97 protein-coding genes (2 of these 97 only partly in view) are annotated in these 115,343 nt (G+C 61.5%); 59 read left to right on the top strand and 38 right to left on the bottom strand.

Annotated features, from left to right (window positions below):
• On the bottom strand, positions 1-2,460 hold the beginning of the coding sequence (locus ACIPQ1_RS06880) for an amino acid adenylation domain-containing protein (protein ID WP_446533817.1). 3,015 nt of this gene lie to the left of the window's left edge; the window shows 2,460 of its 5,475 coding nt (coding positions 1-2,460); it begins with the start codon at positions 2,458-2,460; its stop codon lies beyond the left edge, outside the window.
• Positions 2,461-2,498: 38 nt separating this feature from the next.
• On the bottom strand, positions 2,499-8,936 hold the full coding sequence (locus ACIPQ1_RS06875; protein ID WP_446533816.1) for an amino acid adenylation domain-containing protein: 6,438 nt from the start codon (positions 8,934-8,936) through the stop codon (positions 2,499-2,501).
• Between the two features lie 302 nt (positions 8,937-9,238).
• Between ACIPQ1_RS06875 and ACIPQ1_RS06870 the strand changes: the two genes are divergently transcribed.
• From ACIPQ1_RS06870 to ACIPQ1_RS06860, 3 genes are read left to right on the top strand one after another with little or no spacing between them, the layout of a single operon-like run.
• Positions 9,239-10,123, top strand: coding sequence for an ABC transporter ATP-binding protein (locus ACIPQ1_RS06870; RefSeq protein WP_446533815.1), 885 nt, complete (start codon positions 9,239-9,241; stop codon positions 10,121-10,123).
• The gene (locus ACIPQ1_RS06865; RefSeq protein WP_446533814.1) at positions 10,120-13,215 is read left to right on the top strand and encodes a hypothetical protein; all 3,096 of its coding nucleotides are present in this window, start codon (positions 10,120-10,122) and stop codon (positions 13,213-13,215) included. Before ACIPQ1_RS06870 ends, ACIPQ1_RS06865 begins: the two co-directional genes overlap by 4 nt.
• A 33-nt stretch (positions 13,216-13,248) precedes the next feature.
• A complete protein-coding gene (locus ACIPQ1_RS06860) occupies positions 13,249-15,396 on the top strand; it encodes a TonB-dependent receptor (protein ID WP_446533813.1) in 2,148 nt (715 codons plus the stop codon).
• Positions 15,397-15,420: 24 nt separating this feature from the next.
• On the opposite strand, the gene ACIPQ1_RS06855 is transcribed toward ACIPQ1_RS06860, so the two are convergent.
• Complete coding sequence (locus ACIPQ1_RS06855) at positions 15,421-17,418, bottom strand: TonB-dependent receptor (protein WP_446533812.1); 1,998 nt, start codon at positions 17,416-17,418, stop codon at positions 15,421-15,423.
• Between the two features lie 285 nt (positions 17,419-17,703).
• Here ACIPQ1_RS06855 and ACIPQ1_RS06850 point away from each other — a divergent pair, with 285 nt between their 5' ends.
• Positions 17,704-18,681, top strand: coding sequence for a helix-turn-helix transcriptional regulator (locus ACIPQ1_RS06850; RefSeq protein ID WP_250963814.1), 978 nt, complete (start codon positions 17,704-17,706; stop codon positions 18,679-18,681).
• On the opposite strand, the gene ACIPQ1_RS06845 is transcribed toward ACIPQ1_RS06850, so the two are convergent.
• On the bottom strand, positions 18,670-20,148 hold the full coding sequence (locus tag ACIPQ1_RS06845) for an aldehyde dehydrogenase family protein (RefSeq protein ID WP_411384671.1): 1,479 nt from the start codon (positions 20,146-20,148) through the stop codon (positions 18,670-18,672). The genes ACIPQ1_RS06850 and ACIPQ1_RS06845 overlap by 12 nt on opposite strands.
• A gap of 798 nt (positions 20,149-20,946) precedes the next feature.
• On the opposite strand from ACIPQ1_RS06845, the gene ACIPQ1_RS06840 reads away from it, so the two are divergent.
• From ACIPQ1_RS06840 to ACIPQ1_RS06795, 10 genes are all read left to right on the top strand, one after another.
• Entirely contained in the window at positions 20,947-22,272 is a 1,326-nt protein-coding gene (locus ACIPQ1_RS06840; protein ID WP_446533811.1) for an NAD(P)/FAD-dependent oxidoreductase, read from the top strand.
• A 370-nt stretch (positions 22,273-22,642) separates the two neighbouring features.
• Positions 22,643-23,311, top strand: a complete 669-nt coding sequence (locus ACIPQ1_RS06835) for a haloacid dehalogenase type II (protein WP_250963811.1) — start codon at positions 22,643-22,645, stop codon at positions 23,309-23,311.
• Between the two features lie 36 nt (positions 23,312-23,347).
• Positions 23,348-24,622, top strand: a complete 1,275-nt coding sequence (locus ACIPQ1_RS06830) for an NAD(P)/FAD-dependent oxidoreductase (protein ID WP_411384670.1) — start codon at positions 23,348-23,350, stop codon at positions 24,620-24,622.
• Positions 24,623-24,705: 83 nt separating this feature from the next.
• Positions 24,706-26,352 carry an ABC transporter substrate-binding protein gene (locus ACIPQ1_RS06825; RefSeq protein WP_434570408.1) on the top strand — a complete coding sequence of 549 codons (1,647 nt, stop codon included), beginning with the start codon at positions 24,706-24,708 and terminating at the stop codon, positions 26,350-26,352.
• A gap of 40 nt (positions 26,353-26,392) precedes the next feature.
• Positions 26,393-27,349, top strand: a complete 957-nt coding sequence (locus ACIPQ1_RS06820) for an ABC transporter permease (RefSeq protein ID WP_186728398.1) — start codon at positions 26,393-26,395, stop codon at positions 27,347-27,349.
• Positions 27,346-28,221 carry an ABC transporter permease gene (locus tag ACIPQ1_RS06815; protein WP_053121195.1) on the top strand — a complete coding sequence of 292 codons (876 nt, stop codon included), beginning with the start codon at positions 27,346-27,348 and terminating at the stop codon, positions 28,219-28,221. Before ACIPQ1_RS06820 ends, ACIPQ1_RS06815 begins: the two co-directional genes overlap by 4 nt.
• A gap of 1 nt (position 28,222) precedes the next feature.
• Positions 28,223-30,064 (top strand): ABC transporter ATP-binding protein, encoded by a 1,842-nt coding sequence (locus ACIPQ1_RS06810; RefSeq protein ID WP_446533810.1) that lies wholly within the window; start codon positions 28,223-28,225, stop codon positions 30,062-30,064.
• On the top strand, positions 30,061-31,218 hold the full coding sequence (argE, locus tag ACIPQ1_RS06805; protein ID WP_446533809.1) for an acetylornithine deacetylase: 1,158 nt from the start codon (positions 30,061-30,063) through the stop codon (positions 31,216-31,218). The genes ACIPQ1_RS06810 and argE overlap by 4 nt, the downstream gene beginning before the upstream one ends.
• 131 nt (positions 31,219-31,349) lie before the next feature.
• On the top strand, positions 31,350-32,807 hold the full coding sequence (locus ACIPQ1_RS06800) for an NAD-dependent succinate-semialdehyde dehydrogenase (protein ID WP_446533808.1): 1,458 nt from the start codon (positions 31,350-31,352) through the stop codon (positions 32,805-32,807).
• Between the two features lie 34 nt (positions 32,808-32,841).
• The gene (locus ACIPQ1_RS06795; RefSeq protein ID WP_250963805.1) at positions 32,842-33,921 is read left to right on the top strand and encodes a tartrate dehydrogenase; all 1,080 of its coding nucleotides are present in this window, start codon (positions 32,842-32,844) and stop codon (positions 33,919-33,921) included.
• A gap of 578 nt (positions 33,922-34,499) precedes the next feature.
• Here ACIPQ1_RS06795 and ACIPQ1_RS06790 read toward each other — a convergent pair.
• From ACIPQ1_RS06790 to ACIPQ1_RS06780, 3 genes are all read right to left on the bottom strand, one after another.
• Positions 34,500-35,204: a cupin domain-containing protein gene (locus ACIPQ1_RS06790; protein ID WP_250963697.1), complete on the bottom strand. Its 705-nt coding sequence runs from the start codon at positions 35,202-35,204 to the stop codon at positions 34,500-34,502.
• Positions 35,205-35,253: 49 nt separating this feature from the next.
• Entirely contained in the window at positions 35,254-36,111 is an 858-nt protein-coding gene (locus ACIPQ1_RS06785) for a GNAT family N-acetyltransferase (RefSeq protein WP_250963698.1), read from the bottom strand.
• Between the two features lie 224 nt (positions 36,112-36,335).
• Positions 36,336-37,262: a 2-hydroxyacid dehydrogenase gene (locus ACIPQ1_RS06780; RefSeq protein WP_250963699.1), complete on the bottom strand. Its 927-nt coding sequence runs from the start codon at positions 37,260-37,262 to the stop codon at positions 36,336-36,338.
• Positions 37,263-37,548: 286 nt separating this feature from the next.
• On the opposite strand from ACIPQ1_RS06780, the gene gabT reads away from it, so the two are divergent.
• From gabT to ACIPQ1_RS06755, 5 genes are all read left to right on the top strand, one after another.
• Complete coding sequence (gabT, locus tag ACIPQ1_RS06775; protein ID WP_446533807.1) at positions 37,549-38,841, top strand: 4-aminobutyrate--2-oxoglutarate transaminase; 1,293 nt, start codon at positions 37,549-37,551, stop codon at positions 38,839-38,841.
• Between the two features lie 89 nt (positions 38,842-38,930).
• Positions 38,931-39,587, top strand: a complete 657-nt coding sequence (locus ACIPQ1_RS06770) for an HAD family hydrolase (RefSeq protein WP_446533806.1) — start codon at positions 38,931-38,933, stop codon at positions 39,585-39,587.
• A gap of 46 nt (positions 39,588-39,633) precedes the next feature.
• Positions 39,634-40,122 carry an Lrp/AsnC family transcriptional regulator gene (locus ACIPQ1_RS06765; RefSeq protein WP_008146530.1) on the top strand — a complete coding sequence of 163 codons (489 nt, stop codon included), beginning with the start codon at positions 39,634-39,636 and terminating at the stop codon, positions 40,120-40,122.
• A gap of 188 nt (positions 40,123-40,310) precedes the next feature.
• Positions 40,311-40,736: a VOC family protein gene (locus ACIPQ1_RS06760; RefSeq protein WP_250963702.1), complete on the top strand. Its 426-nt coding sequence runs from the start codon at positions 40,311-40,313 to the stop codon at positions 40,734-40,736.
• A 111-nt stretch (positions 40,737-40,847) separates the two neighbouring features.
• On the top strand, positions 40,848-42,098 hold the full coding sequence (locus ACIPQ1_RS06755; RefSeq protein WP_446533805.1) for a cation:dicarboxylate symporter family transporter: 1,251 nt from the start codon (positions 40,848-40,850) through the stop codon (positions 42,096-42,098).
• Positions 42,099-42,209: 111 nt separating this feature from the next.
• Here the strand turns inward: ACIPQ1_RS06755 and ACIPQ1_RS06750 are convergent, their stop codons facing one another.
• The gene (locus tag ACIPQ1_RS06750) at positions 42,210-43,085 is read right to left on the bottom strand and encodes a LysR family transcriptional regulator (protein ID WP_446533804.1); all 876 of its coding nucleotides are present in this window, start codon (positions 43,083-43,085) and stop codon (positions 42,210-42,212) included.
• A 133-nt stretch (positions 43,086-43,218) separates the two neighbouring features.
• On the opposite strand from ACIPQ1_RS06750, the gene ACIPQ1_RS06745 reads away from it, so the two are divergent.
• The 11 genes from ACIPQ1_RS06745 (at position 43,219) to ACIPQ1_RS06695 (ending at position 52,116) form a co-directional block, all read left to right on the top strand.
• Positions 43,219-43,797, top strand: a complete 579-nt coding sequence (locus tag ACIPQ1_RS06745) for a TetR/AcrR family transcriptional regulator (protein ID WP_250963705.1) — start codon at positions 43,219-43,221, stop codon at positions 43,795-43,797.
• A gap of 55 nt (positions 43,798-43,852) precedes the next feature.
• Positions 43,853-44,956 (top strand): alkene reductase, encoded by a 1,104-nt coding sequence (locus tag ACIPQ1_RS06740; RefSeq protein ID WP_446533803.1) that lies wholly within the window; start codon positions 43,853-43,855, stop codon positions 44,954-44,956.
• A gap of 161 nt (positions 44,957-45,117) precedes the next feature.
• A complete protein-coding gene (locus ACIPQ1_RS06735; protein WP_250963708.1) occupies positions 45,118-45,504 on the top strand; it encodes a nuclear transport factor 2 family protein in 387 nt (128 codons plus the stop codon).
• 88 nt (positions 45,505-45,592) lie between these two features.
• A complete protein-coding gene (locus ACIPQ1_RS06730) occupies positions 45,593-45,979 on the top strand; it encodes a nuclear transport factor 2 family protein (RefSeq protein WP_446533802.1) in 387 nt (128 codons plus the stop codon).
• A 150-nt stretch (positions 45,980-46,129) separates the two neighbouring features.
• The gene (locus ACIPQ1_RS06725) at positions 46,130-46,714 is read left to right on the top strand and encodes a flavin reductase family protein (RefSeq protein ID WP_446533801.1); all 585 of its coding nucleotides are present in this window, start codon (positions 46,130-46,132) and stop codon (positions 46,712-46,714) included.
• Positions 46,715-46,879: 165 nt separating this feature from the next.
• Positions 46,880-47,911: a phosphate ABC transporter substrate-binding protein PstS gene (pstS, locus tag ACIPQ1_RS06720; RefSeq protein ID WP_186705615.1), complete on the top strand. Its 1,032-nt coding sequence runs from the start codon at positions 46,880-46,882 to the stop codon at positions 47,909-47,911.
• Between the two features lie 72 nt (positions 47,912-47,983).
• Positions 47,984-48,949, top strand: coding sequence for a phosphate ABC transporter permease subunit PstC (pstC, locus tag ACIPQ1_RS06715; RefSeq protein ID WP_186705614.1), 966 nt, complete (start codon positions 47,984-47,986; stop codon positions 48,947-48,949).
• Entirely contained in the window at positions 48,949-49,860 is a 912-nt protein-coding gene (gene pstA, locus ACIPQ1_RS06710) for a phosphate ABC transporter permease PstA (protein ID WP_186705613.1), read from the top strand. Before pstC ends, pstA begins: the two co-directional genes overlap by 1 nt.
• Positions 49,861-49,935: 75 nt before the next feature.
• A complete protein-coding gene (pstB, locus tag ACIPQ1_RS06705; RefSeq protein ID WP_025214260.1) occupies positions 49,936-50,697 on the top strand; it encodes a phosphate ABC transporter ATP-binding protein PstB in 762 nt (253 codons plus the stop codon).
• A gap of 94 nt (positions 50,698-50,791) precedes the next feature.
• Positions 50,792-51,490 carry a hypothetical protein gene (locus tag ACIPQ1_RS06700; protein WP_186705612.1) on the top strand — a complete coding sequence of 233 codons (699 nt, stop codon included), beginning with the start codon at positions 50,792-50,794 and terminating at the stop codon, positions 51,488-51,490.
• Entirely contained in the window at positions 51,490-52,116 is a 627-nt protein-coding gene (locus ACIPQ1_RS06695) for a hypothetical protein (RefSeq protein ID WP_446533800.1), read from the top strand. The genes ACIPQ1_RS06700 and ACIPQ1_RS06695 overlap by 1 nt, the downstream gene beginning before the upstream one ends.
• A 29-nt stretch (positions 52,117-52,145) precedes the next feature.
• Here ACIPQ1_RS06695 and rtcR read toward each other — a convergent pair whose 3' ends face one another.
• Positions 52,146-53,753: an RNA repair transcriptional activator RtcR gene (gene rtcR, locus ACIPQ1_RS06690; protein ID WP_446533799.1), complete on the bottom strand. Its 1,608-nt coding sequence runs from the start codon at positions 53,751-53,753 to the stop codon at positions 52,146-52,148.
• Between the two features lie 205 nt (positions 53,754-53,958).
• Here rtcR and ACIPQ1_RS06685 point away from each other — a divergent pair, with 205 nt between their 5' ends.
• From ACIPQ1_RS06685 to ACIPQ1_RS06675, 3 genes are all read left to right on the top strand, one after another.
• Positions 53,959-55,185, top strand: coding sequence for an RtcB family protein (locus tag ACIPQ1_RS06685; RefSeq protein ID WP_411384654.1), 1,227 nt, complete (start codon positions 53,959-53,961; stop codon positions 55,183-55,185).
• Positions 55,186-55,189: 4 nt separating this feature from the next.
• On the top strand, positions 55,190-56,221 hold the full coding sequence (gene rtcA / locus ACIPQ1_RS06680) for an RNA 3'-terminal phosphate cyclase (RefSeq protein ID WP_446533798.1): 1,032 nt from the start codon (positions 55,190-55,192) through the stop codon (positions 56,219-56,221).
• A 127-nt stretch (positions 56,222-56,348) separates the two neighbouring features.
• Positions 56,349-56,984, top strand: coding sequence for a hypothetical protein (locus ACIPQ1_RS06675; protein ID WP_411384652.1), 636 nt, complete (start codon positions 56,349-56,351; stop codon positions 56,982-56,984).
• A 42-nt stretch (positions 56,985-57,026) separates the two neighbouring features.
• Here ACIPQ1_RS06675 and ACIPQ1_RS06670 read toward each other — a convergent pair whose 3' ends face one another.
• Entirely contained in the window at positions 57,027-57,572 is a 546-nt protein-coding gene (locus ACIPQ1_RS06670) for a hypothetical protein (protein WP_250963717.1), read from the bottom strand.
• A 307-nt stretch (positions 57,573-57,879) separates the two neighbouring features.
• On the opposite strand from ACIPQ1_RS06670, the gene ACIPQ1_RS06665 reads away from it, so the two are divergent.
• The 4 genes from ACIPQ1_RS06665 (at position 57,880) to ACIPQ1_RS06650 (ending at position 64,381) form a co-directional block, all read left to right on the top strand.
• Entirely contained in the window at positions 57,880-58,320 is a 441-nt protein-coding gene (locus ACIPQ1_RS06665; RefSeq protein WP_446533797.1) for a hypothetical protein, read from the top strand.
• A gap of 29 nt (positions 58,321-58,349) precedes the next feature.
• A complete protein-coding gene (locus ACIPQ1_RS06660; RefSeq protein WP_446533796.1) occupies positions 58,350-61,271 on the top strand; it encodes a DUF4132 domain-containing protein in 2,922 nt (973 codons plus the stop codon).
• Positions 61,272-61,644: 373 nt separating this feature from the next.
• Positions 61,645-63,192, top strand: a complete 1,548-nt coding sequence (locus ACIPQ1_RS06655; RefSeq protein WP_446533795.1) for a TerC family protein — start codon at positions 61,645-61,647, stop codon at positions 63,190-63,192.
• A gap of 73 nt (positions 63,193-63,265) precedes the next feature.
• A complete protein-coding gene (locus ACIPQ1_RS06650) occupies positions 63,266-64,381 on the top strand; it encodes an NAD(P)/FAD-dependent oxidoreductase (RefSeq protein WP_446533794.1) in 1,116 nt (371 codons plus the stop codon).
• Here ACIPQ1_RS06650 and ACIPQ1_RS06645 read toward each other — a convergent pair.
• The 6 genes from ACIPQ1_RS06645 to ACIPQ1_RS06620 form a co-directional block, all read right to left on the bottom strand.
• Positions 64,378-64,803: a MarR family winged helix-turn-helix transcriptional regulator gene (locus tag ACIPQ1_RS06645; protein ID WP_446533793.1), complete on the bottom strand. Its 426-nt coding sequence runs from the start codon at positions 64,801-64,803 to the stop codon at positions 64,378-64,380. The two genes, ACIPQ1_RS06650 and ACIPQ1_RS06645, sit on opposite strands and share 4 nt — an antisense overlap.
• Positions 64,796-65,284, bottom strand: coding sequence for an AAA family ATPase (locus tag ACIPQ1_RS06640; RefSeq protein ID WP_250963722.1), 489 nt, complete (start codon positions 65,282-65,284; stop codon positions 64,796-64,798). Before ACIPQ1_RS06640 ends, ACIPQ1_RS06645 begins: the two co-directional genes overlap by 8 nt.
• 122 nt (positions 65,285-65,406) lie before the next feature.
• A complete protein-coding gene (locus ACIPQ1_RS06635) occupies positions 65,407-66,168 on the bottom strand; it encodes an SDR family oxidoreductase (RefSeq protein ID WP_446533792.1) in 762 nt (253 codons plus the stop codon).
• Positions 66,169-66,201: 33 nt separating this feature from the next.
• Entirely contained in the window at positions 66,202-67,029 is an 828-nt protein-coding gene (locus tag ACIPQ1_RS06630; RefSeq protein WP_446533791.1) for an EamA family transporter, read from the bottom strand.
• Between the two features lie 68 nt (positions 67,030-67,097).
• A complete protein-coding gene (gcvA, locus tag ACIPQ1_RS06625; protein WP_250963725.1) occupies positions 67,098-68,003 on the bottom strand; it encodes a transcriptional regulator GcvA in 906 nt (301 codons plus the stop codon).
• A gap of 80 nt (positions 68,004-68,083) precedes the next feature.
• Positions 68,084-68,662 (bottom strand): TetR/AcrR family transcriptional regulator, encoded by a 579-nt coding sequence (locus tag ACIPQ1_RS06620; protein ID WP_250963754.1) that lies wholly within the window; start codon positions 68,660-68,662, stop codon positions 68,084-68,086.
• Between the two features lie 121 nt (positions 68,663-68,783).
• Here ACIPQ1_RS06620 and ACIPQ1_RS06615 point away from each other — a divergent pair, with 121 nt between their 5' ends.
• The gene (locus ACIPQ1_RS06615; protein ID WP_411384645.1) at positions 68,784-69,542 is read left to right on the top strand and encodes an SDR family oxidoreductase; all 759 of its coding nucleotides are present in this window, start codon (positions 68,784-68,786) and stop codon (positions 69,540-69,542) included.
• Positions 69,543-69,581: 39 nt separating this feature from the next.
• On the opposite strand, the gene ACIPQ1_RS06610 is transcribed toward ACIPQ1_RS06615, so the two are convergent.
• Entirely contained in the window at positions 69,582-70,580 is a 999-nt protein-coding gene (locus tag ACIPQ1_RS06610) for an NAD(P)-dependent oxidoreductase (RefSeq protein ID WP_446533790.1), read from the bottom strand.
• Between the two features lie 110 nt (positions 70,581-70,690).
• On the opposite strand from ACIPQ1_RS06610, the gene ACIPQ1_RS06605 reads away from it, so the two are divergent.
• The 3 genes from ACIPQ1_RS06605 to ACIPQ1_RS06595 all read left to right on the top strand — a co-directional run bounded on the left by ACIPQ1_RS06605 (position 70,691) and on the right by ACIPQ1_RS06595 (position 72,811).
• A complete protein-coding gene (locus tag ACIPQ1_RS06605; RefSeq protein WP_446533789.1) occupies positions 70,691-71,308 on the top strand; it encodes a TetR/AcrR family transcriptional regulator in 618 nt (205 codons plus the stop codon).
• A 135-nt stretch (positions 71,309-71,443) separates the two neighbouring features.
• The gene (locus tag ACIPQ1_RS06600) at positions 71,444-72,073 is read left to right on the top strand and encodes a LysE family translocator (protein WP_446533788.1); all 630 of its coding nucleotides are present in this window, start codon (positions 71,444-71,446) and stop codon (positions 72,071-72,073) included.
• A gap of 57 nt (positions 72,074-72,130) precedes the next feature.
• A complete protein-coding gene (locus ACIPQ1_RS06595) occupies positions 72,131-72,811 on the top strand; it encodes a class I SAM-dependent methyltransferase (protein ID WP_446533787.1) in 681 nt (226 codons plus the stop codon).
• On the opposite strand, the gene ACIPQ1_RS06590 is transcribed toward ACIPQ1_RS06595, so the two are convergent.
• Both ACIPQ1_RS06590 and ACIPQ1_RS06585 read right to left on the bottom strand, forming a co-directional pair.
• Positions 72,800-73,453, bottom strand: coding sequence for a phosphoglycerate mutase family protein (locus ACIPQ1_RS06590; protein WP_411384640.1), 654 nt, complete (start codon positions 73,451-73,453; stop codon positions 72,800-72,802). The genes ACIPQ1_RS06595 and ACIPQ1_RS06590 overlap by 12 nt on opposite strands.
• Positions 73,454-73,623: 170 nt before the next feature.
• Positions 73,624-74,865 carry an OprD family porin gene (locus tag ACIPQ1_RS06585; RefSeq protein WP_446533786.1) on the bottom strand — a complete coding sequence of 414 codons (1,242 nt, stop codon included), beginning with the start codon at positions 74,863-74,865 and terminating at the stop codon, positions 73,624-73,626.
• 241 nt (positions 74,866-75,106) lie between these two features.
• Here ACIPQ1_RS06585 and ACIPQ1_RS06580 point away from each other — a divergent pair, with 241 nt between their 5' ends.
• The 8 genes from ACIPQ1_RS06580 (at position 75,107) to ACIPQ1_RS06545 (ending at position 83,307) form a co-directional block, all read left to right on the top strand.
• Positions 75,107-76,054, top strand: coding sequence for a LysR family transcriptional regulator (locus ACIPQ1_RS06580; RefSeq protein ID WP_186705595.1), 948 nt, complete (start codon positions 75,107-75,109; stop codon positions 76,052-76,054).
• A gap of 91 nt (positions 76,055-76,145) precedes the next feature.
• Positions 76,146-76,937, top strand: coding sequence for a putative hydro-lyase (locus tag ACIPQ1_RS06575; protein ID WP_446533785.1), 792 nt, complete (start codon positions 76,146-76,148; stop codon positions 76,935-76,937).
• Positions 76,938-76,967: 30 nt separating this feature from the next.
• The gene (locus tag ACIPQ1_RS06570; protein WP_446533784.1) at positions 76,968-77,507 is read left to right on the top strand and encodes a hypothetical protein; all 540 of its coding nucleotides are present in this window, start codon (positions 76,968-76,970) and stop codon (positions 77,505-77,507) included.
• Between the two features lie 107 nt (positions 77,508-77,614).
• Complete coding sequence (locus tag ACIPQ1_RS06565; RefSeq protein WP_250963733.1) at positions 77,615-78,550, top strand: LysR family transcriptional regulator; 936 nt, start codon at positions 77,615-77,617, stop codon at positions 78,548-78,550.
• A 97-nt stretch (positions 78,551-78,647) separates the two neighbouring features.
• Entirely contained in the window at positions 78,648-80,027 is a 1,380-nt protein-coding gene (locus ACIPQ1_RS06560; RefSeq protein WP_446533783.1) for a UDP-glucose dehydrogenase family protein, read from the top strand.
• A gap of 176 nt (positions 80,028-80,203) precedes the next feature.
• Entirely contained in the window at positions 80,204-80,911 is a 708-nt protein-coding gene (locus ACIPQ1_RS06555) for an HPP family protein (protein WP_250963735.1), read from the top strand.
• A 134-nt stretch (positions 80,912-81,045) separates the two neighbouring features.
• Positions 81,046-82,152: an enoyl-CoA hydratase/isomerase family protein gene (locus ACIPQ1_RS06550; RefSeq protein ID WP_446533782.1), complete on the top strand. Its 1,107-nt coding sequence runs from the start codon at positions 81,046-81,048 to the stop codon at positions 82,150-82,152.
• 3 nt (positions 82,153-82,155) lie between these two features.
• Positions 82,156-83,307, top strand: coding sequence for an acyl-CoA dehydrogenase family protein (locus ACIPQ1_RS06545; RefSeq protein ID WP_411384632.1), 1,152 nt, complete (start codon positions 82,156-82,158; stop codon positions 83,305-83,307).
• Between the two features lie 258 nt (positions 83,308-83,565).
• Here ACIPQ1_RS06545 and ACIPQ1_RS06540 read toward each other — a convergent pair whose 3' ends face one another.
• The 7 genes from ACIPQ1_RS06540 to pssA all read right to left on the bottom strand — a co-directional run bounded on the left by ACIPQ1_RS06540 (position 83,566) and on the right by pssA (position 91,828).
• Positions 83,566-84,339, bottom strand: coding sequence for an enoyl-CoA hydratase (locus tag ACIPQ1_RS06540; RefSeq protein ID WP_446533781.1), 774 nt, complete (start codon positions 84,337-84,339; stop codon positions 83,566-83,568).
• Positions 84,340-84,469: 130 nt separating this feature from the next.
• Positions 84,470-85,597 (bottom strand): acyl-CoA dehydrogenase, encoded by a 1,128-nt coding sequence (locus ACIPQ1_RS06535; protein WP_446533780.1) that lies wholly within the window; start codon positions 85,595-85,597, stop codon positions 84,470-84,472.
• 9 nt (positions 85,598-85,606) lie between these two features.
• The gene (locus tag ACIPQ1_RS06530; RefSeq protein WP_411384630.1) at positions 85,607-86,794 is read right to left on the bottom strand and encodes an acetyl-CoA C-acyltransferase; all 1,188 of its coding nucleotides are present in this window, start codon (positions 86,792-86,794) and stop codon (positions 85,607-85,609) included.
• A gap of 16 nt (positions 86,795-86,810) precedes the next feature.
• Positions 86,811-87,572 carry an SDR family NAD(P)-dependent oxidoreductase gene (locus tag ACIPQ1_RS06525; RefSeq protein WP_186705581.1) on the bottom strand — a complete coding sequence of 254 codons (762 nt, stop codon included), beginning with the start codon at positions 87,570-87,572 and terminating at the stop codon, positions 86,811-86,813.
• Positions 87,573-87,588: 16 nt separating this feature from the next.
• The gene (locus ACIPQ1_RS06520) at positions 87,589-89,253 is read right to left on the bottom strand and encodes an AMP-binding protein (protein ID WP_411384629.1); all 1,665 of its coding nucleotides are present in this window, start codon (positions 89,251-89,253) and stop codon (positions 87,589-87,591) included.
• A 203-nt stretch (positions 89,254-89,456) separates the two neighbouring features.
• Entirely contained in the window at positions 89,457-90,473 is a 1,017-nt protein-coding gene (locus ACIPQ1_RS06515) for an AraC family transcriptional regulator (protein ID WP_411384628.1), read from the bottom strand.
• An 11-nt stretch (positions 90,474-90,484) separates the two neighbouring features.
• Positions 90,485-91,828: a CDP-diacylglycerol--serine O-phosphatidyltransferase gene (gene pssA, locus ACIPQ1_RS06510; protein ID WP_446533779.1), complete on the bottom strand. Its 1,344-nt coding sequence runs from the start codon at positions 91,826-91,828 to the stop codon at positions 90,485-90,487.
• Positions 91,829-91,949: 121 nt separating this feature from the next.
• On the opposite strand from pssA, the gene ACIPQ1_RS06505 reads away from it, so the two are divergent.
• The 3 genes from ACIPQ1_RS06505 to ACIPQ1_RS06495 all read left to right on the top strand — a co-directional run bounded on the left by ACIPQ1_RS06505 (position 91,950) and on the right by ACIPQ1_RS06495 (position 93,769).
• Entirely contained in the window at positions 91,950-92,513 is a 564-nt protein-coding gene (locus ACIPQ1_RS06505) for a TetR/AcrR family transcriptional regulator (RefSeq protein WP_446533778.1), read from the top strand.
• A gap of 44 nt (positions 92,514-92,557) precedes the next feature.
• Positions 92,558-93,037: a nuclear transport factor 2 family protein gene (locus tag ACIPQ1_RS06500; RefSeq protein ID WP_411384626.1), complete on the top strand. Its 480-nt coding sequence runs from the start codon at positions 92,558-92,560 to the stop codon at positions 93,035-93,037.
• Positions 93,038-93,367: 330 nt separating this feature from the next.
• Positions 93,368-93,769 carry a hypothetical protein gene (locus tag ACIPQ1_RS06495; protein ID WP_411384625.1) on the top strand — a complete coding sequence of 134 codons (402 nt, stop codon included), beginning with the start codon at positions 93,368-93,370 and terminating at the stop codon, positions 93,767-93,769.
• Positions 93,770-93,805: 36 nt separating this feature from the next.
• On the opposite strand, the gene ACIPQ1_RS06490 is transcribed toward ACIPQ1_RS06495, so the two are convergent.
• From ACIPQ1_RS06490 to ACIPQ1_RS06475, 4 genes are all read right to left on the bottom strand, one after another.
• Positions 93,806-96,229 carry a TonB-dependent siderophore receptor gene (locus tag ACIPQ1_RS06490; protein WP_446533777.1) on the bottom strand — a complete coding sequence of 808 codons (2,424 nt, stop codon included), beginning with the start codon at positions 96,227-96,229 and terminating at the stop codon, positions 93,806-93,808.
• A 277-nt stretch (positions 96,230-96,506) separates the two neighbouring features.
• A complete protein-coding gene (locus tag ACIPQ1_RS06485; RefSeq protein ID WP_250963749.1) occupies positions 96,507-97,451 on the bottom strand; it encodes a FecR domain-containing protein in 945 nt (314 codons plus the stop codon).
• Complete coding sequence (locus ACIPQ1_RS06480) at positions 97,451-97,960, bottom strand: sigma-70 family RNA polymerase sigma factor (protein ID WP_446533776.1); 510 nt, start codon at positions 97,958-97,960, stop codon at positions 97,451-97,453. Before ACIPQ1_RS06480 ends, ACIPQ1_RS06485 begins: the two co-directional genes overlap by 1 nt.
• Before the next feature lie 278 nt (positions 97,961-98,238).
• Positions 98,239-98,760, bottom strand: a complete 522-nt coding sequence (locus ACIPQ1_RS06475; protein ID WP_186706812.1) for an SgcJ/EcaC family oxidoreductase — start codon at positions 98,758-98,760, stop codon at positions 98,239-98,241.
• A 171-nt stretch (positions 98,761-98,931) separates the two neighbouring features.
• Between ACIPQ1_RS06475 and ACIPQ1_RS06470 the strand changes: the two genes are divergently transcribed.
• The 5 genes from ACIPQ1_RS06470 to ACIPQ1_RS06450 are packed head-to-tail and all read left to right on the top strand — an operon-like array spanning position 98,932 to position 104,483.
• Entirely contained in the window at positions 98,932-100,116 is a 1,185-nt protein-coding gene (locus ACIPQ1_RS06470; protein ID WP_446533915.1) for a sensor histidine kinase, read from the top strand.
• The gene (locus ACIPQ1_RS06465) at positions 100,113-100,781 is read left to right on the top strand and encodes a response regulator (RefSeq protein ID WP_411384622.1); all 669 of its coding nucleotides are present in this window, start codon (positions 100,113-100,115) and stop codon (positions 100,779-100,781) included. Before ACIPQ1_RS06470 ends, ACIPQ1_RS06465 begins: the two co-directional genes overlap by 4 nt.
• Entirely contained in the window at positions 100,778-103,090 is a 2,313-nt protein-coding gene (locus tag ACIPQ1_RS06460; RefSeq protein ID WP_411384621.1) for an ATP-binding protein, read from the top strand. The genes ACIPQ1_RS06465 and ACIPQ1_RS06460 overlap by 4 nt, the downstream gene beginning before the upstream one ends.
• Positions 103,087-103,554: a response regulator gene (locus tag ACIPQ1_RS06455; protein ID WP_053187808.1), complete on the top strand. Its 468-nt coding sequence runs from the start codon at positions 103,087-103,089 to the stop codon at positions 103,552-103,554. The genes ACIPQ1_RS06460 and ACIPQ1_RS06455 overlap by 4 nt, the downstream gene beginning before the upstream one ends.
• 32 nt (positions 103,555-103,586) lie before the next feature.
• The gene (locus ACIPQ1_RS06450; protein ID WP_446533775.1) at positions 103,587-104,483 is read left to right on the top strand and encodes a helix-turn-helix domain-containing protein; all 897 of its coding nucleotides are present in this window, start codon (positions 103,587-103,589) and stop codon (positions 104,481-104,483) included.
• A gap of 228 nt (positions 104,484-104,711) precedes the next feature.
• Here ACIPQ1_RS06450 and ACIPQ1_RS06445 read toward each other — a convergent pair whose 3' ends face one another.
• The 5 genes from ACIPQ1_RS06445 to ACIPQ1_RS06425 all read right to left on the bottom strand — a co-directional run bounded on the left by ACIPQ1_RS06445 (position 104,712) and on the right by ACIPQ1_RS06425 (position 111,374).
• A complete protein-coding gene (locus ACIPQ1_RS06445) occupies positions 104,712-105,530 on the bottom strand; it encodes an energy transducer TonB (RefSeq protein WP_446533774.1) in 819 nt (272 codons plus the stop codon).
• Positions 105,527-105,973, bottom strand: coding sequence for a protein TolR (tolR, locus tag ACIPQ1_RS06440; protein WP_446533773.1), 447 nt, complete (start codon positions 105,971-105,973; stop codon positions 105,527-105,529). Before tolR ends, ACIPQ1_RS06445 begins: the two co-directional genes overlap by 4 nt.
• 13 nt (positions 105,974-105,986) lie before the next feature.
• Positions 105,987-106,694: a protein TolQ gene (gene tolQ, locus ACIPQ1_RS06435; protein ID WP_446533772.1), complete on the bottom strand. Its 708-nt coding sequence runs from the start codon at positions 106,692-106,694 to the stop codon at positions 105,987-105,989.
• 64 nt (positions 106,695-106,758) lie between these two features.
• Positions 106,759-108,642 carry a phytase gene (locus ACIPQ1_RS06430; RefSeq protein WP_411387510.1) on the bottom strand — a complete coding sequence of 628 codons (1,884 nt, stop codon included), beginning with the start codon at positions 108,640-108,642 and terminating at the stop codon, positions 106,759-106,761.
• Positions 108,643-108,845: 203 nt separating this feature from the next.
• Positions 108,846-111,374 carry a TonB-dependent receptor gene (locus tag ACIPQ1_RS06425; protein ID WP_411384618.1) on the bottom strand — a complete coding sequence of 843 codons (2,529 nt, stop codon included), beginning with the start codon at positions 111,372-111,374 and terminating at the stop codon, positions 108,846-108,848.
• Positions 111,375-111,833: 459 nt separating this feature from the next.
• Between ACIPQ1_RS06425 and ACIPQ1_RS06420 the strand changes: the two genes are divergently transcribed.
• Complete coding sequence (locus ACIPQ1_RS06420) at positions 111,834-112,748, top strand: GGDEF domain-containing protein (protein WP_411384617.1); 915 nt, start codon at positions 111,834-111,836, stop codon at positions 112,746-112,748.
• Positions 112,745-113,782 (top strand): AraC family transcriptional regulator, encoded by a 1,038-nt coding sequence (locus ACIPQ1_RS06415; RefSeq protein ID WP_186706796.1) that lies wholly within the window; start codon positions 112,745-112,747, stop codon positions 113,780-113,782. The genes ACIPQ1_RS06420 and ACIPQ1_RS06415 overlap by 4 nt, the downstream gene beginning before the upstream one ends.
• A gap of 213 nt (positions 113,783-113,995) precedes the next feature.
• Here the strand turns inward: ACIPQ1_RS06415 and ACIPQ1_RS06410 are convergent, their stop codons facing one another.
• From ACIPQ1_RS06410 to nirB, 3 genes are all read right to left on the bottom strand, one after another.
• Complete coding sequence (locus tag ACIPQ1_RS06410; protein WP_018610425.1) at positions 113,996-114,436, bottom strand: CBS domain-containing protein; 441 nt, start codon at positions 114,434-114,436, stop codon at positions 113,996-113,998.
• 222 nt (positions 114,437-114,658) lie between these two features.
• Complete coding sequence (nirD, locus tag ACIPQ1_RS06405; protein ID WP_411384616.1) at positions 114,659-115,030, bottom strand: nitrite reductase small subunit NirD; 372 nt, start codon at positions 115,028-115,030, stop codon at positions 114,659-114,661.
• Positions 115,030-115,343, bottom strand: partial view of a nitrite reductase large subunit NirB gene (gene nirB / locus ACIPQ1_RS06400; protein WP_411384615.1) — the final stretch only. It continues 2,248 nt past the right edge of the window; the window shows 314 of its 2,562 coding nt (coding positions 2,249-2,562); its start codon lies off the right edge, out of view; its stop codon occupies positions 115,030-115,032. The genes nirD and nirB overlap by 1 nt, the downstream gene beginning before the upstream one ends.

Below are 115,343 nucleotides of genomic sequence, written 5' to 3'. Positions count from 1 at the left end.
CCAGATCGAGGCTTCGGTCGCGCCACCGAGACCCACCAGGGCCAGGCCGGGCAAGAGTTGTTGGAGTTGCGGCGGCAGGTTCAGCGGGATCCAGTCACCGGACAACAACGCCAGGCGCAGGTTGTCCAGTGGCCGGGGCTCGGCATGCAGGTAGTGGGCGAGCATGTGCAGTTGCGCAGGCACCGAGTTCCACAGCGTCACCTGATGCCGCTGCACCAGTTCGGCCCAGTGCGACGGGTCGGCGCCGCGTGCCGGGTCGGGCAGCACCAGCGCGCCGCCCACGGCGAGGGGGCCGAAGAGGTCGTACACCGACAGGTCGAAACTCAACTGTGCCAACCCCAGCACGCGATCCTTGGCGTTGACGTGAAAACGCCGGTTGATGTCTTGCACGGTATTGAGGGCTGCGCGATGGCTGATCATCACGCCTTTGGGGTCGCCCGTGGAACCAGAGGTGAAAATTACGTAGGCGAGGTCATCGGGGTTACTGTCAACCGCTTGGAAGTCGGCCGCTGCTGGCGCCAGACAATCCACCGCATGCCAGTGCAACCCATCGGGCAGCGGCGTATCGGGCAGGCTCTGGGACTGGCCAAGTACATGACGCACCTGGGCGCTGCGCAGCACGCGGTCGCGGCGGGCGGCCGGGGCATTGCTATCGAGTGGCAGGTAGGCGGCCCCGGCGAGTAATACACCGTAGGCCGCCACGACCTGGTCGAGGCCTTTGGGCATGAGGATCGCCACCGGTTCCCGGGCGGCGCAACCGGCCTGGCACAGGGTGGCAGCGACGGCCAACGCGCGCTCGACGAGCGCGGCATAGGTCAGGCTGCCGTTGGCATCGATCACCGCCAACGCTTGCGGATGTGCCTTGGCCATGGCCAGCAGACCGTCGTGCAAGCGACCGGTGGGCAGCGGCGCGGCGGTGGCATTCGCCGCCAGGCGCTCTCGCTGTTGCCAGGCCGGCAGCGGCACCTGCATGGGTTGTTCCCAGGCGGCCGGGTCCAGGGCCAATCGCTGCAACTGCGCCAGGAACGCCTGCTGCATGTCGTTGACCAAGCCGTCGGGGAACACGCCTTGGCGCACGTCCCAATGGATGTGCAAACCATGACGGTCATCCATCACCTGGCAGTCGAGGGTGACTTGCGGGGTCTGGGTAATGCCGTGGCCCACCCGGCGCTGGCTGGCCGCCAGGGGTTCGATCGCCAGGCCGATGGCGCTGGTGAACACCACCGGCATGGCCGCGGCTTCACGGCCACGCCGACGGCCGATTTCACGCATCACTTCAATGCCGGAAAACAGCCGGTGCTCCAGGTCGGCGAACAGTTGGCTGCCCAGTTGCCGGGCCTGCCGGGTGAAGTCCTGGCCTTGAGGATCGTTGACCTGGAGCAGGCTCACGGAGGTGAAGTCCCCCACCAGCCGATCCACTTGCGGGTGCAGTGGCAAGCGGTTGAGCAGCGTCAGGTTGAGGCTGAAGGCAGGGCGCTGGCTCCAGCGTTGCAAGGTTCCGACGTAGGCGGCGAGGACCGCAATGGAAGGGGTCAGGCCGCGTTCGTTGGCGGCTTTTTTCAGGGCGTTCCATGGCTGCTGATCGAGCTGGGCCGAATGCCGCTGGAAGCGCGGCGGGGCCGTGTCTTCACCGCTCAGGGGCGCCGGCAGTTGCGGCGCGGCGGGCAAGTCATCGACGCGCCCCAGCCAATACTCACGGTCGCGTTGGTGGCGGCTGCCTTCGAGCAAGCCACGCTCCGCCAGCAGGTAGTCGCGGAAGGTGATGTCCAGGGGCGGCAGGGTGGCCTGGGGATCGTCCAGCAACTGTTCCAACTCGTTGAACAGCAACTGTGCGCTGGCCCAGTCGGCAATCAGCGAATCCATGGAGAAATGCAGGGTGTCGCCGCTGTCGCTGCGGCTCATGCGCAATTCGAACAGCGGCCATTGATCGGTGGGGTAGAGCTTCTGCTCCATGGCCTGGCGGATCTGTTGCACGCCGTGCCGGTGCTGTTCAGCCGTGACGCCGCGCAAGTCCGCGACGGCCAGCGAGTAGTGGGCAACATTGACCAGGACGCATTGGGAACCCTCGCTGGCGATCACCGCGCGCAGCATGTCGTGACGCTCGATCAGACGGTTCCACGCCTGTTCCACCCCCTGCGGATCGAGCCGCGGCCAACTCAGTTCCAGATAACCGTGGCAGGCGACGTTGCCGTAGCCAAAGGAAGATTGGCGGCCCAGGAGGTAAGCGTTCTGCACGTCGGTGAGCGGGAAGGGCGCGTGGTGGTTCGCCGGGTCAGCCTGTACCAGTGGCCGTTCCTGTGTTTCGAGCAGGTGCAGGATCTGTTCTTTGTGCTCACGCAGTTGTGCCAGGCGCTCGGTATTGAGCAGGCCTTGGGGGGCGCGGAATTTCAGTTGTCCGTCCTGGGGCCAGAGTTCGACGCCCAGGGACTTGAGTTCACTTAGCAGTTTGGCGGCGGGCATGGGTACAGCTCCTGGAGAAAAGAGGGGTTGTGCGGGCATCAGATGACGCCCTCTTCAACGGTGTCCGAGGCAGGCTGGCGCTCAAGGATCTGCGCCACCTCCGTCAAGGTGGCGGCGCCGAACAACTGGCCCATGGGCAGTTCAAGGCCCACACGGTTACGCAGCATTTCGAGAAAACGCGTGGCCAGGAGGCTGTCGCCCCCGAGGCGGAAAAAGTTGTCGTGACGCGACACGCTCGGCACGTTGAGCAATTGCTGCCAGAGCTCGGCGATCAGTTGTTCTTCCGGGCGCAGCGGTTGCTCGTCCGCCACCGGTCGCGACTGGGCGGCGTCGGCCAATCGCGCCTGCAGTGCCCGGCGATCGATCTTGCCGTTGCTGCTCAGGGGCAAGTGTTCCAGCACCAGGACGTGTTCCGGGCGCATGTACCCCGGCAAGCACTGCTCCAGGTGTCGTGCCAAGACCTGTGCGTCGGTGCTGGCCGTCACGGCGGCCATCAGCCGGTTGTCGGTGACCAGCGCCACGGCCCTGGTGACGCAGGGGTGGCGAGCGAGGGCTGCCTCGATTTCGCCCAGTTCGATGCGATGGCCACCAATCTTCACCTGGCTGTCGGCGCGCCCGTGAAACTCCAGCAGGCCATCGGGGTGGTAGCGACCCAGGTCGCCGGTGCGGTACCAGCCGTCGACAAAGCGCTCGGCATTCAACTGTGGCGCGTGGCGATAGCCGCGGGCGACGCCGGCGCCACCAATCCACAGCTCACCGGTGACCCAATCCGGACAGTCGCGGCCCAGGGCGTCGACCACTCGGTAAGCCTGGTTGGCCAGTGGCACACCGTAGGGGATCGAGCGCCAACCCGGCAGCGCTTGCTCCACCGGGTAATGGTTCGACCAGATCGCCGCTTCGGTGGCGCCGCCCAGGGCGATAAAACGACAGTCAGGGGCCTGTTGCCGCAGGCGCTGGGGCAGGTCGAGGCCAATCCAGTCGCCCGACAGCAACGCCACGTTCAGGCCCAGTGGCTGGCGGTCATGGGCATTGGCTTCCAGCAGCATGTCCAGCAAGGCCGGCACGCTGTTCCACAGAGTCACGCGATGGTGTTGCAACGCGTTGAGCCAGGCCCGGGCATCGCGGCGCTGGTCCTCCTCGATCAAGACCAGCGCACCGCCCACCGACAGCAGGCCGAACAGGTCGTACACCGACAGGTCGAAATCCAGCGCTGACAAGGCCAGCGTGCGGTCGCTGGCGTCGATGCCATAGCAGCGATTGATCTCGGCCACGGTGTTCATCGCGGCGCGGTGGGTGATTTCCACACCCTTGGGCTGGCCCGTGGAGCCGGACGTGTAGATCACGTAGGCCAGCTCCGCGGCCGAGACGGCGAGCGGCGCCGAGAGCGGTTCAGCGTCCAGCGCGTGGAGCGGGTCGAGGTGTTTGACGCTGGGCAATTGCGGGTCATGCCCGGCCAGGATCAGGGTGACGCCGGCTTGTTGCAGGATGCGCTGGCAACGCTGCAGCGGTTGGTCGACTCCGACCGGCAGGTACGCGGCACCCGCGGCCAGGATGCCCAGCACGCTGGCGATCTGTCGTGGCCCCTTGGCCAGGGACACCGCCACCAGGTCGCCCGGCACCACGCCGGCGTCCACCAGGCTGCGGGCAATGCGCAGTGCCTGTTCGGCCAGCTCGCCATAGCTGAGCATGCCGTGCTCACCCCACAACAACGCCGGGCGTTGGGGCGCTTGGCGTGCCTGTTCGAAGAAGCCTTGGTGCAAGGTCGGGTCACCCGGCACGCTCGGCCCCGGGGCATTGAGCTGGGCACGCAACTGCGCCTGGGCTTGGGGCAGCAGGTCGGGCGGTGGGTTGTCCCAGGTGTGCTCGGCCAGCCAGTTCAAGCTGTACAAGTAGGCATTGAACATCCCTTCGACCAGGCCTTCGGGAAACAGGCCGACCACGTAGTCCCAGTTCAAGGCGATGCCGCCGTCGGCCTCCACCACTTGATGGTCGAGCCAGACCTGCGGGGTCTGGGTCAGGCCAAAGACTTGCCGGGCAAACGGCCCGTCCGCCGGCGCAGCCGTGCCATCCGGGACCCCGAGCGCACTGGTGAACACCACGGGCATGCTCACCTGTTGCTCGCCATTGCCCCGGGCCAGCTGGCGCAACAGGCTGACCGAGCCGAGGCAACGATGCTCCAGTGCCTCGCCCAGGGTGCGCTGGGTACGCCTTGCGCGGTCGACCCAGCGTTCGCCGGGCAGCGGAACATAACCGAGCAGCGTGAGGGAGGTGAAATCGCCCATGACCTGATCGATCTGGGGATGCAGCGCCCGACGATCGAACAGCGTGAGGTTGAGGCTGAGGTCGGGACGTGCACTCCAGCGACCGAGGGTTTCGGCAAACGCGCAGAGCAGCACGGCCGAGGCGGTGAGGCCCTGTTGTTGGGCCTTGGCCAGGATCGCCCGCCAGGCTTGGGCGTCGATTTGCCCTTGCAGGCGTTCGAAGCGCGGTTGACCCAGGCTGGCGGGGTCGACCGCCAGCGGCAGTTGTGGGTGCGGCGGCAACTCGGGCAGGCGTTCTTGCCAGAAGTGTTGCGCGGCTTGCAGCTCGTCCGCGTCCACGGCGGATTGCAGTTGATAGTCGCGGAACGACAGTTCCAGCGGCACCAGCGTCAACCCAGGGTCACGGTAAATGGCATCGAGTTCTGCGTAGAAGCGCAGGATGCTCAGGGCGTCGAGGATCAGGTTGTCCAGGCTGATGGCCAGCCGCGTGCAGCGGCCATGAGTCACGGCCTGCACATCGAACAGCGGCCACTGGCCCGGATTGAACACGCGATGGGCACAGTGTTCGCGCAAGTCGTCGAGGTTGGCGTAGCCCTGGCCGATTTCAAAGGACGGCAGCTGTTGCAGGGGCAGGATGCGCGCCTGGCCGCATTGATCGAACACGGCGCGCAGCATTTCGTGGCGCTCGATCAAGCGATCCAGCGCGGTCTGCAGGCGCGGCAGGTCGAGGTCCTCGACGTCGTATTCACGATAGAAATGACAACTCACGCCGCCCAGTACCAGGCTCGGGTCGCGGCCCAGCCAATAGGCCTGTTGCACCTCCGTCATGGGGAAGGGCGCATGGCGTTGCGGCAGGTCGGGCTCAATCGTGCGCCGCGGTTCGGCCTGGGCCTGTCGATGCAAATCGGCACAAAAATGCGCCAGCACCGGTTTGGCGAATACCTGGGCGATCCGTGCGCCTCCCAGCCCTTGCTCTACAAGCAAACGCACCAGGCGGGTGGCGCTCAGGGAGTCGCCGCCCAGGGCGAAGAAGTTGTGTTCACGGCAGACCTCAGCACAGCCCAGCAATTGCTGCCAGGCATGGGCCACCAGGGTTTCGATGTCGCCGCAGGGAGCGGACAGGTTGGCCTGCACCGGGGTGCTGTTGGCCGCCAGCCAGTCGTTCAGTACTTTGCGATCCACCTTGCCATTGCCGGTCAAGGGCAACTGCGCGCAGCCCAGGACAGTGCTGGGGATCATGTAGCCCGGCAGGCGCTCGGCCAGATGTTCGGCCAGTCCCTGTGGGGCCAGGCGTGTGGGCATCACGGGGCCGTCTGTCAGGCGCACCACTGCTGCCAACTGCTGGCCGGCCAGCAGCGCCACCGCCTGCTCGACGCCGGGCCAGGCCAGCAAGGCGGTTTCGACTTCCCCGGCTTCGATGCGGTAGCCGTGCAGTTTGAGTTGGAAATCGGTGCGCCCGAGGAATTCGACGTTACCATCGGGGTGATAACGCGCACTGTCGCCGGTGCGGTACCAACGCAAGCCTTGATAGTCGACGAAACGTTCAGCTGTGCGCACCGGGTCGCCGCGATAACCCTCGGCAACACCAGCGCCACCGATCCACAGTTCGCCGGCCACCCAGTCGGGGCAGTCGTGGCCGTGTGGGTCGACAATGCGCAAGCGGACATTGTCCAGCGGGGTGCCATAGGGCAGGCAGTGCCAGAGTAAGGGTTGGCCGGGCAGCACTTCGAACAGGGTCGAGTGAATGGCGGTTTCGGTGGCGCCGCCCAAGGCCATGAAACGGCAGCCGGGGGCTTGGGTCCACAACCGTGGCGCCAGGTCCGGAGCGACTTTGTCGCCGCCAAGCAATACCGCGCGCAGGGGGAGGCTGGCACCGGCGGGGGCGCAACCGAGCAGCATGTCGAGCAACGCTGGCACGCAGTTGAGCACGCTGGCGCGATGCCGCAGGGCCAGTTCACGCCAGCGTCTGGCATCACGCTGGGCCTCGGGCTCGATACCGATCACCGCCGCCCCAGTCGACAGCGCGGCAAACAGGTCGAATACCGATAAGTCGAACTCCAGGGCCGACAGCGCGAGGATTCGATCGTCGCTGTTCAGTTGCAAGCGCCGTTGCAGGTCTTCCAGCGTGTTGGCAGCGGCCTGATGGCTGATTTCCACGCCTTTGGGTTCACCTGTGGAACCGGAGGTATAGAGGATGTACGCCAGGTCGCTGATCGCTCCGGGCCGGGGGGCGTCCAGCGCCGTGCTGGCGGCGGGCAGTTGCGTGAGCAATAAGCGCGCGCCCGACGAATCACAGATTTTCCGGCACCGCGCCGCCGGTTGATCGACGCTGATGGGCAGGTACGTGGCGCTGCACGCCAGGATGCCCAGCACCGCGATCACCTGCTCGGATCCCTTGGGCAGTTGCAACGCCACCACGTCACCGCGTCGCACGCCTTGGCCTTCCAGGTAGGCCGCCACGTGTAGAGCACGTTCGGCGAGTTCGCCATAGGTGATGACGGGATGATCGCCGTGCAGCAACGCGGGCAGGGTGGGTGTCAAGCGCGCCTGGGCAAAAAAGGCTTCGTGCAAGCGTTGTACCGGCAGCGGCGCGGCCTGGCCCTGGACGCCATTGCGGACGTCAAGCTGGCTGGCAGGGATCAGCGCCGGAGGCGACAGGTCCCAGGCCGAAGCTTCAAAACACAGGCGCTGCAACAGCCCGGTATACGCCTCGAACAACCCATCCAGTACACCGTCGGCGAACAACCCTTCACGGGCGTCGAGATTGACCAGGACACCGCCATCCAGCTCGGTGACCTGGGCGTCGAGCCACACTTGCGGGCCTTGGGAAATGATCCAGGCCGGTTGGCCGAAACACGCTTGCACGCCCTCGGCGAACAGTTCCCCCAACCCCAGGGCGCTGGTGTACACCACCGGCGCCAACACTTGCTCACCCCGTTGCCGGGACAGTTCGCGCAACACCTCCAGGCCGGAAAACGCGCTGTGTGCGGCATCGCTGTGGAAGCGCCGTTGCAGGGCCGTGGCACGGGCGGCGAACGTGCCGCTGACGTGACCGTCCCATGCCAGCAGGATCGATGAGGTGAAATCGCCAACCAGGCGCTCCACATCGGCATGCAGTGGCGTGCGGTTGAACAGCGGCAAATTGAGCAGCAGCTCGGGCGTCTCGCACCAGGCGCCAAGGGCTTCGCAGAACACCGCCGCCAAGGCCATCGCCGGCGTCAGGCCGTGCTCCCGGGCGTGGCGCTCGAAGCCCTGGCGCTGGGACGGCGGTAGCCAGTGGTGACGGCGTCGCACCTGGCGATCGTCGCCCTGGGGCTTGATGGGCAAGCGCGGGGCGCCGGGCAACCGGTCCAGGCGCTGCAACCAATAGTCACGGGCCTGTTGATGAAGCGCACGTTGCTCGGGGCTGGCGTGTTCACGGCGCAGGTCGGCCAGGTAACGGGCAAAGCTGTAGTCCAGCGCGGCCAGGGGCTGTTGGCGATACAACTGCACCAGGTCGCCGAGCAGGGTGCGCAGGCTCAGGGCATCGGCGGCGAGCATGTCGAGGTTCAAGTGCAGGCGCGTCCCGTCGGGCAGCAACGACAACTGGATGTCCAGCACCTGCCCTTGTTCAACGGCCAGTTGGCGGTGGGATAACTCAGTGCGCAACGCCGACAGCCGTTGTTGCTGTTGCTCGGCGCTGGCCTGGCGCAGGTCATGCACCTTCAATCCCGGCCAGGGGCTGCGGGCGAGGATCCGCTGGCGACCGTCGTCGAGAAACTGCGCGCGCAACATCGGGTGGCGCGCCAGCAACGCCCGTACGGCGGCTTCCAAGCGGATCGGGTCGACGTCGCGGCCATCGAATTCGTTATAGAAGTGCGCGGCGACACCGCCCAGCTGCTGGCCGGGGGCGCGTCCGATCCAATAGGCGTGTTGCATCGGCGCCAGTTCGAAAGGCTGGCCGTCGTCCGCCGGCGCAGTGACCGCCGCCGGGGCTTGGGGGGCCATCTCAAGCATGGCCAGCCAGGCTGACAGGCGCGGGTCGGCGATCAGGTCGGCAAAACGCGCGGCCAGGCCATGGCGGCGCCACTGGCCGGCGAGGCGAATCAGGGTGACGGAATCCAGCCCCCATTCGATCAGGTTCGCCTCCAGGGGAATCTGGTCGGCGGGCAGGTCGAGGGCCTGGGACAGGGATTGGCGCAGCAGTGTTGCGGTTGAGGTGCTGGGAGTGGCCATGGCTCAACGTCTTCTCATTGCTAGGGCCCGGACCGGGGTTGGCCCAGGCGCTGGGGGCAGGCAGTTGCTTGGGGGAAGATGCTAGTCATTCTCATTTTGCCAACTACCCGGATCGAATCGTTTTTGCCCCGCATCCGCGTCTCGCTCACCGGTTGCAGTGCCGTGGTGGCTACGCACAGCGCCAATCGCCCGCAGGATGCGGTTGGAAAATGACTTGAATCGGGTAGAGCCCGCCCCATGGCCTTGACTACCGTCGCTCGCCGCCCCTTGCCGGGCCTGTGTTCCTCTGATTGGAGTTACGGATGTCTGTCGATTCGGGTTTACAAGTGCGCGGCCTGCGCAAGCGCTACCCCAACGGCGTCGAGGCGCTGCGCGGCGTGGACCTGAGTGTCGGCCCCGGGATGTATGGCTTGCTGGGGCCCAATGGAGCGGGCAAAAGCAGCTTGATGCGGACCCTGGCGACACTGCAGCAACCCGACGCCGGCAGCATTCACCTGGACGGGACGGATGTGTTGGCCGATTCCGATCATTTGCGCCGCCGCCTGGGTTATCTGCCGCAGCAATTGGGTGCGTATCCGGGCGTGAGCGCACGGGACTTGCTCGATCGTTTTGCCTGGCTCAAAGGGCGTACCGACAATCGCCAGCGCCGCGAGGAAATCGAGGGCCTGCTGGACAAGGTCAACCTCCAGCAGGCCGCCCATCGAGCGCTCGCCACCTATTCGGGCGGCATGCTGCGCCGGTTCGGCATCGCCATGGCGTTGGTGGGTTCGCCACGCTTGCTGATCGTCGATGAGCCCACGGCGGGCCTCGACCCGGCGGAGCGCAACCGTTTCCATCGGGTGTTGGCCGATGTCGCCGCCGAGTCCATCGTGTTGCTTTCGACCCACATCGTCGAAGATGTCGAAAACCTCTGCAGTCGGCTGGCCGTGCTGGCCGCTGGGCAGATCATTGTCGAAGGGCGCCCGGCGCAGTTGCTGGCGGCCGAGCAGGGCCGGTTGTGGGAAGCGTCCTTCGACCGTGGCGAGTCGCTGCCCGCGGCCTTGCATGTGGCCGCCAGCCCCCAGGGCAGCCGCGTCATCGTCCATGGCGAGCGTCCTGCCGATCCACGTTTCGTGCCCCATGCACCACGCTTGGAAGACATCTATTACCTGGCCCTGGCCCAGGCGGGTGAGGCGCTCGACGCATGAATACCTTTGCTCTGCTGATGCGCGAGGCCTGGGTGGAAGTGCGCGCCGGGTTGCGCAGCGGCATTCCGTTGCTGGTGTTCCTTGGCCTGACCGGCTACCTGCTGATGGCCCTGACCAATGCCGACTATGTGCAGAAGATGGGCGCTAGCGATATCGCCCGCAATGCGCCGAGCCTGATTTACCTGATGTCGTGCGGCTGTATGTTCTTCCTGTTTTTTGCCTGGGCCTGGGTGTTCGCCCAGCCGGCCCTGAGGGACCGCAAGGCGCAATTGGAAGAAGTGCTGTTGGCCTTGCCGTTGTCGCTGCCAGCGTTGTTGTGGGGACGTTTTATCGGCGCGGCGTTGGTGGGTGGCTTGCTCGCCAGTTCATTGATCGTCGGCTTTCTCGTCAGCCCGGTGCTGGGCTGGCTCGGCTGGGTGCCGGCGGCGAGCATCGGCGCACCCATGTGGTCGGCGCTGGGGTTTGCCTGGGTCGCCTTGCTGTTGCCGGTGAGCACCGGGATTGGCGCGTTGTATTACTTGCTGGCCTTGCGCAGCCGAGGCCTGGCCGCACCGTTTGCCTTGGCGACGGTGTTGATGCTGTTGTGGATGTTCGCCGTGGTGGTGCTCAAGGGCGGGCACATCAACCCGCTGTTGGCGGCCAGCCTCGATCCGTCACTGTTCACCTTTGCCCAGGCCCAAGTGGAAACCTGGAACGCCGCGCAGAAATCCCAATCGCTGTTGGCGTTGACCCCGGGGTTCTGGCTTAACCGCGCGCTGTGGTGTGGGTTGCCGTTGCTGCTGCTGGCCGTCGTCCTGGCCCGCACCAGCCGCCAGAGCTTGATGGGCCGCCGTAGTGGCGCCGTGTTGGCCGAGCCGCCAATGCTGTTGGCGAGCCACGTGCGCTTGCCTGGCCCGTTACCCGCCAGCCGCTGGCCGCGGGCGTTGTGGTGCGAGGTTCGCTGGCAGGTGCGGCAGTTGTTTGCCCGGCGCATCGGCTGGGTTGCCCTCGGCTTGTTGCTGGCCATGGGCATACTCAGCGGGTTTGTTCATATCGTGTGGCATGCGCGCGGGCCGATGGTGCCGCGACCGGACCTGATCTTGCCGTTGTTATCGAGCGCGTCGTTCCTGGTGATCGCCTTCATTGTCGCGGCGCTGGTGGGGCTGGTCTGCCGGCGCGATGACGTGGAAGGCCTGGGCGCAATGCTACAGGCCACCCCGGCGCCGGCGTGGCTGCGTTTGTTGGGACGGGTGGCCTGCGTGCTGGTGGCGACGCTGGCCTTGGCGCTAGTGCCGGGGGTTGCCAGCCTGGTGATCAGCGCGCTGGTCGCCCCCGACAACTGGGCACCGGGCTTTGTGCTGATCTATCAGACACTGGTGTTCGCGCCGCCGTTGTTGGAACTGGCGATGCTCACGGTGCTGGTGCATGCCTTGATCCGTCGATCCGGCTTGGCGTATGCGACGTCCATGCTGTTGACGTTTTTCCTGGTGCTCAACCATGAACTGGGGCTGGTCAGCTATCCCGCCTATGCCATGGCGATACCAGCCCACGTGGCCTTGTCGCAACTGACGGGCTGGGCGCCCTGGCTGCCTTATCTCGCCACGTTGACCAGCTGGAAACTGGCCAACTGCCTGGTGATGGTCGCGGTGGCGGCGTTGGCCTTGCCCCGTGGGCCGGAGCGACGCCGTCTGAGGGATGTGCGCCGCAGCCTGCTGGGCTTGCCCGGTGTGTTGCTGGTGTTGGGGGCCGTGGGTTTGCTGGGCAGCGGCGCGCTGTTGCATCGGCATCTGGTGGAGCAGGGCGACTACCGGTCGGTGGCCGAGGAACGGGCCGAGCACGCCGAATGGGAACAGCGATGGCTGGCCGGGGCGGGCGCCTGGCAGGTGGCGGACGGGCGCTTGCACTTGCGCATCGACAGTGTTGCGCGACGTGTTGACGGCGAGTGGACGCTGGGAACCGTCATCGCCGCCAAGGAGCACCTGGACGCAGAATTGCCGTCGGGGTTGCACGTCACGGCGGTAAGCGTCATGGGCCGACCGGTCCTTTTCGAACAGGCTGCCGGGCATTTGCGTGTGCCTTTGGCGGAGTGCGCGGCGAGCGGCTGCAGCGTGCAACTGAACTGGACGTTGGACGCTGCCGGCTGGCCGTCCGAAGGTGACGCATTCTGGCTGGGGCCGCGAGGGGTGTGGCTGCAAGCGCGCCGCTTGATGCCACGCCTGGGCCTCGACAGCGAACGCTTGCTGCGCGCGCCGGTCCACCGTGCCGAAGCCGGCTTGCCGCCGCAGGTGCCGAGTTTGCCGGCGGGGGCGGCCGTCGCCGTGGACGCGGTGGCACCGGCGGGCGCGTGGCAATGGCTGATCGAGGTGGATGGCCAGGCGTTCAATGGCCAAAGCGCAGGACCGCTGGATTTCGCCTATCACACGGCCGCGACACAAGATCTCGACGGTGTGCAAATGCTCGCCGATGCCGGCCGGCAGCAAGCCGCCCGTGAGGTGCGCGAAGACTTGGAGGTCATGTCCGCCTGTGTGGGTCGGCGCCTGGGCAGTCGCCCAACCGTCGAGGCCCTGAGCCAGTGGCCGACCGGCATGGGGGCCAGTCATCTGAGCCAGGCCCATCTGGTGCTCAGCCAGACGCCGGATTGGGATGTGGCGCAGGCAGGTGTCGGGCGCTGGACGCGCCGTGCCCATATCGCCGAACTGCTCGCGCGGCGAATGCTGAGCGATGCCAGCGACCTGCGCCAGGCCCCGGGTTACCTCTGGCTGAGCCAGGGTGTGGCGGGCGCGATCGGCTTGCTGTGTGTTGGTGACGTCGACGGCGTTGAGGCCCGCTCGGCCTTGGTGAAGTTGATGGCCGATGATCTGACCCGCGCCTTGAGCAATGACGGCGAGCCCGTCGGCACCTTGGCCACTGCCCGGGAACAGGGCTGGGTCGCGACGTATGCACCGCTGGCCAGCCTGGACTGGGTGGCCGGACAAAGCGCCGAACAACTGGCGGCAATGACCGCAAGCATCCGAAATGGCCAGGGATGGCCCGCCGCGATCCAGCACCTGTTGGGCGCGCCCTCTGACCAGGCGATCACCGCAGCGCTCAAGCGCTGGGGGCCTGCGCAATGAATTCGAACCATCCCTTTTGCCTGGAGTTGTTCCATGTCAGCACCGCTGTCGATCAAACCGCTGCGCCGTCCCCTCGGCTGGCGGGAGAATGTCTTGACCCAAACCCTGGCACTGGCCTTGTCCAGCCAGATGTGCGCGGCCTATGCCGCTGATTATCAACCTGTCGCCAGCACGGAGGTGATCGAGCTGGCTCCGTTGATGGTCAGCGCTCGGTTGAACGAAGAAAGTGCCAAGGACATTCCCTTCGGGCTCACCGTGATCGACGGGCAAACCCTCGAAACCCGGCGCTTGCGCACCCTGGAAGACGCCTTGCGGACCACACCGGGGGTGGATGTGAATTCCTGGGGCGGCGCCAACGACGCCAATGTGCGCATCCGCGGTGTCGGTTCGTTGAACCAGATGAGCATGGACGACGGCTCGGTGGTGCTGAATGTGGACGGGGTGCCGATGTCGGTGCGCAACGCGGCGATGGCCACCCTCGACGTGGAGCAGGTGGAAGTGCTCAAGGGCCCTCAGGGCACGTTGTTGGGACGTAACAGCGAGGCGGGCGCGATCAACGTCACCACGCGCAAGCCGACCCGCGAACGGGAAGGTTATGTGCGCGGCGAAGTCGGCAGCCAGGGCCAGTTCATGACCGAAGGCGCCGTGGGCGGACCATTGACCGAATCCCTGGCGGGGCGCATTGCCGTGCGCCGCAGTGGCTTCGACAACTGGGTCGACGACCAGCGGGATGGCGACCCGTTGACCCAGCCACGGGACCTGGCCCTGCGCGGCAGCCTGCTGTGGGACAACGACCAAGGCACGACCGGCCTGCTCACCGCCGAGCGCCAGCGCGCCGATCATTACGCCGGCCTGGAGATGCTGCGCCCCTTTGGCAACCGCCCCAGCCTGGACTACACGCCCGGTACGTTCGATGGCAACCAGAAGACCAACGAGCGTTATTCCTTCGAACTCAATCATGACCTGGCGCAGTCGCGGATCACCTCGATCAGCGCCTACACCAGCACCGATCTCAATGCGGTCAAAGGTTACGACCGCAACATCACCGAGGCGCTGTACGGTTCACCGTTCGAATACCTGATCGAGGATTCTGCCAAAGAACGCGTGTGGAGCCAGGACCTGCGCTTGGGGTCGCTGGCCGATGCCGATGTGTTCTGGGTGACCGGGGTGAACCTGTCACGCTCCGAGCGCAGTTTCGATTCCGACAACTTCACCAACGGCGCACAACAGAGGCGCGATTTCAGCACCAACAGTTATGCCGCCTACGGCGAGGTGACCTACCCGATTGCCGAAGACTGGAAACTCACCACCGGCCTGCGCCACACCTGGGACCGCAAGACCTATGGGGCCGACTATTCCAGCGGCGGCAATACCGTTGGCGACAACCGTCGGTTGCAGGACAACTACAGCACCGGGCGCGTGGCGCTGAGCTACACACTGACGCCGCAGACGAACCTGTACGCGGTACTGTCGCGAGGCTATAAATCCGCCGGTTTCAACGATTACGCCACCTCGGTCAAGGACAGCGAACCCTACAAGGCCGCCAAGGTGAACGCTGTCGAAGTCGGCTTCAAGCACGAAAGCGCCGAGGGAGCCTTGAGTCTCGAGGGGGCGTTGTTCCTGACCCGCGTGCAGGACGATCACCTGTTGGGGTATGACTTCAACACCCTGGCGGTCAGCGCCGTGAATGCCGACACCCGCAGCAAGGGCGCCGAGCTGTCGAGCACCTGGCATGTCACGGATGAGCTGACAGTGGGCAGCGCCATCAGCTACACCAACGCGGTGGTGACCTCCGATGCGCCGGGGGTGTCTGGCGGCGATGTCGCGGCGGGAAGTCGCGTGCCGGATGTGCCGCTGTGGAGCGGAAACTTCAGCGTCGCCTGGCAGAAAGAGCTGGGCGCGTTCCTGGGCTTGCCGGCGCCGCGCCTGAATACGTTGCTCAACTATCGCGTGCAGAAAAATCGCCCGGCCGACCCGCAGAATCACTACGACCTCAAGGGCTACGCCAAGCTGGACCTGCACCTGGGCCTGGAAAGTGGTGGTTCGGAAGTCTACCTGTGGGGCGATAACCTGCTCGATGCGCGCTATGACTTGTATGGTTCGTATTCCACCGATCAGGTGCTGACCGGCATGCCGGGCCGAGGACGCTCGGCCGGCGTGGGGTACAGCTATTCGTTCTGAGTGCCCCTTGAGTCAAAGGGCAGGTTAGAACTGATAGGTATAGCCGACCCCCAAGGTGCGCCGCCGTGCCGGCGCACCGTAGGCCACCGGTTCGCTGTAGAAACCGTAGGTGTCATAGGTTTGGTTCAGCAGGTTGTCGGCGAAGGCATAAACCTCGCCGAAGCGGCTTTCCAGGCCTGCGCGCAGGTCAAGTTTCTCGTAGTTGTCCAGGTTGAAATGGTTCTGCGGATCGGCGGCGCGTTCGCCCACCAGGCGGTAATTGAGGCTGGTGTTCAGGGTGGTTTCGCCCAGGCTGGCGACGGTGCCCAACGGGTGCTGCCAACTGATGTTGAAGTTGCCGCTCCAGCGCGGCACATCCGGGGTACGGTTGCCGGCGGCGATGTCGCCGGCCTGGATGCCGTGGACGGCGCTGGTGATCTTGGCGTCGAGGTAAGTGGCGCTGGCGGCCAGGGTCAGGCCGTGGTCGAAATGCCAGGTGCCTTCCAGTTCGGCGCCGCGGGTGCGGGTATCGGCATTGAACGCATTGGTCGCGAAGGTGGCCGCGTTGTAGCCCAGCAGGTGGTCATCGTGTACGCGGGTGTAGAACAGCGCACCGTTCAAGCTGCCACGGTGGTCTTCTGTTTCACTTTTGAAGCCGAGTTCGGCGGCTCTGCTGACGGCGGCCTTGTAGGGCTCGCTGTCGCTGACCTGCGACGCATAGTCATTGAATCCCCCGGATTTATAACCTCGCGCCAGTTGCACGTAGACGTTGGTTTGCGGGGTGAGCGCGTAGCTCAGGGCCACGCGGCCGGTGCCGTAATGGTCGGTCAGCTTGCGTGAATCATCCACGGCGCTGGCACCATTGATGTATTGGCCATCGTAGGTCTTGCGATCCCAGGAATGGCGATAGCCCGTGGTGAGTTTGAGGCGCTCGCTGAGCGGGAAGGTGACTTCGCCGTAGCCGGCACAGGTGGTGGTGGTGAAATCGCGGAACCTGGCGCTGTCAGTGCCATAGGTGTTGCGCGGGGTGTCGTAGCTGCGTTCGTTGCGGCTGGCGGCAAGGCCGGCGATCCAGAATGTCTCGGAATCGGGCAGCGAGCTCAAATGCAGGTCTTGGCTCCAACTGCGCTCGAAGGATGTGTCCACCACCCAGTACTCGCTGGGCGTGCCATATAGGGCGCCCATCAGTTTACTGTCATAGGCGATCAAACCCTCGAAGTCGGCGGTGGAGGTGGCGGTCGTAGAGGTCAGGCGACTGTTGGCGAAGTCATGATCGACCTTGACCGTATAGCGTTCGGTGGTCTTGTAGTTGTCGTCGAACAGGCCGGGCGTCAGGTCCAGGCTGGGGTCGCTGCCGTAGGGGCGCAGCACCAGCGAGTTGGTGGCGCGCTCGGTTTTCTGGCGTTCGGCACTGAACAGCACCTGGGTCTCATCGTTGAGGTCCCAGAGCAGGCTGGCGCGATAAGCCTCGTTGCGCGGCTGGGTGATGGGATCGTTGTTCCGGTCATTGTCGATCCAGCTGTCATAGCCGGCACGGCGCACCGCCAGGCGGCCGCTGAGGCTGTCGCTGATCGGCCCGCCGATGGCCCCTTCGCTGAGGAACTGGCCCTCCTGGCCGACTTCGCCACGCACATAGCCCTCCAGTTCCCGGGTCGGCTGGCGGGTGGTGATGTTCACCGCACCCGCCTGGCCAATTGCACCGGACATCGTGCCCTGGGGCCCCTTGAGCACTTCGATGCGGTCGATATCCAGGGTGCCGAAGCCGAGGCTGCGGGAGGCGACTGGCACACCGTCGATGTTGAAGGCCACCGAGCTGTCATCCATCGACATCTGGTACAGCGAGCCGACGCCACGGATCAGCACGTTGAAGTCATTGGGGCCGCCGGATGAATTGACATTGACCCCGGAGGTGTTGCGCAGGGCGCTTTCCAGCGTGTCGAGGCGCTGGGTACGCAGTTGCTCGCCACTGATCACGCTAAGGCTGATGGGCAGGCTCTTGGGGTCTTCCTGCTCCATGCGCGCAGTCACGGTCGAAACGGGCAATTCAAGGATTTCGCCGGTGGCGGCAAGGACTGGACTGGCCAGTGTGCAAGTTAAAACTATTGTTATAGTATTACACTTATAGCAAGATCGAGGGGTCGTCGTCGTGTTGCGTCGTGCAGACATAATGGGACCTTGACTGAGGGTTTTGAGCGGTGCGCGTTAGCGTCGGCAGTCACGAATAAGCGCAGCGTGTGCGACGCGCCAGATGCTAATAATTATCAATTGCACAGCTCTACCCCGATGTGATCTGATTCGAGCCGTATCCGGTCAACCAGGAGATTCACGATGTCAGTCGTTCAAGGAGGCGCAGGAGAGCCGATGCCGGTCTCGCGAATCATTACGGGGGAATATGGAAGCGACCTCGGACCCGGGGCGCATTGTCGGGTGACGCGCATGGCCCTGCAGGACGGACTCGACATCGTGCGCTGGCAAAGCAAGTTCGAGCAGCCAATCGAATTGCCCCTGCAGGATGACAGCGACTGCATTCATTTCAGCTTCACCAACTTGCTCAAGGGCAAGGCCGCCTGCAGCTTCCGTGACGGTCGTCGGCAGCGCCGCTATGTGATTGACGAAGGCGCGGGTTGCATCAGCTATGGCCGTCGTCGCGATGGCCTCTACCATCAGCATGGCGAGATCGACAACATCACGGTCATGATCCGTCCCGAGGTGCTGTCACAATGGGAGTTGAAACTCGACCCGCTGCTGAACAAGGCACTGGCCTGCGATCATTGTTTCCTGGACGGCCACCGCAGTGGCGAAATGAGCGCGACCGCGCATCTGTTGTGCAAGGCCATGGACCCGAGCCCAGACTTGCCGATGGGCCAGCCCCGAAGCGGCCTCTGGCTGTATGGCCAGAGCGTGACCCTGGTCAGCCTGTTCCTGGAAGCACGCCGTAACGTGGAGTGCACCTGCCGTGTCAGCCACATCGACCGCCAACGCCTGTTGCGTGCGCGCGAACGCCTGCTGGCTGACCTGGGCAAGGCCCCCAGCTTATCGGAGCTGGCGCGCGAGTCGGGCATGAGCCAGCCCAAGCTCACCCGCGGGTTCCGCCAGCTGTTCTTCAACAGTGTCTACGGCGTCTTCCAGCAAGCGCGGATGATCCAGGCCCGTAGCCGCTTGTTGAACGGCGATGAGTCGGTGATGCGAATCGCCTCGGACCTCGGCTATGCCAATGCCAGCCATTTCGCCACCGCTTTTCGCAAGCAGTTCGGAATCAATCCTTCGCTCCTCAAGCATGGCGGAAGAAACAAGCTATCGATCTAGGTCTGGGCCACCAAAGCCGATGATCGCCTTGGTTTCCAGATACTCCTCAAGGCCGAAGACGCCGTACTCACGACCATTGCCCGAACGCTTGTAGCCACCGAATGGCGCCATGGGATCCCAGGCCGGGTAGTTCAGGAGCACTTGCCCCGCGCGGATACGAGAAGCCACCGCGCGCGCCAGATCAAGGTCCTGTGACTGTACATGAGCACCCAGGCCATAGATCGTATCGTTGGCGATAGCGACTGCCTCATCGATGGTTTCGTAGGCAATGATGCACAGCACCGGCCCGAAGATTTCTTCCTGGGCGATCCGCATGGCGTTATCCACCTCGGAGAAAACCGTCGGGCGGGTGTAGAAACCCTTTTCCAGACCCGGCACGCGCCCCAAGCCGCCGCACAACAGTTTGGCGCCCTCATGCAGGCCGGCCTCGATCATGGCTTGCACGCGATTGAACTGGGCTTCATTGGCGATGGGGCCGAGTACCGTTTCCGGTGATTGCGGATCGCCGACGATGATCGCGTTGGCGGTGGCGGCCGCCAGCGCTTCGACCTCCGCCAGCCGGGCCTTGGGTACGATCATCCGGGTGGGGGCGCTGCACGATTGCCCGACGTTGCGAAACGCCGCCATGACGCCCAGTGGGACGGCTTTGGCAAAGTCGGCATCGGGCAGCAGGATATTCGGGGATTTGCCGCCCAATTCCTGCCCGACCCGCTTCGCCGTCGGCGCGGCCGCCTGGGCCACCAGCGCACCTGCGCGGTTCGAGCCGGTAATGGAAATCATGTCGACACTCGGGTGTGCGGCCATCGCCGCGCCGACCACATGGCCGCTGCCGTTCACCAGGTTGAAGACGCCCGGTGGAAGGCCCGCGTCATGGACCACCTGCGCGAACAATAGAGCGCTGAGCGGCGACAGTTCACTGGGCTTGAGCACCACCGTACAACCGGCCGCCAGCGCCGCGGCGACTTTTGCGGTGATCTGATAAAGCGGCCAGTTCCACGGCGTGATGAGGCCGCAGACGCCGATAGGTTCGCGTTGGATCGCGGTGCCGTTCTCGACGGCCTGGAAACGATACGTGGCCAGCAAGTCGCGGGCGACCCGAACGTGTTCGGCCGCCAGGGGCACTTGCATCGCCCGTGCAGAACCGATGGCGGCGCCCATCTCCAGGGAGATCGCCTGGGCAAACGCCTCTTTGCGCTCGAGGATAAGCTCATGGATCTTGTCCAGCACCCGCGCACGCACCGCTGTGGAAGTGACAGACCAATCGGCAAACGCGGCACGCGCCGCCGCGACCGCCCGATCGACATCCTCGGCAGACCCGCTGGCGACCTGTGCAACGATTTCCTCGGTTGCCGGATTGACCACCGGCAGACTGGCCGGGCTGACCGGCGCCGACCAACCGCCATTGATGTAGAACAGATGGGCGGTTTGCGGATCAACGCTGTAGCGATTTGAAGATTGGGTAGTCATCCAGGCGGTCCTTTAAAGCAGCATGTCGAGTCTGCTTAATAAGCTAACAAAGCAGCCCGGAGAAAATATGCCGTTCTTCAAGGGCGCAAAGGAGAATCTGCCGTATCTGCCTGTTTAACTGGTCATTAGCGTGTGGCGAGGGAGCTTGCCCCCGCCTGATCGTCACTTTGGAAGAGGCATGAAAGGGTGAGCAGCGAAGTCCACCGCGAGGCGGGCTGATAGCCAACCTGGTTCTTGGTGGGACCGCGTTCCTCCTGTGGGAGCGAGCCTGCTCGCGAAGGCGGTGTGTCAGTTTGCGGTGATGTTGGAGGTGCCGGCCTCTTCGCGAGCAAGCTCGCTCCCACAGGGGTTCTGTGTTGGATATAAATTCTGGGGCCACTGAAGACCGAATGTGGGAGCGAGCTTGCTCGCGATAGCGGTGGTTCAGTCAATGAAGATGTTGGATATTCTTCCAAAAGTGACCCGCCGTCAGGGCGGAACCCTAAGTGGCCGTTACCGCAGCAACGGATATACACACGCAACCACGTCTCCAAAGGAACAAATCCAAAAGCCTCCCCGCAAAGTCTGCTGAACACATCCCGCAAAACGGTGCTTTGTACCAGCCGACCTATACTTTTAACCGTTTATGCACGGTTTCTTGGTGTTGTAATAAACACCAGATTCAGCATGGCACTGATGCTTCCAGAACGGAGTAGCGGCTTGCCCTGGTCATACATCCTCAGTACAAGCCCGATGCACCCGACCGGCTGAAGAAGATGCTTTTTTAAACGCCCCCGGCCCTCAATGGACATCCTGAAAATGCCAGCACCGTTAATCCCCGTAGAGACGCATTCTGAACTTCCGACACACGCTGACGTTGTCGTGATCGGCGGCGGCATTATCGGGACCTTCACGGCCTATTACCTGGCCAAGCGCGGCATGAAGGTCGCACTGGTGGAAAAAGGCCGCGTAGGGGCAGAGCAATCGAGTCGCAACTGGGGCTGGTGCCGCCAGCAGAACCGAGACGCCCGCGAGTTGCCGCTGTCGACCAAGAGCCTGGATCTGTGGGAGCAGTTCGCCGCAGAGACTGGGGAAGACACCGGATTCAGGAGATGTGGCCTGCTCTATCTGAGCAACAACGAGAAAGAGCTGGCCGGTTGGGCAAAATGGGGTGAGTTCGCCCGTACCGTCAATGTGGAAACCCATATGCTGACGGCGGAGCAGGCCGCCGAACAGGGTCGGGTGACCGGCAAGCCATGGAAAGGCGGGGTCTTTTCACCAACCGACGGTACAGCAGACCCATCCCGTGCCGCGCCGGCGGTGGCGCGGGCCATCATCAAGCTGGGCGGCACCGTGCACCAGGGCTGCGCCGCACGTGGCCTCGAGACAGAAGGCGGTCGGTTGTCGGCCGTCGTCACCGAGAAGGGCACCATTCGCACCCAGCTCGCGGTGCTCGCCGGTGGCGCCTGGGCCTCCTCTTTCTGCCGGCAGTACGGCATTCGCTTTCCCCAGGCGTCCATTCGTCAAACGATCCTGTCGGTGTCCAAGGGCGCCAAAGAAATACCGGATGCGCTCCATACGGATGAAATCTCCATGACCCGTCGCGCCGATGGCGGGATGACGTTGGCCATCAGCGGCAGAGGGCGCGTCGACCCGACCTTGCAACTGCTGCGTTTCGCCCCGCAGTTCCTGCCAATGTTTCAGCGCAGGTGGCGCAAGCTGGCTCCCGGTGGCCTGGAGGGTTTCCAGTCGGGACACGAAGGCTTGGGCCGCTGGCGGCTGGACCAGCCAACGCCGATGGAGCGCATGCGAATCCTGGATCCGAAAGCAGACGCCTCGACGGTTGAGTTGACTTACAAGCGCGCGGTAGACCTGATCCCGGCGCTGAAGGCGTCGTCGGTCACCGCAGCCTGGGCAGGTTATGTGGACAGCACGCCGGACGGCGTCCCCGGCATCGGCGAGATGGCCAGCCTACCTGGCCTGGTGCTGGCGGCGGGGTTCAGTGGTCATGGCTTCGGCATCGGCCCGGGGGCGGGCCACTTGATCGCCGACATCATCTGTGACATGACCCCACTGGTCGATCCGCGGCCTTATCACCCGGACCGTTTCCAATCTTCGTCCTGGGGCAAGGTGGCGGAGTTCTGAGCAAAGGATCTCCAAGCCACGACACCATGAACGGGCGCCTCCTGAAAGGGATGCGCCCGTTCTCGTTCTTGCAGGGGCAGTGCGGGCGTAGATTCTGCCGCACACAGCGGTTCACGTGTTTTTTTGCGCACCATTTGCGCCCGTAAATTCCTTGAAAACGGCGCAAATGCCCGCGCTTGGCGCATCCCGCACAGTCTGCTGAGCAGGCCCCGAAAAACGGTGGTTTGTGCCAAGCGACCTATACTTTTAACGGTTTATGCACGGTCTCATGATGCTGTAATAAATCCGTGATGCAGCGTTGCACCCAGGCTTCCAGAACGGCGCAACTGCTTGCCCCTCATGACCTCAACCATCACTCAGGACTGCACTCATGAGCTTCCTTCGCCCCAAGTTCATTACCTTTGACTGCTACGGCACGTTGACCAACTTCCAGATGGGCACCATGACGCGCGAGCTGTTCGCCGATCGGGTCCCTGCCGAGCAGATGGACCAGTTCGTCAAGGATTTCTCGGCCTATCGCCTGGACCAGGTGATGGGTGACTGGCGGCCATATGATGAAATCCTCAAGACTGCCTTGTCCCGTGTCTGCAAACGCTGGGGCGTCGAATACAAAGGCGAAGGCCAGCTCTACTACGATGCCGTACCGACCTGGGGCCCCCATGCTGATGTACCGGCAGGCCTGTCGAAAATCGCCGACAAGATCCCCCTGGTGATTTTCTCCAACGCGATGGACGAGCAGATCATGTCCAACGTCGACAAGCTCGGCGCGCCTTTCCATAAAGTCTTCACGGCTCAACAAGCCCAAGCCTACAAGCCGCGCCTGGCCGCCTTCGAGTTCATGCTCGATAACCTCGGCTGCGGGCCGGAAGATGTGCTGCACGTGTCCTCGAGCTTCCGTTATGACCTGATGCCAGCCGACGACATGAAGATCAAAAACAAAGCGTTCGTGGCTCGCGGTCATGAACTGCCTGGGAACGTGGGCTACAGCTACCACCAGATCCCGGACATCGGCGGATTGGCCGGTCTGGTCGGTCTCTGAGTCTCTTGGCACTCTTCAAGGCATAAGGGGTTAGACATGGGCAGTGAGTCTTACTGGCTCGATACCGCACCGGCATTCACCGGTGCCCAGCTCGGTGCGTTGCCCGGGCAGGTCGATGTGGCCATCGTCGGGGGTGGTTTCACTGGCCTGGCCGCGGCCCGGGCCCTGGCCTTGAAGGGCGCCAATGTGGTGGTGCTGGAAGGCGGGCGGGTCATTGGCGAAGCGTCGGGACGCAATGGCGGCCAATGCAATACCGGCGTTGCCCAGGACTACGCGGCACTGAGCGCCAGCCTCGGCGCCGATAAAGCGCGCGCCTATTACCTGGCCTATGAAAGCGCCGTGCAAAGCGTTGTCTCGCTGGTGGAGCAGGAGCAGATTGCCTGCGACCTCAAGCGCAATGGCAAGCTCAAGCTGGCGGCCAAGCCCCTGCATTACGAAGGCTTGGCGCGCACCTGCGAATTGATCCGGCGGGAGGTCGATGCCGAGGTCGAGTTGCTGTCTGCCCAGGAAACCCGCGCTGAAGTCAATTCGGCCCAGTTCCATGGTGGCTTGCTGCAGCGCAACGGCGTGCAGATGCATGTCGGGCGCTTCGGGGTCGGGTTGGCCGAAGCCGCAGCCCGTCATGGCGCGTTGATCTTCCAGGGTGTATCCGTCACGGACTGGAAAGCCAGTGCCGGCGGCTATCGGGTCAATACCACCAAGGGTTCGCTCCAGGCCACGCAGGTCCTGCTGGCCACCGGCACCTCTCAGCAGGGTGGGTTGGGCTGGTATCGGCGGCGGATCGTACCCGTGGGCAGTTTCGTGATCGCCACCGAGGTGTTGCCCCAGGCGCTGATCGACAGCTTGCTGCCGGCCCATCGCTCCTATGTCACCAGCCGCATGATCGGCAACTACTTTCGCCTGACGCCGGACAACCGCCTGCTGTTTGGTGGGCGTGCGCGGTTCGCCATGTCTGACAGCGTGTCGGATGCCAAGAGCGGCAAAGTCCTGCATGCGGCGATGGTGCAGATGTTCCCGCAGTTGGCTCACGTGAAGGTCGATTATTGCTGGGGTGGACTGGTGGACATGACCTCCGATCGGCTGCCCCGGGCCGGCCAGCACGGCGGCATTTATCACTCCATGGGCTACAGCGGCCATGGCGTGCAGATGTCGGTGCACATGGGCCAAGTCATGGCCGACGTCATGGCAGGCAAGGTCGAGGCCAACCCTTGGCGCGAGCTCGATTGGCCAGCCATCCCCGGACATTTCGGCAAGCCCTGGTTCCTGCCCCTGGTCGGTGCGTATTACCGCCTTCAAGACTATTTGCATTGAGTTGCGGGGGACGCTTCACGTTTCAACACATTGCGTTAATCGCGAGCCATCGAGCCTTATCACTTCCGAAAGGTAGAACTGACATGACTGACAAGAAAAACAGTATCGACACCCAGCTGATAACAGGTACGGAAAGTCTGCGCATCTTCGAAGGGCTCAATCGCGGCATGTCGCGCCGCAATGCTTTGCAAATGCTCGGATTGGCCGGGGTGACGGTGGCGGGCGCGGGTAGCCTGTTCGGCGCCGCCGGCAAGTTGTTCGCCGATGAGCAGGCCGCAACCCCTGGCAAAGGCAAGCCTGGCGGTCGCATCCGTGTCGCAGGCTCGACCAGTTCCACCGCCGACACCTTGGACCCGGCCAAAGGTTCGTCGTCCACCGACTATGTGCGCCATTACATGTTCTATAACGGGCTGACGCGTTTCGACAGCCACATGGTGCCGCAACTGGAACTGGCCGAGCGTATCGAAACCACCGACGCCACGCTCTGGGTGATCAGCCTGCGCAAGGAAGTGACCTTCCACAATGGCAAGGCACTGACCGCCGCCGACGTGGTGTTTTCGTTGTTGCGGCACAAGGACCCGATCACCGGCTCCAAGGTCTTGCCGCTGGCGTCGCAGTTCGCCGACGTCAAAGCCGTCGGCACCCATGAAGTGCAGATACAGTTGACCGGCCCCAACGCTGAATTGCCGTCGGTGCTTGCCGTTTCTCACATGCTGATCGTTCCCGAAGGCACCAGCGATTTCAGCCAGGGCGTCGGTACCGGTCCGTTCAAGGTCAAGGAGTTCAAGCCTGGGGTGCGTTCCATTGGTGTGCGCAATACCAATTACTGGAAACCCGGCTTGCCGTACCTGGACGAAATCGAATTCATCGGCATCGCCGACGAATCGTCGCGGATCAACGCCCTGTTGTCGGGGGACGTGCACATCGTCAACGAGGTCAACCCGCGCTCGACCACTCGCATCAAGGCCAGCGCCAAGCACCAGGTCATTGACTCACCGTCGGGCAACTACACTGACTTGATCATTCGTCAGGACCAGATGCCTGGCAAAAGCCCGGAATTCACCCAGGCCATGAAGCTGCTGCTGGATCGGGAACAGATCAAGTCGGCAATCTTCCGGGGTTACGCCAGGGTCGGCAACGACCATCCGATCGCCCCCGGCGCACGCTTCTACAACGCCGAACTGCCACAACGGGCCTACGATCCGGAACAGGCCAAGTTCCTGCTCAAGAAAGCCGGCATGGCAGACATCAGCATGCCGCTGATGTGCTCGCCAGCGGCGACCGGCTCGGTGGACGTCGCGGTGTTGCTGCAGCAGTCCGCCAAAGAGGCCGGGCTCAAGCTCAACGTCAACCGCCTGCCGAGCGATGGCTATTGGTCCAACCACTGGGCCAAGCACCCGCTGAGCTTTGGCAACATCAACCCACGGCCGAATGCCGACATGCTGTTCTCGCAGTTCTTCCAGTCGAGTGCGCCGTGGAATGAGTCCGGCTGGAAAAACGAACAGTTCGACCAGCTGTTGATCCAGGCCCGCGGTGAAACCGACGAGGCCAAGCGCGGCAAGATGTACGGCGACATGCAAGTGCTGGTGCATGAGCACTGTGGTATTGGCGTCCCGGTGTTCATCAGCAACATCGACGGTGCCGATCAGCGAGTCAAGGGCTACGGCGCCAACCCCCTGGGCGGTTTCATGGGCTACATGTTTGCCGAGCAAGTCTGGCTGGACGCTTGATGAACGTCGGGTTTTGGCCATATTGCATGAGGGTCGGATGATGAACAGCAACACACTCTGGTTGATTGGCCGCCGCCTGGGGGCGGCGGTCGTGACCTTGTTGATTGTCTCCATGGTGGTATTCGCCATCACGGCGGTACTGCCGGGAGACGCGGCGCAACAGGCGCTGGGGCAGTTCGCCACGCCAGAACAAGTGGCGGCCCTGCGGACGAAAATGGGTTTGGACCAGCCCGGTGTGTTGCGATACCTGCACTGGCTGACGAGCCTGCTCAGCGGTGACCTGGGCATGTCGATGTCCAACGCCATGCCGGTCATCGATCTGATGGCCGGCCGGGTCCCCAATACGTTGATGCTGGCGGCTGCCACCGCGTTGGTGTCGGTGCCTGTGGCCTTGGCCCTGGGCATCGGTTCGGCCATGGGCCGGGGCGGGCGCATCGACAGCTTCCTGAGTTTCTTCACCTTGACCATGGTGGCGGTGCCGGAATTCCTGGTCGCCACCTTGGCGGTGCTGATCTTCGCGGTGAACCTGGGCTGGTTGTCGGCGCTGTCCTACGCCAGTGACATCACCTCACCCTGGCAATTCATGCGCACCTACGCATTGCCGGTCATGACGCTGTGTTGCGTGATTGTCGCGCAAATGTCGCGCATGACCCGGGCGGCGGTGATCGATCAGCTCGACAGCCCTTACGTGGAAATGGCCCGGCTCAAAGGCGTGAGCAATATCCGCATCGTACTTCGGCATGCCTTGCCCAATGCCATCGGCCCCATCGCCAATGCCATCGCCCTGAGCCTGTCCTACTTGTTGGGCGGGGTGGTGATCGTCGAAACGATCTTCAACTATCCCGGCATCGCCAGCCTGATGGTCGATGCCGTGACCAACCGCGACATGGCCCTGGTCCAGGCCTGCACCATGTTGTTTTGTACGGCGTACCTGGCATTGGTCTTGATTGCCGACCTGTGCGCGATACTGTCCAATCCGAGGCTGAGAAACCAATGAACAATCTCATTGTGAAGTCCCCGACGGCGGCCGTTGCGCTGGGGTTGGGCAAAGATGCCCACGCCAAGTCCTGGCTGGGGCTGGTCGGTGCTGCGATGTGTGTGATCTGGTTGCTGGTGGCCATCTTCGGCCCGTGGCTGGCGCCACATCCGGTGGGGGAGGTGGTCTCCGACAACGTATTCGACAGCCTCAGCGCAACGTACCCGTTCGGCACCGATTACCTGGGCCGCGACATGCTCAGCCGGATCCTCGTCGGCGCGCGCTTCACCGTCGGCCTGGCGTTGGTGGCCGCGGTGTTGTCCAGCACCCTGGGGACCAGCCTGGCACTGCTGTCGGTGGTGTCGCCGAAATGGCTGGACGAGTTGATCAGTCGCCTGATGGATGCGTTCATTTCGATCCCCAGCAAGATGCTCGCGCTGATCATGGTTTCGGCCTTCGGCTCTTCGGTCACCTTGCTGATCTGCACGGCGGTGTTGAGCTACACCCCCGGCGCGTTCCGCATCGCCCGCAGCATGGCGGTGAATATCGAGGCCCTGGAATACGTGCAAGTGGCCCGTACCCGGGGCGAGCGTCGGCTGTACATCGCCTGCGTGGAAATCCTGCCGAACATCCTCAACCCGGTGTTGGCGGACCTGGGCCTGCGCTTTGGTTTCATCGTGCTGCTGCTCAGTGGCATGAGTTTCCTGGGGCTGGGCGTGCAACCGCCAGATGCCGACCTGGGCTCGCTGGTGCGCGAGAACATCGGTGGGCTCAATCAAGGGGCACCGGCCATCGTGATTCCAGCACTGGCCATCGGCACCCTGACCATCGGCGTGAATCTGTTCATCGACCGGTTGTCGTCGCGACGTAGCCGACGTTCGGGAGGTCATTGAAATGAGCGAGTTGATTCGAGTACAGGACCTGCGCGTGGTCGCCTGTGGCGAGCGTGGTGAGGTGGACATCGTCAAGGGCGTCAGCTTCTCCCTGCAAAAGGGTGAAGTGTTGGCGTTGATCGGCGAGTCCGGTTCCGGCAAGACCACCATCGCCCTGGCGCTGCTCGGTTATGCCCGGCGCGGGTGTCGGCTGGCGGGCGGCGTCGTGCAAATCGGCGAGCATGACATGCTGGCGTTGGGCGAAAGCCAGTTGCAGAAGTTGCGCGGCAATCGGGTGTCCTATATCGCCCAAAGCGCCGCCGCGGCGTTCAACCCGGCGAAAAAACTGATCGATCAAGTGGTGGAGGGCGCGCTGATCCATGACTTGGGTAGCCGGGCCGTGCTTGAGGCCAAGGCCATCGAGTTGTTCCGCGACCTGGCCTTGCCAGACCCTGAGCGCATCGGCCAGCGCTATCCCCACCAGGTGTCCGGCGGACAACTGCAACGGGTGATGGCGGCCATGGCGCTGATCAGCGATCCGTTGCTGGTGGTGCTCGACGAGCCGACCACGGCCCTGGATGTGACGACCCAGATCGATGTGCTGCGAGCCTTCAAACGGGTGGTGCGTGAACGGGGGGCCACGGCCGTCTATGTGTCCCACGACCTCGCGGTGGTGGCGCAGATGGCTGACCAGATCGTCGTGCTCAATGGCGGCGAAATCTTCGAGCACAGCGCCACGGCGCCTTTGCTCAAGGGGCCGGCCCACGAATACACCCGCAGCTTGTTGGCGGCGGCGCGGCCGGACACGACGATCCGCCCACCGAGCGACATCGCCCAGGACACGCCACTGCTGACCATCCAAGGGCTGACCGCCGGCTACGGCAACAAGAATGCCCAGGGCATGCCAGCGATTCGGGTGCTGGAAGACATCGACCTGACGGTTCGCCGAGGCCAGGCCATTGGCGTCATTGGCGAGTCGGGCTCTGGCAAATCGACCCTGGCACGGGTCGTGGCCGGATTGCTGGTGCCGGCCCTTGGCGGGCTGACCTTTGATGGCCAGCCCCTGGGGGGCAGCCTGTCGTCGCGCACCCACGAACAGTTCCGACGCATTCAAATGGTCTTCCAGAATGCCGACACTGCCCTCAACCCGATGCACAGCGTCAGCACGATCCTGAGCCGTCCGCTGAAGATGTACTTCGGCCTCAAGGGCGCGGCGTTGCGCGAGCGTATCGGCGAATTACTGGACCTGGTGCGTTTGCCGCGCACGATGGCGGACCGACGCCCGAACGAACTGTCCGGCGGCCAGAAGCAACGGGTCAACCTGGCCCGGGCCTTGGCGGCCAAGCCGGACCTGATCCTCTGCGACGAAGTGACCTCGGCGCTGGATACCGTGGTCGGCGCGGCGATTCTCGAACTGCTGCGCGACCTGCGCCAGCAACTGGGAGTGTCCTATCTGTTCATCAGCCACGACATCTCCACCGTGCGCGCCTTGTGCGACGACATCGTGGTCATGTACAGCGGACACAAGGTCCAGGCCGGTAGCCGCCAATCCTATGCCGAGGCGCCGTTCCATCCGTATACCGACCTGTTGATTCATTCCGTACCGGAGCTGCGCCAGGGCTGGCTGGAAACCTGCGGGGCAACGACCTGCCAGACGCTGCCGCCCGTTGGCCCGAAAGCCAACGTGCCCGGGCTGTGTACCTTCCTCAGTCGCTGCCCGGTACGGGTAGACGGGCTGTGCAATTGCGTCGCGCCGCAGCGGCGGATGATTGTCGGCGGCAGCGAAATCCTCTGCCATCACGACAGCGCCGAACTGATGAAAACCCAGCAATCGAACAACCTGACCGTGGCGGCGTACGCATGAAACCCCGTGTATTGGAGATTCTCAAGCGGCTGATGGCCTTCGATACCGTCTCTTCGGAATCGAACATGGCCTTGATCGAGTATGTACGCGATCTGCTGCTGACCAAGGGCATCGAGTCGCTGATCGTCCAGGATGAAAGCGGCCAGAAAGCCAATCTGTTTGCCAGCACCGGACCCCGGGACGTGCCGGGGGTCCTCCTGTCCGGTCATACCGACGTGGTGCCGGCGGCGGGGCAGGCCTGGACTGTCCCGGCGTTTGAGGCGACGGTGCGGGACGGGCGGATCTATGGTCGGGGCAGTTGCGACATGAAGGGTTTTATCGCACTGGCCACCGACGCCATGCTCGATGCCAGCGAACAGCCATTGAGCCGGCCATTGCAACTGGCGTTGTCCCATGACGAAGAGATCGGGTGCGTGGGGGTGCGTCGTTTGCTCGATGTGCTGCACCTGGCACCGGTTCGGCCGTTCCTGTGCGTGATCGGTGAGCCGACCAATATGCAGTTCGTGCTCGGGCACAAGGGCAAGGGTTCCTACCGCACCTACTGTCGCGGCCTGGAAGCGCATTCCTCACTCGCACCGCGTTCGGTCAATGCGATTCACGTGGCCTGCGATTTCATCGCCGCGCTGCGCCAGAGCCAGCAGCAGTTGCAAGAGCAGGGGGCACGGGATACCGATTACGACGTGCCCTACAGCACCGTGCATGTCGGCCAGATTGTCGGCGGCAAGGCGCTGAACATCGTGCCCAACCTGTGCACCCTGGATTTCGAAGTGCGCAACTTGCCAGCGGACGACCTGGACGGGTTCCTCGAACAGATGCGCGAGCGGGCCGAACTGATCGTGCGCGAAGCCAAGAAGCTCTCCAGCGTGGCCGCGATCGAAATCGAGACCTTGAATGTCTACCCGGGCCTCGATACCCATCCGAGCGTCGACGCGGTGCGTTTCCTGAAAAATTTTGCCGCCCCGGACACCGGCACCGCCAAAGTCTCCTTCGGCACCGAGGGCGGGTTGTTCAAGCAACGCCTGGACGTGCCGGTGGTGGTCTGTGGCCCAGGCTCGATAGAACAGGCGCACAAGCCTGACGAGTTCATCGAGATCAGCCAACTGGTCGCAGGCGAGCGTTTTCTGCAGGGGCTGTTGGGCTCGATGCGCATCTAATCGTGCCACGGTAAAGCCTGCCGTCGAATGCTGATTTTCAGCATTCGACGGCTGTAGGACCGGCGTTTTCAGCATCCTCATCCATGGCGACTCAATAGACTGGAGACTGTCTCAGAACAGGACTCCACGCCATGCTCAAGAATCGCCTGAAAGACCCCAGCCTGCTGGTTGAACTCGCTTACATCGACGGTCAATGGGTCGGCGCCGACAACGCCGAGACCTTGGACATCATCAATCCGGCCACCGGCGAAGTGCTCGCCAAGGTGCCGGCGATACAAGGCAGCGAAACCCGGCGCGCCGTCGAAGCCGCCGACCGTGCCTGGCCGGCCTGGCGTGCACGTCCGGCGGCAGAACGGGCGGCGCTGCTGGATCGTTGGTATCAGGCCATGATCGACAACCTCGACGACCTGGCGTTGATCCTGACCTGCGAACAGGGCAAGCCGCTGACGGAAGCCCAGGGCGAGATTCGCTACGGTGCCAGCTTCGTCAAATGGTTTGCCGAAGAAGCCCGACGGGTCTACGGCGAAACCATCCAGGCCCCCAGCGGTGACCGCCGCTTGCTGACCCTCAAGCAACCGGTCGGCGTTTGCGCCGCGATCACCCCGTGGAACTTCCCCAACGCGATGATCACCCGCAAGTGCGCGCCGGCCTTGGCCGCCGGTTGCACGATCGTGGTCAAACCGTCAGACCTGACCCCACTGTCGGCCTTGGCCCTGGCCGTGCTGGCCGAGCGGGTCGGCATTCCCGCCGGGGTGTTCAATGTCGTCACTGGCATGCCTGTCGGCATCGGTGAAGAGCTGACCGGTAACCCAACGGTGCGCAAGCTGTCCTTCACCGGTTCCACCGCGGTTGGTCGACTGCTGATGCGCCAGAGCTCGGAACACATCAAGCGCTTGAGCCTGGAACTGGGCGGTAACGCGCCATTCATCGTGTTCGACGACGCCGACCTGGAACAGGCGGTGACCGGCATCATGCTCAGCAAATTCCGCAACGCGGGACAGACCTGCGTCTGCGCCAACCGAATCCTGGTGCAGGATGGGATCTACGAGCGCTTCGCCCAGCGCCTGGTGGAGGAGGTGGGCAAGCTCAAGGTCGGCGATGGCCTGCAGGACGGCGTAAACATAGGTCCCCTGATCAATGCGGCGGCGGTCAGTAAGGTCGCTCGACACATCGACGAGGCGTTGAGCCAGGGCGCGCGTCTACTCTGTGGTGAGATCCCCCAGGGCGGCAGCCAGTTCGTCCAGCCGACGGTGCTCGGCGAAACCCATGCCGGGATGCTGCTGGCCAACGAAGAAACCTTCGGCCCAGTGGCACCGCTGATGCGCTTTCGCACGGAAGAAGAGGCGCTGGCCTCGGCCAACGCAACGCCTTATGGCCTGGCCGCGTATTTCTTCACCCAGGACCTGCGCCGCTCATGGCGGTTCGGCGAGGCGTTGGAGTTTGGCATGATCGGTCTCAATACCGGGCTCATTTCCATGGACGTCGCGCCCTTTGGCGGGATCAAGCAATCCGGCCTGGGGCGTGAAGGCAGCAAGTACGGCCTGGACGAATTCCTTGAAGTCAAAGCCTTCCACATGGGTGGGTTGTGACCCGGTCAGCGTTTGAAGAGAGGAGGCACGGTTGATGAGCAAACCATTCAGAATCGCCGCGATTGCCGGCGACGGCATTGGCAAGGAAGTCTTGCCACAAGGGCTGCGGGTATTGGAGCAGGCCGCGAAGAAATGGCAATTGGATTTGAGCATTGAAGTGCTCGACTGGGCCAACTGCGATTATTACCTGGAACACGGGCAGATGATGCCCGACGACTGGTTCGAGCAGCTCAAGGACTTCGACGCGATTTATTTTGGCGCCGTGGGCTGGCCGGACAAGGTGCCGGATCATATTTCCCTGTGGGGTTCGCTGTTGAAGTTTCGTCGGGACTTCGACCAGTACGTGAATATCCGTCCGGTGCGATTGTTTCCCGGTGTGCCGTGCCCGTTGGCAGGGCGCGAAGCCGGGGACATCGATTTCGTGGTGATTCGCGAAAACACCGAGGGCGAATATTCCTCGATTGGCGGCAAGATGTTCGAAGGCACCGAGCACGAGTTCGTGCTGCAGGAGTCGGTGTTCACCCGCCGTGGCGTGGACCGGATTCTCAAGTTCGCCTTCGACCTGGCTCAGACCCGGCCGCGCAAGCGCCTGACCGCGGCGACCAAGTCCAACGGCATTTCCATCAGCATGCCGTACTGGGACGAACGCACAGCCCTCATGGCGCAGCAGTACCCGGACGTCACCTGGGACAAGCAACACATCGACATCCTGTGTGCGCGCTTCGTGCTTCAGCCTGATCGTTTCGATGTGGTCGTGGCGTCGAACCTGTTCGGCGACATCCTGTCCGACCTCGGGCCGGCCTGCGCTGGCACCATCGGCATCGCCCCCTCGGCCAATCTCGACCCGGAGCGACGTTTTCCTTCGCTGTTTGAACCGGTTCATGGTTCGGCGCCGGATATCTATGGACGGAACATCGCTAATCCGATTGCGATGATTTGGTCTGGGGCCTTGATGCTGGATTTCCTTGGCAACGGCGATGAGCGTTATCGTGCGGCTCATGACGGTATTCTCAGGGCCATCGAGCAGGTCATCGCAGAGGGGCCGATTACGCCTGACCTGGGCGGGCAGGGTTCTACTCAGGAGGTTGGTCAGGCTGTGGCGATGGCGCTTTGATTGGCTTGCCCGCGATGAGGCCGGCAAGTCCAACATCCATGTGACTGAACCACCGCCATCGCGAGCAAGCTCGCTCCCACAAGGGGGCTGCGGTGTACCCGAAATTGGTGTACGCCACCGATCCCTGTGGGAGCCGGGCTTGCCCGCGATGAGGCCGGCAAGTCCGACATCCATGTGACTGAACTACCGCCATCGCGAGCAAGCTCGCTCCCACACCGGATTTTCGGCAGACACTTAACACACATGCGCCCAGTTTCCCTGTGGGAGCGAGCCTGCTCGCGAACGGGCCGGCACCTTCAATATTTTCATTGAATGAGCCATCGCCATCGCGAGCAGGCTCGCTCCCACATGCAATCTTCAGTGGACACAACATTCATGTCCAACACAGACCCCCTGTGGGAGCGAGCTTGCTCGCGATGAGGCCAGTCAGCCCAGCACCCATGCGACTGAACCACCGTTATCGCGAGCAAGCTTTGCTCCCATGGATCTGATGGGTATACGACTGGGAGAGGCAGGTCGGCTTTAAGGCCGCCTCGTGGTTAACGGATATTTACACCAAGAAAAGCTACACCAGGCGATCACTTGCAAACATAGAACTTGCGCACATAGACACTGCTCTTCCACGCGCAGGGAGTGCCTCGCGGTACGAACACTGTATCTCCCGTGTTGACCGCCAGTTGGGTCCCATCGACTTGGAGAATGATGCTGCCTTCGACCAGGTACATCAACTCATGCATCGTATGTGGCCGCGCCCTACGGACATAAGGTGTCGAATCCCAAATGCCGATGCGCAGGTTGGTCGCGTCCTCGACGAACAAGTTGTTCGAGCGACATTGTGGCGTCGGGCTCAGCAGGAACTCTTCACTCGGAGGCGTCGAAGGGGAGAGCAGGGTGTGCGGGGGGAGAGCGGTCAGCCCTATGTTGCCGGCTTCAACCGGTTGGATATCGGCACAGAATGCCCAGAGCGAACCCGGTTGCGCCTCGATCCGAACCGATGTGCCGCGGGCAATCACGGCGCTGTCACCCGGATTGAGTTCGAGCGAGTGCTCCTGGCTCTGCAGGGTGACGTGTCCCGCGTGGACAACAATCGTTTCGCTGTAGGGGTAGTCATCGGTGCTGAATTGCCCGCTCGCTTGGACGATGCCGGCAGCAATGTCATCGGTCCCGACATAAGCGATCTGCCGGTCGAAAGGATCGTTGGCGCCCAATGAGCCGCGGGTGAATGCCGTGGACGCGGGAGTGCCGTTGGCATGGGCCAGCAGCACGGCAGTGGGTTCTAGCATGAGGGTGTTTCTCCAGGAGAGTGGATGGTATAGCGGTGATGGAGGGGCGTCAGCCGATGGCCTGGGTCACCAGCGCAAATTGATGTACGCCGCCGCTGGCCTGGGGCGGGGTCCCGCGGACCATTTGGGCGACGGTGTCGACCTGTTTCAACCCGGCTTCTTCCAGCCAGGCACCCAAGCCGCTGTCGGGCAGTACATCCATGCGCACGAAAGCGTCCGGTACTTGCGCCAATAACACGGCGATCAAGTACCTGGCCTGCCCTGGATTTTCTGCCACGACCGGGCCGATATAACGACCGCGGCCGAAGGGACGCAAAATGGCGAATCCGCGCAGTTGTCCATCGCGCTCGATGCCCACGACGTCGTCGACACTGTCGAACAGATCGTTGAGCACGGTATGCCTGTCCAGGCCGCTGCCGGCATTGGCGAGTTCGATCACCTCGTTTCGATCGGTGTCGGTCAGGCGGCGCAGACGCTCACCGGATGGCAGGTCCGTGGAGGCAGGGGGCAATACGTTGCCCTGATGCTGCTGGATATGCCCAAAGTCAACGAATCCCTGGCTGGCGTAAAGGGGCGCGCCGGCCAACGTCGCATTGAGCACCGCGGTCCGCGAACCGCACGCTTCGAGCGCCAGTTCCATCAATCTGCGCCCGATGCCCTGGCCCTGGTACTCATCGCTGACGATCACCAGGCCAATCGTGGCGTAATCACCCTGCGGGCAAGTGAACGCGGTACCGATCAGACGCCCTTCGTCCTCTACGACAAAGCCTTGGGAGACACGCTGCAGCATGGCCCAGTCTTCCAGACGGTGGGGCCATTTCAACTGCACGGACAAGGCATGGGCCGCCGCCACATCGGCAGCGGTCATGGGGCGGTAGGCATAGACAGGGCGTTGCGAGTTGGACATGACAGATCTCCATGGACAAGGGAGCGTGACCGGTCGGATTTCTCCGCTGAAAGTATGGGTATCTCACCTGCCGCCAGGCCTGACAAGAGGCCGGCATTGATTCGGTAGATTGCATAAGTTGCGGCTTCACGCGCCGCAGTTATTGCTCAAATCCGCGGCCGGCCCAGCAGCAAATATCAGCGTCTTTTTTGTCGGTGCTTATGCAGACGCATGGGCTGCGCGGGTCAATAACGTCGCTGGCGATCAATCTGGCCGAGCATCGATTCGCCGCGTTGATGCCGACGGATATTTTCCAGCAGCACGCCAAAGGCGCTTTCGGGTTGGGTCATCGCCGCGATATGCGGCGTCAGCACTATCTGAGGATGTTGCCAGAACGGGTGATCCGGTGCGGCCGGCTCCTGTTGCAGGACGTCGAGCACCGCGGCACTGAGTTGACCGCTGGCCAAAGCCTCGAGCAGGTCCGCTTCTATCAGGTGCCCACCGCGGCCCATGTTGACCAGGGCCGCGCCCTGGGGCAGGTGTCTGAACAATTGACGGTTGAGAATCCCTTGGGTCTGCTCGGTCAATGGCAAGACACAGATCACGATGTCGCATTGGCCGAGGAACGCCGGGAGTTGTTCGTTACCGGCAAAGCAATCCACGCCAACGATAGTGTGTTCGCTGCGTGCCCAGCCGGATAAGGCGAAACCAAAGGTCTGCAAGGTGGCCAGGATCTGCTGGGCCTGCATGCCAAGCCCCATGACACCGACCCGACGCTGGGCCGCCGGTTGCAGCAAGTGCGCCTGCCAGCATCGGGCGAGCTGTTGCTGGCGATAACGGAGCATATCCCGGTGCAGGCTGAGCACGGCGAAACTGGCGTACTCGCACATGCCCCGGGTGATACCAGGATCGAGTAGACGCACCACCGGCAGGGACATCGGCAGGCGATCAAGGTCGAGTTGGTCGACCCCGGCCGACAACGCGAACAGCACTTCAAGGTTCGGCAACAGTGCTTCGAGGTCATCCGGCGTCTGCCAAGCGGCGAGGTAGCGAATGTCCTTCGGATCGCCGATGTCCGGCCAGGCACGCCATTCGATATCCGGCGCGTGCTCGGCGAACAGACGCTTCCATTGTTCGCCGCGTACCGGGTCGGCTTTATAAAGCAGGGCCATGGGTCACTTCTCATACTGGATAGGGAACATCCAGCATGCCCGAGTGGTAAAGCAGGATGTATCAAAAGGGCCTGCGTAATCCGTCGACACTGCGTTGTATGGGGCGTTTGCCGGCAGATTCCATGGGGCTGGAGGCGGCTGAAGGAATCTGCTGTTTGCCGGGGTGAAAACAGTCGATCCGAATTTCCCAGAGGCCAAGTTCGGCTTAGACAATTGCGTCGAACGCTTAACCTGTGGAACACATCGCAACCGTTTCCCGGTTGCCTGGTTCACTGTGGGAGATGCCATGAACAGTAAAGTCGAAGAAACCCCAAGCTTGCTCCGTCAACGCGATCAATTCGTGCCACGGGGTCTGGTCACCGCACATCCACTGGTCATCGACCGGGCCCAGGGTGCCGAGGTGTGGGACGTGGACGGGGCGCGCTATCTGGACTTCGTCGGCGGCATTGGCGTCTTGAACATCGGCCATAATCACCCGAAGGTGGTCGCGGCGGTGCAGGCCCAACTGCAGAAGGTCAGCCATGCTTGCTTCCAAGTCGTGGCCTACAAACCCTACCTCGACCTGGTCAAGCGCCTGTGCGAGCTGGTGGGTGGCGAGCAAGCCTACAAGGCGGCGCTGTTCACGTCCGGCGCGGAGGCGGTGGAGAACGCGGTGAAGATCGCCCGTGCCCATACCAATCGTCCCGCCGTCATTTCCTTCCGTGGCGGTTTCCATGGTCGTACCTTGCTGGGTACGACGCTGACGGGCATGAGCCAGCCCTACAAACAGAACTTCGGGCCCTTCGCGCCTGAAGTCTTCCATACCCCATACCCGAATGCCTATCGCGGTTTCAGCAGCGAGATGGCGTTGCAGGCCCTCAACGAATTGCTGGCGACCCAAGTCGCTCCGGATCGGGTTGCAGCGATCATCATCGAGCCGGTGCAGGGCGACGGCGGCTTCCTGTCCGCGCCGCCAGAGTTTCTCCAGGCGCTGCGGGCCCTGACCGAGCAACACGGCATCGTGCTCATTCTTGATGAAATCCAGACCGGCTTCGGCCGTACCGGCAAGTGGTTCGGTTTCCAGCACGCCGGGATTCAGCCGGACCTGGTCACCGTTGCCAAGAGTCTGGCCGGTGGCTTGCCCATTTCAGGTGTGGTGGGACGTGCGCACATCATGGACGCGCCGTTGCCCGGCGGTCTCGGCGGCACCTACGGCGGTAACGCCTTGTCGTGTGCGGCGGCGCTGGCGGTGATCGACGCTTACGAACAGGAGCAGTTGCTTGAGCGTGGCCAGGTCCTGGGCGCGCGGCTGCGTCAGGGCCTGCTGCGCTTGCAGGCACGTCACCCGCGCATCGGTGACGTGCGCGGCACTGGCTTCATGTTGGCCATCGAATTGATTAAAGACGATGAGGCCCGCAGCCCCGACGCCGAACTCACCCAGCAACTGATCGACCAGGCCAGGGTAGGCGGGCTGTTGGTGATCAAATGCGGGGTGTACCGCAATGTCCTGCGCTTCTTGGCGCCCTTGGTCACCGAAGAAAGCCAGATCGACGAAGCACTGGCCATTCTTGAAGAAGCTTTGCTACGCGTGTTGGATTAATCTCAGGTCTCGGTCGGCGCCTGTAACGAGGTGCCGACCGAGGGCATTTAGCGCAGATGGATTGATGAATGCACCATGGGAGGCGACACATGCACCTGACTGATTATCGTGCGCTGCTGATCGATTGCGACGAAGTCTTGGTCGATAGGGACTCCGGTGTCTGGACGGCCCTGCAACCCTTGCTCGACAACCACCCGGGCACGCCGGACAGGGACGCCGTGTTGGCGGAATTCGACGCGGCGGTGCGCGGGCTTTATCCGCGTTTCTCCGAACTCGGCTTCAGTGGTTTGTTGTGCTTCGCCCATCGGCAACTGGCAGAGCGCCTGGGGCTCAAGGTCAGTTGGGAGGAGGGCATGAGCTTTGCCCGTTCGGCAGGCAATTGGTCGCTGTTCGAGGACGCACCCGGCGCGATGTTGTACTTGCGTAAATTCTACCGGTTGCTGGTGTACTGCGACCGCGATGCCGAGGATCGCGAGCCCCTCTGCGAGCGTTTGGGGATCCCTCCCGAGGACTTGCATTCCCGAGCGAACAATCCATTGGAAGATGAGGCATGGCTGCAAGCGAACACGCTCAAGCCTGAAAACATCATGCAAGTGTCCAGGCCACCTGCACAAGCGCCAAAGTCAGCGGGCCTGTGCCTGATCCGCCGTGGCCATGAGGCTGATAATCAAGAATATTCTGCCGATTTCTACATCACCAGCATGGCCGACCTGGTCGCTCAGCATCAGCTATCTTTGCGCCGTTGAATTTGCTAAAACCACTGTCAACCTGAAGACAACCGAGGGGTACACGATGGAAGGTTTAATAAAACTAGACCGAATTGATATCAGTATCCTTGTTGAACTTCAAAAGGACGGTCGAATGACCAACGTCAGTCTGGCCGATGCCGTGGGGCTTTCATCCAGCCCATGCCTGCAGCGAGTCAAGCGACTTGAGTCGGCGGGTTATATTTCCGGCTACAGGGCTCATCTCAACCTGGCCAAGATCACTGACTCGGTCACGGTCTTCACTGAAATCACGCTGAGCGACCACAAGCGCGAGGACTTCGCCAAGTTCGAATCCAATATCCGCTTGGTCGATGAGGTACTGGAGTGTCATTTGATCAGCGGCGGCTACGACTACCTCGTGCGTTTCATGACCTGCAGCATCCAGCATTATCAGGAAGTCATCGAAGGGTTGCTGGACAAGAACATCGGCATTTCCAAGTACTTCAGCTATATCGTCATCAAGTCCCCGGTGCTAAAGGATGGGGTGCCGTTGCGTAGGTTGTTGCGTCACTGATACATCCTGGCGGCAAACCGAGCTTTTGGACTGCTCACAAGCAACAAAAAAATTTGTGCTTGTAGAAAATTTATATTGATTTTTTTTAGGCGTATGCGGCTTTAGCATGAATATGGCCTAAGAAGCCCGGCAGACAGCGAGCCCGTTGTCCGTTTGGAAATCAATAAAAATTGCAGCCCGGAGTCCCGATGAGTCTTTCTCCTTTCCACCTCGCAATCCCCGTGTATGACCTGGCCGCCGCACGCACATTCTACGGTGAAGTGTTCGGTCTTTCCGAAGGGCGCTCCAGCAACCAGTGGGTAGACTTCGATTTCTACGGCCATCAATTGGTCATCCATGAGCACCCTAAAACCGCTTCTCAAGAAAGCGTCCATAGCAACCCCGTAGACGGTCACGACGTACCGGTGCCTCATTTCGGGATCATTCTGGAATGGGCACAATGGGAAGCGTTGGCCGAGCGCTTGAGAGCCTTCGATACCAAGTTCGTCATTGAACCCTACATCCGATTCAAAGGGCAGGTGGGGGAACAGGCCACCATGTTCTTGTTCGACCCCTGTGGTAATGCACTTGAGTTCAAAGCCTTCAAAGATATGAGTCAGCTCTTCGCAAAATAATAAAAAACCTGGCGCGAATACATCGCGCCAGGAAATTTCAAATGAGCTGGAAGCTCATGAATCTAGCTACTGCCCTTAAGCAGTCCTTTCATTCCAAAAAAAAGGCTAGACATGAAACGTATCCCATTGGTTTGGCAGATCGTTGCTGGTCTGTTGCTCGGCGTGCTCGTTGGTTGGTACTTCAATACCCACCCGCAACATCAGGTTTGGGTCAGTACCGAAGTGCTTAAACCCCTCGGCGACATTTTCATCAAGATGATGAAAATGGTCGTTGTTCCCATTGTTTTTTGCTGCATGATCCTCGGCATTGCCGGGGGCGGCGATAACAAGTCCTTCGGTCTTATGGGGGCAAAGTCCCTGATTTACTTTTTTGCGATTACCACCCTGGCCATCGTGCTGGGGCTGTGCTTTGCCAATCTGTTCGAGCCTGGTCAGGGCACCCAGATTGCTGGCATCGCCCACAGCGGTAGCTCGGTGGTCACCATTGAACCGTCTAAAGGTGCACTGGTCATCCTGCAAAACATCGTGCCGGATAACGTGATCGTGGCGATGTCGGAAGCGAAGTTGTTGTCGGTGCTGTTTTTTGCCGTCCTGCTCGGAATGGCGCTGAATACATTGCCCAAAGCGAAGAGCGCACCCGTCATTGCAATCATCCAAGGCTTTTCTGATGCCATGTTCAAGGTCGTGTCGTTTGTCATGGCGTATGCACCGATTGGTGTGTTTGGCATGATCGGAGCAACCGTTGCGACTTTTGGATTCGCCTCGTTGTTACCCTTGCTCAAGTTGATTGGCGTGGTCTATCTCGCGCTGATTACTTTTGCATTGGTTTTACTGGGGGGCGTTTGCTACTTGATCGGTGAGAATGTATTCAAGTTGATCAAGTATTTCCGGGATGAGTTGATTCTGGCGTTTTCGAGCGCTGCCTCAGCAGCGGTCATGCCACAATTGATGACCAAGCTTGAAGCGTACGGCGTCCCTGCGCGTATCGTCAGTTTCGTCGTGCCAGTGGGCTATGCCTTCAACTTGGACGGGGCTTCGATTTTCCTCGGTGTGGCGACGATCTTCATTGCCCAGCTGTACGGCATCGATCTTTCATTGACTCAGCAGATCTTGCTCGTAGTCACGATGGTATTGACGTCGAAGGGCGCGGCAGGTGTGCCTGGTTTCGCCATCATTATTCTGTCTGCGACCCTGGCGTCAGCCGGGCTGCCATTGGAGGGGGTCGCGTTGATCGCCGGGATTTTCAGGATTATCGACAGTGGAACCACCACCTTGAACGTCTTGGGTAATGCGATTGCGCCCTTGGTAATCGCCAAGTGGGAAAAGGCACCGCTTGTACGGAAAAAAGCCGTGGGCGCTTAGAACGCCGGGGCAGCGACACAAAAGGGCTCTCCACGTAACAGCGTCGAGAGCCCTTTTTTATTGCCGATAAGGTTTTATCTATTCATCGTCGGGCAGACATCGTTCCTTGCCTTACGGGCTTTTCAGAACTTGGTCGGTAATCAATTGAACTAATAACTTTACCGGCTCGCTGAGGCTACGGCGCGCACGATGGACCAGGCCAATGTCGCGATGAAATGTGCGTTGTTTCAGGTCGATGGGGCGCACCCCGGCAGACCATTGCTGGTGGGTTGCCGTTTCCGGCACCAGCGCCACGCCCACTCCGTTTGCCACCAGCTTGATAATTGCATCCAGCTCATCGAGCTCGCAGACTTCATGCAGCGGTATATGAGCTTCTCGCAAGAACCGATCAACCTGACGCCCGCCAAAAGATGAGCGGTCATACCGAATGAAGGGCTGGCTTGATAACAGCTCCGCCCAGTCGTCTCCTGGCATATCGGCAGGAACGATCAGGCGGTACGGTTCACGGGCCAAGGTAGTCCAGCGCAGGTCGCTCTGCAGAGAGAAGGGTGGACGGATGATTGCGGCCATATCGATCTCACCTGAATCGACCTGGTTCACTAGTTCCATCGAAAGGCCGGGAACGACGCGGGTCCTGCATTGTGGGGAGCGTTGGTGAAACTCGGCGAGTGCTTCCGGCAAAAAGGAGCGTTGAACGGAGGCAATCGCGCCAATGGTGACCAGGATACTGGCCGATAGGCCCACCGATGTCGTGCCCAGGTTTTGGAACTGGCGCACCAGCTCCTGGCCCTGCAATAGCACTTGATGTCCCATGCGGTTGAGCTGGGCGGAGCGTCCCTTGCGGTCGAATAACGCCACGCCAAGCTCCGCCTCGAGACGTTGCATCTGTGCACTGACGGCGGCTTGGGTAAGCCCGATCTTGCTGCCCGCCGCAGCAAACGTGCCTTCTCTGGCCACCGCGATAAGTGTTTTCAGTTCTTTGATCATTCGAAAATAATAATGTTGTTTTGACGGGAAACATATTCATATTTTTTGTGATTGCAGGGCAGACTTCGTCATCGCGTGTCCCTCGCAGACTCCTGTAGACGACTGGTCTAATTTCCGGTAGGCTGCGCCCACTATGAAGAAACCCGCTAATGAAATGCGCGAGCACATCCTTGATGTCGCCAGGGCGCTCATGACCCACAAAGGCTATACCGCCGTAGGTCTCAATGAAGTGTTGAGCACAGCGGGCGTGCCCAAGGGGTCGTTCTATTACTATTTCAAATCCAAGGAAGAATTCGGCCAGGCACTCCTTGATGAGTACTTTGACGAATATCTGTCGCGTATCGGCCCGATTCTCAAGCAACAGGCCAGCGGGGCAGAGAGTCTTTTGACGTACTTCCAGTATTGGAGCGAAACCCAGCATGACGACTCGGTCGATAACAAATGCCTGGTCGTGAAGCTTGGCGCTGAAGTCTGCGACCTCTCCGAGGTTATGCGGCAGGTGTTGGAGAAAGGCACGACTCGGATCGTGAAGCTGATCACGGACAGCATCGAGCGCGGAATCAAGGACGGCAGTATCGCTACCCGTGACAGTGTTGCGCTGGCTGAGTCGCTTTACCAATTGTGGCTGGGCGCCTCGTTGATGGCGAAAGTGAACCGTTCCACTCAACCCTTTGAATCGGCAATGACCCTGACAAAAAGCTTGCTCGGTTGAGCTCGCTTTTTTTTGCCTGGGAACTAGACGACTGGTCTACTAAACTGAGACGCATATGATTGATAACAATCCCCGCACTGATCTGTTCGAGCCCACGCGCATGGGGGCCATCGAACTCGCCAACCGTTTCGTAATGGCGCCGGTTACTCGTAGCCGTTACGCCGAAGACGGTGTCCCTGACGATCTGCACGCTACCTACTATGCCCAGCGTGCATCAGCCGGCCTGATCATTGCCGAGGCGACCAATATTTCCGCCCAGGGCCGGGGTTATGCCGCCACCCCGGGAATCTGGAGCGATGAGCAGACCGCAGGCTGGAGGAAAGTCACCGAGGCCGTGCACGCTGAAGGGGGCAAGATTGTGCTGCAGTTGTGGCACGTCGGCCGCTTCTCCAGCGTCGAACTACAGCCTGACGGCCAGGCACCGGTAGCACCGTCTGCAATCAAGGCCGAGGGCAGTACCTACACGACCGGAGGTTTCGTTCCGGTGTCCATGCCGCGAGCCCTGGAAACCGATGAAATTCCCGGAATCATTGAGCAATACCGCGTGGCCGCACGGAATGCCAAGCGCGCCGGTTTCGACGGGGTAGAAGTACATTCGGCCAATAGCTATCTGCTCGACCAGTTCTTGCGTGACTCCACCAACCAGCGTACCGACCGTTACGGTGGCTCGATCGAAAACCGGGCGCGCCTGACCCTTGAAGTCACTCGCGCGGTGATCGATATCTGGGGCAGCGACCGAGTCGGTATCCGTCTTTCGCCAGTGACGCCCGACGCAGGTAATACGCCGCCGGACAGCAACGTCATGGGCCTGTTCGGTTACCTGGTGCCCGAGCTGAACAAGCTCGACCTTGCCTACCTGCATTTTGTCGAGGGCGCCACGGCGACCAGCCGCGACGTCCCCGAAGGCGTCGATATGGATGCCTTGAGCGGCCTGTTTACCGGGCCTTATATCGGTAACAACAACTACAACCTGGGAATGGCCATCGAGCGCCGCGCTCAGGGCAAGATCGACGCCGTGGCCTTCGGCCGCCTGTTCATCTCCAACCCTGATCTTGTCCAGCGCCTGCGCCTGGGAGCCGAGCTGACGATTGCTCCGCGTGAGAGTTACTACGGTGGCGGCGCCAAGGGCTACATCGACTGGCCCAATGGCAACTACTGAGGTTGCTGGCGGAGTAACCCCAGTGCTGTCCATGGGGATCGCCACGGCTCTCGTTATCCCCATGTGCCCAATTGGTAAGGGCGCATCGTGCTGGAAACCCGACGGGATTCCCCCGTGGACGCCCAAGCACTTCTCACACATTTAGAACCAGGAAAAACACCATGAGCAACCCCACTTACGTGCAGGAATACCAAGCCATCGTCGACGTGCTGAACCAGTACAACGAAGGCGGCAAGCAGGCCAAGAGCAGCGTCATGAAACCGGCCTTCAGCGAGCAGGCAACCATTTTCGGTGTCGATGGCGACGCCAAGTTGGTCGGCGGTGCGATCCAAGGTCTGTTCGATACTATCGACAACCCACCTTTCCGTCCTTCCCCGGAAGCCCAAGGTGTCATCGTCAACGTTGACATCGTTGGTACCGCCGCCAGTGCCCGCATCGATACCAACGATATCTCGGGGTTCTGTTTCACCGATTTCTTCAACTTGCTGAAGGTTGAAGGCAAGTGGACGGTGGTCAGCAAGATTTACCACACCCATATCGCTCCGTAATTGGCGTTTTTTTTCAATTGAACCCGGCATCAAGCGATGCCGGCGTCCCACTGGCGCGTCCTGCGTCGCATTTGACTGGAGAGAAATCATGAGCAAGAACATCAAGGCCGTTCCTACGGCCGAATACGATGCCGTGATCGCGGTAGCGCAGAAATATGTCGATGGCCTGCGCATCGGTAGCGTTGAAGATGTGGCGCAAGCATTCCACAAGGATGCGGTCATGTACGGCTTCACCAACGGGGCGCTACTGGGTGGCCCGATTGCCAATCTGTTTGGCTTCATCGAGAAGAACGGTAAAGCCCCGGAGATCAAGACCCGCCTGGATATATTGGCGATTACGCCGACCACTGCGGTCGTGCGTGTGGACATGGAAAAAGACGCCATCGGCGCCGACTACAACGACTATCTGACGTTGATCCGTATTGATGGCAGGTGGAAGGTCATCGCCAAGGTTTATCACCAGTTCGAAGGCTGAGCGCTGTCACTAACGACCGGTCTTGGGCCATGCCCGCCGAGCGCCTGACCCCAGACGTTCCCCTGCAGCTGGACATTATCCGTGGTCTGATTGTCAGTGGGCATGACAGTCTGCAAGCGTATCTGAAACGTTGAACGTTAGAGGTTGCCGATGAACAAACACATCGCCCCGGTACCGCTGGAGAAGGCCTTTCGCCTGATCAATCACGGCCCCACCGTCCTCGTCTCCGCCCGTTACGACGGCGTGGACAATGTCATGGCCGCGTCCTGGGCCTGCGCTCTGGACTACTCACCGCCAAAGTTGACCGTGGTGCTGGACAAGGTCGCCAAGACGCGAGAGCTGGTAGAGCACAGCGGCCACTTCGTTATCCAGGTGCCCACGCTCGCCCAGCTCGACCTCACGTACCAAGTGGGCCACCGCAGCCTGTCTGACGAGGCGGACAAGCTGACGCGTAGCGGCGTTGAGTTGTTCGCCATCGATGGCCAAGACGTGCCGTTCGTGAGCGGCTGCTCGGCCTGGCTGGCCTGTCGCTTGATCGCCGAACAGCACAACCAGGAGCGATACGACCTGTTCATTGGCGAGGTTATCGGCGCCTGGGCCGACACTCGGGTATTTCGCGACGGTCATTGGCACTTCGAGAGCGCCGAACCGGTCTGGCGTAGCCTGCACTACATTGCGGGTGGGCGTTTCTACGCGATTGGTGAAGCCTTGGACTCGCGAGACAAACTCGACTGATCAGCAGCACACCGTTTCAGTGTTTTGCCAAACAGTTCCAGCTGCGCCCATCGGTGCGGCTGCACAAAAGGGAGCATTTGCTCCCTTTTGCCATTCGATTTTCATAAAAACGTAACACAACTGTTGCAGAGTTCTCCGGCCCGTCATCACAAGGAATTTCTTTCAATGAAAAGTTTGATGAAGTCTGCTGCGCTCGCCGTTACGCTTTCTCTTTGTGCCACTTCGGCGACCTTCGCTGCAGAAAGTGTCCGTCTGACGGGTTCTGGCGCGAGTTTCCCAGCGCCGATCTACCTCACCTGGTTCAAGGATTTCAGCAAGAAATCCGAAGGCGTCACGGTGGACTACCAATCCAAGGGCAGCGGCGCGGGTGTACAGGACTTTCTGAATAAAACCGTTGATTTCGCCGCCAGCGATTCGGCGATGAAAGACGAAGACATCGCCAAGGTCGCCGAAGGCGTGCAGTTGCTGCCGATGACCGCTGGGGAAATCGTCCTGGCCTATAACCTGCCGGGCAATCCCAAGGGCCTGAAGTTGCCACGGGATGTGTACTCCAACATCTTCCTCGGCAAGATCACTCGCTGGAACGATCCGCAAATCGTGGCGGCCAACCCGGACCTGAAACTGTCCGATACGCCGATCACGGTTGTCGTGCGTGCCGATTCCAGCGGCACCACCGCGGTATTTACCAAACACCTGGCGACCATCAACCCAGACTTCAAACAGGCGCTGGGGGAGGGCAACACCGTCAACTGGCCGGCAAGTGACAAGTTCATCAAGTCGCCGAAGAACGATGGTGTGACCGCTACCGTGCGCCAGACCCCGGGCGCGATTGGCTACATCGAATACGGCTTCGCCAAGCTCGCCAAGGTTGACTTCGCCCAGTTGCAGAACAAGGCCGGCCAATACGTCGTGCCAAACGCGGAGAGTGGTGCCGAGGCCCTGGCGGCGGTGAAGATGCCAGAAAGCCTGGTGTCCTGGTTGCCTGATCCAGACGGCGCCAAGTCGTACCCGATCACGTCCTACACCTGGATGATTTTTCGCAAGGACAACGGCAATCCGGCCAAGGCCAAGGCCATGCGTGAAATGGTCGAATACAGCCTGACCGAAGGCCAGAAAATTGCCGACTCGATGGGGTACATCCCGTTGCCGGCGTCGGTTGTCGATCAGGTTCGCAAAGCTTCCGCCAACATTCAGTAACGCCTGAGGCCTCTCCCGGTGTGGCATGTCAGCCATGCTGGGAGAGCTTTCCCCCTGTTCCGGAATTAGCCAATGAACACTCCCTTTGTCGTACCGGTTAATCCAGATTCTGCCTGCCAGCCACCGTCCGCGAAGGACTTCCTGGTGGATCGCACCTTTCGTGCGATCGCTCGCATAGGGGTGGTCCTGGTTCTGGCGCTGGTGTTTGCCCTCGTGTTCGAGGTCGGACGCAAGGCGCTTCCCGGCATGGAAAAGCACGGGTTTGATGTGTTGCTCGGCACTGTCTGGGACGTTAACCAGGGTAAATACGGCATCCTGCCGGCTATCTGGGGCACGCTCTACAGCGCCTTTATCGCGTTGCTGATCGCCGGGTTCTTCGGCGTCAGCATGGCGATTTTCCTGACCCAGGATTTCCTCCCCCCCAAGCTCGCCGCCATTTTTCGCACCATCGTCGAATTGCTCGCGGCCATCCCCAGCGTCGTCTACGGCCTGTGGGGGATCTACGTGGTGATCCCGGCGATTCGGCCGCTGACCACTTGGTTGAACAGTGAGCTGGGCTGGATACCGTTCTTCGGCACGTCCTTGAGCGGGCCGGGGCTGCTTCCCGCGGCGTTGGTGCTTGCCATCATGATCCTGCCGACCATTGCCGCTGTTTCGCAGGATGCGCTCACGGCCGTACCAATGAAAACCAAGCAGGCTGCCTACGGCATGGGGACCACCCATTGGGAAGCGATTCTCAAGGTCATGGTGCCGTCCGCCGCCACCGGCATTTTCGGTTCCCTGGTGCTGGGCCTGGGGCGCGCACTGGGTGAAACCATGGCACTGGCCATGCTGGTCGGCAACGCGAACAACATTTCCCTTTCGCTGTTCGCCCCGGCCAACACCTTGGCGGCCTTGCTGGCGTTGAACTTCCCCGAAGCCGGACCGAACGAGATTGAAGTCCTGATGTATGCCGCACTGGTGCTGATGTTCATCACGTTGATCGTGAACGTCTTCGGCTCCTTGATCATGATGTATGCCCAACGGGGTAATAAGTGATGACCGATCTCACTGCCGCAACAGACTTGACGGCTCCAGCAGGGGCGATGCCCAGCCTGCAGCGCAAGTTCGAGGGCCGTGCCCTGCGCAGCCTGATCTTGACCACACTGGTCTGGAGCGGGGCGCTGCTGGCCAGCGTGCCGTTGATTTCCGTGCTCTACATGCTGATCACCCGCGGCGGCGCGCGCCTGAACCTGGAAGTGTTTACCGAACTGCCGCCGACCGGTTTCGAGATGGGTGGGGGCTTCGGCAACGCGCTGGCCGGTACGTTTGTGATGGTGGGCATCGCGGCGGCAATCGCGGTGCCGGTCGGCATCATGGCGGCGATTTTCCTGGCTGAATTGGGGCCGGACAGCAAGCTGGCGAATGCCGCGCGCTTTGCGGCCAAGATGCTCACGGGGCTGCCGTCGATCCTGGCCGGGGTGTTTGCCTACGCCTTAGTGGTGATGACCACCGGTACTTATTCGGCACCGGCGGGCGGCGTCGCGCTGGCGGTACTGATGCTGCCTATCGTCGTGCTGACGGCGGAAGAGTCGATGCGAATGGTGCCCAAGATCATGAAGGATGCCGCCTACGGCATGGGCTGCACCCGCTCGCAGGTGATCTGGAAAATCATCTTGCCCACCGGCATGCCAGCAATCCTGACCGGCGTCATGCTGGCCGTGGCCCGGGCCGCGGGCGAGACAGCACCGTTGTTGTTTACCGCGCTGTTCAGCAACTACTGGATCTACCACCAAGGCAGCCTCGAGGTCATGAACCCGACGGCATCGCTGGCAGTACTGATCTACAACTTCTCCGGCATGCCGTTCGACAACCAGCTTGAGCTCGCATGGGCGGCCTCCCTGGTGCTGGTGATGATCGTGTTGGTCGTGAACATCATCAGCCGTATTTTCGGCAAGCCCAAGTATTAAGAACGGGAGCATCTGATCGTGAACGTATCCACTGCGCAAATAGCCGCTCCGTTTGTCACCCAGGCCCCTGTCGTCATGGACTGCAAACTGGACAAGATTTTCTACGGCAACTTCATGGCGGTACGTGACAGCCATGTACCGATCGAAAAAAACAAGATCACCGGCTTCATTGGGCCCTCCGGCTGTGGCAAGAGCACCGTGCTGCGCAGCCTCAACCGAATGAACGATCTGGTGAAAGGTTTCCGTTTCGAGGGCCACGTGCACTTCCTTGGCCAAGACGTCTATGGCAAGGGCGTCGATCCGGTGGTCGTGCGCCGCTACATCGGCATGGTGTTTCAACAGCCCAATCCGTTTTCGATGAGCATCTTCGACAACGTCGCGTTTGGCCTGCGCCTCAATCGCTACAAGGGCGATATCGGCGATCGGGTCAAACATGCGCTGCAAGGCGCCGCGCTGTGGGATGAGGTCAAGGACAAGCTCAAGGTCAGCGGCCTGTCGCTGTCCGGCGGCCAGCAACAACGACTGTGCATTGCCCGCGCCATTGCCACCGAGCCGGAAGTCCTGCTGCTAGATGAGCCGTGCTCGGCACTCGACCCGATCGCTACCCGGCGGGTCGAAGAGCTGATGGTCGAGTTGAAGAAGGACTACACCATCGCGCTGGTCACCCACAACATGCAGCAAGCCATCCGCGTCGCTGATACCACGGCGTTCTTCTCGGTGGATATTTCCCAGGGCACGCGCACCGGCTACTTGGTCGAAATGGGCCCGACGACGCAAATTTTCGACAACCCTCGTGAACAGATGACCGGCGACTACATCAGCGGCAAGTTCAGCTGAGTCCACTTCCGGTCAAGGCCGCATACCTGCAGAAGCCAAATGGATTTGGCGGGCATCCGGTAGACATTTACCAAGCGTTTCCCAAGGAGCACCAATGCCTGCTACGCACCGCCTTGATTTGCCTGCGATTGAACGTGCACTGCGGGAAGTGCAAGAGCGCTTCGCCGCGCTGAGCAGGCACTTCACCGAGCCGCGCGATCCCTTGACCGACGAGGTGCTGCACAATGTGCTTGAAGGTTATGCGCTGGTTGACGACTATGTTGCCCGCGGTGTTGATCTGTTCGACCTCCAGCAACTGAACCTGATGCTTGAGATCAACGCCACGGTGCTGTGCGGCCGAGACCCGGCGCGCCGCTTGGAGTACGCCCAGCACCTGGCCGCGACCGAGGCGCATTTCTTCAACAACGTTGAGGGAGGCATCAAGGACTTGTACAACTGGTATTGTGCGTATCGCAGCGAATCCGTCTGGAAGCGTGCGGCTGGCGTCTATGTGCGCATTCTCAGCAAGCCGCAGTTGTTCATTGAAGGGAACAACCGCAGTGGGTCGCTCATCGTCAGCTACCTGCTCATGCGCGCGGGCTTGCCGCCTTTCGTGTTGACGCTGGAAAACGCCGAGGGCTACTTCAACCCCTCATCCGTCATACGCAACTCTGCCAAACATGGCGTCAAGGCGTTGTACGAATTGCCCAAGATCAAGAAAAAATACGCCGCTTTCCTGGAAGAACAGGCACCCGATCCAATGAAGTTCTTTCTCAAGGGCAAGCCGTCGTCCTTCTCTCTAGGTGGCCATTGATGGGTAGGTATACGGCGCTCGCCAAATGCAAAACCGTCGGTAGCCGGGTAGGGCAGGCCATCCGCAGCGCTGTCCCGCTGCAAATGTCCAGGCGCCAACGCATCCGTATTTCGTTTGATATCGATGACACGCTCGCCTGCCAACTCCACCACTGCGAAGTCGAGCACAGCAAACTGCCGGCCAGCGTCCATCGTTGGTTGGGTGAACCGTTGCGCAGGGGCACACGTTCCTTGATCCGAGAGCTGCGCCGCCAGGATTGCAGCATCTGGGTCTATACCTCGTCCGGTCGCACGCCGTCCTATATCCGTCGTTGGCTGCTGCTGTATGGCATTCGCGTCGATGGCGTCGTCAACAGCGTGCTGCACAACCGCGCGCTGGCGGTCCATGGGCTGTTGAATACGCCCTCGAAATATCCGCCAGCGTTCGATATCGACTTGCACGTCGATGATTCCGAAGGGGTGCAGATTGAAGGGGATGACCATGGCTTTCGCGTGGTCGTGGTGCATCCGGAGGATGAGGGTTGGGCGCACAAAGTGCTGGAGGCGGTCGCCGTTGTCCAGGCGCAATTGGCTTGGCAGCAGAGGCCTGTACAGCGAGCTTCGTTGCGCCGAGTGCCGACTATTTAGCCAGTGACAGATTCCGTACCGCGTGCCTTCTATACAAGCTCGCTGACTTGGCTCCATGGGATGTTGAATCGACCCAGAAACTTACGGATACGATCGGAATCATTAGGCGATGCCTTGGCTGATCGGCTCTGTGAAAAGAGCTTGCGACCGGCCTCCGCCTGACTTGCCGCTGTGCTGCACACCTTCAAGACCGACTCCAGCTGAAGGCGATCGAACAGATCAATTTCAAGACCTGCTTTCGCCAGGTGCTCCGACAGCGGGTCGGAGGTGGTCGGCATCCGCCAGTCCAGGCGCAGTCGTTCCAATTCATCCTCCACCAGCGCCATGTCGATCCGGCCGCTGTCGGCCAAGGTGGCCATCCGGGTGATCGACGCGGAGAGTTGTCGGAAGTTTCCCGGCCAACGGGCGTCCCCGCTGGTAGCAAAGGACACATATCGGCGCCGAGCTTCGACATTGAAACGAACCGTGTAGCCGTGATCCCGGGCATAGCGCTGCAGTTCAAAATCGATGTTCGGCTCGATGTCTTCCCTTCGGTTGGCCAGCCCGGGCAGTACAAATGTCCAAATGTTGATCCTGGCTAACAAGTCCTCGCGAAACTGGCCATCGGTCACTCGTGTTTGCAGGTCTCGATTGGTACCTGCTATCAGGGTGAAATCGGACTCGACCTCCCTGTCAGAACCCATCGGCAGGAACCGCTTTTCCTCAATCGCCTTCAGGAGCATCGCTTGCTCATCGAGCGGCAGCTCTCCAATCTCATCAAGGAACAAAACCCCTTTGTGAGCCGAGCGCAGCAAGCCCTCTCGCGCCTGTTGAGCGCCGGTGAACGCGCCTTTGGCATGGCCAAAAAGCGTCGACATCGCGGTATCACCGCGCAACGTGGCGCAGTTCACCGTGACGAACGGGCCATCGATCTGGTGTCGGCCCCGTTTAAGCTCATAGACCTGTCGTGCCAGAAAGGACTTGCCGGCGCCTGTGGGGCCGCTGATCAAAATCGGCGCCTTGGATCGAACGGCGACCCGTTCGATCTGCTCTATCGTACGGTTGAACGCCGTGTTGCGGGTCGCAATGCCGGACTTGAGCAGTTGCGTACCTTCCAGCCGCTCAGCTTGGAATCGCTTCGCGATCTGGTCGTAGCGCTGAAGATCGAGGTCGGTGACAACGTGTTTGCCAGCCGGCACTGAGTCATCATCCCGCAGGCTGCTCGGCTGCGTCTGTATCAGTTTGGCTGGGACGTGCCGGGACTCGGCCAGCAGGAACCAGACGATCTGCTGAACATGGGTGCCCGTGGTGATGTGAACAAGATAATCCTCACGCTCTGTGTCAAAGGGGTAGTCAGCCGCGAAGTCATGGAGTGCGGCATACACTTCCTCGAAGTCCCAGGCGTTTCGCATCGCCATGGTGTGCAGGCGGACTTCGGTCTCTGGCGACACCTGAGCGATATCAGCCTCTACCTTCAACGCCAGATCCGTGTCAAAGCGCGCCTCCCCGTGAATCAGCTCAAGGCGATCAATCACCAGGTCGGGCTGCTGGCAAAGTGAGACAGTCGGACGCCATTTGTTCCAGCGCTGCTCACCCTTGCCAACGCGGTCGAGCTTCGAGCCCAGGATTCCAATGGCGACTGTCTTCTTGGTGTGCATTGCGGAATATCTCAAAAGATAGAGTTCGATAATGCAGTATAGTTTTTATGTCTTTGTATTGAATAGCCTTCACTGGGCTGCAGGCCTTCATCTCTAAATTAATCGTTTAAGATCAATGAAATACAGAATATACAGTGCACCGTTAGTGACTTTGGCATGCCGCTCGCTATAGAGCTCCAAACAGAACATCACAGGAGCGAAAATAATGACCACTCAAACCTTCGAGCTGCTTGAGGTCGAAAACGGCAAGCCCATCAAAATGTGGACCCGAGGCGTCCCGGTTGAACCCGAGGCCAGGCAACAACTGATGAACACGGCGCAGATGCCGTTCGTGTTCAAGCACATGGCTGTCATGCCCGACGTTCATCTGGGGAAAGGCTCGACCATCGGGAGCGTGATTCCTACCAAAGGCGCGGTGATTCCCGCTGCCGTCGGGGTCGACCTCGGTTGCGGGATGTCGGCCGTGCGCACCTCGCTGCGCGCCGGCGATCTTCCCGACAGTCTGTTTGGCCTGCGTAGCGCAATCGAGAAGGCCGTGCCGCACGGACGCACCTCGGGGCGTAGCGGTCGGGATAAAGGCGCTTGGGAGACCGCCCCGGCGCTTGTTGATCAGGCATGGTCGGCCCTTGAGGGGCGTTTCAACCTCATCACCGACAAACACCCCAGCCTGGAAAAATCCAACAACCGTAAACACCTCGGAACGCTAGGCACAGGAAACCACTTCGTAGAAGTGTGCCTGGACGAGACCGACCACGTGTGGGTCATGCTGCACACCGGCTCCCGTGGCGTAGGGAACATGATCGGCACCTATTTCATCGAAAAGGCCCGTGAAGAGATGCGCAAGCACATGGTGAACTTGCCCGACCGGGATCTCGCCTACCTGCGAGAAGGAACGTCCAGCTTCGATGATTACGTCGAGGCCGTTGAGTGGGCCCAGGACTTCGCCAAACAGAACCGCGCGGTGATGATGGTGGCGGTGTTGGACGCCGTCCGATCGATTATCACCAAGCCGTTCGAGTCACGGCTGATCGCTGTCGACTGCCACCATAACTACGTGGAGCGGGGCACTTATTTTGGGGAGGACATTCTTCTCACCCGTAAAGGCGCCGTCTCCGCGCAGAAGGGGCAGATGGGGATCATTCCGGGGTCGATGGGCGCAAAGAGCTTCATCGTGCGCGGCCTGGGGAACGAGGAGGCGTTCTGCAGTTGTTCCCACGGTGCGGGCCGGGTGATGAGCCGCACCAAGGCGAAGGCGGTGTTTACGGTCGAGGACCAGGTGCGGGCGACCGCGCATGTGGAGTGTCGTAAGGATGCGGCTGTTATCGATGAGATTCCGATGGCTTACAAGGATATCGATGCAGTGATGGCTGCCCAACGCGACCTGGTCGAAGTGGTTCATACCTTGCGCCAAGTCGTATGCGTGAAGGGGTGAGGTGATGGACCAGGACCTGATTCTGATCGACGGCACCCAGGGAGGAGGGCAGGTGCTTCGTACGGCCCTCAGCCTCTCGATGATCACCGGGCGGGCGTTCCGGATGACGGGGATACGCGGCAAGCGTTCCCGTCCCGGATTGTTGCGCCAGCACCTCACCGCAGTGCGAGCGGCGACTGAGATTTGTGGCGCTGAAAGCCTTGGTGCGGAACTCAACTCGACAACTATTAAGTTCCATCCCGGAAGCATAAAGGCTGGTGAGTATTCATTCGCAATCGGAACGGCGGGCAGCACGATGTTGGTATTGCAGACGCTGTTGCCTGCACTTTTGCGTGCTGATGGGCCGAGCACCGTCCGGATCACTGGAGGGACGCATAACCCCGCGGCGCCGCCCTTCGAATTCATACAACACGCTTGGTTACCGCTGGTACGGCGTATGGGCGCGCAGGTGGAACTGACGCTGCTCAATCATGGCTTTGTCCCCGGCGGAGGGGGGCTGGTCGAAGCCACTGTTGAACCTTCAATCCTCAAGCCACTGGAGCTGGACGGTGGAATGGACCCCGTCACCATCGTGTCGGCCGGAGCGCTGGTTTCGGCCATTCCTGTCTCGATTGGGAACCGAGAAGTCGACCGGCTTTCAGCGAGGCTGAAGATCGGACGGCACGACCTCTTTGTCACCGACCTGGGTGACCAGGCAGGGCCCGGAAATGTTGTGTCGATCACAGCCATGAAAGCTGGCGTTACCGAAGTGTTCGCCAGTATTGGCCAAGAACGCGTTCGCGCGGAGCAGGTCGCTGATGTGGCGGTAGACGAATTCACAGAATGGGCCCATTCGAACACGGCGGTGGGAAACCACCTGGCAGATCAATTGATGTTGCCGATGGCCATCGCCGGCGCTGGCAAACTGACGACGGTACGCCTGAGCAATCATATTCGAACGAACGCCGCTGTTATCCAGCAGTTCCTCGATGTCGAGGTGCGCCTTGCTCAATCTTCTGATCAAGGGAGCGCTGTTGTTGAGCTTCATGCTCGTTAATTTCACGCATTGGAAAAAGCGGGTGGGGGAGCGCGACATGATGGCCTTTTGCTTTTAAATGGATCCCGCTAGAATTCGCACCCCTCTCTGTGAGCGGCATTAGTAAAAATTACGCAAGGAAGTCGATATGCAATTTGCAAAAGCCATGGGCCTCGTCTTGGCCTTGAGCCTCAGTGGATGTGCCAGTTTCACCAAAGATGAAGTAGCCCCGGTGAATCTGCCTTCGATGGCCAGCTACTCGAACAAACCGAACGTCTATGTCGACTTCGATTTCTATCAGGGCGAACCTGGCAATGCCAAAGCCACCGAGGTGCCGCAGGCTCGGGACATGCTCAAGCCTGATCTGAAGCGGACCTTCGACGAATCAGGGCTTTTCGGGCGCGTAGTCTTCGACGAATTCCAGAAGCAACCGGGCGACTACAGTCTTCGATTGAAGGTCTACAACCACGCACCAGGTGGTGGGCAAATGGTCCTGGCATTCATCAGCGGCTTCACGTTCACGATCATTCCTGCGCTGGCAACCGACCAGTACACGGTGAGCCTGGAAACGCTGGATGAGCAGGGTCAGCCGGTGGGCAAGACCAGCAACCACGATGCGGTCAATACGTGGTTGGGTATCTGGTTCCTGCCCCTGGCAGGTAATACGCCCAAAGCTGCCATCACCGACACCTTCAACCGGCAGGTCAATGCACTGTTGAAAAACTGGGTCGACAACAACCGCATGAAATACTCCGCTGTCGATACCCACATTCCACGGGGCTGACAGCCGACAGAAAAAGAGCCGCAACCGCGGCTCTTTTTTTGATCACTTCAACGCTTGAGTGAACTGTGGATCGCTGTACAAGCTCTTGAGCAAGTCCTGCACCATAGGGTTGTAGTTGTTCGCCGCAGCCGGAATGGCGATCGGACCGAAGAAACTGCTGTCCCAATCACGCTGCACGTCTTTAGTGGTTTCGTATAAAACCTGGTCACCTTTACGCAATGTGAAGCGCGCAGCCAGCTCGCCATGGCCGTTGCTCATGCCAGCGGTGAGCTGGCTCTTGACCAATTGAATCTGCAGTTGCCGGTCAGCACGAGGGTCCAGCAAACCAGCCTGACGGAGCTCATCGTTGATCGCTGCCTGGATGTGCAGTGGAACGCTGCCCACGGGCGAAGAAATCGGGTTCAGGCGAACCATCAAAGACCCTTGGCCAGAATCAGCATTCACCTGTGTTTCGCGCAGGTGTTGCATGGGCTCATTTTTCTTGAGCTGCTGAACGTTTTGAAAGTTGGGTTCATAGCGGGTCATGGTCACACCACAGCCTTGAAGCAGCAGCGCGCAGAGCGGTAGAGCCAGGTAGAGCTTCTTCACAGCAAATCCTTATGTGCTTTTTGAGAAGGGGTGATTATCGACGGATAGCCTTAAGCCATCAATGAGGGGCTGAGGTTTGTGGCGATACGTAAACATCTCGTTTAACATAATATACATTATGTGTACTTGTATATTGGGCCAGTCGACGTCCTTTGCAGGCTTTTTCCGCTGCGCCGCCGTTGTCGACCACGACGGTGAATAATGTTGTGCCTTTACCAGGCGCTCGCCGAGCGACTGGCTCATGCCTAATGAACGATTATGCTAAGGTCCCATCCGCTCGACTAACCCGGCTTGCAAGGAATGCGTCATGGAGTTCGTGGTTCATAGCTATTGTCTTAAAGGCGCACGCCAGGAGCTTTTGCTGCCTCCTGTCACCCTCACACCCATTTCATTGACCTTGACGGTCGCCGAGCTCATTCGCCTGACCGTTGCCGAACAGATCGCCGCGCTGTCAGCTCAGCACGGGCTGGAACAAGCGTCGATGCGTGAAGTGCTCGACCGCCAATACCTGAGCGAGCGGGATATTCTTCTGCAAGCCAGTGAAGGCGCGATTGTCATGCCTCAGGCCACCGCGTCTGCAGTCCTGGATGTCAGCGTTGAGGTCGAGCGAGCTTTAAAGGGTTTTGAAACCCGTGCGTTCCGCGTTCTGCACAATGGCGTCATGCTGCAAAGACTCGACGAGTCAATCGAATTGAGTCTTCCTTCCACGCTCGCGTTTATCCGCCTGGTGCCGCTGGTTGGCGGTTGATCCTCGTCACTCAGTTCTCGGATATCCTCATGCAATCACGCCGTCCAGTACCCGAACAAACCGAACGTCTCGCAGCGCTGCGAGCATTCTGTGATAGAGCGTTGGATGACTATCCCGAGCTTAATCGATATGACGAATTCGAGCCCGATTTCTGGGACGGCATCGACTGCCTATGTATAGCGGCTGACTGGGTCAGGCAGCATCCCGAGGATGGGCCCAAGGCACTGGCTGATGGTTTTGTGTTCCCTACCGTGTGGGACGATCTGGAGGACCGCCGCGATCAACTGCGCTATGGCCTGCAATATCGACTCTGCGATGCGTGGATCACGGCCCGCCCAGATGCTTATGCACTGGAGCAGATCGGGGCGCGACTGCGGCATATGCTGCAATTTGCCTTCGAGGACAGTGATTATCCGCTGCCCACTGACGAAGATGGACCTGCCTACTACCGAAGAAGTCCGGACCAGGCCTGGGCTTTCCCAGATGTTCAGGCCTGCATCAATCGTCTGAGCAATTACCCGTCCACCCCGGCCTGGCAGACCCTCGCCGAATGGTTACTGGACGGCAGCTGGAACCGCGAGCAGCCCCCGTCCACGCCTTGTAGTGAACAAAGGAAAATCGCCGACGCGTATATCTACGGGCACAAGGAAATCAAGCGCATTGCGCGGGGCCTGATGGAAGCGGGCCGCCTCGATTACCCTCGCTTCGTCCGGGCAGCCAATACCTGGGGCCGCGCCATGATGTTCTACGCAGGCGACGCCGGACTGGGCAGCGACGATGTGGACCTGAATCAGTACGCGGATGAGGAGTTTGACGAGGACGATTCAAGCGACGAGGCCTCGGAAGACATGGATGTCGAGTCATTCCAAAGTGAGGAAATTCCCACTGAAGAATCTGCTGTCGCCTCCCCTGAACTGGCGAACTTCACCGTTCGTTATGTCGAGGAAGCCCTGGCTGGATTGCCCTATAAGGCCGAGAGACTGGCTGACACCTTCCGTTCGGTCGAGGTTTATGAGACCCGCTGGTTACTGCAGGCCTTGGCGGTCATTGAGCGACTGGGCATGACGCCGGATAACTTCCTCGACGGCTTCGGCCATACGGCCGCGGTGCTCGAACGCTTTCTGTTGCTTCAGGCACTGCCCAAGGATCAATCGGCAGAACTGCTTGCAGCGCTGACCGGTTTTTCAAGAGATACCCTGCTGGCCGCCCTGCCCTATGCTGGACAAGCCAGCCGGGTGATGCTCGACGCGCTCGGTTGGAGTGATTTGCGAGCCTTCCAGCGTGAGTACCTGAACATGGCCTTGGCGCCTCGCTCCGGCTGGGGCACCGACCTGCCCAATACGCTGGATGAAACCGTGGGTGTGGTGGACCGCTATCTGCTGGACAAGGCGCTGGCCGAGGCCAACCCGGACCACTTGCGTGAGTACCTCGCGGCACTCGAACCCTCGCCCTGGGCGTTTCCCGAGACACGTGTGCTGCTCGACGCCTACCAAGGCATCGGTCGACCGGTCCTGGAAAAGAAGCTGGCCCGCCATGCACAGGCGGCTATGCGCATCTACGGCGTGCTGCCCGTCACGGATTCGGACGACGTACGCCAGCGTTATCTGAGGCTCAAGAAGCTGCACAACGAGGTGCGTAAATACGGCGCCGAACGACAAGCCAACTCCCACGCAGCGGTGCAGGCTGGACTGGAAAACCTGGCGCGTGTCGCCGGTTACCCCTCGGCGATCCGCCTGGAATGGGCCATGGAAGCGGAAATCGCCGAGTCCGCCCTGACGGCCGCTACCATCGATGGCTATGACGTCACGCTCGTCATCGACGGCTTGTCGCCCACGTTGCACATCAGCAAAGCCGCAAAGACGCTCAAGACCGCACCGCCTGCGGTTCGCAAACACGCAGACTTCATTGCCCTCAAAGCGCAGCAGACCCAGCTCAAGGAACAGATCGCCCGCTTCGGCCGCACCCTGGAAACGATGATGAGCAGCGGCGAAACCCTGGTCTTGGACGATCTGAAACAATTGTTGAGAATGCCTGCTGTTCGTCTGCTGCTGGAGCAACTGATTGTGCAGGTCGACAACGCGGTGCTGGGCTGGCTTGATGCCGCGACGCTGACGGTGACTGACCTTGAAGGCCGCCAACACGTCGCTGAGAGGAATATGCGTATCGCTCACCCCTTTCATCTGTTCACGGCAGGGCAACTGTCAGCCTGGCAGAAAGACGTGGTGACCCATCGCCGCGTGCAGCCGTTCAAACAGGCCTTTCGCGAGCTGTACCTGCTCACACCTGCAGAGCGAGACACCGGCCTGTGGTCCAATCGCTTTGCCGGTCACCGCCTGAAAGCCCAAGTTGCCGCGCGGTTGCTGCAGGTCCGCAACTGGTCGACCTCCAGCGTCGAGGAAATCTATTACGAGAGCAAAGAGCACGGCATTTGCGCCCTGTTCAACTTTTTGGATACCGGTCATTACCTCTCGGAAACGGAACACTTTACCTTCGACACCATTGCATTCCATCGCGACCAGAAAGCTATCCCCCTTGAGCAAGTACCACCGCTGCTGTTCTCAGAAGTCATGCGTGACGCCGATCTGCTGGTCTCCGTAGCCCACGCAGCAGCCGACTACAGCACTAGCCACGAAACCGTGCAACGACGCGCGGAACTGATCGGCGAGTTGATCCAAGAGCTGGGCTTGCAAAACGTTGGGTGCGAAGGACATTTTCTGCATATTACCGGTCGGCGTGCGAACTACCGCATTCACCTGGGCAGCGCCGCCATCCATATCGAACCTGGCAACTACCTGTGCATCGTGCCCGCAGGTAGCAGTTTTGCCGAGTTCTACCTGCCGTTTGCCGATACAGACAAGAAAATGGCTGAGGTGCTAAGCAAGATGTTTCTGTTGCTGGACGACATGAACATCACCGACAGCCTGATACTGGAGCAGATACAACTCGGTTGAGTCGAGGAGAAATCCGAGTCCATACTCAGCCCGCAACGCTGAGTTGACCATCGGTATGGTCCATCCCTGTAAATCCACCGCGTCGCCTAGGCTTCGCGGATGGGCTCGGTACCTTCAGCTCCGAAGCCGATACGCTGCACAGCGCTCTCATCGCCTCACCAATCTGTCAGATCCTGTAATAAATCGCCGCGTATGAATTATTGGAAACCGTTGTAGGATTTCTTCCCCAACTATTTCCAGGTCTGTATGAACGCCCCCCAGGAACCTCCTAGTCGTCCTCCAAACAACCGCTTTCCCTCCGGCGTTCCTAACCTGCATACATGTGTTGCAGCCCCCTACCCTCGCATCGATCATCCGAGGGGGCGAATAACCCATGGAATGGATCGTTGACCCCACGGCCTGGCTCGGCCTGCTGACCTTGATCGTGCTGGAGCTGGTACTCGGCATCGATAACCTGGTATTCATCGCCATCCTGGCTGACAAACTGCCGCCCGAGCAGCGCGACCGTGCCCGTATCATCGGCCTGTCCCTGGCATTGCTGATGCGCCTTGGCCTCCTCGCCAGTATTTCCTGGATGGTGACGTTGACCAACCCGCTGTTCGAGGTGTTCGGCAAGACGTTCTCGGGCCGCGACTTGATCATGCTGTTTGGTGGCGTGTTCCTATTGTTCAAGGCAACCATGGAGTTGCATGAGCGGCTCGAAGGCCACGTGGCGCAACGCTCCAGCAATGCCGCCTATGCGATGTTCTGGCCTATCGTTGCGCAGATTGTGGTGCTGGACGCGGTCTTTTCCCTGGATGCGGTGATCACGGCCGTGGGCATGGTGGAGCACCTGTCGGTCATGATGATCGCGGTGATGTTCTCGATCGGCTTGATGATGATCGCGAGCAAGCCACTGACAACATTCGTCAATGGCCACCCTACCGTCATCATGCTGTGCCTGGGCTTCTTGATGATGATCGGCTTCAGCCTCACCGCTGAAGGCCTGGGTTTCCACATTCCAAAAGGCTACTTGTACGCCGCGATCGGCTTCTCGATCCTGATCGAGCTGTTCAACCAGTTGGCGCGCTCTCGTCGCAAGAAAAGCCTGCAAGGTCTACGGCCGATGCGCGAGCGTACCGCCCATGCGGTGTTGCGCCTGCTGGGCGGCCAAAAACTAGATGCCGATGAAGTCGGTGAGGAAATCGCCGACATGCTGGAAGGTGAGGAATCGGAGCAGGTTTTCCATCGGCGCGAACGGGTCATGATCAGTGGCGTGCTGCAGCTGGCTGAGCGGCCGATACGCAGTGTGATGACGCCTCGTGCGCAAATCGATCACCTTGACTTGGCAAATGCTGCGCAAGAGATCCGTGCGACGCTGATGCATTCTGCTTACTCGCGCTTGCCGTTGATCCGGGAGGGACGCGTGGATGAGCCGCTGGGCTTTGTCCATAAGAAAGAACTGCTCAAGGAAATACTGGCGGGCAATCAACCAAACCTGGAAATCATGGCACGCAAAGCCATCAACCTGCTCGACAGCTTCACGATCCTCAATGCACTTGAGCAAATGCGTAAGGCGTCGACCCACATCGCGTTTGTGGTGAATGAATTCGGTGACTTCGTCGGCCTTCTCACCATGACCGACATCCTGGAGTCCATTGCCGGTGAGCTGCCGGATGCCAGTGAAATCGAAGGACCGAACATTGTTCCCCAGCAAGAAGGTTTCCTTGTCAGCGGTGCCCTGAATCTCAGTCTCGTCCGCGAACACATCGGCTTTCAGGCAAAAGCGACGGAAGATTACCAGACGCTTGCCGGGTTGGTGATGAGCCTGCTGGATCGCTTGCCGATTATTGGAGACACGCTCAGTTGCCAAGGATGGAGCATGACCGTGATGGCGGTTGAGGAGCGTCGGGTGACCCGGGTGCTGTTGCGTAAGGAGTAAGCGCGGGTGGCGGACTCCCGGCCTTGAAGGTACCTTCTCGATGACGTCTAACGATTTGAAAGGAGCCGTGACGGTGAGTATCGATATCGATTGCGTAGTCGTGGGTGCGGGTGTCGTCGGGCTTGCCATCGCGCGGGAAATGGCCTTGGCAGGTCACGAAGTCCTGGTGATTGAAACTGGGGCGGCAATCGGTATTGGCATAAGCTCGCGTAATTCGGAGGTCATCCACGCGGGGATTTATTACCCTCCCGGGAGCTTGAAAGCCCGACTGTGCGTCGAGGGCAGACAGGCACTTTACGGGTATTGCGATAGCCATGGGGTCAGTACGCGCAGAATTGGAAAGCTGATCGTCGCCAGCACTGACGCGCAGGTAGATCAGCTTCGGTTCTTGCTCAAGCGAGGGCATGAAAACGGTGTGGATGATCTGTGCCTGCTTGATCGTCATCAGGCCATGGCGCTGGAGCCTGCGCTTGAATGCATCGCTGCGTTGTATTCACCTTCGACCGGCATCGTCGATTCCCATGCGCTGATGTTGGCGTTGCAAGGGGACGCGGAGGCGGCCGGCGCCAGCATCGCGTTCCATGCCCCGTTCCTCGGTGCAAAGGTGACCGCGAACGGTTTTCTCCTTCATGTAGGTGGGGAAGCTCCCATGGAGCTTGCATGCAGCCGGCTAATCAATGCCGCGGGCCTTCATGCGCCGGCATTGGCACGGCGAATAGACGGATTGCCGCCTGACGCGGTGCCCCGTGACTATTTGTGCAAGGGCAGTTACTTCAACGTGTCCAGACGAGTGCCCTTCACCCATCTCATTTACCCGGCGCCGGAAGCCGATGGTCTCGGGGTGCACATGACCCTCGACTTGGGCGGACAGGCACGCTTTGGTCCAGATACCGAATGGGTCGAAACCGAGGACTACCAAGTCAATCCGGCTCGCGCAGACAGTTTCTATGCGGCCATTCGCAGCTACTGGCCCGACTTGCCGGACGGTAGCCTGCAACCGGGCTACAGCGGGATTCGCCCGAAGATCTCGGCGCCTGGCGAGCCAGTCTGCGATTTTATGATCAGCAGCCAGCGCGAGCATGACGTCCCGGGGTTGATCAATTTGTTCGGCATAGAGTCTCCCGGACTAACGTCATGCCTGGCCATTGCCAAGCACGTACGTGAGCTGGTTGAACGGCGTCACGCTTAACCAGACTTGCTCCACTCCCCCACCATTGCCTCATAAACCTCTTGGCAAGCGAACTCCGCCGAGACCTTCGCATCGGCAAAAACCTGATCGCCTGCTGACGTGAGGCAGGCGTAGCCTACACGCGCATCCCGTGGGTCACTTTGGCGAGACACCAAGCCTATTTTTTCAAGCGGCAGCAGGGATTTGGTGACCGCCGATGCCGTCAATCCCATGCTGTCAGCCAGGTCCGCTCGCCGCAGTCGAGCATTGTGTGCATGTTTCAAGTGGTACAGGATCATGAAATCGCTGAAGCTCAGGCCGTGCACGGCAGAGAGCTTGGCATCCACTCGCCGTGCGGCTGAGGTGTAGGCGCGTGAGAAACGAACACAGCGGTCGAGTATCGAGCCATTCGCGGCAGGTGCGGTAGATTCGTTGTCAGACATTGCAGCATTGCTCCAATTCTTGTGGGGAAGGACGTTCAAATCGGGAATCCATGAAATCAAACATTGGCCCCGTTACCTCGAAAGCGTAGGTCTCGCCTTTTTCACTATTTCTTTGCATGACCCGCTCACGCCGCAGTTGGGGGGCAGCATCGATGAAATAGCTGGACACCTGATAGCCCGCTTGGCCGGCCAACAAACGAATGCGTGTGCGATCAGCTTCACTCATGAAGCCTTGATCAAGCACGACGTCGCGCCCTGCTCCCAGGACCTGTATAGCCGTCTTCCATATATGGGCTTCACAGCGTTGTACACGGGCCATGATCCACGCCAGGTTCATGGGCTTCGGCAGGTCCGGGCCATAAAGCTCGTTCATCCACTCATCGATGGAGAAGCGTACGCCGGTCACTTCGGCATTCAGTTGCCTGGCGAACGTCGACTTCCCTGCCCCCAAAGGGCCAAAAACCATATGGACTGATTGCATGACTTTCTACTTTCTAGATACTTGAATGCTACAGTATCAAGAAATAAGAATGACGTGACCTATGGTCGACGAACGGCTGAAGTTACCCGAACATGAAATGAGGCAGCCGATATCCCCTCAGCCTACTTCCCTCCAGTCACATCCAGGAAGGTTCCCGTCACAAACGAAGCCTGTTCCCCCGCCAACCAGAGAATGGCCCGCGCGACCTCCTCCGGCTGGCCACCGCGCCCCATGGGAATCGTGTCCTTCACCCGATCGACTCTGCCCGGCTCTCCCCCGCTCGCATGCATCTCGGTATAGATATGCCCGGGTCGAACGCAATTGACCCGAATACCTTCCCGTGCCACTTCCTTGGCATAACCGGTCGTGAACGTTTCGACCGCGCCCTTGGACGCTGCGTAGTCCACATATTCATTCGGGCTACCGAGACGGGCTGACGCCGAGGAGACATTGACGACGGCACCGCCACGCCCGCCATAACGATAGGCCATGCGCCGGGTAGCCTGCTGCGCGCAAAGCATCGGGCCCAAGGTGTTCACCGCGAATATTCGCTGCATGCGCTCGAAGCCAAGATCCTCCAAGCGAGACTGCTGGGCGAGTATCGAGGCGTTGTTGACCAGCACGTCGATTCGCCCGAAGTGCAGGTCAAGGGTGGCGAACAGTTCGGCGACCTGTGCTGGATCGGCATTATCGGCACGTACTGCCAAGGTACGGGCGCCCTTGGCCTCGACCTTCGCGGCCACCGCCAACGCCGACGCTTCATCGGCGATATAGGTCAGCACGACGTCGTAGCCTTGCTCAGCGGCCAGTATGGCCGTCGCCGCCCCGATCCCGCGCCCGCCTCCGGTGATCAGGATCACGGGCTTTTGCGAACGTTCATTCATGGTCAATCCTCACGACTGGATGAAAAAGCAACGTCAGCCGATGACCAGCGTACCGAGGGCAATGACGGCACAGGCCAGCAGCTTGCGCAAGGTCAATGCCTCGCCAAGAAAGGCGTACCCGATCAACGCGGCGAACATGACGCTGGTTTCTCGCAACGCAGACACCGCGCCCATCGGTGCATGAGCCATGGCGTAGATCACGACCCCGTAGGCCAATAACGAAACCAGCCCGCCAGCGACGGCCACAGCGAACCCTGGTCGCAGGGCAAAGAGGCTTTGAGTGTCTCGCAGCCCGATGTAAACCATGGGCATCATCACGCCCCACAACAGGCACATCCAGGCGGTGTAGGCCATCGGCGCCCCGGAGAGGCGAACACCGATGCCGTCGACAACGCTGTAGGCGGCGATGAAAAAACCGGTTCCCAATGCGTAGGGCAAGTTGGGCAACGTCCGCCGACGCCTGGTAAAGGCCAGCGATAGGATCCCAGTCGACACCAACGTAATCCCCAGCAGTCCACTCGGCGCTACCCGCTCACCGGCGAACAGCGAAGCGGCCAGGACAATCAGGATCGGAGAGACACCGCGGGCGATGGGATAGGTTTGGCCGAGATCCCCGGACTTGTAACTGCGCACCAGGAACAGGTTGTAGCCCACGTGCAATACCGCGGAGAGGCCGGCGTAAAACCAGCTTGCCCGGGCGGGCGGCGCCAGTAGCGCCGCCACGATGACGCTCGCCACGGCGATCGCCATGCACATGATGGTCATGGACCACAAACGGTCGGCGCCCCCGCGCAGCATGGCATTCCAACTGGCGTGCAGCAGCGCGGCGAACAAGACGAGGCAGATGATGTGTAAGGGCATGCATCATCCTAGACCGCTAAAGTAGCGCTATAGAAGCAAAGTCTCTTCATCCGGGCATGATGAAAAGCTCATGCATAAGCCTGCTGAGCGCCAACTGCCTGGGTCACCAGCCAACGACGAAAGCTGGCAATATGCGGTTGAGTCTCGATCCCTTTGGGACAGACAAAGTAATACGCCAAGGGCGATGCGACCGGCAGTTCGAAAAGCCTTTCAAGGCGGCCGTCATTGAGCTCGGCTTCGACATGCCCGCTGCGTGCCAGGGCGATACCTTGCCCCAACAGCGCCGCCTCGATGGTCATGTTGGTGTCGGCGTAGCGGATGCTTTCCTTCAAGGTCGTGACCTCGACACCCACCTGGGCAAACCACTGCTCCCATTTCGGCACCAGCGCTGCGCCATCGCGCGTCAGCAGTGGATAGCGCAGCAATTCGGCTGCCGTTTGAGGCGTACCAAAACGTGCGAGCAACGCTGGGCTGGCGACAGGAAAAATCTGCTCGCGGAACAGAAACTCTGAGAACAGCGAAGGGAAATGACCGTTGCCCAGGCGGATAGCAACGTCTGGGTCTGCCGTCGAGAAGTTAATGGGGTTGTCGGTACTGTCCAGGGTCAGCAGGATTTCCGGATGGGCTTGCGCCAGATCCGCAAGCCGGGGCAGCAACCACTTCAAGGCGAAGGAATAGGTTGTGCTGACGCTCAACCGCTGCCGCCCGTTTTGCTCGCGCAAATCGGCCAGGGTGGCCTCGAGCTTCATGAAGAACTCCCGCACGATAGGCGCAAGCGCTGCGCCTGCCGAGGTCAGGTGCAGCGCGTTACCGCGATGAAACAGCTGCAATCCCCAGAGCTGCTCCAGATGCTTGAGTTGGTGGCTCACTGCGCTCTGCGTGACATGCAACTCCTCTGCTGCCGAGGTGAACGTGGCGTGCCGAGTAGCGGCTTCAAAGGCTCGCAGGCTCGAAGAAGGCGGGAGGTTTCGCATGAGGGTCCTCTCTATGAGTAAACCTTCATGCTAGCGCCTTTGCATCGCGCGTTATAGCCAGCTGTTAGCCGGCCACTGAGTCAGGTGTCAGACGGTTGATCCTTCAGGCTTTCGGGACTGCCAGCGCAAAGACCATCCATGACCAGGTCCATCAATCTGGCGAGACGCGAGCGCCAATCGCTCTGGGAATCGATTTGCCAAATTCCTGCGGTGGCTAGGAAAAAGTCGTCGTGGGTAACCCCGCTACGAATCGTTCCGGCCTTTTCATTGGCCCTTAAAAGCGACTCGGCAGCGGCCTGGACGGGGGCGTATCCCGACTTCCCTGGGAACTCGTAAGTGGAGGCGGCTTGTCGTATCGCGGTCGCAAGCCCAGCCTTGGTCATTGCATATTCTGCGAGGCAGTCCATCCATTCCCGGAGGGCTTGCTTTGGGGGTTTTGTCGCGAGCAGCTCTTGCGCCAACGAGGCCACTTGCTGCATTTCGAATTGATAAACCTCGAATACCAGCTCCTCCCTATTGGCGAAATGGCGATAGAACGTGCCCTGCCCCACGCCGGCTTTCTTCGCAAGCGCGCTCAGCGGGACCGCAGGATCGAGTGTCAGCTCTGCCACAGCGACCTTCAGAATTCGTTCTCGATTTTTCTTGGCGTCAGAACGCATCGCCAATTCATCATTCTTGGGCAAAGTTTTTTCCTGCGCTGCATTGCAAAGCGGACAGTTGTCCGTTAGTTTTTTTGCAAGTGGACAGCTGTCCGCTTGCGTACCCTTACCGGAGTTTACTATGAACAGCACGGGCAACACGATCCTGGTTACCGGCAGCACCTCAGGCATAGGCCTTGGCTTGGCGCTCAGGCTGCACAAGGCGGGTAACACCGTCATCATCGCGGGGCGGCGCAAGGCTCTGCTCGACAAGATCGTGTCAGAACATCCAGGTATTGAATCGGTATTACTGGACGTCTCTGATCCGCAATCCATCCAGCGCACTTGCGAAGCGCTGGCGATCAGTCACCCGAAACTGAACGTTCTCATCAACAACGCCGGCATCATGCATTGGGAGGATCTGACCGCTGCGCAAGACCTGAGCATCGCCGAAAATATCGTGACAACGAACCTGCTCGGCACGATTCGCATGGTGTACGCATTCATCCCCCAACTGATCAAGCAGCCCAGTGCGACAATCATCAACGTCAGTTCGGCTTTGGCATTCGTCCCGCTACCTGCGACACCGACTTACAGCGCAACCAAAGCGGCCGTTCATTCGTTCACTCAAAGTCTTCGCGTGCAACTGGAAGCCTCGCCCGTCGAGGTGATCGAGCTTGCACCGCCAGGTGTGCGCACCACGTTGCTTGGGCAGGAAAATGACGAACACGCCATGCCGTTGGATGAGTTCTTGAATGAAATCTTCGAGCTGCTCGAGATCTCTCCAACCCCACAAGAGCTTGTCGTCGAGCGCGCAAAACCCTTGCGGTTTGCTGAGGCGAGCGGCTCGCATGATGAGATATTGAACATGCTTGCGGGTTACAAACCACCGACGGAGTGATATATCGCTGCAGTCCGGAAAGGGCCTGCAGCGAGGCCCCTATAGCTTGCGCAACTCGCCACCCTCCTGCTTCAGACGCTCCAGATACGCAGTGGCATCCAGCAATTGATAAGGAAAGTACAGCCCTGGCGGAGTCGGTGGCTGGCCGTCCAACCCGATCAAACGTTCAAGAGTCATCGCGACGCTGAGGCCGGTCAAGGGGGCCGCGCCTGCCGGATGGATGAGCGCATGACGTGTCTGCAGCGGCTCGCCCTGGCGGTCTTCGCCGACGAGTTCGATGATGATCTCGGTGGACATCGGCCTGCCCTGGCGGCGAGTTGAGCTTACTGCGGTGGCCAGGTTGAACTGGACATTCGGCGCGCCCGTCGCAGCCGCCAGGCCAACGACATCAATGGACGAGAAGCCGGTGGCCTCGATCTTCGTACCATCCACCGCGTGGAATCCTGCCTTGGAATCCTCTCCTTCGCGCCAGACGAACACACCGTCGCGCCGTGTCAGCGCGGCGGGCAGCATCTTGTTCAAATGTTCAAAATCGGTGGCGACGGTCGGACCGCCAGTATCCTGCTCATCGACCAGGGCGTTGATACGGATGTCCTGGACTCGGCCGAAGGCGCGGGCAATGCTCAGCGTCGACACGGTCGTCGCGCCGACCATCCATTCGTAACCGAGGACAATCGGCGAAGCATCAGGCGTGTGCACGTACGTTGCGATTTCCGGCGCGATCTCGAAAACGCCGGAGGAGATGCTGAGGTGCGGCACGCCGCGCTTTTGCGCAAAACGTAATCCGGCAAGAGCATGGTCCATGTAAAAGACCACGACGGCGCTGACCGGGTGATCGCCGAGACCGAGGTCGTCTGCGGTGGAGTCGATCACCACACCCTGTGCCCCGCCAATGTGCTCTGCGGCCCGCTGAGCCTTGGCAAGGTCGCGGCCACCAATCAGCAGGGGTACGTCGGGATGGGCGGCTCGTAGCGCCCGGGCAGTGTGATGGCCAATAGCGCCGGAACCGCCCATTAGCAAGATAGGATCAAGTGACATGGTGTGTTCTCCTTGTCTCTGGTTTAAACCTACTTTCAGTAGGTAAGCTAACACACCATCACGCACTTAAACCTACCATTGGTAGGTTTTTATCGGCCAGGAACGAAAACGTGCAGAAAAACACTGAGCATAGCCCTCTCGGCGCCCCTCCCCGCCGGCTTGCGAAAGCCGAACGGCGTCGACAATTGCTGGATACCGCGCTATTGATCGTGCGTGAGGAAGATGCCGATCGGTTGACCTTGGGGCATTTGGCTGCTCGCGCTGGCGTGTCCAAACCGGTTGTCTACGATCATTTCGGCACTCGCTCGGGTCTGTTGATCGAGCTCTATAAGTGGATCGATACCGAGCGGGTCACCGCTTTTCGTGACGCCATGCCCAACACTGCGCGGAGCCTGGAGGAAACGGCCCTCGTCCTGGCCAGCGCCTACATTCATTGCGCGGCCGATAACACCGACGAATTCCATGCAGTGGGCGCAGCCCTGGCAGGCAGCGAGGAAAAGGCGGCGGTGTTCCAAGAGCTTCTGGACAACTGTGTGCAGATGTTCATGGCCGTGCTCGAGCCTCACACAACGTGGTCGACTGACGAACTTGAGCGATGCTGCATTGGCCTCATCGGCGCGGGAGAAGCCCTGTCCGGCGCGTTGGTGCGGGGGCGGCACGACGAGGACAAGGTCATTGGCACATTCGCTTCCCTGATTCGCAGCGTCGTAAAGCCGGCGGTGGCGTAGCTTTAGGCGCTGCGGTAACGGCCCCGGGATGCTTACATGTGCGGACGACTGTTGCTATCAGATAGGCCCGGACTGTAACTGACGCCCTCCTCGTCGTTCGCTTACTGTCGAGGCTCTTCCCTCGGAGTGATCCCCATGCCGGACACCGCCAATCTCTACCTGTTCGTGGTTGCTGTCGTGCTTCTGCTGATCGTTCCGGGGCCCAACATGGCCTTTGTCACCAGCCATGCGTTGGCCCACGGCTGGCGTGCCGGCGTCGCTGCGGCCCTCGGCATTTCCTTTTCGGACCTGCTGATGACGATGATGGTCAGCGCTGGCATTGGCGCGCTGGTGATGAGCTGGGTGCCGGCGTTCGATGTGCTACGTCTGGCGGGGGCCGGTTATTTGCTGTGGCTGGCCTGGCAAGCACTGAGAACGCCAGCCGCGACTCAGGACAGCCAACTGCAGGCAGCTTCGCTGTGGAAAATCTTCTGCCGAGGCGCCCTCAACAGCCTTTTGAATCCCAAGGCGCTGCTGTTCTTCATGGTGTTCCTGCCTCAGTTCGTTGACGTCAAGGCTGGCAGCGTGAGCCTGCAATTGATCCTCCTCGGAGCGTTGCTGGCACTGATTGCCCTCGTCTTCCATACGCTGCTGGGTGTTTGCGCCGCGCAGCTCAAGGCGAAACTGGGCAACGGTGGGATTTCAAGGCGCCTGGGCACGTATGGTTTTGCCGGGGTCATGGCAGCCCTCGCGGCACGCTTGTTGTTTCTTGATCGACCGCTTTGACCCGCGACGCCTCAGGGGGTGTCCTATGCTTACCTCATCCACTGCGGAGCTGGATCAATGTCGTCACCCGAAACCAAACTCCTCCAAAGTTGGCACCACAATGCCCAGGCCTGGATCGAAGCCATCCGCAGCGGTGCCATCGAAAGCCGCCGGACCGTCACCGACCAGGCCATGCTGCTGGCAGTGCAGAGCCGCCGGCCCGAGCGCGTGCTGGATCTGGGCTGCGGCGAAGGTTGGTTGTTGCGGGCGCTGGCGGAACGGGGCATCGAAGCGGTGGGTGTGGATGGCGACGCGACGCTGGTCGAAGCGGCCCGGGCGTCAGGTTCCTCGCCGGTGCATCTGGCAAGTTATGAAGCACTGGTGGAGGCGACGGTGGACGTCGGCAGCGGCTACGACCTGATCTGCGCCAACTTCGCCCTGTTGCACCAGGACATCATCCCGTTGCTCGCCGCGATGAACGCCCTGCTCAGCCCAGCCGGCGCGCTGGTGCTCCAGACGCTGCATCCCTGGACCGTGGCGGAGGGCAATTATCAGGACGGTTGGCGAGAAGAAACCTTCGATGGGTTCAAAGGCCAATGGCAGCCCATGCCGTGGTACTTGCGCACCTTGTCCAGTTGGCTCAACGCCTTGGAGATGGCGGGTTTCCGACTGGCAAGCCTGCAGGAGCCGCAGCACCCGCAAAGCCCGGTGCCGCAGTCGTTATTGCTGGTGGCCGAGCAATCCCCCTCATGGCGTTAGCGACTCGACGGTAAAACAGCCCGAGCGATAAACCCTGTGCGCCTGCATGCCGCGCTTTTGCAGGGCTTTGCTGACGGTTCTGAGGAACATGCCGTGAGACACGATGATTGTGGCCTTCCCAGCCTCGCCGCCGATTTTGTAAAGCTCATCGGCCACACCGAGCGCCCGCTGGTGTTCGGCTTTTCGGCTGGCGGCCCCCAGTGAAATCCCCAACAACCAAAGGATCCTGTGCAACGCGAACCAATGCCTCAAGCCCATCTTCACGACGGGAATGTTGCTCAACCGCAGGTCAAACTCACGTAATCGAGCATCCTGTTGGATACGCGCCACGTCGAACAACCGGCAGGCCGTCGCATAGGCTCTGTTGACGGGCGAGGACATGATGTTGGCTTCGCTCGCCAGGAGCATTTGAGATACGTTTGGCTGGCTCAGGAAGGCTGCAATTTCAGCCTCATCGATGGACGAGGTCTGGTTGTATTCATCCAGCCGAAGCTTGGCCGAACGGGCATTGCAGGGTTTGTAATCGACCAACGGCGTGGCATGGCGTATCAGGTAAATCACGGCAACAGCTCCTTGTTTCCCGGCGAATCCCTTTCGAAGCGCACCTGTATACAGGCAACGACGCCATTCAGCGAGTGCCATGCCGCTTATCCAGGTGATACATCTGTGGCGAGGGAGCTTGCTCCCGCTGGGCTGCGCAGCAGCCCCAAACCCAAACCAATGCATCAGGAAAATACGGTTGGCAGGTTTTTACGACGGCTGCGCCGCCGAGCGGGAGCAAGCTCCCTCGCCACAATGTACCGCAGGGCTTCTTACCAAAGCGCCACGGTGTAGCTAACGATCAACCGATTCTCATCCAGGTTATTGCCAAAATTGGAGCGCACCGTCGCGTTGCGCCATTTCAAGCCCAGCCCTTTCAACCTGCCGTCTTGCACCACATAGGCAATATCGGTGTTGCGCTCCCACTCCTTGCCTTCGCCCGGGGTGCTGCGCTGGACGTTGTCGCCAGTGATGTAGCGGGTCATGAAGGTCAACCCGGGTACGCCAATGGCGGCAAAGTTGTAGTCATAACGCGCTTGCCAGGAACGCTCGTCGATGTTGGCGAAATCGCCGATCTGCACGAAGTTGACCAGGTACGGATCGCTGCGGCCGATGTAGGGGAACGGATCGTCACCGCTCATGCGCTGGTAGCCCAGGCCCAACGCATGACCCGCCAGGCTGTAGGTGAACAAGGCGCCGAAAGCCTGGTTGTCGAGTTCGCGGAAACTGCCGTCTTCGGTACTGCGCGAATAACGCACGTCACTCTTGAATGACTGCCCTGCGCCCAGGTCCAGGGTGTGGACGAACCCGAGGTAGTTTTGCTGGTAGATGTCTTCCAACTGGCTATAGCGGTATTGCGCCGCGAGGTTCGGCAGGAACTGATAGTCCGCCCCGGCGAACTGAAACCTGTCGCTGCTGCCGCCAATGCGGTTGGCGGTCATGTCCTGGTAGTCGGTGGAGTCGACAAAGTTGATCTGGGTGAGTTGCCCGGCGGTCAGCTTCAAGCGATCGATTTCCTGCACGCTCAGCAAGCCGCCCTTGAACGTGCCCGGCAACAGGCGCGTGTCGTTGGAACTCACCGCCGGGTCCTTGATCTGCAACGTGCCCAGCTTCAAGGTGCTCTTGGACAGGCGCATCTTGGCGGTCAGGCCCAGTTCGCCATAACGGTCCTGGGAACCGCCCGACAGATCCGCCGGCAACAGATTGGTGCCCGCCGTGCCGCCGCCGGAATCCAGTTTGAAACCGGCCATGCCCAAGGCATCGAGGCCGAAACCCACGGTTCCGGCGGTGTATCCCGATTCCATTCGCAGCAGGAAACCCTGGGCCCATTCCTCGGCCTTGTCCCGTGCGCCGTCCTGGCGGAAGTCGCGGTTGAAGTAGAAGTTGCGAGCCTCCAGGTTGCCTTTGCTGTCGGCGATGAAATCGGCCTGGGCGTTCGGCACGCCGATCAGGCTCAGGCCGAGCAAGGTGCCCGCTGAGGTCCAGGTCCATCGAGGGAATGTGGCGTGTTGCATGGCGCGCTCCTTTTATGGGCGCGAGCGAACCCTCCAGGGGCTCTGCGCACGCCTCGTTATTGTTGTCATGGGGATGCCGGCGCAGTGGGCTTGCGTCGTGGAGCGGATTCTTTGTGTCGAATCGGCGCAGCGTCAAACGGGAAAAAAGCCGGATCGGCCATAAGAAAATTTGATGCGCCCGATGGCTCGATCTGGAGTAACAATTGCAACCATAAGAACCACACGCACCCAGAGAGCCTCCATGAACCTCAAATTCCTCGAAACCTTCGTCTGGGTTGCCCGGCTGCAAAGCTTCAGCCTCACCGCCGAGAAGATGTTCAGCACCCAGGCGGCGATCTCGAGCCGGATCGCCTCGCTGGAAGAAGAGTTGGGCCTGCGCCTGTTCGTGCGGGATTCGCGCGGGGTCTCATTGACACCCGAAGGCCTCAAGGTGCTCGACTACGCCGAACAAATGCTCGACGTCCAGCGCGCATTGAAACAGTCCCTGGACACTAGCAGTCCGCAGCAAGGCCTGGTGCGCATCGGCGTGATGGATACGGTTATACACACTTGGCTCAGCCCGCTGATGTCGATGCTGATGCAAGCCTTCCCCGCCGTGGAAATCGAAATCACCGCCGATGCCGCGCGCAACCTCTGTGAGCAATTGCAGAAAGGCTACCTGGACATCGTGTTCCAGACCGATCTGGTCCGCCACGAAAGCGTGCGCAACCTGGAACTGGGCCACTACCCCATGCACTGGATCGCCGCGAGCCAATCGATCTATGCCCGGCCCTATGCGTCGCTGGTGGAGATGGCCGGCGAGCGCATCATCACCTTCGTCAAGCATTCGCGTCCGCACCAGGACGTGCTCAACCTGCTGTACGCCCACGGCGTGAGTGCGCCGCGGGTCAGTTGCGTCAATTCGGTCTCGGCCATGACCCGGCTGATTCGCGACGGCTTCGGCATCGGCGCCTTGCCGGCCGCGCTGGTGGCCAAGCCCCTGGCCAGTGGCGAATTGATCCAACTCGACCCCGGCACCGCCCTGCCCCAACTGGACGTCGTGGCGTCCTGGCGCGCTGGCGTCGGCCTGGAGTTGATCGAAAACATCGTCCAGATGAGCCGTCAGGTGGTCAGCCAGTACGCCGTCGATGTCGGGCCATTGCGCATGGTGGCGGCCCCCGGACTGAACAGCCAAGCGCCTCTCGAATAACTTTTAGTTGTCGCGGGGTACCAATATTCCTTGTTGGACGTCATCGCCACGCTGTTCCCAAAGTAGCGAACGACCACTTGGAGAACCCGTGATGACGTCCTTCGAACAATTACAACAATGCTCACCCGTTGCCCTGCGCCAAAGCATCGCCGCCGGCCAATACCAAGGCCATACCAGCGGCCTGGGCCAAGGTCGCGTGCAAGCCAATATCGTGATTCTGCCCGGCGACTGGGCCAATGAATTCCTGCGCTACTGCACCCTCAACCGCCAGGCCTGCCCGGTGCTGGACGTGACCGAGCCAGGGGACCCGTTCTTTCGCAACCTGGGTGCCGCCATCGATATCCGTCATGAAGTGCCTCAATACCGGGTCTACCGCAACGGCGAGTTGAGCGAATCGCCCCTGGACATCGAACACTTGTGGCAGGACGACCTGGTGGCCTTCGCCCTCGGTTGTTCGTTCTCCTTCGAACAACCGTTGCTGGAGGCCGGCATCCGTTTGCGGCACATTGAACTGGGGCGCAATGTGGCGATGTTCCAGACCAACATCGACACACGCCCCACCGCCCGATTGTCTGGCAAGATGGTGGTGACCATGCGGCCGATGAAGGCCGCCGCGGCCATCCAGGCGATCCAGATCACCGGGCGCATGCCCAACGTCCACGGCGCTCCAGTGCATATAGGCGATCCGTCACTGATCGGCATTCAATCCCTGGACACGCCGGATTACGGCGACGCCGTGCCAGTGGAAGCCGACGAAATCCCGGTCTTCTGGGCCTGCGGCGTGACGCCTCAATCGGTGATCCAGGCCTCGCGCCCACCGTTGTGCATCACCCACGCCCCGGGCTGCATGCTGGTGACGGACTTGTGGAACAGTGATTTGTAAGCCACGAATGACAATCTGAAGGGATACACGATGAACACGGCTCAGCAATCGATTCAACAGTACATCAATGCCAAGGACGGCAACCGCCCGCACCTGCTGGACCAGGCCTTTACGCCGACTGCTATTCTGGACATGGTCGTGCGCACCGGCTCCATCACGTTTCCTGGTCACGTTGAAGGCCGTACCGCCATTGGCGATGTGCTGGTCAGTCGCTTCGGCCAGGCCTTCGAAAACGTCTACACGTTCTGCCTGGCCGCCCCACCGCCAGTAGACGCCGAAGCGTTCCAGTGCAAATGGCTGGTGGCGATGTCGGACAAGAGCAGTGGCGAGGCGCGGGTCGGTTGTGGCCTGTATGACTGGCACTTCGATTCGCAGTCGCGACTGGCCGAGGGATTGACCATCACCATTGAACACATGAAGACCCTGCCGGCGACCGATCTGCCGATGATCATGGCCTGGGCATCGAGGCTGGACTATCCGTGGTGCCGGCCGGAAGCGGCTGTCGATAACGTGCCGGATCTGCATGAGTTGCAAGAAGTGGTCTTGTATATGACTAATGCCGAACAGTGAAGAATATGCAACCTGCCTAGCGACTGTGGGAGGGGACTTCCCTGTGGGGTGATATTCCTCTCACCACAGTTTCTAGCTTCCATGACTGCGCCAAGGAACCGCCCCAAGTGAACATCAAGTTTCTCGAAACCTTCGTCTGGGTGGCCCGCCTGAAGAGCTTTCGCCTCACCGCGGAGAAGCTGTTCACCACCCAGGCGTCCATTTCCAGCCGGATCGCCGCCCTGGAGGACGAAATGGGTGTGCGGCTGTTCGTGCGCGATTCCAAAGGGGTGTCGCTGACCTCCGAAGGCCAGCGCGTGCTGGAATACGCCGAGCGCATCATGGATACCATGCAAAGCATGAGAGCCGCGATCAAGGATCCGCGCCAGGTGCGCGGCCGGATCCGCATCGGTGCGATGGATACGGTGATCCACACCTGGCTCAGCCCCTTGGTCACACGCCTGATGGAATGCTACCCGGCCCTGGAAATCGAACTGTCGGCCGACACCGCGAGCAACCTCTGCTCACAACTGGAAAAAGGCTACCAGGACATCATTTTCCAGACCGACATCCTGCGCCTGGACAGCGTGCGCAACGCAGTGCTGACCCGTTATCCGATGCACTGGGTGGTACGCACCGGCTCCGCCTACGACCGCGCCTATGGGTCGCTGGAAGATTTGTCCCAGGAACGCATCGTGACCTTCTCGCGCAACTCAAGGCCCCACCAGGACATCCTCAATCTGCTGCACTCGGCCAACATCGTCTCGCCACGCATCAACTGCGTGAACTCGGCATCGGCCATCACCCGCCTGGTTCGCGACGGCTTCGGCATTGGCGCCATGCCCGCGGCGCTGGTGGTCGGTGAACTGGCCCAAGGCACCTTGACGTTGGTGGATGGTGTGCCACTGCCCTCGGTCATGGACATCGTCGCCAGTTGGCGAACCGGTGCCGGCATGGAGCGAGTGGAAGACATCGTCAGCCTGACCCGGGAAGTGGTTGGCGAGTTCGTTGCGCAACTGCCCGCAGCGTACCGCTTGGCGGTGCAAGACTTCAGCGGGCTGTAAGTGAACTGCAATATCCCCGACTTATTCTGAGCCCAGCGCACTGCGGCGAACGCAGGTTGTGCAGGTCGTCCACTCGGAATGATCCAGGGAATCCGCCATGAAGATCAGTGTATTCGGAAGTGGTTACGTAGGGTTGGTACAAGCCGCCGTGTTGGCCGAAGTGGGCCATGACGTGGTGTGCATGGACATCGACGAGCGCAAGGTCGACAGCCTGCGGCAAGGCCAGGTGAGCATTTTCGAGCCCGGCCTGGCCGCGCTGGTGCGTGAAGGGCTGGAGGCCGGGCGCTTGCACTTCACCTGTGACGAACAACTTGCCGTGCAACACGGCCAGGTGTTGTTTATCGCGGTGGGCACACCCTCCCGGGACGATGGCAGCGCAGATCTGAGCCAGGTCCTGGCCGTTGGCGAGGCCGTCGCCCGCTACCGCGAGCAACCGCTCATTGTGGTGGAGAAATCCACCGTGCCGGTGGGCACTGGCGACGTTCTGCGAGCGCACATCGACAAATGCCTGCTCAAGGTCAGTCGCTTGCTGCAGTTCGATATCGTCTCCAACCCGGAATTTCTCAAGGAAGGCTCGGCGGTCGCCGATTGCCGTCGTCCGGACCGCATCGTGATCGGCTGCGAGCGCGATGAAGTGCGCGAAACCATGCGTGACCTGTACGCGCCGTTCAACCGCAACCACGACCGGATCCTGTTCATGGACCTGCGCAGCGCCGAACTGACCAAATACGCCGCCAACGGCATGCTGGCGACCAAGATCAGCTTCATCAACCAGATCGCCGAACTGGCCGAACACCTGGGGGCCGACATCGAGTCCGTACGCCTGGGCATCGGCGCCGACTCGCGCATCGGCTACCACTTCATCTACCCGGGATGCGGCTACGGCGGCTCGTGCTTTCCCAAGGACATGCGCGCCTTGATCCACACCGCCGAGCAGGCCCATTGTTCCAGCGACTTGCTGCAAGCGGTGGAAGCCATCAACGGGCGGCAGAAGCACAAACTGTTCGAACGGATCAACGCGTTCTACCAGGGCGACCTGCGCGGCAAGACGTTCGCGCTGTGGGGCCTGGCCTTCAAGCCCAACACCGACGACATGCGCGATGCTCCGAGCCGCACCCTGCTGGAGTCGCTCTGGGCCGCGGGGGCCAGCGTCCGTGCATATGACCCGGAGGCGATGCAGCAGACGCAACTGCTCTACCCCGACGAGACCCGACTCATGTTGATGGGCACGCCGGAATCGGTGTTGCCGGGCGCCGACGCGCTGGTCATCTGCACCGAATGGCAGCCCTTCAAGGCGCCGGACTTCGACCTGCTCCGGCAGCGGCTCAAGGCCCCGGTGATTTTCGACGGTCGCAACCTGTTTGACCCGGACCGCATGGCCGACAAGGGCTTCACCTATTTCCCGATGGGCCGCGGGCAATCCCGCGGCCTGCCCATTGCCCAGCAGACCTGGTTCCCAGCCTCCAGAAGTGCTTGAGCGCGATCGTTACCTCAAAATTAATGCACTCAAGCAGCATTAATATGAATTTGTAAGCGAGGGTTGTGACCGGCACACTGTGCACCGTTCCTCCCCCAACTGTTGGAACACTTAAAGGGCTTTCTGGGATCTCCCCGTAAGCCCCTTTTTTTGTTCGTTTTTTGGATTTTCGCTTAATGCTTTCTCGCTGGATCCCCGCCGCTATCAATACCCGTCCCACCGAATGGAGCCGCGCCGCCATCGGCATGGCATTGGGGACCCTGTTCAGTGTCTGGCTATGTGGCCAGGTCTTTGGCCTGGAGGTGGCACAACACCTGATCGGCCCCCTCGGTGCTTCGGCCGTGCTGTTGTTTGCCGTGTCATCGGGTGCCCTCGCCCAGCCGTGGTCGATTGTCGGCGGTTACCTGTGTGCGTCGGTCGTGGCGCTGCTGGTGGCCCATGTATTGGGGCGTACGCTGGGCAGCGCCTGCCTGGCGGCCGGCATGGCACTGGTGCTGATGTGCTGGCTGCGTTGCCTGCACCCGCCGGCCGGTGCCCTGGCGGCGACGTTGGTGCTGGCGGATCCATCTATCGTTGCCCTGGACTGGCAGGCGGTTGGCGCGGCCATGTTGGCCGGCTCCGGGTTGCTCATCTTTGCCCTGGCCTACAACAACCTGACGCGGGTGCGCTATCCCAAGCGCGCCAGCGAACCGGTGGCCGTCATACCGGCTGACCACCCTCCCGTCGACCGCCAGGCCATCACCGCCGAAGACCTGAAACTGGCCCTGGCGGAAATGGAGGCATTCTTCGACGTCACCCCGGAAGATCTGGAACAACTCATCCACGTCAGCGAGCGAAATGCCAAGCGCCGCAGCATCACGGAGGTCCTTTCAAGTCGCGGTTGAGCCTGTGGCTGCTATAAATATGCAGACAGGACCTGCACGTATCCCGGTTGTGCAAGGCAAATTTGCACTGGTACGATCCTGATCGGGTACGCGCGACACAATTCATAAAAAACAATAAAAGCAGGGAGTTAGCGATGACAGCTCAGGTTTCATCCCAAGCTGCGGAAACCATCGAAGCCGTGGCCCATGAGGTGCTGGTCGACGTTCGCAATCACGTTGGCCACTTGACCCTGAACCGCCCCGCCGGCCTCAATGCCCTGACCCTGGGCATGGTGCGCAGCTTGCAACAACAACTCGATACGTGGGCACTCGATCCACAGATCCGTGCCGTGGTACTGCGTGGCGCCGGTGACAAAGCGTTCTGCGCCGGCGGTGATATCCGCTCGCTCTACGACAGTCACAAACAAGGCGATACCCTGCATGAAGATTTCTTCGTCGAGGAATACGCCCTCGACCTGACGATCCACCACTACCGCAAACCAATCCTCGCCTTGATGGACGGCTTCGTGCTGGGCGGCGGCATGGGCCTGGTGCAAGGCGCCGACCTGCGGGTCGTGACCGAACGCAGTCGCCTGGGCATGCCAGAAGTCGCCATCGGTTATTTCCCCGACGTCGGCGGCAGTTATTTCCTGCCGCGCATTCCCGGTGAGCTGGGGATCTACCTGGGGGTCAGCGGCGTACAGATCCGCGCCGCCGACGCGTTGTACTGCGGGCTCGCCGACTGGTACCTCGACAGCCGCAAGCTCAAGCAACTGGACGAGCGTCTCGATCGGTTGGAATGGCACGACACGCCGCTCAAGGATCTGCAAAGCCTACTGGCCAAACTCGGCCAGCAACAGCTCCCTGCCCCGCCCCTGGCCGACTTGCGCCCAGCCATCGACCATTTCTTTGCCCTGCCCGACGTACCGAGCATGGTCGAGCAGTTGCGCCAGGTCACCGTCGCCAACAGCCATGAATGGGCGGTGAAGACCGCCGACCTGCTGGACAGCCGCTCGCCCCTGGCCATGGCCGTGACCTTGCAAATGCTGCGGCGCGGCCGGCATTTGAGCCTGGAAGACTGTTTTGCCCTGGAGCTGCACCTGGACCGGCAATGGTTCGAACGCGGAGACCTGATCGAAGGCGTGCGCGCCTTGCTGATCGACAAAGACAAGCACCCGCGCTGGAACCCGCCGACCCTGGAGGCGCTGGACGCCGACCATGTGGCGAGTTTCTTCGACGGCTTCGACGACCACGGGAACTGAGCCATGCACGACCTCGAACTGACCGAAGAACAAGTGATGATCCGCGACATGGCCCGGGACTTCGCCCGTGGTGAAATCGCCCCCCATGCCCAGGCCTGGGAAAAAGCCGGCTGGATCGACGACGGCCTGGTGGCGAAGATGGGCGAACTGGGCCTGTTGGGGATGGTGGTGCCGGAAGAATGGGGCGGCACTTATGTCGACTACGTGGCCTATGCCCTGGCGGTGGAGGAAATCTCCGCGGGCGACGGTGCCACCGGGGCGCTGATGAGCATCCACAACTCGGTGGGTTGCGGGCCGGTGCTGAATTTCGGCACCGATGAACAGAAGCAGACGTGGCTGGCGGAGCTCGCCAGTGGCCAGGCCATTGGCTGCTTCTGCCTGACCGAGCCCCAGGCCGGTTCCGAAGCCCATAACCTGCGCACCCGGGCCGAACTGCGCGATGGCCAGTGGGTGATCAATGGCGCCAAGCAGTTCGTCAGCAACGGCAAGCGGGCGAAACTGGCGATTGTGTTTGCCGTGACCGATCCGGAGCTGGGCAAAAAAGGTATTTCGGCGTTCCTGGTGCCCACCGATACGCCGGGGTTCATCGTTGATCGCACCGAACACAAAATGGGCATCCGCGCCTCAGACACCTGTGCGGTTACCTTGAACAACTGCACCATCCCCGAGGCCAACCTGCTGGGCGCGCGTGGCAAGGGCTTGGCCATTGCCCTGTCCAACCTGGAAGGCGGCCGCATCGGCATCGCGGCGCAAGCCCTGGGCATCGCCCGCGCAGCGTTTGAAGCGGCGCTGGCCTACGCCCGCGATCGTGTCCAGTTCGACAAGCCGATCATCGAGCACCAGAGCATCGCCAACCTGCTGGCCGACATGCACACCCGCATCAACGCCACCCGCCTGCTCATCCTCCATGCTGCCCGGCTGCGCAGCGCCGGCAAGCCGTGCCTGTCGGAAGCCTCCCAGGCCAAGCTGTTCGCCTCGGAAATGGCCGAAAAGGTCTGCTCCTCGGCCATACAGATTCATGGCGGGTACGGGTATCTCGAGGATTATCCGGTAGAACGCTACTACCGCGATGCGCGGATTACCCAGATCTACGAAGGGTCGAGCGAGATACAGCGAATGGTCATCGCCCGGGAACTGAAACACTACCTGGTGTAGCGGCAGGAAAAGCATCGCGAGCAAGCTCGCTCCCACAAGGTTCAGCGGCGTACACAAAGGCTGCGCACACCCCCGATCCACTGTGGGAGCGAGCCTGCTCGCGAAAGCGATGCATCTGTCACAACAATACCGAATGTTCCGCCGCTATCGCGGGCAAGCCCAGCTCCCACAGGTTCAGCGGCGTACGCAAATACTGCGTACACCCCGTTCCACTGTGGGAGCGAGCCTGCTCGCGATAGCGTCAACAGCAACGCCGCATTACTTGTCCTGAAACTCCGCCGCACGCTTGGCCACGAAGGCCGCCATGCCTTCCTTCTGGTCCTGCGTCGCAAACGCCGCATGGAATACCCGGCGCTCGAAACGCACGCCTTCGGACAGGCTGACTTCAAAGGCGCGGTTGACGCTTTCCTTGACCATCATGCTAATGGGCACCGACTTGGAGGCGATCAACGCTGCAGTTTTCAGCGCATCGTCCAGCAGTTCATCGGCCGGTACGATCCGCGCGACAATGCCGCAACGCTCTGCTTCCACCGCGTCGATGAAACGCCCGGTCAGGCACATTTCCATGGCCTTGGCCTTGCCCACCGCACGGGTCAGGCGCTGGGTGCCGCCCATGCCCGGCAGTACGCCGAGGTTAATTTCCGGCTGGCCGAACTTGGCGTTGTCCCCGGCCAGAATGAAATCACACATCAACGCCAGCTCGCAGCCCCCGCCCAAGGCAAAACCGTTCACCGCGGCGATGATCGGCTTGCGGCGGTTGGCCACACGGTCGCTGTCGCTGAACAGGTCGTCCAGGTAGATTTGCGGGTACGTCAGCTCAGCCATTTCCTTGATGTCGGCCCCGGCGGCGAAGGCCTTTTTCGAGCCGGTCAGCACGATGCAGCCAATCTTCGGATCCGACTCCAGGCTGTCCAGGGCCTGGTTCAGCTCGCTGACGATCTGCGCATTCAAGGCGTTCAAGGCCTGGGGACGGTTGAGGGTGATCAGGCCGACGCGGTCCTTGATCTCCAATAAAATCGTTTCGTAGCTCATGCGGGACTCCTGTTAAGCGTTGTATTTGGCTCGATGCCCTGTAGGAGCTGCCGAAGGCTGCGATCTTTTCCTGCCAATTGGTTCCTGAACGAAAAGACCAAGATCAAAAGATCGCAGCCTGCGGCAGCTCCTACAGATTGCGCGAAATGACCATGCGCTGAATGTCGCTGGTGCCTTCATAGATCTGGCAGACCCGCACGTCGCGGTAGATACGCTCCAGCGGGAAATCATTGAGGTAACCGTAACCGCCCAGCGTCTGCAACGCCATGGAGCAGACCTTCTCGGCCATTTCCGAGGCGAACAGCTTGGCCATGGACGCTTCCACCAACGCTGGCTGGCCGTTGTCCCGCAGGGCGGCGGCGTAATGCACCATTTGCCGGGCCACCGCGATCTGGGTCGCCATGTCCGCCAAGCGGAACGCCACGGCCTGATGCTCGATGATCGGCTTGCCGAAACTGGAGCGTTCCCGCGCATAGTCCCGGGCCGCTTCGAACGCGGCGCGGGCCATGCCCATCGCTTGCGCCGCGATGCCCACCCGGCCGCCTTCCAGGTTGGCCAGGGCAATCTTGTAGCCCTCGCCCTCCTCACCCAGGCGATTGCCCACCGGCACCTTCACATCCTCGAACAGGATCTGGCAGGTGTCGGACGCGTGCTGGCCGAGTTTATCTTCCACCCGCGCCACGCTGTAGCCCGGCGAATCGGTCGGCACGATGAAGGCACTGATGCCCCGCTTGCCGGCGCTCGGATCGGTCACCGCGAACACGATCACCACCCCAGCGTTCTGCCCGGAGGTGATGAACTGCTTGCAACCGTTGAGCACGTAATGATCACCCTCCAGCCGCGCCCGAGTCTTGAGGCTGCTGGCGTCCGACCCGGCCTGGGGCTCGGTCAGAGCGAACGCGCCCAGCATCGCGCCGCTGGCCAGGGGCGTGAGGAATTTCGCCTTCTGCTCATCGGTGCCGAACTTGAGGATCGGCACGCAGCCCACCGAATTGTGCACGCTCATGATGGTCGAGCATGCGCCATCGCCGGCGGCGATTTCCTCCAGGGTCATGGCATAGGCCAGGTAACCAGTGTCACAACCGCCCCACTGCTCCGGCACCAGCATGCCGAAAAAGCCCAGTTCGGCCATTTCACCGATGGCTTCCCGGGGGAAACGGTGCTCACGGTCCCATTCGGCGGCGAACGGTTTCAGCCGCTCCTCGGCGAACTGCCGGGCCATGTCACGGATTTGGGTCTGTTCTTCAGTCGGGAGCATGATGATTCCTTAATACAGGCATTCGACGGCCATGGCCGTGGCTTCGCCGCCGCCGATGCAGATCGCCGCGACGCCGCGCTTCAAGCCTTTCTGGCGCAGGGCCGACAGCAGCGTCACCAGGATCCGTGCACCAGACGCGCCAATCGGGTGGCCCAACGCACAGGCACCGCCGTGGACGTTGACCTTGTCATGGGCGATTTCCAGCTTGGCCATGGTCACCAGCCCCACCACGGCGAAGGCTTCGTTGACTTCAAACAGATCGACTTGATCCAGCGACCATCCGGTCTTTTGCATCAATTTCTTCACGGCACCAATCGGCGCAGTGGGAAACAGGCTCGGGGTATCGGCGAACGCCGCGTGACCGTGGATCACCGCCAACGGCTTGAGACCACGCTCGGCTGCCTGGCTTTGGCGCATCAGCACCAGGGCGGCGGCGCCATCGGAAATGGAACTGGCGTTGGCTGCCGTCACCGTGCCGCCCTCGCGGAACGCCGGCTTGAGCGAGGCGATCTTATCGATCCGCGCTTTCGGCGGTTGTTCGTCGTGGCGAATGGTCACTTGTTCCTTACCGACCATGACTTGCAACGGCACGATCTCGGCGTCGAAACTGCCGTCCTTGATCGCCTGCTGGGCGCGGGTCGTGGAAGCAATGGCGAAGGCGTCCTGGGCCTCGCGACTCAAACCGTTGGCCTCGGCGCAATCTTCGGCGAAGGTCCCCATCAACCGACCTTTGTCGTAGGCGTCTTCCAGGCCGTCGAGGAACATGTGGTCAAGCACCCGGCCATGGCCCATGCGGTAGCCACCGCGGGCACGGTCCAGCAGGTACGGCGCGTTGGACATGCTCTCCATGCCACCGGCCACCACCACCTCGGCACTGCCGGCGATGAGCATGTCATGGGCCAGGATCGCCGCTTCCATGCCCGAACCGCACATCTTGTTGAGCGTGGTGCAGCGGGTCGACTTGTCGAGCCCGGCGCCCAGCGCGGCCTGACGCGCCGGGGCTTGGCCTTGGCCGGCGGCGAGCACACAACCGAACAGCACCTCTTCAACCGCGCCCGGCGCGACGCCGGCACGCTCCACGGCGGCCTTGATGGCGGCGGCACCCAGTTGTGGCGCGGTGAGGCTTTTCAGCTCGCCCTGGAAACCGCCCATGGGGGTGCGGACGGCACTGACAATAACAATAGGATCGCTGGACATCATGAATCCTCCTGACTTATTTGGCTGCCATACGCAAGGCGCCGTCGAGACGGATCACCTCGCCGTTGAGCATGCTGTTTTCAATGATATGCCTGACCAGCGCCGCGTACTCGGAAGGTTTGCCCAGGCGCGGTGGGAACGGCACGCCGGCGGCCAGGGAATCGCGCACTTCCGGGGTCATGCCGGCCATCATCGGGGTTTCGAAGATCCCCGGCGCGATGGTCATTACCCGAATACCGAAGCGCGCCAACTCACGAGCGGCCGGCAACGTCAGGCTGGCGATGGCGCCTTTGGAGGCCGCATAAGCCGCCTGACCGATCTGCCCGTCGAAGGCCGCCACCGAGGCCGTATTGATGATCACCCCGCGCTCGCCGTCCGCGTTGGCTTCGGTTTCGGCAATGGCCGCGGCGGCCAGGCGCAGCAGGTTGAAGCTACCGATCAGGTTGACATTGATCACTTGGCTGAAGCTGGCCAGTGCGTGGGGGCCGTTCTTGCCGAGGATCTTTTCGCCGCGCACGATACCGGCGCAATTCACCAAGCCATTCAGACCACCGAACGCATCGACCGTGGCCTTGACCGCCGCTTCAGCCGCCGCCTCGTTGCTGATATCGGCCACCACGCTCTGGCAACCCAGTTTTTGCGCCTGGGCGGCTACGGCGTCGGCGTTGAGGTCCACCAGCATCACCTGGGCGCCGGCCTTGACCAGCATTTCACCGGTGGCCGCGCCGAGGCCGGAAGCACCGCCGCTGACGAGGAAAATCTTGTTGTCGATCTGCATCATGGTTTCCTTGGATTCAAGCTGAAACGTTCTGCGCCAAAGTCTCTTGAACCTTGGCGATTTCCTGGTTGCGCAAGATAAAGCGCTGCAACTTGCCGCTTGGGGTTTTCGGCAAGTCGCTGACAAATTCGATTTCACGGGGATAGGCATGGGCCGCCAGGCGCTGGCGCACGTGCAGGCGCAGCTCCTCGGCCAGCTCCGGTGAGGCGCGGTATTGGGTGCTGAGCACCACGAAGGCCTTCACCAACTCGGTACGCTCCGGGTCCGGCTTGCCGATTACCGCCGCTTCCACGACGGCTGGGTGTTCGATCAGCGCGCTTTCCACATCGAACGGACCGACCCGGTAACCGGAGGTAGTGATCACGTCGTCGCTGCGGCCGACAAAGCTGATGCTGCCGTCCGGGTTCAGCTCCACGGTGTCGCCACTGAGGTAGTAATCGCCGACGAAGGCCTTGGTCGGTCCGCCTTCGTAACCGGCGAACCAGCACATGGGCGACTGGCTGCGGTCCACCGCGAGAATGCCCGGCTGGCCCACGCCCAGTTCGCGCTGGTTTTCATCCAGCACGACGATGCGATGGCCCGGCGAGGCGAAACCGGCCGCGCCCAGGTGAACGGGATGTTCCAGCCCATGGTGATTGCACAGCACCATGCCCAGTTCGGTCTGGCCGTAATGGTCATGGATCACCACGTTAAGGTTGTCGGCAAACCACCGGATCACCTCGGGGTTCAACGGCTCGCCGGCGCTGCTGACGATGCGCAGCTTGCCCTTGATCGAGCGGGCGAACTGCTCACCGCCGGCGATCAACAAGCGATAGGCCGTGGGCGAGCCGGTCAGGTTGGTGATGCCGTATTTGTTGATGATCCGGCAGGTGCTTTCGAGGGTGAACGGGCCATCGTAGAAGGTGATCGGATGCCCCATGGCCAGCGGTCCGGTCACGCCAAAATAGATGCCGTAGGCCCACCCCGGGTCGGCGACGTTCCAGAAAGCGTCTTCAGGACGCAGGTCCACCGCGTCACGGGTGTAACTCTGGAACGCCACGATGGCCTTGAGCGGCACCGACAGCGCCTTGGCAGGGCCCGTGGTGCCGGAGGTAAACATCAGCAGGAACGGGTCTTCACCGGTGAGCATCAGCGGTTCGCACTGGTTGGATTGGTTCGCCACTTCGGCCCAGAAACTGTAGTCGCCACGCACGATGCCCTGGCCCTTTTCGCCGCCGACCGTCACGACGGTGGGGCAACCGGCGACTTCGTTGAGCTTGGGACGGTTGACGGCATCCGTGACGACAATGCGCGCCCCTGAGCTGCCGAGTCGGTGCTCGATGGCCTTGGGTCCGAACGCAGTGAACAACGGTTGATACACCGCGCCGATACGCCAGGTGGCGAGGACCACGATCAGCAGTTCAGCGGTGCGCGGCAGCAGGCCGGCCACTTTGTCACCCTTGCCGACGCCTTGGGCGCGCAGGAAATTGGCGAACCGCGCGGCGTTGTCCTGCAGGTCGCGGTAAGTCCAGGTGGCCTCGCTGCCGTCACGGCCCTCCCAGAACAAGGCGATGCGCCCCGGCAGCGCATGCCGGTCGCAACACTCGACGCAGGCATTGAGCGCCTCGAGCGAGCCGTGCAATGCGGCGTTGACGGTGTGCAGGTAATCGAACTGCGACGTGGCGGACGAATAATCGCGCATGACCAGAATCCCTCTGTACTTTTTATTGGGTGGGGGAACCGTGAAGAGCGGGTAAATACTCGCGCCGAAGGGCGGTGGCGGCAATGGTCAAAGCCATCAAGTTGCTTGACTGGTTTGGCCATGGTTGGAGGGATGTGTTGCCTGTAATGGCCCTATCGCGAGCAGGCTCGCTCCCACAGGATCCGGCGCGACCCGGCAATAGGTCAGTCGCTCTCGTTGAGAATCAGGCTGCGATAATGCCCCGGGTTGGACCCGGACCATTTGCGAAACGCCTTGTAGAAGGAACTGGCATCGGCGAAACCCAGGCGCGAGGCAATTTCGACGAAGCTGATGGAGGGCTCGGCCAGCCAGGTGATCGCCAGGTCCTTGCGCACGCTGTCCTTGAGGCCTTGGTAAGTCTGGCCCTCTTCCGCCAGGCGTCGACGCAGGGTCGAGGCGGACACACACAACTGCTGGGCCAGGGCCTCGGTTTCCGGCCACTGGTCGGCGGGCAGTTGCCGCAGGTCGTGGCGGATGCGGCTGGCCAGGCTTTGCGGGTTGCGGTATTTGACCAGGATGTTGGCCGGGGCCTGGGCCAGGAAGCGCTTGAGCTCATCGGCGTTGCGTCGGATAGGCAGGTCGAGGCATTCGGCGGCGAAAATCATCCGCGTGCGTGGCCGGTCAAAGCGCAGGTTCTGGGAAAACATCACGCGGTAGTCGTCGCAGAAATCCGGCGCCGGGCAGCGCAGTTCGACGGACAGAATGGGAATACGCCGCCCGGCCAGCCAACAGGCCACGCCATGGACGATCATCCAGTACGTGAAATACGTAAAGGCCCGGCGCGGCGCCTGGTCATCTTCCAGCAGCACGATCTCCGCCAGGCTTTGCTGGCGCACCCATTGGGCCGGCAGGTGTTCGAGCATCAGCGACAGAAAACCTAGCCCCGCCGTCAAACCCGTCGCCAGCGTGGGCTGGGCCATGGCGCACTGGCAGAGAAACGCCAGGCTGCCGGACTTGAGCTTGCGCGGGTCCATGCCGAAAAACTCGTCATCCAACCGCCGGGCCAGTAAACGCCAGAGCCGCGCATAGGCATGGGCCGGGACCCGCCCCTGGGGATCGTCGAGCAGCGCCGGGGCTATGCCGACCTTGCTCAGGACCTCATCGGTAGCGGCTCCAGGGGCACAGCTTTGCAGCAGCGCCTCACGTACCAACTGGATGGAAATGGTGTCTTTTTCCGACATGGCGCGGATGTTCACAGGATCCGGTAGAGCAGCCGTTCGATCCGCACCCGGCTGACCCGCTTCAGGAACCTGGCCACGGCCTCGGGGTAGTCCGGCAGGGTTTCCAGGTCCAAGTAACGCTCTATCCGCTGGGTGTGGCGGTAGATCTGCTCGAGTTCGGCCTGGCGCGGCGCCAGCAGCTCGCCCTTGGGGTCGTCCAGCAACAGCGCGTTTTCCAGGTCCAGGCGAAAGGCCCGGGGGTTGAGGTTGTTGCCGGTCAGCAAGGTGTAGCACTCGTCGACCCACATGCCCTTGAGGTGATAGGTGTTGTCCCCGTCGCGCCACAAGTGCAGGTTCAATTGACCGCTGTCGATCGCCCGCTGATGCCGCTTGGCGAAGCGGCGCAGGCTGATTTCGTAGAGGTAGGGCAGCGCCGCGATGATCTTGAACGGCTCGCTTGGCGGAATGTAGAAGTCGTTGGCGGTCTTGTCACCGACGATGATGTCGATCTTGACCCCGCGGGCCAGGGCGCGGTTGAGCTCCCGGGTCACGGCCAGGGGCAGGTTGAAATACGGGGTACAGATCGTCAGTTGCTGGCGGCTGCTGGCGATCAGTTCACCGATCACCCGGCTCAGGGGATTGTTCTTGCCCACGCCCAGCAATGGGCTCACTGACAGGCCGCTTTTGTCGAGGCTGCCGGCGCTGGTGTCATAGGTCGCGTACTTCAAGCGACTGCGCAGGTCACCGATGTCCTTGCGCAAACTGCGGGTGCTGGGCAGGTTCGGCAGGTCCAGGCGATGCACGGCCCGGGAAGTGACCAGGCCATGCTGCACCAAGTGGTGCATCGAATCGGCCAATGCCGTGTTCTGCAACAGGTGATAGCGGTCGTAGCGGTACTTGTCGAACTTGTGCAGGTAGACGTTGTTCAGGCTGGCGCCGCTGTACAGCACGCAGTCATCGATCACGAAACCTTTCAAATGCAGCACGCCGAACAGCTCGCGGGTCTGCACCGGCACGCCGTAGATCGGCACTTCGCTGGCATGGGTGCGGGTCTGCTCCTGGTACCACGCCGAGTTGCCCGGCTGCTTCTTGGCGCCGATCAGCCCGCGCTGGGCCCGCAGCCAGTCCACCACCACGACCACGTCCAGTTCCGGACGCGCCGCTTTGGCGGCATGCAGGGCATCGAGGATTTCCTGGCCGGCCTCGTCCTGTTGCAGGTACAGGGCGACGATGTAGATGCGCTGGGTGGCCTGGGCGATTTTCTCCAGCAGGCAACGGCGGAATTGAGCAGCGCCATCGAGGATGGTCACCGCGTCGGCGGTCAGTGCAAAGCTGCGCAGCTTGGGCAGCAGGGAGCGTTTGAAGAGCGACGGCATAGGGCTCGCAAAAGGTCGATTCCGAAGAACGGATGAGCTTACACCATGGATGGGTTCGGGTCTTCCTGTCGTCAAGAAAAAAAGACTTGACCAAGGAGAACGATCATTCTACTTTCAATCCATGAACGATATCACTGGTAATGAAACACGAGACATCATCCTCGATGTCGCCGAAAAGTTGATCTATAGAAGTGGCATCGCTGCCACCGGCATGGACCTTCTGGTGAAAACCGCCGGCGTCTCCAGGAAAAGTGTCTATCGCTACTTCGCCAACAAGGACGACCTGATCGTGGCCGCCCTCAAGCGACGGGACGAGCGCTGGATGCAATGGTTCAGCACCGAGGTGGACAAGGCGCCCACCCCCACCGCACGGCTGCTCAACCTGTTCATCGTGCTCAAGGGCTGGTTCGACAGCGACGGTTTTCGCGGCTGTGCCTTCATCAATACCAGCGGCGAAACCGGTGATCCGCAAGATCCGGTCCGCCAGGTGGCGAAGATGCACAAACAGAAGTTGCTCGACTACGTGACCCGGCTGTGTGTCGAACAAGGTGTCGAGCGCCCGGCTACCCTGGCCCGCCAACTGCTGATCTTGATCGATGGCGCGATTACCGTGGCGCTGGTCATGGGCGACCACAGCGCGGCTGATCATGCCCAGGACATGCTGAAAAAGTTGTTACACGCCTGACCCGTTAAGCCCTGTGCAATTCATCACCTCACTGGAGATCCGCCATGCCTGCCTCTTCTGAAGTTCGTCCGCCGTTGCCGCCGTTCACCCGTGAATCGGCGATCGAGAAAGTTCGCCTGGCCGAAGATGGCTGGAACGCTCGCGACCCACAAAAAGTATCCCTGGCCTACACACTGGATACCCAATGGCGCAACCGCGCCGAATTCGCCCATAACCGCGAAGAAGCCAAGGCATTCCTGACCCGCAAGTGGGCCAAGGAGTTGGATTATCGGCTGATCAAGGAGCTCTGGGCCTTCACCGATAACCGCATCGCCGTGCGCTACGCCTATGAATGGCACGACGACTCGGGCAACTGGTTCCGTTCCTACGGCAACGAAAACTGGGAGTTCAACGAGCAAGGCCTGATGTCCAACCGCTACGCTTGCATCAACGACATGCCGATCAAGGAAAGCGAGCGCAAGTTCCATTGGCCCCTGGGCCGCCGGCCGGATGATCATCCGGGGTTGTCTGAGTTGGGGTTGTAATTTGCTGGCATTTTCGCCAACTGAACCACCGCTATCGCGAGCAAGCTCGCTCCCACAGAGAATCCATGTCGAGCACAGCATTTTGTGTTCACGGAAATTCAAATGTGGGAGCGAGCTTGCTCGCGATGGCGGTGGAACATTCAACATCCCTGCAAGCTGACCCACCGCTATCGCGAGCAAGCTCGCCCCCACAGTGAAACTGTGGAGTGCACAGCAGCGCCAGACCAGTGGCCCCTCCAACAGGCTTGACCCACATGCCGCCAGGCATCACATTGCCTGGGTCGGCGATAAGCCCGCTGTTTCGTTGTGCAGCATTTTCTTGTGGAGCCCATGACCGCGTCGATCCCGATCCGTCCCCCCTGCCCGCCCGGCGTCTGCGATTGCGGGCGTGATGCGTTGCTGCAAGCGCCCGGCAGCGACCTGCGCATCCTTTGCCTGAACCGCCAGGAAGAAAAACGCCTGCTCGAACGCCTGGAGAACATCCAGAGCCTCGATGAACTCCAGCGCCTGCAACAACGCTTGTACGAGAACCTGGGTATCCGCTTGAGCGTCGAGCCCGGCTACAACGAAGTGCGGACCATGCGCGGCATCGCCATCGAATTCCAGGACCAGCCCGGCCTGTGTCGCAAGATCCGCCAGTCGATTCCCGCCGCCATCCGCCGCGGCCTGGAAAAACGCCCCGAGATCGCCTGGCGACTGCTGGATGCCCACGACCTGTTTCGCGATACCTGAATCTGGGCAGCTCCCTCCCTGGAGCGGCACGTCGACTTAGAAATCCACCGTCGCGGACAGCAGGTAGGTGCGCGGAGTCGACAGCGTCAGCCCAGGCTCACTGTCATCCGACGCACCGGCCGAACTCCAATAGCGCTTGTCGGCCACGTTTTCGATGTTGGCCCGCAGGGTGATGTTCTTCTCGTCGATCTTGAAGCCGTAGCGAGCGCCCACGTCGAAACGCGTCCAGGCATCGATTTCCTTGGTGTTGGACTGGTCCAGGTACTGCGCGCTGGAGTAGATGCCACGGCTGGTCAATGTCAGGCCCTGGACAGTCGGCACGTCCCATTCGGCACCGAGGTTGACGTTGTACTTGGGCGTGGCCGGCGCGCGGTTGCCATCGAAGGCACCATTGGTGGTGTCGGTCAGTTCGCTGTCGATGAACATCACACCGCCGAGCAAGCGGGTGCCCTTGAGCGGTTCGCCGAACACGCTCAACTCCACGCCGGTGTTTTCGCGCTTGCCGTTGGGGCCGAAGACGCGAGTCGTGGCGTCGGTCGCGTAGGCCGGTTGCTTGATCCGGAATACCGCGGCGGTGACGGCGAACGGGCCGGCGTCGTACTTGGCGCCCACCTCGACCTGACGGCTGATGAACGGTGGGAAAATCTGATCCTCGTTCACCGATGTCGATGGCGCGATCTTGCCCTGGCTCAGGCCTTCCATGTAGTTGGCATACAGCGACAGCTTGTCCGTCGCCTTGAACAGGATGCCGCCCGACGGGGAAACCTTTTCTTCGTCGTAGGCAGTACGGCCTTTGACGCCGTTCGACCAGTCGTCAACTTCGACTCGCTGCCAGCGGACACCAAGGGTCAGCAGCAGTCGGTCATCGAAGAAGCCCAATGTGTCCGATAACGCCACTCCACTGAAGTGGTTCTCGGTATAGACCTTGGGATCAGGCCGGGTGATTACACTCGGAGTCGGTGTTTCCACTGGATCATACAGATTGCTGTTGGACTGACCATAGCGAGCGCCGCCGTTGGTGAAGTCCATGTAGAAATAGCTGGCGGCCAGGTTGACCTCATGGCTTACCGGGCCCGTATGAAACCAGTTTCGCGCCCCAGCATTGGCCGTGCGGACATTCTCGTCGCGGGTGAAATCTCGGGGTTGGACGCGAAAATCTCCAGCCTCATTGAGGACCGAAACGGCATGCCGAAGGAACTCATGATTGCTTTTGCGCGCCCCCACACCGCCGTACAGCATGACGGAGTCGTTGACATCGAATTCGGCATTCACCGCGCCGAAGGTATCTTTGGTACGCGCCTTGCTCCAAGGCTGCGCGTAGTTACGATCTACATCGCTGGCATGCGGCACTGGCGCGACGTCGGCAACCTGCACACGTTCCTGGGGCGCGTCGGTGTTACGCTCGGTGTGGCCAATGTCGGTCGACAGTCGCAGGCGTTCCCCGCGAAAATCCAGGCCCAGCACCGCCATCTCGCGGTCCACGCTCTGGTGATCCCATTCGGTGTCGCCCTCCTGCTTCACGCCGTTGAAGCGGATACCAAACTTGTCCTCTTCACCAAAGCGCCGACCGACATCCACCGCCCCGCCCAACTGGTTATTGGAGGCGTAGCTGCCGGTGAAGGAGGTGATGGGCTTGTCGGTGGCGCGCTTGGGCACCACGTTGATCCCGCCCCCCACGCTGCCCCGCGGCGAGACACCGTTGATGAGCTGGCTCGGACCCTTGAGGATATCGACGCGTTCGGCCATCTCCATATCGATGGTGTAAGTCGGCAGGATGCCGTAGAGGCCGTTGTAGGCGACATCGCTGTTGAACAGGCTGAACCCACGAATGGTGAACTGCTCGTAGCGTCCGCCCGCCGGGTTGGTGGCGCGGACCGAGGGGTCGCTGGCGATCAGGTCGCCCAGGGTTCGCGCCTGCTGGTTCTTGACCGTAGTGCTGGTGTAGGTGGTCATGCTGAACGGCGTTTCCATGAAATCCCGCGAGCCCAGCAAGCCTTGGGAACCGCGCCGTGCCACCTGGCCGCCGGCATACACCGGACTGTCCGTCGATGCCGTTGCGCCGAAAATAGAAGTGGGCGCCAACTGCAGGCTGCCGCCTTCCGGCGCTGGCATCAGGATGTACGCCTGCTCCCCCACCGGCTGCAATTGCAGGCCCGAGCCTCGCAACAGCCGGGCAAACCCCTCTTCCACACCAAACTCCCCCGAGAGCCCGGCGCTGTTGCGCCCGCTCACCAAGGCTGGGTCCACCGAGAGGTTGACCCCGGCCAGCCCGGCAAACCGGGTCAACGCCGCGCTGAGGCTGCCGGCCGGCACCTGGTAACTGCGCCGGGCGGCTTCTTCGGCGTGGCTCGATGAGATGAAAAAAGGGCTGGCACCCAGGCTCAGCATGAGGCTCAGGTTCAACAGCGGACGCCAGCCGGCAAAGGCCGGGCGCAAACGCAAAGGAACAACTGCGGACATTGGAAAGCGCTCTCGTTTTTGTTCAGTTGCCTTGAATGACAAGCGAGACAAAAAAAGGGGACAGGGCTCAGGCTCGATTCCTGGCGAAACGTGCAAAGCCACCCCCATCTGTGGCGAGGGAGCTTGCTCCCGCTGGGGTGCGAAGCGCCCCCAAAATGAAGCGAATAACATCAACCTGACACACCACGGGGGCTGGTTTGGGGTTGCTGCGCAAGCCAGCGGGAGCAAGCTCCCTCGCCACAGGGGTATGACTACTCGTCTTTATTGCATACCGACCTCAGGCCAGTTTTTTGCGCGGCGTCAACGTCACCCAGTAACGAGTACGCATGTGCACGTCCAACGGCAGGCTGGCGGCAAGCAGCGTGAGGATTCGATCAGTGTTGTCCAGGCGGAAGCTGCCAGTGATTCGCAGCGATTCCAGGGTTTCGTCCCAGCGCAAAACGCCAGGACGATAACGGTCCAGCTCCCGCAGGAAATGCCCCAGCGGCTGGTCCTGCGCAACCAGTACCCCGTCACGCCAACCCAGCTGGGCCACATCGAACGCCCGCACCGGCCCCGCGCCTGATGCCTGGAAGTTGACCTGCTGGCCCTCTTCCAAGCTCAGCGAAGGCCCGCGCAAGGGTTGCAGTTGCGCCGAGCCGCTGAGCACCGACACCCGGCAGTCTCCCTCACCCAAGTGCAGGCAGACTTCGCCACGATTGAGTGTGATGAGCCCATAGGGTGACTCGACGGACAGCGGCGTGCTCCCGGCGAGCTTGAGGGCCATCTCCCCGCGCACCAACACCAGGCGCCGAGCGTTGAGATCCAGGTCGACGGCGCTGTCGGTGTTCAGTTGCAGCGCACTGCCATCGACCAGCGTCCAGCGTCGTTGCTCCCCCGTGGCGGTGTGCAAGTCGGCGCGCCAGACCTCCAACGGCAGCTCTCGCCCCAACAGCCAGGCAGCCGGGACCAATGCAGCGACGCCCAATGCACGCTTGAGCACCGCGCGCCGGGCCAGCGCCGGACGGTCCAGGGTGGCCATGCCCAGGGAGGCTGGCACCCCGGCAAAGCGCTGGCGCAATCGCTGGGCCTTCTGCCAGGCCGCCTCGTGGTGAGCGCTGCTGTCGCGCCAGCGTTGCAGGGCCGCCGAGTCGAACGCGTCGCCGTCGAATTCCATCAGGGTCAACCAGCGGGCAGCCGCCCGTGCCGCTTCACGGGCCTCGGGCGATGGCGTCGACGACATCAGAAGTCCACCAACAGGCAATGCTCGTAGGCCTGGGCCATGTAGCGCTTCACGGTGCGCTCGGAGACTTGCAAGCGCTCGGCGATCTCGCGATAACCCAGGCCTTCGAACTGACTCCATAAAAAAGCCCGCCGCACCAAGGGCGGCAGGCCATCGAGCAATTCGTCCAGGGCTTGCAGGGTTTCCAGCAGCAGCCAACGCTGTTCCGGCGACGGCGCGCAAGCTTCAGGCAGGTTCGCCAACGCGTCGAGGTACGCCTGCTCCAGATTGCGTCGGGTGTAGAAGTTGCTCAGCAGGCGCTTGCCGACAGTCAGCAGGTAAGCCCGGGGTTCTTGCAGGTCAGCCAATGGCTGGGCACTGGAAAGCACCCGCAGGAAGGTATCCTGGCGCAGGTCCGCCGCATCCCAAGCATTGCCCATGCGCCGTCGCAACCAGCCTTCCAGCCAACTCCCGTGGTCACGGTACAACGCATGGAGGGATTGCTCCGTCGGCGTAACTGCATCACACATGTCCAGAAGCCTGCGCAAGGTCTTAAATGAGACTGATTCTAATTAATGTTCGCGCATGAATCCAAGTTGTTTATGCAAAGTGTGTCTAAAAGGTGATTGACGGGGCTGCTACGCCTTCCTCACCACAGGAGGAAACTCAGAGACACTACATTGTGGGAGCGAGCTTGCTCGCGATAGCGGTGGGTCAGCTTGCTTCAATGCCGTTTGGTCTGCCGCCATCGCGAGCAAGCTCGCTCCCACAGTTGTGTCCCACAGCCCGGGCTTTGCAAGCAGTGCCATCAGTGACTGGCATGCAACGTCTTCGGCACTTCCGGCATGGCCGAAGAGTGGTGGTTGATGATCTTCCACTGGCCATCGAGGCGCTCGTAAAGGAAGGTGTAGCGCGCCTGGACTTCGCGCTTGGAACCATCGGCCTGGGTCAGGGTGAAGGTATAGACACCGCTGTCCATCGCCGCGTCAGGCCCCAGGTGACGGATCTCGCGGTAGTTGATTTGCCCCACCGGCTTGCCCGCCAGGAAGTGCTCGAAGTAATCCTGGATCAGCGCCGGCGTATTGCGCACCTTGTTGGAAACTGTCGGTTGCAAAATCGCATCCGGGGCATAGAGACCGGTCACGGCGGTGGCGCTACCGGTTTGCAGCGCGGCGTTCCAGCGGTCGAACAGTGCGGCGATTTCCCGATCATTTACGTTCTTGGGCTGTTCGGCCACGGTGCGATACACGTAGGGTGTGGCCTCGACAGCCTGGACAAGCGGCGCGGTCAGCAGGAAAAAAGCAGCGATGGCACAGGTTTTCATTTTCATCAGAAGGCTCCTTTGGGTTTCAATGAGCCCACTTTGCCGGCCTTCCCCACCTTCGCCATCGGCCAACCGGTGCCAATCGCCTATGCCATTCGGCAGATAGGCCCATTGCCGGTGACACGTTTTAATGGCGCCACCGCGAACCGTCCGATCTTTTTCACGCTGGAGTTCCCCATGCAAAGCCCACCCCATGATCCCGGCAGTGCCCTGGCCATCCGCAGTCAGTATCGCCAGTCGCAAAGCCGCGCGGCGCGCCTGGGGCTGTTGCTGGGCACCGGCCATGAACTGATGCAGTTGCCGCTGCCGGCCATGCGCCAGCGGGCACTGCAACGGGCGTGCGCGTTCATGGCGATGGACCATGGCCTGCTGCTGGAGTGGGCACCGGACAACACGTTGCGCACCCTCGCCAGCCACGGCAGCGCGGAACGCGTCGACCTGCTCGCCAAGCTGGCCCAGCCGCAGACACCCGGCCCGCACTGGCTCGAATCCCCCGGCAGCACCCTGCCCCAGGTCCTGCGGATTCCATTGCGGACCTCCGATGGCGTGACGTTCGGGGCCTTGCTGCTGGGCAACAGCGTCGCCCTCGGCGCGCCAGACAACGAAGACATCGAGTCGCTGCAATTGCTGGCGACGCTATTGGCGGCGCATCTGGAAAACAGTCGCCTGGTCGAAGCCCTGCAAGCCCGCGAGCGGACCATGTCGGAGTTGGTCCACCGCTTGTTCAGCGCCCAGGAAGACGAACGCAAGCGCGTGGCCTACGACCTGCACGACGGCCTGGCGCAAAACCTGGCCGGGTTGCACCAGCGTTTGCAGGGTTTCGCCGGTCGTTGTCCATCCCTGCCACCGGCGCTGGCGAGCGAGTTGCAGGCCATCCTCGACCTGGCCCAGGGCTGCGTCGGCGAGGGACGGCAGTTGATCGGGGGCCTGCGCCCTCACGTGCTGGATGATTTCGGCCTGTACAAAGCCGTCGACAAGGAAGCCGATCGCCTGCGCGACGCGGGCCTGAGCGTAAGCTGGGCCGAACACAGCAGCGCGCGCCTGCCGGGGAACACCGAGATCGCCCTGTTTCGCATCGCCCAGGAGGGTATCAACAACATCCTCAAGCACGCCCAGGCCAGCCATGTGCACTTGGGGCTGGCGGTGAAAGATGGCCACGCGTGCCTGCGAGTGGACGACGATGGGCGTGGCTTTGCCCTGGAACAACCCGTCGAGACCAACGGCAGCTGCCACCTGGGGTTGGCCGCCATGCAGGAGCGCGCCAACTTGCTGGGGGGCCATCTGGCCTGTTGCAGCCAACCCGGTGGTGGCACCCGCTTGCTCGCCAGCGTGCCGCTACCGTCCCCCGGAGTACAGCCATGAACCGCCCTTTGCGCCTGCTGCTGGCCGATGACCACGAAGTGACCCGCACCGGTTTTATCAGCATGCTCGCCGACAGCCCCGGATTCGAGGTCGTCGGCCAGGCCCGCGACGGTCAAGAGGCGCTCGACCTGTGCGAGCGGCTACAGCCGGATATCGCGATCCTGGATATCCGCATGCCCGTCCTCAACGGCCTCGGCGCGGCGCGGATCCTGCAGCAGCGCCAGCCTGGGATCAAAGTGGTGATCTTCACCATGGATGACAGCCCCGACCACCTCGAAGCCGCCATTGGTGCGGGTGCGGTCGGCTACTTGCTCAAGGACGCCAGTCGCGATGAAGTGCTCGACGCCCTCAAGCGGGTCGCCCAAGGCGACGAGGCGCTGAACAGCTCGGTCAGCGCGCGCCTGCTGCGCCGCATGGCCGAGCGCGGTGCCGGTAACGCCCCACAGGTCCAGGCCCTGACCGCCCGCGAGCGCCAGGTATTGGGGTTGGTGGCCAGCGGTTTCAGCAATCGTGAAATCGGTGAAAAACTGGGCATCGCACCCGGCACCGCCAAGGCCCATGTCGAGCGCGTCATCGGCAAGCTGGGCGCCGCCGACCGGACCCAGGCCGCCGTGCGCGGCGTGGCCCTCGGATTGGTGGCACAACCCGCCGGGCAATGGCCATGAGGTTTCTCGCCGCCCGCCGCTGGGCCGACCTGCCGTTGCGGGGCAAGGCCCTGGTGGTGATTTCCCTGCCCCTGGTGGTTTTGCTGCTGTCGTTGGTGCTGATCTATATCACCGAACGCCAGACCGCACGGGCCGAAGAAGACGTGCGCCGGGTGCTGCTGGTCCAGGGTGATATCCAGACGGTCCATACCCTGCTGGCCGAGGCCGCGGCCAGCGTACGCGGTTACCTGCTGACCCGGCGCGAAGACTTCCTGCCCAGCTACGAACAGGCCACGCCGTTGATCCAGGCTGCGTTGCAACGCCTGGACCAGAACATTCGCGATGCCAGGATGCGCGAGCATCTCAAGACCATCACCCCGCTGATCGCCGACAAGCTCGACGGTTTGCTCGCATTGCGCAACGGCAAGCGCGACGACCCCGAGGCCATCACCGCGATCCTGATCGAAAACAAACAGGTGTTGGACGTGCTGCGCGAGCAGATCAGCGCCATGCGCATACGCGAGGATGGCCTGCTGGCCGAACGCAGCGCCGCCGCCTCGGCCACGCGCATGCGGCTGTTGTTCGCCACGCTGCTGGCGGCGGTGTGCGGGCTGCTGGGGGCCATTGTCGCGGTGCTGTTCCTGTCCAAGGGCATCGTCGCCCGGGTCCAGCAGGTGCAAGGCAACGCCCAGCGCCTGGCCTTGGGCCAACCGTTGTTGCCACAACCGCCGGAGCAGGACGAAATCGGCCAGCTCGGCACGCGCCTGGTGGAGGCCGGGCAGTTGCTCGCCGAACGCGAGCGGGCCCTGCGCGATAACGAAGAGCGCTTGCGGCTGATCATCGACGGGGTGAAGGACTACGGGATCTTCGCCCTGGATGCCCAAGGCTACGTCACCACCTGGAACGCTGGCGCACAGCGGATCAAGGGCTACACCGAGCAGGAAATCCTCGGCCAGCACTTCTCCCTGTTCTACTTGCCCGAGGAATGCCCGGCGCACCCGGACTTGGCCCTGCGCGAAGCCACCCGCGACGGCCACTACATGGAAGAAGGCTGGCGTTGTCGCAAGGATGGCAGCCGCTTCTGGGCCAGCGTGGTCATCACCGCCCAGTACGACGGCACGGGCGCATTGCGCGGTTTTTCCAAGATCACCCGCGACATCACCGACCGACGCGCCGCCGAAATCGCCCTGCGCACCGCCCGCGAGGAAGCGGAAAGCGCCAGCCGGGCCAAGAGCGAGTTCCTGTCGCGCATGAGCCACGAACTGCGCACGCCCTTGAACGCCATCCTCGGTTTCGCGCAACTGCTGGACATGGATTCCACCGCCGGTCAACGTCCCCAGGTCAGCCACATCCTGCGGGCCGGCCAGCACTTGCTGGCGTTGATCAACGAGGTGCTGGACATCGCCCGGATCGAGGCCGGGCGCCTGCCCTTGAACATCGAACCGATCGCCCTGGCGACCGTGCTGCACGAAGCCTTGACGCTGGTTTCACCCATGGCCGCCGACGCCGGGATCCACTTGGTCGACCTGCCCGCACTGCCCGACGACAGCGGTGTGCTTGCCGACCGCCAGCGCCTGGTACAGGTGTTGCTCAATTTGTTGTCCAACGCCATCAAGTACAACCGGCCCGGCGGCGAGGTGCGCATCGAAGTGAGCGTCCAGCCCCATCAGGTGAGCATCGCCGTCCACGATACCGGCCATGGCATCGCCCCGGAACAACTGGGCCAACTGTTCAAGCCCTTCGAACGCCTGGGCGCCGATCCGCAGGTCGAAGGCACCGGCCTTGGCTTGTCCTTGAGCAAGAACCTGCTGGAGATGATGCAGGGCAACCTGCAAGTCCACAGTGAGCCCGGGCACGGCTGTTGTTTTACCCTGCAACTGCCCGCCACCCAGGTGATCGGCACGCACTTGCCACCCATCGCCGCCTTGGCCGTGACGCGTGCCCCCGTGGACTATCACGGCAAAATCCTCTGCATCGAAGACAACCTGTCGAGCCTCGCATTGATCGAGACCCTGATGCAGCGTCGGCCCGGCATCCAGTTACTGTCGAGCATGCAAGGCCAGATGGGCCTGGACCTGGCCCGCCAGCACAGCCCGCAACTGATCCTGCTGGATGTCACCCTGCCGGACCTTGAAGGCCTGGAAGTTCTGCGGCGCCTGCGCCAGTCCCCGGCCACTGCGGCCACGCCCGTGCTGATGATCACCGCCGATGCCAGCGACCTGACCCATCGTGCCCTGCGTGACGCCGGGGCTACGGCGATCCTGACCAAACCTATCCATATCCAGGCCTTTCTCGGCCACCTTGAGCACTATCTACCGGAGCCCGCATGAATCGCGACTTGCGCATTCTGATCGTCGACGATCAGCGCCCCAACCTGGACCTGATGGAGCAACTGCTGGCCCGCGAAGGGTTGCACAACGTGCTGAGCAGCACCGAACCGTTGCGCACGCTGGACCTGTTCAACAGCTTCGAGCCGGACCTGGTCATCCTCGACCTGCACATGCCGGCGTTCGACGGCTTTGCCGTGCTAGAGCAACTGAACCGGCGCATCCCGGCCAACGATTACCTGCCGATCCTGGTCCTCACCGCCGACGCGACCCGTGACACGCGCCTGCGGGCCCTGGCCCTCGGTGCCCGGGATTTCATCAGCAAACCCTTGGATGCGCTGGAAACCATGCTGCGCATCTGGAACCTGCTGGAAACCCGCGCGCTCTATAAAGCGTTGCGCGAGTTGATCCCGTCCCAGCAGATCGAACTGTTGCGCCAGCACCGTCCCGCCGCCGACCCGGCCTAGCCTGGCGGCCGTTTCAGCGAGGCCATCGAAGCATGGAAGTCACCGAACGAACATCGGCAAACGGCCTGCAAGCGCACATTCGCGGCGAACGCCTGGCCACTTCCGACGGCGTATCGAGCAAGGATATCCTGGTGGAGATCTTTGTCCGTGAGCGCAGCGAAGCCCACGTCGTCGTGCCGGCGGTGGCCGAACCGCTGCTCGTCTGGGTGTTATCCGGGGAGGCCATTGTCGAGGAACGCGCCGGCCACGGCGAGTGGGAGGCGAATACGGTGCGCCGCGCAGATTTTTTCCTGACCGCGTCCCCCGATCCCTATGAGATGCGCTGGCACGTGACCAGCCGCGAGCCGTTCGTGGTCATGCATGTGTACTTGGGCCTGGCGTTGCTGGAGCGCGCCATCGCCGAAGCCGGCGGCAGCGGCGCGATCCAGTTGCGGGAAGTCTCTGGCGGGCAGGACGAAGCCCTTTCGGCCTTGCTCGAACAGATTCGGGCAGAGTTGACCCGACGCGGTGAACCCAGTGCCTTGCTGATCCAGGGCGTGGCGCAATGTGTGGCGGTGCATTTGGCGCGGCAATACCTCGATGCCGAGGCCGAGGACATGTCCGGCCGCAACGCCCTGCCCGCCTTCAAGCTCAAGCGCGTCATCGGCTTGATGGAGCAACGTCTGGCCGAACCTTTCTGCCTCGCTGACCTGGCCCAGGCCATTGACCTGAGCGAGTACCACTTCAGCCGCCAGTTCAAGCGCGCCACCGGCCGCTCACCCTCGCAGTACTTCATCCAGCTGAGAATGACCCGGGCCCGCCAATTGCTGATGGAAACCGAGCGCAGCGTCATCGATATCGGCCTGGAAGTCGGGTATGGCAGCGCCAGTCACTTCTCGCAGATCTTCCGCCGCGAAGTGGGCGTGGCGCCGAGTCATTACCGCAAGTAAGGACCACCACATCCCCTGTGGCGAGGGAGCTTGCTCCCGCTCGGTTGCGCAGCGACCGCAAGGTTTTGGGACCGTTGCGCGCTCCGACTGCCTGCATACAGAACCCTGTGGGACAGAGCACTGTGGGAGCGAGCTTGCTCGCGATAGCGGTGGGTCAGCCACCGTTGATGTTGACTGGGCTGGACCTATCGCGAGCAAGCTCGCTCCCACAGGTCCTTTCAGCAAGTATCATTTGATCCGGTAGTGAAACGTATTGCGCACCGCAGGCACCGTCACCGCCTTGCCATCGATGATCCGTGGCTGATAACGAAACGTCTGGGCGGCAGCCAGGGACGGTCGAATGAACAAGGGGTGGCAACCGTCGATGACCTTGGGGCTGTCGATCCGCCCGTCCGGCATCACGCTGTATTCCACCGTGCAATCGCCCTCCAGGCCCTTGTCCAGGGCGCGTTGCGGATAATCCGGGGCTTGCTTGCTCAGCGGTTGGTAGCTGCGGCTGTCGGCGGCGGCCTGGCGTGCCTGCTCAGCGTGGCGTTGTTGGGCAAGCTCCTGCGCTTGCCGGGCCTGGTGCTGCTGTTCGGCAGCCTGCCGCTCGGCGTCTTGCCTGCGTCGTTCGCTTTCCTGGCGTTCGCGCTGCTGCTGTTGGGCCTGTTGCTCGCGCCTTTGCTCCTCGACCCGTTTGCGGGCCAGTGTCGCCTGTTCCAGCTTCTGCGCCTGGACTCGCGGATCCACCGCTGGCTTGGTGGGGACAGGGCGTGGCGCGTCCATGGGTGGCGGGACAGATTCGACCGCGGCGGGTGCAACAGGGGTCACAGCCGCCGGTACAGGCGCTTCGGGTACCGCTGCCGCCGGCAGCATCACCAGTTGCGTGCGCAGCACCTGCGGCGTTTCGGCGGCGGGTTTCTCCACGCGCCATCCCAACACCAACGCCCCGACTATCGCGGCGTGCAAAGCCACGGCGAGCCCTGCCGCCAGGCTGTTTTTCCAGAAGCTGCGCCCCAGTGCAGGCACGCTCAAGGAAGAACTGTGCATGATCATCGCCGTCATTGCGGTGCCTCGGTCACCAGTCCCAGGTTGCTCACGCCGCCCTGCTGCAACGCGGCCATGGCCGCGACGACCCGGCCATAATCGGCATGCTCGTCGGCTCGGATGTACACCTGGGTATCGCGGCGCTCGGCCACGACCTGCGCCACCTTGGCGCGCATCTGCTCCAGGTCCACGGCACTGTCGGTCTGGTGATGGGTATCCAGTTCACCGCCCAGGTTCCAGTAGTAACCGCCCTCGGCCTTGACCGACAGGGTGAGGATTTGCTGGCGACTGTCGGTGGCCAATGCTTCGCTGGCGACCTTGGGCAGTTCGATCTTCACGCCCTGGGTCAGCATCGGCGCGGTGACCATGAAAATCACCAGCAGTACCAACATCACGTCGATGTACGGCACCACGTTCATTTCGGCCTTGGGGCCGTGCTTTCGTTGTGGCTTGACGAGCATTTGCCCTCTCCTTTCAAGCGGCCGCGGCCATGTTCGCCGGGGCACCGTGCAGCTTGCGGTGCAGACGCGCCTGCAGCTCGTTGCCAAACGCGTAGTAACGGGTCAGCAGCGTCTGGCCACGGGCCGCGAAACGGTTATAGGCAATCACCGCCGGGATCGCAGCGAACAAGCCGATGGCCGTGGCGATCAACGCCTCGGCAATGCCCGGCGCCACGGTGGAGAGACTGGCCTGCTGCACTTGGGACAGGCCAATAAACGCATTCATGATCCCCCATACCGTGCCAAACAAACCGATGTAAGGACTGACCGAGCCGACAGTGGCCAGAAACTGCAAACCCTTCTCCAAGTGGACTTCCTGTTCGCTGATCGCCACCTGCAGCGAGCGCTCGACGCCTTCCAGCACCACCTCGGGCGTACTGGAAGGCTGGTTGAGCCGAGTGAAAGCCAGCAAACCCGCCTGGAAAATCGGCGTGACGCCACCGTCTTCTTCGCGCACTTGTGCGTGTTCCCGGTACAAGGGCAACAGGTCCTGTGCGCCGCGGAAACGCTGTATGAAACCGTTGAGCTGCCGCTCGTAGCGCTGCAGCACGGCGCTGCGCTGGATAATCAGGTACCAGCTCAATAACGAGGCCAGCAGCAACGTGAGCATGACCGCCTTGACCAGCAGACTCGCATCGCTGATCAGGCCCCAGATCGTCATGTGTTCCAAAGTGGCTTGCATGGTTGAAACTCCTGTCTGGCGGTTATTCGATGAAATGTTCGTGACCGGCTGATGACAACGTCGCTCAAGGCAGGCCCAGCGCTTTCGCGACGTCGGCCCAGGGCACGAACTTGAAGTTCTGGGTCTGCTCGGGCATGCGCTTGCGGCCATCCTGGACCACCAGCATCCCCTGGCTCCACGGCCCGCCGAGGTTCACCGAGGTCACTTCCAGGCCATCGGTTTCCGAGGCGCCATCAATCCCTGCGGCCGCGTTCAGGCCGACTCGGAAGGCGCCGCGCACGGCGAAGGGCGGCTCGGCATCGAGCACCAGGTAGCTGTCGTTGCCCTGGCTGGAGATCACCAGGTAGTCGCGGCCCCCGGCCTGATACAAGGCCATGCCTTCGACGTCGGCGTGCAACGGCGGGCCGACCTTGATCACACTGTTCAAGGTGGCCGGCTGTTCGGCCCGGGCATCCACTGTCCAGACGCCCACGTCCTCCTCACCCAGAAACAAGCGCTGGCGCTGCTCATCGGCCACGCACCCTTCGGGCTGGCTGGCGACGTTGAACTGGCGCACCAACTGGCCGCGCACTACGCCGTCCGGCGCGCTGAGGCGGTACTGCTCGAAGCGCCCGTCCTTGCCGTTGGCGAAGGCATACAGTTCACCTTCGGCCGGTTGGAACAGGCAGATGCCGTAGATTTCCTTCAAGGACGTCGCAATCTCCCCCGCTTCGCGCAACTCGCCGCTGGCACGGTCGATGCTGAACAGGCTCAAGCTGTTGCGATCACGGTTGCTGGCCACCGCCAGGTCGACGGTTTGCGTGCCCAGCTTGAAGCCAGGCCGCACATCGACGTTGTTCAGGCGCCCGACCGGCAGCGCCTGCAGCAACTTGCCTTGCAGGTCGTAGGCCAGCAGGCCTTGCTTTTTGTTGGTGCCCAACACCCGACTCAACCCGGGCGCGGTCGGATGTACCCAGATCGCCGGGTCATCCGCGGCATCCCCCTGACGGGCCACCGGTTCACTCTGGGCGATGGCGGCGACACTCGGCAGGACCGGCGCCAGCGGCGCGGGGCTGGGTTGCCAGTCGAGTTCACCCTGGTACAGGTGTCCGTTATCATCGTCGCGCAGCAGCACTTCGATACCGGTTATCGTCCGGCGTGCCGCAAGGCTTTCCGGCTCCTTCAGGCCCGGCAGCGATAGCTTGGCGCGTGGTGTCCAGGTTTCGCCGTCCGGCTGATACAGGTGCAATTGCGCGGCCTTCGGGTCGAGGCCCAGCACGCCGCCGGACACTGTTGCCAGGGCGCCGGCCGTGTGCTGGATGTCGCCGAATGGTTCGTGCATCGCCACGGGCACCCGCACAGTCTCGGCCTCGGAGGATGCGGGGTAGGCCCACCAGCCGACCCGCTCTTCGTTGACGAACAATTGCTGGCTGTCGTCCTGCACCTGGCAGGTCTTCGCATCCGGCGGCAACGGCACGCCACGCACCCGTTGGGCCGTCGCGCCCAGTTGCTCGCCAGCGCCCACCAGCCATTGCTCACCCTTGCCCTCCTCACCCACCAGGAACACAAACAGGTTGCTCGCTTCGTCGCGGTACAGGCATAGACCGTTTACCGGGAAGTCCCGCGTGGGCAGGTACAACGGCGTACCCCACTGGCGGTTGTGTGGATCGAGGCTGACGACCAACGCTTGCTGGCGCGTGCTGTCGAGGCTGGCGACCAGCACGTTCGCGCCAAGCGCACGGCTGTCGAGGCCGTCGAAGGCGCCCTTCAGGCGCGTCAATTCGCGACCTTGGTCATCGAGCAAGAACAAGCCTTCACGGGCACTGGCCAGCCGCTCGGTCGTTGCAGCGCCTGGCAAGAATCCCAGGGCATTGAGCGACAGTTGCTGGGCTTGAAGCCAAGGTTGCAGCTTCAGCTTGGGTGCAGGGGAAGCCGCCTGGGCGGTGACCGATGCCAGGCTGACAAGCATCGCCAGCAGGTAGCGTGTGGGTAAAGACAACATCGTGTTCAACGGGAAAATCCTTTCGTTGGGCCGAACTCAGAAATCGCAGGTTCGCTATTTTCCGTGGCGAGGGAGCTTGCTCCCGCTTGGGTGCGTAGCGCCCACAAGAAAGGTCTGCTGCGCAGCCCCGCGGGAGCAAGCTCCCTCACCACAGGGATTGGCATCGGTGGTCAGAAATGGGTAAACGTCAGCCCTAGCTTGTACGTCGGGCCGTACTCTTCGTACTGGCCGTTATAGGAACGATGGCCGGTGTAGACGAAATACGACTCGTCGGTGAGGTTCTGGGCCTCGAGGCTGACTTGCAGGTTCTTGGTCAGGGAATAACGCGCACTGAAATCGACGAAGGTCTGGGCGTCGACGTGCAGGTCATGGTCGCGGTCGCTGATGGATGCCAGCTCGAACAGGTACGCTGACTTGTAGTTGGCCGACAGCCGCAGGCTCAACTTGTCGTTTTCCCAACCCAACATCAGGTTGCCGACCGTGTCCGACTGATTCGGCAAGTCGATGCTGCGCTTGCGCTGTGTACCACTGGCCTGGTCGAAACCCTCGATCTCGGCATCCGAACGGCTGAAGGTGGTGTTGGCGCCGAGCAGCAGGCCGTTCCAGGGTGCTGGCAGCCAATCGAATTTTTGCGAATAGGCCAATTCCAAGCCATACAGCTTGGCGCTGTCCCCGTTGGCGTAACTGTGGGCTTCGGAGAAATCAGTCCAGGCGCCAGTGCCGGCCAGGTCGGTGTTGTAGACGAAGTTCTTGATGTCCTTGTAGAACACAAAGGCCGAGACCGTGCCCGCGTGCCCCATGAAGTGCTCGATGCCCAGGTCCAGATTGCTCGATTCCAGCGGCTTGAGGTCCGGGTTGCCGAAAGTGGCCTCGTCATCGTCGATGACAAACCCCGGCGCCAGTTGCCCGAAGGTCGGACGCACCACGGATTTGGTCCACGCAGCACGCACCTGGGTGTTCTTGTCCAGTTGGTAGCGTGCATGCAGTCCCGGCAGCCAGTGGTGGTACTTGCGTCGGGTCTCGGTATCGGTAAATACCCCATCGGTGGCGCCGGTGCCCTTGGCTTCGAACTCGGTGCCTTCGTAGCGCATGCCGGCGATGAAACGCCAGTCATCGATGTCGACGGTGTTCATCAGGTAGCCGGCGTTGATGTCCTCGCTCATCTTGAAGTCGTTGACACGCGACTCTTGCTCATCAAAAAAATCATCGCGATTGAGGCCGCCCAACAACTGCTTGATGGCATCGGCGCTGATGCCCGGGCCGAAGCCGCCGAGGCGGTAATCCACGTTGCCTTTCTGGAACTGCCCAAGGTTCAGCTGCTCGTCGGTGAAACCCAGGTCGTCGAAGTCCTCGTAGACCCACGCGTTCAGGTCGTTGTCCTTGTCCCGCCGGCTGACTTTGCCGCCGAACTTGACCTGGGAGGCATACCCCCCGAGGTCATAGTCCCGGGCCAGGTCCAGGCGCAGGTTTTTCTCGGTGTCGGTGGTTTTTTGCTCTTCCCAGTCCACCTTATCGAGGCTGAAATTGGCCGGATCGTAGAAGCCCGAACCGATGATCGGCCGTGGCTTGTCGTTGTCATGGAAACCGCCGTTGAAACCATCGATACCTTCGAAGGTGGCGCCGGCGATGTGGCCAGGGCTGTCTTCGCTGGATTGGCTGTAGCCACCCTGGCCGCTCAGGGTCCACAGACCGAACATCCGCTCGCCGCCGAGCACGTAGGATTGGATTTCCTGGGTTTCTTCCCGTTGCTTGAGCCTGCGCTGGCCCTCGGCGTCGCCCAGTTCACCGGCGGCCTGCGGGTCTTCGAAAGCGATGCTGGTGGCGTTGCGGGTTTCGCTGTCCTTGTAGCGACTGTAGAGCGTGCGCAGGTAATAGCTGCTGACGTCATCGGGCTTGTAATCGAAGTTCAAGCCGCCGCCGGTCCGCTCGCGACGGATGTCGTAGTCGCGCTGTTCGAACTCTTCGAGGCGTGAGCCTTGTTCGAAGTCCCAGGCGCCGCCGGTTTCGACGTTGTCCGAGCCGAAGTCACGTTTCTGCCAACTCAGTGCCGCGGCCACGCCGAAGTTGTCGATGCCATCGCCAAGACTGAAACGGTCGCTGATGGCGCCGGAAAATTTCGGACTGGTCTGGCCGGTGTTCTTGTCGTAGCTGGCTTCGCCGCTGCCGGTATAGAACAGGCCCTTGTGATCGAAGGCCGAGAGGCTCTTGACGTCCACCGTTCCGCCCAGGGAGTTGGCGTCCATGTCCGGCGTCAGGGTCTTGATCACTGACAACGACTGCACCAGTTCCGAGGGCAACACGTCCAGGGCAACGGCGCGACGCTCGCTTTCCGGCGCCGGTACCAGGGTGCCGTTGATGGTCACGCTGTTGAGGTCCGGCCCCAGGCCGCGCACGCTGACAAACCGGCCTTCACCCTGGTCGCGCTCGACGCTGACACCCGGCAGGCGCTGCACCGCTTCGGCGACGTTTTCATCGGGCAATTGCGCCACGCCGTCGGCGTGTACCACGCTCTTGATGCTGTCGGCGCTGCGCTGCTCCTTGAGGGCCTGGTCGATACTGGCCGCCTGGCCGACCACTTCAACGTGTTCCGTGGCACCGGCCGCCTGCTCCGCGGCGCTCAGTCGCTCACTGGCAATCGCCATGGCCAACGCGGTGACGGTGAAACCGACGAGCCCGGCAGTGCTTGTGCGGTGATACATGGTGATCCTCCCCAGGAATCCGGAAATCCGCCAGGCAATGGCCCGGCAACTGGGTGGGCACGCTAGGGGTGGGGAATGACGGTTCTGTGACAGGCAGGGGGCGCAGAAGCCAAGCGGGTAGGTTTTGAGTGGATTCGCGGCACACAATGAGCTGATACGACCCTCTTTTACGACGGGTGCGGGTCCTCGTGGCGAGGGAGCTTGCTCCCGCTCGGCTGCGCAGCAGCCGCAGATCGGACGATGCGGCGTGCCTGCAAGTATCGTGGCGCTTGGTTTTTTTGGAGGGGCGCTTCGCACCCCAGCGGGAGCAAGCTCCCTCGCCACAAGGATTGCGGCAAAAAAATCCGGATAACCGATGAGCTGATTCGACCTCCCCCACCCCATCACTCGCCGTCACCGCACTGTCACATTCATCTGCTGTGCTGGGCCGCATTCCGCTTCTGGCAAAGGATTCCGGCCATGTTCTCCGTGCTCCGCCCGCACCGTTTCAAACTCGCCCTGCTCCTGCTGGCGGCCAACTTCGGGTTGCTCCTGCACTTGGCCAGCGGCGAACTCAAACCCATCGCCGAATGGGTCTGGCTGGATATCCTCGGTGAAGGTGGCTCGGCGCTGCTGGCGTTGGTCTGGCTGGGGTTGGTACTCAAAAGCCGCCCGGCTGGCCGGGTCACCAACTACCTGGTCCTGGGCCTGGGCTGCATCTTCTTTTCCTGGTGGATCGACAGCCTCGACGAATTCATCCGCCTGCCCGACAGCATCACCTGGGATCACTGGCTCGAATCCGGACCGATGCCGCTGGGCATGATCCTGCTGACCCTCGGCATCTACCACTGGCACCGCGAACAATTGGCAATCAATGGTCAGATGGAGAAGCGCGAGCGACTGTTCCGTGAGCACCGTCTGTTCGACAAGCTCACACCGTTGGGTGGCGCTGACTTTCTCAAGCATGAGCTGTCCGCCAGCCTGGAGGACAGTCGTCGTCGCCAACAACCGCTGTCGCTGCTGGCCTTGGACCTGGATAACTTCACCGCTATCAACCAGCGTTTCGGCCACGGCGAAGGCGATGCGGTATTGCAGGCGATCAGCCAGTTACTGGTCTTGAACCTGCGCCGCCAGGACCTGCTGTGCCGCCTGGCCGGTGATCGCTTCGTGGTGCTGCTGCCCGACACCGGCGAAAGCCAGGCCCGACGCCTGGCCCTGGAACTGGAAATCGCGGTGCGCAGCCTGGCTCACAAGACCCGACAACACGGCGAGCGGCTCCAACTGGCCGCCAGCACAGCGGTGGTGATGGCGTTCGACGAATCCCCCGACGCCTTGCTCAAACGCCTGAACCTGGCGCTCGCCCAGTCCCGGACCCTGTTGGCGAAAAGCGCATGACGCTCAAGACCTGCTGGTACGAAACCGACAGCCGCTTCATTCCGGGACACTATCAACCCGCGGCGCTGATCGACCTGGCATTGTCGCGGGACATCGACAGCCATCGCCTCCTACGCGGCACCGGGCTATTCCATGACGATATCCTCGCCGGACAGAGCCGCATCAGCCCGCAGCAGTTCCTCGGCCTGATCGACAACAGCCGGCGCCTGCTGGATGCCAGCGACAGCAGTTTCCTGTTTGGCCAGCGGCTGTTGCCGGGGCATTACGGCCCCGCGAGCCACGCTTTGCGTCACGCGCAGAACTTGCATCAGGCCCTGCAGACCCTGATCGACCAGCAGGCACTGCTCAGCCCGTTGGCGGCCCCTCGGCTGCTACTGGACGAGCACTACGCCTACGTCCATTGGCTAGACAGCTGCGGTGCCGACGAACAATGGCGCTTCGTGCTGGAAGCGAGCATGACCTCGATGGTGGCGATGAGTGCCTGGCTCAGCGGCGAACGCTTGCCCTGGCAGTGCAGTTTTCGCCACGGCGAGCCGCGTTACGTCGAACAATATTGGGTGCACCTGGGTGAGCACACCCAATTCGACCGCCCTCTGGACCTGATGCGCCTTCCCCGTCACTGCCTCGCCCAGCCCTGGCCCAACGTCTCGGCCACCGCCGGCCAGGTGGCGCGGATCGAAGCCCGGGACCAGCTCGATCAACTGGGTTTCGCCTCAAGTTTCCTGGATTGCCTCTACGACTACCTGCACGCCCATGTGCAGCAGACGCCGAGCCTGGAACAGACCGCCCAGGCCTTCGCCATGAGCCCGGCGACCCTCAAGCGCAAATTGCACAAGCACCACACCGGGTTCCAGCAACAGGTGGACCGGGTGCACACCCATGTGGCCCTGTATCTGTATCAGGTCAAGGGGTTCAGCAACGAGGAAGTGGCGCAGTACCTGCGCTTCAACGACACGGCGAACTTCCGGCGCTCGTTCAAGCGCTGGACTGGCAGTACGCCGAATCTTATCCGGCAGTTGTTGATGTTGGGCTGAAGGGAGCGGCTTGAAAAAGGCCTTATCGCGAGCAAGCTCGCTCCCACACTGGATTGGGGGGGATGCAAAGTAGGCTTGCGGTGAACTGCTGTTGTGGCGAGGGAGCTTGCTCCCGCTCGGTTGTGCAGCGACCGCAAGATTTTGGGACCGCTGCGCGCTCCAGCGGGAGCAAGCTCCCTCGCCACAAGTGCCGTTGTGTTCGAAAAATCGGGGTCAATGCCCGCGAATGTAATGCTCCAACTGCCGGATCAAATCCGCCTGCTCGACAATCGCCTCTTTCACCAGGTCGCCGATGGACAACAGGCCGATCAACTGCCCGTTATCCAGCACCGGCAGGTGCCGCAAGTGGCTGTCGGTCATGACTTCCATGCAGCGGTCGATGCTCTGCTGGCTATCGGCGGTGATCACCGGGGCGCTCATGATGGTGCGCACGGTCGTGCCCACCGATGAGCGTCCCTTGAGCACCATCTTGCGTGCATAGTCCCGCTCGCTGAACACCCCCACCACCTGGCCGTCCTCGATCACGGGTAATGCGCCGACATTTTTCTCGGCCATGATTTGCAGGGCTTCGAGCACCGTCTGCTCGGGGGCGATGCTGTGGACCTGCTGGTTCTGCACGCTCTTGAGCCTGACCAGTTGGGCGGCGGTTTTCATTGTTCATCCCCAATTTCAGTAAAAAGTGACCCGCTGTTCGTGGCGAGGGAGCTCGCTCCCGCTCGGTTGCGCAGCGACCGCAAGATTTTGGGACCGCTGCGCGGTCCAGCGGGAGCAAGCTCCCTCGCCACAAGAGCACTGCACTGCTAGAGCACCATAAGAGCACTGCTAGAGCACTGCTAGAGCACTGCAGGAGCACCACAACAGCAGGCATAGCACGGATCAGTCTTCGCCAATCTCCACCACATCACCGTTGAGCCGCACCGGCCACACCCGCAGGCTTTGTTCCGGGTATTCCAGGCAATGACCGTCTTCCAGACGGAAATGCTGCTTGTACATCGGCGAGGCAATCACCAGGTCACCCTTGATACTGCCCAACAGTCCGCGGCCGATGACGTTCGCGCCGGACTTTGGGTCGCGGTTGTCGATGGCGTACAGCGGCTTGTCCTCATGTTCCGGCAGATAGAGCAACGCCACTTGGCTGCCATCGTGCCAGGCGACCACGCCGGAGTTGGGCACCAGGTCCTCACGGCTGCACAGGGCGCGCCATTTCGGGGATTCTTGAGCGATACGAACGACATTTGACTGGCTCATCAGAGCACCTCCTCGGTAACGGGAATCAGGTGGAGTTCATGGGCATGCACTGGCCGACGCTGGCCGCGCTCGCGGACGAAGTGAACATCCGGATCGCCGCGCTTGTCGTTGACGAAGGTGCGGAAACGCTTGAGCTTCTCCGGGTCCTTCAAGGCATTGGCCCATTCGCATTCGTAGCGGTCGACCACCAATTGCATCTGCGCTTCGAGCTCGGCGCCCAGGCCCAGGCTGTCGTGAATGATCACGTCCTTGAGGTAGTCCAGGCCGCCCTCCAGGCTTTCGCGCCAGACCGATGTCCGTTGCAACTTGTCGG

The sequence above is a fragment of the Pseudomonas sp. LARHCG127 genome (genome assembly GCF_052871455.1).
Note: the sequence above shows the minus strand (reverse complement) of the source record. Positions and strands in the feature narration are given on the sequence as shown.

Bases quoted from the DNA above. Each gene is read 5' to 3' on its own strand.
- ACIPQ1_RS06465 (WP_411384622.1), top strand. From the start codon at position 100,113: ATGAACCGCCCTTTGCGCCTGCTGCTGGCCGATGACCACGAAGTGACC.
- ACIPQ1_RS06455 (WP_053187808.1), top strand. From the start codon at position 103,087: ATGAATCGCGACTTGCGCATTCTGATCGTCGACGATCAGCGCCCCAAC.
- ACIPQ1_RS06610 (WP_446533790.1), bottom strand. From the start codon at position 70,580: ATGTCACTTGATCCTATCTTGCTAATGGGCGGTTCCGGCGCTATTGGC.
- ACIPQ1_RS06750 (WP_446533804.1), bottom strand. From the start codon at position 43,085: ATGATCAAAGAACTGAAAACACTTATCGCGGTGGCCAGAGAAGGCACG.
- ACIPQ1_RS06790 (WP_250963697.1), bottom strand. From the start codon at position 35,204: ATGCTAGAACCCACTGCCGTGCTGCTGGCCCATGCCAACGGCACTCCC.
- ACIPQ1_RS06445 (WP_446533774.1), bottom strand. From the start codon at position 105,530: ATGACGGCGATGATCATGCACAGTTCTTCCTTGAGCGTGCCTGCACTG.
- ACIPQ1_RS06875 (WP_446533816.1), bottom strand. From the start codon at position 8,936: ATGGCCACTCCCAGCACCTCAACCGCAACACTGCTGCGCCAATCCCTG.
- ACIPQ1_RS06845 (WP_411384671.1), bottom strand. From the start codon at position 20,148: ATGACTACCCAATCTTCAAATCGCTACAGCGTTGATCCGCAAACCGCC.
- ACIPQ1_RS06770 (WP_446533806.1), top strand. From the start codon at position 38,931: ATGCACCTGACTGATTATCGTGCGCTGCTGATCGATTGCGACGAAGTC.
- ACIPQ1_RS06410 (WP_018610425.1), bottom strand. From the start codon at position 114,436: ATGAAAACCGCCGCCCAACTGGTCAGGCTCAAGAGCGTGCAGAACCAG.
- ACIPQ1_RS06630 (WP_446533791.1), bottom strand. From the start codon at position 67,029: ATGCCCTTACACATCATCTGCCTCGTCTTGTTCGCCGCGCTGCTGCAC.
- ACIPQ1_RS06640 (WP_250963722.1), bottom strand. From the start codon at position 65,284: ATGCAATCAGTCCATATGGTTTTTGGCCCTTTGGGGGCAGGGAAGTCG.
- ACIPQ1_RS06745 (WP_250963705.1), top strand. From the start codon at position 43,219: ATGAAGAAACCCGCTAATGAAATGCGCGAGCACATCCTTGATGTCGCC.
- ACIPQ1_RS06545 (WP_411384632.1), top strand. From the start codon at position 82,156: ATGCACGACCTCGAACTGACCGAAGAACAAGTGATGATCCGCGACATG.
- ACIPQ1_RS06635 (WP_446533792.1), bottom strand. From the start codon at position 66,168: ATGAATGAACGTTCGCAAAAGCCCGTGATCCTGATCACCGGAGGCGGG.
- ACIPQ1_RS06825 (WP_434570408.1), top strand. From the start codon at position 24,706: ATGACTGACAAGAAAAACAGTATCGACACCCAGCTGATAACAGGTACG.
- ACIPQ1_RS06760 (WP_250963702.1), top strand. From the start codon at position 40,311: ATGAGTCTTTCTCCTTTCCACCTCGCAATCCCCGTGTATGACCTGGCC.
- ACIPQ1_RS06830 (WP_411384670.1), top strand. From the start codon at position 23,348: ATGGGCAGTGAGTCTTACTGGCTCGATACCGCACCGGCATTCACCGGT.
- ACIPQ1_RS06480 (WP_446533776.1), bottom strand. From the start codon at position 97,960: ATGTGTGATGCAGTTACGCCGACGGAGCAATCCCTCCATGCGTTGTAC.
- ACIPQ1_RS06540 (WP_446533781.1), bottom strand. From the start codon at position 84,339: ATGAGCTACGAAACGATTTTATTGGAGATCAAGGACCGCGTCGGCCTG.
- ACIPQ1_RS06525 (WP_186705581.1), bottom strand. From the start codon at position 87,572: ATGCAGATCGACAACAAGATTTTCCTCGTCAGCGGCGGTGCTTCCGGC.
- ACIPQ1_RS06730 (WP_446533802.1), top strand. From the start codon at position 45,593: ATGAGCAAGAACATCAAGGCCGTTCCTACGGCCGAATACGATGCCGTG.
- ACIPQ1_RS06600 (WP_446533788.1), top strand. From the start codon at position 71,444: ATGCCGGACACCGCCAATCTCTACCTGTTCGTGGTTGCTGTCGTGCTT.
- ACIPQ1_RS06820 (WP_186728398.1), top strand. From the start codon at position 26,393: ATGAACAGCAACACACTCTGGTTGATTGGCCGCCGCCTGGGGGCGGCG.
- ACIPQ1_RS06800 (WP_446533808.1), top strand. From the start codon at position 31,350: ATGCTCAAGAATCGCCTGAAAGACCCCAGCCTGCTGGTTGAACTCGCT.
- ACIPQ1_RS06420 (WP_411384617.1), top strand. From the start codon at position 111,834: ATGTTCTCCGTGCTCCGCCCGCACCGTTTCAAACTCGCCCTGCTCCTG.
- rtcA (WP_446533798.1), top strand. From the start codon at position 55,190: ATGGACCAGGACCTGATTCTGATCGACGGCACCCAGGGAGGAGGGCAG.
- tolR (WP_446533773.1), bottom strand. From the start codon at position 105,973: ATGCTCGTCAAGCCACAACGAAAGCACGGCCCCAAGGCCGAAATGAAC.
- ACIPQ1_RS06620 (WP_250963754.1), bottom strand. From the start codon at position 68,662: ATGCGTTCTGACGCCAAGAAAAATCGAGAACGAATTCTGAAGGTCGCT.
- gabT (WP_446533807.1), top strand. From the start codon at position 37,549: ATGAACAGTAAAGTCGAAGAAACCCCAAGCTTGCTCCGTCAACGCGAT.
- ACIPQ1_RS06555 (WP_250963735.1), top strand. From the start codon at position 80,204: ATGCTTTCTCGCTGGATCCCCGCCGCTATCAATACCCGTCCCACCGAA.
- ACIPQ1_RS06725 (WP_446533801.1), top strand. From the start codon at position 46,130: ATGAACAAACACATCGCCCCGGTACCGCTGGAGAAGGCCTTTCGCCTG.
- ACIPQ1_RS06700 (WP_186705612.1), top strand. From the start codon at position 50,792: ATGCCTGCTACGCACCGCCTTGATTTGCCTGCGATTGAACGTGCACTG.
- ACIPQ1_RS06570 (WP_446533784.1), top strand. From the start codon at position 76,968: ATGAACACGGCTCAGCAATCGATTCAACAGTACATCAATGCCAAGGAC.
- pstA (WP_186705613.1), top strand. From the start codon at position 48,949: ATGACCGATCTCACTGCCGCAACAGACTTGACGGCTCCAGCAGGGGCG.
- nirD (WP_411384616.1), bottom strand. From the start codon at position 115,030: ATGAGCCAGTCAAATGTCGTTCGTATCGCTCAAGAATCCCCGAAATGG.
- ACIPQ1_RS06575 (WP_446533785.1), top strand. From the start codon at position 76,146: ATGACGTCCTTCGAACAATTACAACAATGCTCACCCGTTGCCCTGCGC.
- ACIPQ1_RS06560 (WP_446533783.1), top strand. From the start codon at position 78,648: ATGAAGATCAGTGTATTCGGAAGTGGTTACGTAGGGTTGGTACAAGCC.
- ACIPQ1_RS06660 (WP_446533796.1), top strand. From the start codon at position 58,350: ATGCAATCACGCCGTCCAGTACCCGAACAAACCGAACGTCTCGCAGCG.
- argE (WP_446533809.1), top strand. From the start codon at position 30,061: ATGAAACCCCGTGTATTGGAGATTCTCAAGCGGCTGATGGCCTTCGAT.
- tolQ (WP_446533772.1), bottom strand. From the start codon at position 106,694: ATGCAAGCCACTTTGGAACACATGACGATCTGGGGCCTGATCAGCGAT.
- ACIPQ1_RS06785 (WP_250963698.1), bottom strand. From the start codon at position 36,111: ATGTCCAACTCGCAACGCCCTGTCTATGCCTACCGCCCCATGACCGCT.
- ACIPQ1_RS06415 (WP_186706796.1), top strand. From the start codon at position 112,745: ATGACGCTCAAGACCTGCTGGTACGAAACCGACAGCCGCTTCATTCCG.
- pstC (WP_186705614.1), top strand. From the start codon at position 47,984: ATGAACACTCCCTTTGTCGTACCGGTTAATCCAGATTCTGCCTGCCAG.
- ACIPQ1_RS06815 (WP_053121195.1), top strand. From the start codon at position 27,346: ATGAACAATCTCATTGTGAAGTCCCCGACGGCGGCCGTTGCGCTGGGG.
- ACIPQ1_RS06590 (WP_411384640.1), bottom strand. From the start codon at position 73,453: ATGGCACTCGCTGAATGGCGTCGTTGCCTGTATACAGGTGCGCTTCGA.
- ACIPQ1_RS06470 (WP_446533915.1), top strand. From the start codon at position 98,932: ATGCAAAGCCCACCCCATGATCCCGGCAGTGCCCTGGCCATCCGCAGT.
- ACIPQ1_RS06645 (WP_446533793.1), bottom strand. From the start codon at position 64,803: ATGTCTGACAACGAATCTACCGCACCTGCCGCGAATGGCTCGATACTC.
- ACIPQ1_RS06840 (WP_446533811.1), top strand. From the start codon at position 20,947: ATGCCAGCACCGTTAATCCCCGTAGAGACGCATTCTGAACTTCCGACA.
- ACIPQ1_RS06430 (WP_411387510.1), bottom strand. From the start codon at position 108,642: ATGCTTGTCAGCCTGGCATCGGTCACCGCCCAGGCGGCTTCCCCTGCA.
- ACIPQ1_RS06495 (WP_411384625.1), top strand. From the start codon at position 93,368: ATGACCGCGTCGATCCCGATCCGTCCCCCCTGCCCGCCCGGCGTCTGC.
- ACIPQ1_RS06835 (WP_250963811.1), top strand. From the start codon at position 22,643: ATGAGCTTCCTTCGCCCCAAGTTCATTACCTTTGACTGCTACGGCACG.
- ACIPQ1_RS06755 (WP_446533805.1), top strand. From the start codon at position 40,848: ATGAAACGTATCCCATTGGTTTGGCAGATCGTTGCTGGTCTGTTGCTC.
- ACIPQ1_RS06585 (WP_446533786.1), bottom strand. From the start codon at position 74,865: ATGCAACACGCCACATTCCCTCGATGGACCTGGACCTCAGCGGGCACC.
- ACIPQ1_RS06810 (WP_446533810.1), top strand. From the start codon at position 28,223: ATGAGCGAGTTGATTCGAGTACAGGACCTGCGCGTGGTCGCCTGTGGC.
- pssA (WP_446533779.1), bottom strand. From the start codon at position 91,828: ATGCCGTCGCTCTTCAAACGCTCCCTGCTGCCCAAGCTGCGCAGCTTT.
- rtcR (WP_446533799.1), bottom strand. From the start codon at position 53,753: ATGCACACCAAGAAGACAGTCGCCATTGGAATCCTGGGCTCGAAGCTC.
- ACIPQ1_RS06515 (WP_411384628.1), bottom strand. From the start codon at position 90,473: ATGTCGGAAAAAGACACCATTTCCATCCAGTTGGTACGTGAGGCGCTG.
- ACIPQ1_RS06615 (WP_411384645.1), top strand. From the start codon at position 68,784: ATGAACAGCACGGGCAACACGATCCTGGTTACCGGCAGCACCTCAGGC.
- ACIPQ1_RS06780 (WP_250963699.1), bottom strand. From the start codon at position 37,262: ATGGCCCTGCTTTATAAAGCCGACCCGGTACGCGGCGAACAATGGAAG.
- ACIPQ1_RS06860 (WP_446533813.1), top strand. From the start codon at position 13,249: ATGTCAGCACCGCTGTCGATCAAACCGCTGCGCCGTCCCCTCGGCTGG.
- ACIPQ1_RS06595 (WP_446533787.1), top strand. From the start codon at position 72,131: ATGTCGTCACCCGAAACCAAACTCCTCCAAAGTTGGCACCACAATGCC.
- ACIPQ1_RS06735 (WP_250963708.1), top strand. From the start codon at position 45,118: ATGAGCAACCCCACTTACGTGCAGGAATACCAAGCCATCGTCGACGTG.
- ACIPQ1_RS06665 (WP_446533797.1), top strand. From the start codon at position 57,880: ATGGAGTTCGTGGTTCATAGCTATTGTCTTAAAGGCGCACGCCAGGAG.
- pstS (WP_186705615.1), top strand. From the start codon at position 46,880: ATGAAAAGTTTGATGAAGTCTGCTGCGCTCGCCGTTACGCTTTCTCTT.
- pstB (WP_025214260.1), top strand. From the start codon at position 49,936: ATGGACTGCAAACTGGACAAGATTTTCTACGGCAACTTCATGGCGGTA.
- ACIPQ1_RS06850 (WP_250963814.1), top strand. From the start codon at position 17,704: ATGTCAGTCGTTCAAGGAGGCGCAGGAGAGCCGATGCCGGTCTCGCGA.
- gcvA (WP_250963725.1), bottom strand. From the start codon at position 68,003: ATGCGAAACCTCCCGCCTTCTTCGAGCCTGCGAGCCTTTGAAGCCGCT.
- ACIPQ1_RS06695 (WP_446533800.1), top strand. From the start codon at position 51,490: ATGGGTAGGTATACGGCGCTCGCCAAATGCAAAACCGTCGGTAGCCGG.
- ACIPQ1_RS06505 (WP_446533778.1), top strand. From the start codon at position 91,950: ATGAACGATATCACTGGTAATGAAACACGAGACATCATCCTCGATGTC.
- ACIPQ1_RS06865 (WP_446533814.1), top strand. From the start codon at position 10,120: ATGAATACCTTTGCTCTGCTGATGCGCGAGGCCTGGGTGGAAGTGCGC.
- ACIPQ1_RS06490 (WP_446533777.1), bottom strand. From the start codon at position 96,229: ATGTCCGCAGTTGTTCCTTTGCGTTTGCGCCCGGCCTTTGCCGGCTGG.
- ACIPQ1_RS06740 (WP_446533803.1), top strand. From the start codon at position 43,853: ATGATTGATAACAATCCCCGCACTGATCTGTTCGAGCCCACGCGCATG.
- ACIPQ1_RS06870 (WP_446533815.1), top strand. From the start codon at position 9,239: ATGTCTGTCGATTCGGGTTTACAAGTGCGCGGCCTGCGCAAGCGCTAC.
- ACIPQ1_RS06685 (WP_411384654.1), top strand. From the start codon at position 53,959: ATGACCACTCAAACCTTCGAGCTGCTTGAGGTCGAAAACGGCAAGCCC.
- ACIPQ1_RS06580 (WP_186705595.1), top strand. From the start codon at position 75,107: ATGAACCTCAAATTCCTCGAAACCTTCGTCTGGGTTGCCCGGCTGCAA.
- ACIPQ1_RS06520 (WP_411384629.1), bottom strand. From the start codon at position 89,253: ATGCGCGATTATTCGTCCGCCACGTCGCAGTTCGATTACCTGCACACC.
- ACIPQ1_RS06475 (WP_186706812.1), bottom strand. From the start codon at position 98,760: ATGAAAATGAAAACCTGTGCCATCGCTGCTTTTTTCCTGCTGACCGCG.
- ACIPQ1_RS06450 (WP_446533775.1), top strand. From the start codon at position 103,587: ATGGAAGTCACCGAACGAACATCGGCAAACGGCCTGCAAGCGCACATT.
- ACIPQ1_RS06795 (WP_250963805.1), top strand. From the start codon at position 32,842: ATGAGCAAACCATTCAGAATCGCCGCGATTGCCGGCGACGGCATTGGC.
- ACIPQ1_RS06675 (WP_411384652.1), top strand. From the start codon at position 56,349: ATGCAATTTGCAAAAGCCATGGGCCTCGTCTTGGCCTTGAGCCTCAGT.
- ACIPQ1_RS06530 (WP_411384630.1), bottom strand. From the start codon at position 86,794: ATGTCCAGCGATCCTATTGTTATTGTCAGTGCCGTCCGCACCCCCATG.
- ACIPQ1_RS06765 (WP_008146530.1), top strand. From the start codon at position 39,634: ATGGAAGGTTTAATAAAACTAGACCGAATTGATATCAGTATCCTTGTT.
- ACIPQ1_RS06550 (WP_446533782.1), top strand. From the start codon at position 81,046: ATGACAGCTCAGGTTTCATCCCAAGCTGCGGAAACCATCGAAGCCGTG.
- ACIPQ1_RS06655 (WP_446533795.1), top strand. From the start codon at position 61,645: ATGGAATGGATCGTTGACCCCACGGCCTGGCTCGGCCTGCTGACCTTG.
- ACIPQ1_RS06460 (WP_411384621.1), top strand. From the start codon at position 100,778: ATGAGGTTTCTCGCCGCCCGCCGCTGGGCCGACCTGCCGTTGCGGGGC.
- ACIPQ1_RS06485 (WP_250963749.1), bottom strand. From the start codon at position 97,451: ATGTCGTCGACGCCATCGCCCGAGGCCCGTGAAGCGGCACGGGCGGCT.
- ACIPQ1_RS06535 (WP_446533780.1), bottom strand. From the start codon at position 85,597: ATGCTCCCGACTGAAGAACAGACCCAAATCCGTGACATGGCCCGGCAG.
- ACIPQ1_RS06500 (WP_411384626.1), top strand. From the start codon at position 92,558: ATGCCTGCCTCTTCTGAAGTTCGTCCGCCGTTGCCGCCGTTCACCCGT.
- ACIPQ1_RS06425 (WP_411384618.1), bottom strand. From the start codon at position 111,374: ATGTATCACCGCACAAGCACTGCCGGGCTCGTCGGTTTCACCGTCACC.